General features: G+C 66.1%; 99 protein-coding genes, 1 tRNA gene and 1 riboswitch (2 of these 101 cut by a window edge). Of the genes, 51 read left to right on the top strand and 49 right to left on the bottom strand.

Translation table 11 applies throughout. The features are described 5' to 3' along the window. Positions 1-106, bottom strand: partial view of a leucine--tRNA ligase gene (gene leuS / locus AABF56_RS18870; protein WP_272807131.1) — the beginning only. The gene continues 2,525 nt to the left of window position 1, outside the view; only the first 106 of its 2,631 coding nucleotides appear in the window; the start codon lies at positions 104-106; the stop codon falls past the left edge of the window. Between the two features lie 198 nt (positions 107-304). Here leuS and AABF56_RS18865 point away from each other — a divergent pair, with 198 nt between their 5' ends. Both AABF56_RS18865 and AABF56_RS18860 read left to right on the top strand, forming a co-directional pair. After that, on the top strand, positions 305-964 hold the full coding sequence (locus tag AABF56_RS18865; RefSeq protein WP_272807130.1) for a YggS family pyridoxal phosphate-dependent enzyme: 660 nt from the start codon (positions 305-307) through the stop codon (positions 962-964). 134 nt (positions 965-1,098) lie between these two features. Next, positions 1,099-3,003, top strand: coding sequence for a propionyl-CoA synthetase (locus AABF56_RS18860; protein ID WP_272807536.1), 1,905 nt, complete (start codon positions 1,099-1,101; stop codon positions 3,001-3,003). Between the two features lie 170 nt (positions 3,004-3,173). Here the strand turns inward: AABF56_RS18860 and AABF56_RS18855 are convergent, their stop codons facing one another. After that, positions 3,174-3,875: a DUF1013 domain-containing protein gene (locus AABF56_RS18855; protein ID WP_064331962.1), complete on the bottom strand. Its 702-nt coding sequence runs from the start codon at positions 3,873-3,875 to the stop codon at positions 3,174-3,176. A 232-nt stretch (positions 3,876-4,107) separates the two neighbouring features. On the opposite strand from AABF56_RS18855, the gene acs reads away from it, so the two are divergent. Continuing rightward, positions 4,108-6,063, top strand: a complete 1,956-nt coding sequence (acs, locus tag AABF56_RS18850) for an acetate--CoA ligase (protein ID WP_272807129.1) — start codon at positions 4,108-4,110, stop codon at positions 6,061-6,063. 182 nt (positions 6,064-6,245) lie between these two features. Here acs and AABF56_RS18845 read toward each other — a convergent pair whose 3' ends face one another. Then, positions 6,246-6,443, bottom strand: a complete 198-nt coding sequence (locus AABF56_RS18845) for a DUF1674 domain-containing protein (protein WP_244770739.1) — start codon at positions 6,441-6,443, stop codon at positions 6,246-6,248. Between the two features lie 210 nt (positions 6,444-6,653). Here AABF56_RS18845 and htpX point away from each other — a divergent pair, with 210 nt between their 5' ends. From htpX to purH, 4 genes are all read left to right on the top strand, one after another. Then, on the top strand, positions 6,654-7,619 hold the full coding sequence (gene htpX / locus AABF56_RS18840) for a zinc metalloprotease HtpX (RefSeq protein ID WP_272807128.1): 966 nt from the start codon (positions 6,654-6,656) through the stop codon (positions 7,617-7,619). After that, positions 7,616-9,022, top strand: a complete 1,407-nt coding sequence (locus AABF56_RS18835; protein ID WP_443021137.1) for an RsmB/NOP family class I SAM-dependent RNA methyltransferase — start codon at positions 7,616-7,618, stop codon at positions 9,020-9,022. The genes htpX and AABF56_RS18835 overlap by 4 nt, the downstream gene beginning before the upstream one ends. Positions 9,023-9,138: 116 nt before the next feature. Beyond that, positions 9,139-10,821 (top strand): heparinase II/III family protein, encoded by a 1,683-nt coding sequence (locus AABF56_RS18830; RefSeq protein WP_272807127.1) that lies wholly within the window; start codon positions 9,139-9,141, stop codon positions 10,819-10,821. A 99-nt stretch (positions 10,822-10,920) separates the two neighbouring features. Continuing rightward, entirely contained in the window at positions 10,921-12,531 is a 1,611-nt protein-coding gene (purH, locus tag AABF56_RS18825; RefSeq protein ID WP_272807126.1) for a bifunctional phosphoribosylaminoimidazolecarboxamide formyltransferase/IMP cyclohydrolase, read from the top strand. A gap of 170 nt (positions 12,532-12,701) precedes the next feature. On the opposite strand, the gene AABF56_RS18820 is transcribed toward purH, so the two are convergent. The 3 genes from AABF56_RS18820 to AABF56_RS18810 form a co-directional block, all read right to left on the bottom strand. Continuing rightward, the gene (locus tag AABF56_RS18820) at positions 12,702-14,027 is read right to left on the bottom strand and encodes an MFS transporter (RefSeq protein WP_443021164.1); all 1,326 of its coding nucleotides are present in this window, start codon (positions 14,025-14,027) and stop codon (positions 12,702-12,704) included. Positions 14,028-14,300: 273 nt separating this feature from the next. Further along, positions 14,301-19,082, bottom strand: coding sequence for an NAD-glutamate dehydrogenase (locus AABF56_RS18815; protein WP_272807124.1), 4,782 nt, complete (start codon positions 19,080-19,082; stop codon positions 14,301-14,303). After that, positions 19,061-19,387, bottom strand: a complete 327-nt coding sequence (locus AABF56_RS18810; RefSeq protein WP_272807123.1) for a hypothetical protein — start codon at positions 19,385-19,387, stop codon at positions 19,061-19,063. Before AABF56_RS18810 ends, AABF56_RS18815 begins: the two co-directional genes overlap by 22 nt. On the opposite strand from AABF56_RS18810, the gene pdxY reads away from it, so the two are divergent. Both pdxY and AABF56_RS18800 read left to right on the top strand, forming a co-directional pair. Next, a complete protein-coding gene (gene pdxY, locus AABF56_RS18805) occupies positions 19,359-20,234 on the top strand; it encodes a pyridoxal kinase PdxY (RefSeq protein WP_272807122.1) in 876 nt (291 codons plus the stop codon). The two genes, AABF56_RS18810 and pdxY, sit on opposite strands and share 29 nt — an antisense overlap. A 98-nt stretch (positions 20,235-20,332) precedes the next feature. Continuing rightward, the gene (locus tag AABF56_RS18800) at positions 20,333-20,974 is read left to right on the top strand and encodes a carbonic anhydrase (protein ID WP_244770733.1); all 642 of its coding nucleotides are present in this window, start codon (positions 20,333-20,335) and stop codon (positions 20,972-20,974) included. A gap of 113 nt (positions 20,975-21,087) precedes the next feature. Here AABF56_RS18800 and AABF56_RS18795 read toward each other — a convergent pair whose 3' ends face one another. Both AABF56_RS18795 and AABF56_RS18790 read right to left on the bottom strand, forming a co-directional pair. Beyond that, entirely contained in the window at positions 21,088-21,909 is an 822-nt protein-coding gene (locus AABF56_RS18795) for a lytic murein transglycosylase (protein ID WP_272807121.1), read from the bottom strand. A 231-nt stretch (positions 21,910-22,140) separates the two neighbouring features. Then, complete coding sequence (locus AABF56_RS18790) at positions 22,141-23,175, bottom strand: aspartate-semialdehyde dehydrogenase (protein ID WP_244770731.1); 1,035 nt, start codon at positions 23,173-23,175, stop codon at positions 22,141-22,143. Between the two features lie 484 nt (positions 23,176-23,659). Between AABF56_RS18790 and AABF56_RS18785 the strand changes: the two genes are divergently transcribed. Further along, the gene (locus tag AABF56_RS18785; RefSeq protein WP_272807120.1) at positions 23,660-25,549 is read left to right on the top strand and encodes an MFS transporter; all 1,890 of its coding nucleotides are present in this window, start codon (positions 23,660-23,662) and stop codon (positions 25,547-25,549) included. A gap of 57 nt (positions 25,550-25,606) precedes the next feature. Here AABF56_RS18785 and AABF56_RS18780 read toward each other — a convergent pair whose 3' ends face one another. The 5 genes from AABF56_RS18780 to AABF56_RS18760 form a co-directional block, all read right to left on the bottom strand. Beyond that, positions 25,607-26,305, bottom strand: coding sequence for a phosphatase PAP2 family protein (locus AABF56_RS18780; protein ID WP_272807119.1), 699 nt, complete (start codon positions 26,303-26,305; stop codon positions 25,607-25,609). A gap of 121 nt (positions 26,306-26,426) precedes the next feature. Beyond that, a complete protein-coding gene (leuB, locus tag AABF56_RS18775) occupies positions 26,427-27,536 on the bottom strand; it encodes a 3-isopropylmalate dehydrogenase (protein WP_272807118.1) in 1,110 nt (369 codons plus the stop codon). A gap of 210 nt (positions 27,537-27,746) precedes the next feature. Then, a complete protein-coding gene (locus AABF56_RS18770) occupies positions 27,747-28,127 on the bottom strand; it encodes a RidA family protein (protein ID WP_272807117.1) in 381 nt (126 codons plus the stop codon). Between the two features lie 5 nt (positions 28,128-28,132). Beyond that, positions 28,133-28,738: a 3-isopropylmalate dehydratase small subunit gene (gene leuD, locus AABF56_RS18765; protein WP_244770726.1), complete on the bottom strand. Its 606-nt coding sequence runs from the start codon at positions 28,736-28,738 to the stop codon at positions 28,133-28,135. A gap of 158 nt (positions 28,739-28,896) precedes the next feature. Further along, on the bottom strand, positions 28,897-29,145 hold the full coding sequence (locus AABF56_RS18760; protein WP_432346021.1) for a hypothetical protein: 249 nt from the start codon (positions 29,143-29,145) through the stop codon (positions 28,897-28,899). Between the two features lie 163 nt (positions 29,146-29,308). Between AABF56_RS18760 and AABF56_RS18755 the strand changes: the two genes are divergently transcribed. Continuing rightward, positions 29,309-30,220 carry an HpcH/HpaI aldolase/citrate lyase family protein gene (locus AABF56_RS18755; RefSeq protein WP_272807116.1) on the top strand — a complete coding sequence of 304 codons (912 nt, stop codon included), beginning with the start codon at positions 29,309-29,311 and terminating at the stop codon, positions 30,218-30,220. Next, positions 30,217-30,423, top strand: a complete 207-nt coding sequence (locus tag AABF56_RS18750; protein ID WP_244770724.1) for a DUF1737 domain-containing protein — start codon at positions 30,217-30,219, stop codon at positions 30,421-30,423. The genes AABF56_RS18755 and AABF56_RS18750 overlap by 4 nt, the downstream gene beginning before the upstream one ends. Positions 30,424-30,550: 127 nt before the next feature. Here AABF56_RS18750 and AABF56_RS18745 read toward each other — a convergent pair whose 3' ends face one another. Beyond that, positions 30,551-30,985, bottom strand: coding sequence for a metallopeptidase family protein (locus AABF56_RS18745; RefSeq protein WP_244770723.1), 435 nt, complete (start codon positions 30,983-30,985; stop codon positions 30,551-30,553). A gap of 369 nt (positions 30,986-31,354) precedes the next feature. Between AABF56_RS18745 and AABF56_RS18740 the strand changes: the two genes are divergently transcribed. Further along, positions 31,355-31,666 (top strand): (2Fe-2S)-binding protein, encoded by a 312-nt coding sequence (locus AABF56_RS18740; RefSeq protein WP_244770722.1) that lies wholly within the window; start codon positions 31,355-31,357, stop codon positions 31,664-31,666. After that, complete coding sequence (gene bfr, locus AABF56_RS18735; RefSeq protein ID WP_244770721.1) at positions 31,632-32,117, top strand: bacterioferritin; 486 nt, start codon at positions 31,632-31,634, stop codon at positions 32,115-32,117. The genes AABF56_RS18740 and bfr overlap by 35 nt, the downstream gene beginning before the upstream one ends. Before the next feature lie 62 nt (positions 32,118-32,179). On the opposite strand, the gene AABF56_RS18730 is transcribed toward bfr, so the two are convergent. The 10 genes from AABF56_RS18730 to obgE all read right to left on the bottom strand — a co-directional run bounded on the left by AABF56_RS18730 (position 32,180) and on the right by obgE (position 42,163). Then, the gene (locus tag AABF56_RS18730) at positions 32,180-32,707 is read right to left on the bottom strand and encodes an RNA pyrophosphohydrolase (RefSeq protein ID WP_272807115.1); all 528 of its coding nucleotides are present in this window, start codon (positions 32,705-32,707) and stop codon (positions 32,180-32,182) included. 9 nt (positions 32,708-32,716) lie between these two features. Further along, a complete protein-coding gene (locus AABF56_RS18725) occupies positions 32,717-33,919 on the bottom strand; it encodes a divergent polysaccharide deacetylase family protein (protein WP_244770719.1) in 1,203 nt (400 codons plus the stop codon). Between the two features lie 186 nt (positions 33,920-34,105). Continuing rightward, positions 34,106-35,428, bottom strand: a complete 1,323-nt coding sequence (locus tag AABF56_RS18720; RefSeq protein ID WP_244770718.1) for a S41 family peptidase — start codon at positions 35,426-35,428, stop codon at positions 34,106-34,108. Beyond that, on the bottom strand, positions 35,418-36,848 hold the full coding sequence (locus AABF56_RS18715; protein WP_272807114.1) for a murein hydrolase activator EnvC family protein: 1,431 nt from the start codon (positions 36,846-36,848) through the stop codon (positions 35,418-35,420). The genes AABF56_RS18720 and AABF56_RS18715 overlap by 11 nt, the downstream gene beginning before the upstream one ends. Before the next feature lie 139 nt (positions 36,849-36,987). Further along, entirely contained in the window at positions 36,988-37,470 is a 483-nt protein-coding gene (gene rlmH, locus AABF56_RS18710; protein ID WP_272807113.1) for a 23S rRNA (pseudouridine(1915)-N(3))-methyltransferase RlmH, read from the bottom strand. A gap of 79 nt (positions 37,471-37,549) precedes the next feature. After that, positions 37,550-38,023 (bottom strand): ribosome silencing factor, encoded by a 474-nt coding sequence (gene rsfS, locus AABF56_RS18705; protein WP_398432870.1) that lies wholly within the window; start codon positions 38,021-38,023, stop codon positions 37,550-37,552. 40 nt (positions 38,024-38,063) lie between these two features. Continuing rightward, the gene (locus AABF56_RS18700; protein WP_244770816.1) at positions 38,064-38,672 is read right to left on the bottom strand and encodes a nicotinate-nucleotide adenylyltransferase; all 609 of its coding nucleotides are present in this window, start codon (positions 38,670-38,672) and stop codon (positions 38,064-38,066) included. A gap of 36 nt (positions 38,673-38,708) precedes the next feature. Beyond that, positions 38,709-39,986, bottom strand: coding sequence for a glutamate-5-semialdehyde dehydrogenase (locus AABF56_RS18695; RefSeq protein WP_272807112.1), 1,278 nt, complete (start codon positions 39,984-39,986; stop codon positions 38,709-38,711). After that, complete coding sequence (proB, locus tag AABF56_RS18690) at positions 39,979-41,151, bottom strand: glutamate 5-kinase (protein WP_272807111.1); 1,173 nt, start codon at positions 41,149-41,151, stop codon at positions 39,979-39,981. Before proB ends, AABF56_RS18695 begins: the two co-directional genes overlap by 8 nt. A gap of 1 nt (position 41,152) precedes the next feature. Further along, positions 41,153-42,163, bottom strand: coding sequence for a GTPase ObgE (gene obgE, locus AABF56_RS18685; protein ID WP_272807110.1), 1,011 nt, complete (start codon positions 42,161-42,163; stop codon positions 41,153-41,155). A gap of 79 nt (positions 42,164-42,242) precedes the next feature. Between obgE and AABF56_RS18680 the strand changes: the two genes are divergently transcribed. Next, positions 42,243-43,103: an endonuclease/exonuclease/phosphatase family protein gene (locus tag AABF56_RS18680; protein WP_272807109.1), complete on the top strand. Its 861-nt coding sequence runs from the start codon at positions 42,243-42,245 to the stop codon at positions 43,101-43,103. A gap of 101 nt (positions 43,104-43,204) precedes the next feature. Here AABF56_RS18680 and AABF56_RS18675 read toward each other — a convergent pair whose 3' ends face one another. The 5 genes from AABF56_RS18675 to rplU all read right to left on the bottom strand — a co-directional run bounded on the left by AABF56_RS18675 (position 43,205) and on the right by rplU (position 46,383). Then, positions 43,205-44,131 carry an IS110 family transposase gene (locus AABF56_RS18675; RefSeq protein WP_272806860.1) on the bottom strand — a complete coding sequence of 309 codons (927 nt, stop codon included), beginning with the start codon at positions 44,129-44,131 and terminating at the stop codon, positions 43,205-43,207. A gap of 240 nt (positions 44,132-44,371) precedes the next feature. Continuing rightward, entirely contained in the window at positions 44,372-44,962 is a 591-nt protein-coding gene (locus AABF56_RS18670) for a GNAT family N-acetyltransferase (protein WP_272807108.1), read from the bottom strand. Continuing rightward, on the bottom strand, positions 44,959-45,591 hold the full coding sequence (locus tag AABF56_RS18665) for a GNAT family N-acetyltransferase (protein WP_024270533.1): 633 nt from the start codon (positions 45,589-45,591) through the stop codon (positions 44,959-44,961). The genes AABF56_RS18670 and AABF56_RS18665 overlap by 4 nt, the downstream gene beginning before the upstream one ends. A 125-nt stretch (positions 45,592-45,716) precedes the next feature. Continuing rightward, positions 45,717-45,986 carry a 50S ribosomal protein L27 gene (rpmA, locus tag AABF56_RS18660; RefSeq protein WP_064331928.1) on the bottom strand — a complete coding sequence of 90 codons (270 nt, stop codon included), beginning with the start codon at positions 45,984-45,986 and terminating at the stop codon, positions 45,717-45,719. Positions 45,987-46,011: 25 nt separating this feature from the next. Then, a complete protein-coding gene (gene rplU, locus AABF56_RS18655) occupies positions 46,012-46,383 on the bottom strand; it encodes a 50S ribosomal protein L21 (RefSeq protein WP_245083095.1) in 372 nt (123 codons plus the stop codon). 325 nt (positions 46,384-46,708) lie between these two features. On the opposite strand from rplU, the gene AABF56_RS18650 reads away from it, so the two are divergent. Beyond that, a tRNA-Ser gene (locus AABF56_RS18650) sits at positions 46,709-46,798 on the top strand. Positions 46,799-46,897: 99 nt separating this feature from the next. On the opposite strand, the gene AABF56_RS18645 is transcribed toward AABF56_RS18650, so the two are convergent. Then, entirely contained in the window at positions 46,898-47,635 is a 738-nt protein-coding gene (locus tag AABF56_RS18645) for a calcium-binding protein (protein WP_272807107.1), read from the bottom strand. A gap of 175 nt (positions 47,636-47,810) precedes the next feature. Between AABF56_RS18645 and abc-f the strand changes: the two genes are divergently transcribed. Next, positions 47,811-49,433, top strand: a complete 1,623-nt coding sequence (gene abc-f, locus AABF56_RS18640; protein WP_272807106.1) for a ribosomal protection-like ABC-F family protein — start codon at positions 47,811-47,813, stop codon at positions 49,431-49,433. Between the two features lie 25 nt (positions 49,434-49,458). On the opposite strand, the gene AABF56_RS18635 is transcribed toward abc-f, so the two are convergent. After that, positions 49,459-49,860 carry a (R)-mandelonitrile lyase gene (locus AABF56_RS18635; RefSeq protein ID WP_272807105.1) on the bottom strand — a complete coding sequence of 134 codons (402 nt, stop codon included), beginning with the start codon at positions 49,858-49,860 and terminating at the stop codon, positions 49,459-49,461. Positions 49,861-49,965: 105 nt separating this feature from the next. On the opposite strand from AABF56_RS18635, the gene AABF56_RS18630 reads away from it, so the two are divergent. Then, positions 49,966-51,183, top strand: a complete 1,218-nt coding sequence (locus AABF56_RS18630) for a TIGR03862 family flavoprotein (protein WP_272807104.1) — start codon at positions 49,966-49,968, stop codon at positions 51,181-51,183. 10 nt (positions 51,184-51,193) lie between these two features. Here AABF56_RS18630 and AABF56_RS18625 read toward each other — a convergent pair whose 3' ends face one another. After that, positions 51,194-51,976 carry an IclR family transcriptional regulator gene (locus tag AABF56_RS18625; protein WP_245083164.1) on the bottom strand — a complete coding sequence of 261 codons (783 nt, stop codon included), beginning with the start codon at positions 51,974-51,976 and terminating at the stop codon, positions 51,194-51,196. Positions 51,977-52,201: 225 nt separating this feature from the next. Between AABF56_RS18625 and AABF56_RS18620 the strand changes: the two genes are divergently transcribed. From AABF56_RS18620 to AABF56_RS18585, 8 genes are read left to right on the top strand one after another with little or no spacing between them, the layout of a single operon-like run. Then, positions 52,202-53,272, top strand: coding sequence for an ABC transporter substrate-binding protein (locus AABF56_RS18620; RefSeq protein ID WP_272807103.1), 1,071 nt, complete (start codon positions 52,202-52,204; stop codon positions 53,270-53,272). A gap of 32 nt (positions 53,273-53,304) precedes the next feature. Then, complete coding sequence (locus tag AABF56_RS18615) at positions 53,305-54,813, top strand: sugar ABC transporter ATP-binding protein (RefSeq protein WP_272807102.1); 1,509 nt, start codon at positions 53,305-53,307, stop codon at positions 54,811-54,813. Beyond that, complete coding sequence (locus AABF56_RS18610; protein WP_272807101.1) at positions 54,810-55,775, top strand: ABC transporter permease; 966 nt, start codon at positions 54,810-54,812, stop codon at positions 55,773-55,775. The genes AABF56_RS18615 and AABF56_RS18610 overlap by 4 nt, the downstream gene beginning before the upstream one ends. Next, positions 55,757-56,713, top strand: a complete 957-nt coding sequence (locus tag AABF56_RS18605; RefSeq protein WP_443021136.1) for an ABC transporter permease — start codon at positions 55,757-55,759, stop codon at positions 56,711-56,713. Before AABF56_RS18610 ends, AABF56_RS18605 begins: the two co-directional genes overlap by 19 nt. Continuing rightward, complete coding sequence (locus tag AABF56_RS18600; RefSeq protein ID WP_272807099.1) at positions 56,710-57,666, top strand: amidohydrolase family protein; 957 nt, start codon at positions 56,710-56,712, stop codon at positions 57,664-57,666. Before AABF56_RS18605 ends, AABF56_RS18600 begins: the two co-directional genes overlap by 4 nt. Then, positions 57,659-58,972 (top strand): alanine racemase, encoded by a 1,314-nt coding sequence (locus AABF56_RS18595; protein WP_272807098.1) that lies wholly within the window; start codon positions 57,659-57,661, stop codon positions 58,970-58,972. Before AABF56_RS18600 ends, AABF56_RS18595 begins: the two co-directional genes overlap by 8 nt. Before the next feature lie 27 nt (positions 58,973-58,999). After that, the gene (locus AABF56_RS18590) at positions 59,000-59,344 is read left to right on the top strand and encodes a RidA family protein (protein ID WP_023514656.1); all 345 of its coding nucleotides are present in this window, start codon (positions 59,000-59,002) and stop codon (positions 59,342-59,344) included. A 26-nt stretch (positions 59,345-59,370) separates the two neighbouring features. Continuing rightward, complete coding sequence (locus AABF56_RS18585) at positions 59,371-60,384, top strand: succinylglutamate desuccinylase/aspartoacylase family protein (protein ID WP_272807097.1); 1,014 nt, start codon at positions 59,371-59,373, stop codon at positions 60,382-60,384. A 4-nt stretch (positions 60,385-60,388) separates the two neighbouring features. Here AABF56_RS18585 and AABF56_RS18580 read toward each other — a convergent pair whose 3' ends face one another. Then, positions 60,389-61,573 (bottom strand): hypothetical protein, encoded by a 1,185-nt coding sequence (locus AABF56_RS18580; protein WP_272807096.1) that lies wholly within the window; start codon positions 61,571-61,573, stop codon positions 60,389-60,391. Positions 61,574-61,945: 372 nt separating this feature from the next. Here AABF56_RS18580 and purU point away from each other — a divergent pair, with 372 nt between their 5' ends. Then, positions 61,946-62,830 carry a formyltetrahydrofolate deformylase gene (purU, locus tag AABF56_RS18575; RefSeq protein WP_263195050.1) on the top strand — a complete coding sequence of 295 codons (885 nt, stop codon included), beginning with the start codon at positions 61,946-61,948 and terminating at the stop codon, positions 62,828-62,830. Positions 62,831-62,896: 66 nt separating this feature from the next. Here purU and AABF56_RS18570 read toward each other — a convergent pair whose 3' ends face one another. Next, positions 62,897-64,096: an MFS transporter gene (locus AABF56_RS18570; protein WP_272807095.1), complete on the bottom strand. Its 1,200-nt coding sequence runs from the start codon at positions 64,094-64,096 to the stop codon at positions 62,897-62,899. A 111-nt stretch (positions 64,097-64,207) separates the two neighbouring features. Between AABF56_RS18570 and AABF56_RS18565 the strand changes: the two genes are divergently transcribed. From AABF56_RS18565 to AABF56_RS18540, 6 genes are all read left to right on the top strand, one after another. Then, the gene (locus tag AABF56_RS18565; protein WP_272807094.1) at positions 64,208-65,029 is read left to right on the top strand and encodes an AraC family transcriptional regulator; all 822 of its coding nucleotides are present in this window, start codon (positions 64,208-64,210) and stop codon (positions 65,027-65,029) included. A gap of 127 nt (positions 65,030-65,156) precedes the next feature. Then, the gene (gene cobF / locus AABF56_RS18560; protein ID WP_272807093.1) at positions 65,157-65,936 is read left to right on the top strand and encodes a precorrin-6A synthase (deacetylating); all 780 of its coding nucleotides are present in this window, start codon (positions 65,157-65,159) and stop codon (positions 65,934-65,936) included. After that, positions 65,933-67,276, top strand: coding sequence for a precorrin-3B synthase (cobG, locus tag AABF56_RS18555; RefSeq protein ID WP_272807092.1), 1,344 nt, complete (start codon positions 65,933-65,935; stop codon positions 67,274-67,276). Before cobF ends, cobG begins: the two co-directional genes overlap by 4 nt. Then, complete coding sequence (locus AABF56_RS18550; protein ID WP_272807091.1) at positions 67,273-67,905, top strand: precorrin-8X methylmutase; 633 nt, start codon at positions 67,273-67,275, stop codon at positions 67,903-67,905. The genes cobG and AABF56_RS18550 overlap by 4 nt, the downstream gene beginning before the upstream one ends. 2 nt (positions 67,906-67,907) lie before the next feature. Then, on the top strand, positions 67,908-68,645 hold the full coding sequence (locus AABF56_RS18545) for a precorrin-2 C(20)-methyltransferase (RefSeq protein WP_443021135.1): 738 nt from the start codon (positions 67,908-67,910) through the stop codon (positions 68,643-68,645). Beyond that, positions 68,642-69,406 carry a precorrin-3B C(17)-methyltransferase gene (locus tag AABF56_RS18540; protein WP_272807089.1) on the top strand — a complete coding sequence of 255 codons (765 nt, stop codon included), beginning with the start codon at positions 68,642-68,644 and terminating at the stop codon, positions 69,404-69,406. The genes AABF56_RS18545 and AABF56_RS18540 overlap by 4 nt, the downstream gene beginning before the upstream one ends. Here AABF56_RS18540 and AABF56_RS18535 read toward each other — a convergent pair. Further along, positions 69,370-70,140: a cobalt-precorrin-6A reductase gene (locus tag AABF56_RS18535; protein WP_272807088.1), complete on the bottom strand. Its 771-nt coding sequence runs from the start codon at positions 70,138-70,140 to the stop codon at positions 69,370-69,372. The two genes, AABF56_RS18540 and AABF56_RS18535, sit on opposite strands and share 37 nt — an antisense overlap. Here AABF56_RS18535 and cbiE point away from each other — a divergent pair. Together cbiE and cobM are read left to right on the top strand one after the other, a co-directional pair. Next, entirely contained in the window at positions 70,133-71,395 is a 1,263-nt protein-coding gene (cbiE, locus tag AABF56_RS18530; protein WP_272807087.1) for a precorrin-6y C5,15-methyltransferase (decarboxylating) subunit CbiE, read from the top strand. The genes AABF56_RS18535 and cbiE overlap by 8 nt on opposite strands. After that, complete coding sequence (cobM, locus tag AABF56_RS18525) at positions 71,392-72,156, top strand: precorrin-4 C(11)-methyltransferase (protein WP_272807086.1); 765 nt, start codon at positions 71,392-71,394, stop codon at positions 72,154-72,156. The genes cbiE and cobM overlap by 4 nt, the downstream gene beginning before the upstream one ends. On the opposite strand, the gene AABF56_RS18520 is transcribed toward cobM, so the two are convergent. After that, entirely contained in the window at positions 72,153-73,013 is an 861-nt protein-coding gene (locus AABF56_RS18520) for a LysR substrate-binding domain-containing protein (protein WP_272807533.1), read from the bottom strand. The two genes, cobM and AABF56_RS18520, sit on opposite strands and share 4 nt — an antisense overlap. A gap of 78 nt (positions 73,014-73,091) precedes the next feature. On the opposite strand from AABF56_RS18520, the gene AABF56_RS18515 reads away from it, so the two are divergent. Next, on the top strand, positions 73,092-74,126 hold the full coding sequence (locus AABF56_RS18515) for a YeiH family protein (protein WP_272807085.1): 1,035 nt from the start codon (positions 73,092-73,094) through the stop codon (positions 74,124-74,126). Between the two features lie 6 nt (positions 74,127-74,132). Here AABF56_RS18515 and metH read toward each other — a convergent pair whose 3' ends face one another. The 3 genes from metH to AABF56_RS18500 all read right to left on the bottom strand — a co-directional run bounded on the left by metH (position 74,133) and on the right by AABF56_RS18500 (position 78,962). Further along, complete coding sequence (gene metH / locus AABF56_RS18510) at positions 74,133-77,924, bottom strand: methionine synthase (protein ID WP_272807084.1); 3,792 nt, start codon at positions 77,922-77,924, stop codon at positions 74,133-74,135. A gap of 83 nt (positions 77,925-78,007) precedes the next feature. Next, on the bottom strand, positions 78,008-78,223 hold the full coding sequence (locus AABF56_RS18505; protein WP_272807083.1) for a hypothetical protein: 216 nt from the start codon (positions 78,221-78,223) through the stop codon (positions 78,008-78,010). A 101-nt stretch (positions 78,224-78,324) separates the two neighbouring features. Then, positions 78,325-78,542: riboswitch (cobalamin riboswitch) on the bottom strand. A 213-nt stretch (positions 78,543-78,755) separates the two neighbouring features. After that, positions 78,756-78,962 carry a hypothetical protein gene (locus AABF56_RS18500; RefSeq protein ID WP_272807082.1) on the bottom strand — a complete coding sequence of 69 codons (207 nt, stop codon included), beginning with the start codon at positions 78,960-78,962 and terminating at the stop codon, positions 78,756-78,758. On the opposite strand from AABF56_RS18500, the gene AABF56_RS18495 reads away from it, so the two are divergent. Next, on the top strand, positions 78,961-87,459 hold the full coding sequence (locus AABF56_RS18495; protein ID WP_272807081.1) for a GH36-type glycosyl hydrolase domain-containing protein: 8,499 nt from the start codon (positions 78,961-78,963) through the stop codon (positions 87,457-87,459). The two genes, AABF56_RS18500 and AABF56_RS18495, sit on opposite strands and share 2 nt — an antisense overlap. 25 nt (positions 87,460-87,484) lie before the next feature. Next, on the top strand, positions 87,485-88,654 hold the full coding sequence (locus tag AABF56_RS18490; protein ID WP_272807080.1) for an OpgC family protein: 1,170 nt from the start codon (positions 87,485-87,487) through the stop codon (positions 88,652-88,654). Between the two features lie 9 nt (positions 88,655-88,663). On the opposite strand, the gene AABF56_RS18485 is transcribed toward AABF56_RS18490, so the two are convergent. After that, positions 88,664-90,421 carry a glucan ABC transporter ATP-binding protein/ permease gene (locus AABF56_RS18485; protein WP_272807079.1) on the bottom strand — a complete coding sequence of 586 codons (1,758 nt, stop codon included), beginning with the start codon at positions 90,419-90,421 and terminating at the stop codon, positions 88,664-88,666. A gap of 301 nt (positions 90,422-90,722) precedes the next feature. On the opposite strand from AABF56_RS18485, the gene AABF56_RS18480 reads away from it, so the two are divergent. From AABF56_RS18480 to AABF56_RS18470, 3 genes are all read left to right on the top strand, one after another. Continuing rightward, a complete protein-coding gene (locus AABF56_RS18480) occupies positions 90,723-91,463 on the top strand; it encodes a LuxR family transcriptional regulator (protein ID WP_272807078.1) in 741 nt (246 codons plus the stop codon). Between the two features lie 218 nt (positions 91,464-91,681). Next, entirely contained in the window at positions 91,682-95,140 is a 3,459-nt protein-coding gene (pyc, locus tag AABF56_RS18475; protein ID WP_272807077.1) for a pyruvate carboxylase, read from the top strand. Between the two features lie 131 nt (positions 95,141-95,271). After that, on the top strand, positions 95,272-95,823 hold the full coding sequence (locus tag AABF56_RS18470) for a GNAT family N-acetyltransferase (protein WP_245083205.1): 552 nt from the start codon (positions 95,272-95,274) through the stop codon (positions 95,821-95,823). 4 nt (positions 95,824-95,827) lie between these two features. Here AABF56_RS18470 and AABF56_RS18465 read toward each other — a convergent pair whose 3' ends face one another. The 3 genes from AABF56_RS18465 to acnA all read right to left on the bottom strand — a co-directional run bounded on the left by AABF56_RS18465 (position 95,828) and on the right by acnA (position 100,350). Beyond that, positions 95,828-96,202 (bottom strand): DUF2794 domain-containing protein, encoded by a 375-nt coding sequence (locus tag AABF56_RS18465; protein WP_245083202.1) that lies wholly within the window; start codon positions 96,200-96,202, stop codon positions 95,828-95,830. Positions 96,203-96,610: 408 nt separating this feature from the next. Next, on the bottom strand, positions 96,611-97,330 hold the full coding sequence (locus AABF56_RS18460; protein WP_272807532.1) for a DUF1223 domain-containing protein: 720 nt from the start codon (positions 97,328-97,330) through the stop codon (positions 96,611-96,613). Positions 97,331-97,656: 326 nt separating this feature from the next. Further along, the gene (gene acnA, locus AABF56_RS18455) at positions 97,657-100,350 is read right to left on the bottom strand and encodes an aconitate hydratase AcnA (RefSeq protein ID WP_272807076.1); all 2,694 of its coding nucleotides are present in this window, start codon (positions 100,348-100,350) and stop codon (positions 97,657-97,659) included. Between the two features lie 263 nt (positions 100,351-100,613). Here acnA and ccmA point away from each other — a divergent pair, with 263 nt between their 5' ends. The 5 genes from ccmA (at position 100,614) to AABF56_RS18430 (ending at position 103,536) form a co-directional block, all read left to right on the top strand. After that, entirely contained in the window at positions 100,614-101,258 is a 645-nt protein-coding gene (gene ccmA, locus AABF56_RS18450) for a heme ABC exporter ATP-binding protein CcmA (RefSeq protein ID WP_272807075.1), read from the top strand. Beyond that, the gene (ccmB, locus tag AABF56_RS18445) at positions 101,255-101,914 is read left to right on the top strand and encodes a heme exporter protein CcmB (protein ID WP_272807074.1); all 660 of its coding nucleotides are present in this window, start codon (positions 101,255-101,257) and stop codon (positions 101,912-101,914) included. Before ccmA ends, ccmB begins: the two co-directional genes overlap by 4 nt. Before the next feature lie 73 nt (positions 101,915-101,987). Next, on the top strand, positions 101,988-102,758 hold the full coding sequence (locus tag AABF56_RS18440; protein WP_272807073.1) for a heme ABC transporter permease: 771 nt from the start codon (positions 101,988-101,990) through the stop codon (positions 102,756-102,758). Then, positions 102,755-102,922: a heme exporter protein CcmD gene (gene ccmD / locus AABF56_RS18435; protein ID WP_272807072.1), complete on the top strand. Its 168-nt coding sequence runs from the start codon at positions 102,755-102,757 to the stop codon at positions 102,920-102,922. Before AABF56_RS18440 ends, ccmD begins: the two co-directional genes overlap by 4 nt. Further along, positions 102,919-103,536 (top strand): DsbE family thiol:disulfide interchange protein, encoded by a 618-nt coding sequence (locus AABF56_RS18430; protein WP_272807071.1) that lies wholly within the window; start codon positions 102,919-102,921, stop codon positions 103,534-103,536. Before ccmD ends, AABF56_RS18430 begins: the two co-directional genes overlap by 4 nt. Positions 103,537-103,579: 43 nt before the next feature. Here the strand turns inward: AABF56_RS18430 and AABF56_RS18425 are convergent, their stop codons facing one another. After that, a complete protein-coding gene (locus AABF56_RS18425) occupies positions 103,580-105,640 on the bottom strand; it encodes a M3 family metallopeptidase (protein WP_272807070.1) in 2,061 nt (686 codons plus the stop codon). Between the two features lie 390 nt (positions 105,641-106,030). Here AABF56_RS18425 and AABF56_RS18420 point away from each other — a divergent pair, with 390 nt between their 5' ends. Continuing rightward, positions 106,031-107,149 carry a DUF475 domain-containing protein gene (locus tag AABF56_RS18420; protein ID WP_272807069.1) on the top strand — a complete coding sequence of 373 codons (1,119 nt, stop codon included), beginning with the start codon at positions 106,031-106,033 and terminating at the stop codon, positions 107,147-107,149. Between the two features lie 178 nt (positions 107,150-107,327). Here the strand turns inward: AABF56_RS18420 and AABF56_RS18415 are convergent, their stop codons facing one another. From AABF56_RS18415 to AABF56_RS18395, 5 genes are all read right to left on the bottom strand, one after another. Next, positions 107,328-107,492, bottom strand: coding sequence for a hypothetical protein (locus AABF56_RS18415; RefSeq protein WP_024270181.1), 165 nt, complete (start codon positions 107,490-107,492; stop codon positions 107,328-107,330). Between the two features lie 163 nt (positions 107,493-107,655). Beyond that, positions 107,656-109,173 (bottom strand): tripartite tricarboxylate transporter permease, encoded by a 1,518-nt coding sequence (locus tag AABF56_RS18410; RefSeq protein ID WP_244769159.1) that lies wholly within the window; start codon positions 109,171-109,173, stop codon positions 107,656-107,658. 10 nt (positions 109,174-109,183) lie between these two features. Further along, positions 109,184-109,669 (bottom strand): tripartite tricarboxylate transporter TctB family protein, encoded by a 486-nt coding sequence (locus AABF56_RS18405; protein ID WP_272807068.1) that lies wholly within the window; start codon positions 109,667-109,669, stop codon positions 109,184-109,186. Further along, positions 109,666-110,610 carry a Bug family tripartite tricarboxylate transporter substrate binding protein gene (locus tag AABF56_RS18400; protein WP_272807067.1) on the bottom strand — a complete coding sequence of 315 codons (945 nt, stop codon included), beginning with the start codon at positions 110,608-110,610 and terminating at the stop codon, positions 109,666-109,668. Before AABF56_RS18400 ends, AABF56_RS18405 begins: the two co-directional genes overlap by 4 nt. A gap of 217 nt (positions 110,611-110,827) precedes the next feature. Further along, the gene (locus AABF56_RS18395; protein WP_244769417.1) at positions 110,828-111,880 is read right to left on the bottom strand and encodes an ABC transporter substrate-binding protein; all 1,053 of its coding nucleotides are present in this window, start codon (positions 111,878-111,880) and stop codon (positions 110,828-110,830) included. 93 nt (positions 111,881-111,973) lie between these two features. Between AABF56_RS18395 and AABF56_RS18390 the strand changes: the two genes are divergently transcribed. The 4 genes from AABF56_RS18390 to AABF56_RS18375 all read left to right on the top strand — a co-directional run. Then, entirely contained in the window at positions 111,974-112,648 is a 675-nt protein-coding gene (locus AABF56_RS18390) for a response regulator (RefSeq protein ID WP_244769162.1), read from the top strand. Next, the gene (locus AABF56_RS18385) at positions 112,645-114,036 is read left to right on the top strand and encodes a sensor histidine kinase (protein ID WP_272807066.1); all 1,392 of its coding nucleotides are present in this window, start codon (positions 112,645-112,647) and stop codon (positions 114,034-114,036) included. The genes AABF56_RS18390 and AABF56_RS18385 overlap by 4 nt, the downstream gene beginning before the upstream one ends. A 287-nt stretch (positions 114,037-114,323) precedes the next feature. After that, positions 114,324-114,809, top strand: a complete 486-nt coding sequence (locus AABF56_RS18380) for a MarR family winged helix-turn-helix transcriptional regulator (protein ID WP_272807065.1) — start codon at positions 114,324-114,326, stop codon at positions 114,807-114,809. After that, on the top strand, positions 114,806-115,017 hold the beginning of the coding sequence (locus AABF56_RS18375; protein WP_272807064.1) for a multidrug effflux MFS transporter. The gene runs 1,021 nt beyond the window's last position; the window shows 212 of its 1,233 coding nt (coding positions 1-212); the start codon lies at positions 114,806-114,808; the stop codon falls past the right edge of the window. The genes AABF56_RS18380 and AABF56_RS18375 overlap by 4 nt, the downstream gene beginning before the upstream one ends.

Raw genomic sequence — 115,017 nt, 5'->3', positions numbered from 1 at the left:
ACTTCTCGCGCGGATCGTCGTTCTTGGTCAGGAAGACGCTGTCGTCGTTCCATTTTGCCTGCCAGCGGGGTTCGGCATCGCGCGGATTGTAACGTTCGGTGGCCATGTCTTTGATGTTCCGGAAGTCTTTTGGGAGTCTTGGAGGGCGGTGCGCCCATGCGAATATGGTGCCGAGACCTTCATCATGAAACCGCCGAAGCGTCAAGTTTTCCGGCCCCCGGGCCAAAGAGATGCGGCACGCGCACGCTTGGCAAACCGTGCCGATTTCGCTAGGTCCGGAACCAGATGCCGATGGAGAATGAGCATGGACCTTCAGGACCGTCTCGAAGACGTTCGCAACCGGATGCGCAAGGCGGCTGCCGAGGCCGGCCGCAGGCCCGAGGCGGTGACGCTGGTGGCGGTCTCGAAAACCTTCGATGCCGAGGCGATTCGCCCGGCGATCGCGGCCGGCCAGCGTGTGTTCGGCGAGAACCGCGTGCAGGAGGCCCAGGGCAAGTGGCCCGCGTTGCGCGCCGAGGCGGCCGGCATCGAGCTTCACCTGATCGGCCCGCTGCAATCCAACAAGACGGCCGAGGCCGTGGCGCTCTTCGATGTCATCGAGACGGTGGACCGGGAAAAGATCGCCCGCGCGATCGCCGCCGAGATGGCGCGGCAGGGGCGCGCCTTGCGGCTCTATGTCCAGGTCAATACCGGGCTTGAACCGCAGAAGGCCGGCATCGCGCCGGATGATACGGTCGCCTTCGTCGCCTTCTGCCGAGACGAGCTCGGCCTCACCATCGAGGGGCTGATGTGCATTCCGCCGGCGGACGAGAATCCAGGCCCGCATTTCGCCTTGCTCGCCAAGCTCGCCGAACGCTGCAATCTCGATCGGCTGTCGATGGGCATGTCCGGCGACTATGATGTCGCCATCGGCTTCGGTGCGACCAGCGTGCGCGTCGGTTCAGCGATTTTCGGAACACGCTGACATCCTCGCTTGACGAAGCGCAAGAGGCGATGTGCCGCTTGAGGCTTTCGTCTGGCTTTTCCGATGCATCGTCCTCTCCTATTCTTCCTTCTGGAGGAGCCGGCCGTTTCAGGAGGCCGGACATGGAGGATGCGATGCAGAAGACCTATGCCGAGATCTATCGGGCGTGGAAGAATGACCACAGGGGTCATTGGGCCGAAGCGGCCCGGGCAATCGACTGGTTCAGCGAGCCGGCGGATATTTTCGACGGAGAGCAGGGCGTCTACGGGCGCTGGTTTCCCGATGCGGTCGGCAATACCTGTCACAATTGCGTGGACCGGCATGTAGCGGCGGGGCATGGCGCGGACGCCGCGCTGATCTATGACAGCCCGGTGACCGGCCGCAAGGCGCGCTACAGCTACGACGAACTCCTCACCCATGTGAATGCCATGGCGGCGGTGCTCGCCGATCAGGGCGTGGAGAAGGGCGACCGCGTCATTCTCTACATGCCGATGATTCCCGAGGCGGTCTTCGCCATGCTCGCCTGCGCGCGCATCGGGGCGATCCATTCGGTGGTGTTCGGCGGCTTCGCCGCGAGCGAGCTTGCGGCGCGCATCGATGATTCCACCGCCAAGCTCGTGGTCACCGCAAGCTGCGGCATCGAGCCTAATCGCGTGGTCGCCTACAAGCCGCTGCTCGACACGGCGATCGAGCTTGCCGCACACAAGCCGGAACGCTGCCTCGTCTTGCAGCGGCCGGAACTGGCGGCGGAGCTGAAGGCGGGGCGCGACGTCGATCTCGGCCCCGCGCTTGCGGCGGCGCGGGATGCGGGGCGCGTCATTCCCTGTGCGCCGCTGGCGGCCACCGATCCGCTCTATATCCTCTATACGTCGGGCACGACCGGCCAGCCCAAGGGCGTCATCCGTGACAATGGCGGCCACATGGTCGCGCTCGCCTGGACGATGCGGGCGTTCTACGGCGTGGAGCGCGGCGAGGTCTATTGGGCGGCGTCGGATATCGGCTGGGTCGTCGGCCATTCCTACATCGTCTATGCGCCGCTTCTCAACGGCAGCACCACGGTGCTCTATGAGGGCAAGCCGGTCGGCACACCGGATGCAGGCGCCTTCTGGCGCGTGGTGGAGGACTACAAGGTCTCGGTGCTCTTCACCGCCCCGACGGCCTTCCGCGCCATCCGCAAGGAGGATCCGGAGGGCGCGCTCGTCAAGCGGCACGACACTTCCAGTCTGCGCGCGCTGTTCCTTGCCGGCGAGCGGGCCGATCCGGACACGATCCGCTGGGCCGAGGCGGTGCTCGGCGTGCCGGTCATCGATCACTGGTGGCAGACGGAGACCGGTTGGGCGATCGTCGGCAATCCGCTCGGCCTCGGCCAGTTGCCCGTGAAACATGGCTCCCCCACCGTGCCCATGCCGGGCTACGAACTGCATGTGCTGGACGATGCCGGCCATGAGGTTTCGCCCGGCACGCTCGGCAACATCGCCATCAAGCTGCCCCTCCCCCCGGGCTGCCTGACGACCTTCTGGAATGCCGACGAACGGTTCCGCTCGGCCTGCCTTTCGGAATTCCCGGGCTATTACAAGACCGCCGATGCCGGTTATGTCGACGAGGACGGCTACGTCTTCATCATGTCGCGCACCGACGACATCATCAACGTCGCCGGCCACCGCCTCTCGACGGGGGCGATGGAGGAAGTCTGCGCCAGCCATCCGGATGTCGCCGAATGCGCCGTCATCGGCGTCGCCGATGCGCTGAAAGGCCAGTTGCCGGCCGGTTTCCTCGTGCTGAAGAGCGGTGTTTCACGTGAATCATCGCTCGTGGAGCAGGAGGTGGTGGGCCTCGTGCGCGAACGTATCGGCCCGGTCGCCGCCTTCAAGACGGCTATCTGCGTGAAGCGCCTGCCGAAGACACGCTCCGGGAAGATCCTGCGCGGCACCATGCAGAAGATCGCCGACAGGGTGGACTGGAAAATGCCGGCGACCATCGACGATCCCGCCATCCTGGACGAGATCGCTGAAGTGCTGTCCGGGCGGCGGATTGTTTGAGCAATAAAAAACCCGGCCGAAAGGCCGGGTTGGGACACGGGAAGAACCCTCCCGTCCATTGTCGTCATCCTCGGGTTTAACCCGAGGATCCACGCGGTGTCCTCGGCGGTGGATGGTCGGGTCAAGCCCGACCATGACGAAGGAGAGGTGAGCAGCCTTTGTTTCACCGCTCAGAAGCGGTCGTCCTCGTCTTCGTCCGGCGTGGCCGACTTCAGCGACTTCAGCTTGGCGAAGACGGCGTCGGCGTCGATTTCCTTCTCGTCCTCGCGGTCGGTGCTGTAGGGCAGCTTTTCCGTTTCCTGTGCGGATTCCAGCGTCGCACCGAGCTCGGCGGCGGTCGGCAGCGGACGGCCCTTCGAAGCGCGTTCGACTTCGAGGTCGAGGTCGATCTGCGAGCACAGGCCCAGCGTCACGGGGTCCATCGGCGTCAGGTTGGTCGAGTTCCAGTGGGTGCGTTCGCGGATCTGCTCGATCGTCGACTTGGTCGTGCCGACGAGACGCGAGATCTGCGCATCCTTGAGTTCGGGATGGTTGCGCACCAGCCAGAGAATGGCGTTGGGGCGATCCTGGCGCTTGGAGACCGGCGTGTAGCGCGGGCCCTTGCGCTTGGATTCCGGCACGCGGACCTTCGGTTCGGAAAGCTTCAGCTTGTGATTCGGATTGGCTTCGGCGCGGGCGATCTCCTCGCGCGACAGCTGGCCGGTCGAGATGGGGTCGAGGCCCTTGATGCCCTGGGCCGATTCGCCGTCGGCGATCGCCTTCACTTCGAGCGGATGCAGTTTGCAGAATGTGGCGATCTGGTCGAACGACAGCGCCGTGTTGTCGACCAGCCAGACCGCGGTCGCCTTTGGCATGAGGAGCTGCTGAGCCATGGATATAGTCCTTCTGTCCGTCCGCGCCGGTGTCGCGGGCCGTGGGGTGTAACCACTATGTTCCGGGAATTGCGCCCTCTATACAATCACTGTCGCAGAAATGCAATTCTTCAAGCGCAAATGACCTTTTGTCTAATTGCCCGAGGGATTTGACCTGATATGTATGGCAACGGAGATGCGGGGAGCTGGAGGAGACGCGGCTTTCCCGCCTATGCGCAGTGAGGAGGAATCCATGTCCGCAAAGACCTATCCGGTGCTGAAATCCGCGAAAAGCCGCGCGCTGATCGACAACGAGACCTATCAGAACTGGTATCGCGAAAGCATCGAGAACCCGGAGCGCTTCTGGGACAAGCACGGCATGCGCATCGACTGGTTCAAGCCCTATACCAAGGTGAAGAACACGTCGTTTACCGGCAAGGTGCCGATCAAGTGGTTCGAGGACGGCATCACAAACGTCTCCTACAATTGCATCGACCGCCACCTCAAGGCGCATGGCGACGACGTCGCCATCATCTGGGAAGGCGACAATCCCTATATCGACAAGAAGATCACCTATAACGAGCTCTACGAACACGTCTGCCGCATGGCGAACGTGATGAAGAAGCACGGCGTCAAGAAGGGCGACCGCGTCACCATCTACATGCCGATGATCCCGGAAGCGGCCTATGCCATGCTCGCCTGCGCGCGCATCGGCGCCGTGCATTCCGTCGTCTTCGGCGGCTTCTCGCCGGATGCGCTGGCCGGCCGCATCGTCGACTGCGAATCCACCTTCGTCGTCACCTGCGACGAGGGCGTGCGCGGCGGTAAGCCGATCCCGCTCAAGGAAAACACCGATACCGCGATCGACATCGCCGCCAAGAACCATGTCATCGTCAACAAGGTGCTCGTCGTGCGCCGCACCGGCGGCAAGACCGGCTGGGCGCCGGGCCGCGACATCTGGCATCACCAGGAGGTGCTGACGGTGCCGCGCGATTGTCCGCCGGCAAAGATGAAGGCGGAAGATCCGCTCTTCATTCTCTACACGTCCGGTTCGACCGGCAAGCCGAAGGGCGTGCTGCACACCACGGCGGGCTACCTCGTCTATGCCTCGATGACGCACAAATACGTCTTCGACTACCAGGACGGCGATGTCTACTGGTGCACGGCCGATGTCGGCTGGGTCACCGGCCATTCCTACATCGTCTACGGGCCGCTGGCGAACCGCGCGACCACACTGATGTTCGAAGGCGTGCCGAACTTCCCGGATGCCGGCCGCTTCTGGGAGGTGGTCGACAAGCACAAGGTCAACATCTTCTACACCGCACCGACGGCGATCCGCGCCCTGATGGGGGCCGGCGATGCCTTCGTGAAGCGCTCGTCGCGCTCGTCGCTGCGCCTGCTCGGTTCGGTCGGCGAGCCGATCAACCCGGAAGCCTGGGAGTGGTACTACAACGTCGTCGGCGAGGGCCGTTCGCCGATCGTCGATACTTGGTGGCAGACGGAGACGGGCGGTATCCTGATCACCCCGCTGCCGGGCGCGACGGAGCTCAAGCCGGGCTCCGCCACGCGGCCGTTCTTCGGCATCAAGCCGCAGCTGGTCGATAACGAGGGCAAGGTGCTGGAAGGACCGGCCGACGGCAATCTCTGCATCATCGATAGCTGGCCGGGCCAGATGCGCACGGTCTACGGCGACCACAAGCGCTTCGTCGAAACCTATTTTTCGACCTACAAGGGCAAGTACTTCACCGGTGACGGCTGCCGGCGCGACGAGGACGGCTACTACTGGATCACCGGCCGTGTCGACGACGTGCTCAACATTTCCGGCCACCGCCTCGGCACGGCGGAAATCGAATCGGCCCTCGTCTCGCACCACCTCGTCTCGGAAGCCGCCGTCGTCGGCTATCCGCACAGCCTCAAGGGCCAGGGCATCTATTGCTACGTCTCGCTGATGGCCGGGGAGGAAGGCACCGATGCGCTGCGCCAGGACCTCGTCAAGCACGTGCGCAAGGAGATCGGCCCGATCGCGACGCCCGACAAGATCCAGTTCTCGCCCGGCCTGCCGAAGACGCGCTCCGGCAAGATCATGCGCCGCATCCTGCGCAAGATCGCCGAGGACGATTTCGGTTCGCTCGGCGACACCTCGACCCTCGCCGATCCGGCCGTCGTGGACGACCTGATCGCCAATCGGCAGAATAAGGCTGCCGGCTGAGTTTGAAGCATGAAGCGAAACGGCGGCCATTTGGCCGCCGTTTTCGTTCCTCCTCCCGACGTCATCCTCGGGCTCGACCCGAGGATCCGTGCGGCACCCGTGGCCGTGGATGGATCGGGTCAAGCCTGACCATGACGATGGAGAGGGAGGCGATGTGTCACGGCTGCTCGCCGAATTTCCTCTCAGAAATCGATCGCCCGGCCCTTGATCTCCCAGTCCCCGAAGCGTGCCGGGTCGGCGCCGCCGCGTCCGCCGATCTCCGGCGCGGGCTCGGCCTGCGGGGCGGCCTTGCGCCGCTCCTCGGCTTCCTGGAGGGCGCGCAGGGCGGCGGGCGGCAGCACTTTCCGGCCGTCGGCATGATTGTCGTTGTCGCTTTGCATGAAATTGGGCATCCTTCCCGGATATTGAAGAATTCCTGTTCGCTTCCCATCATATAAGGCATGTCGCGCAAAAGTGTGCAGCGGTTTTGCGACAACGACATGCAAAAGCTAGGTATGAAGGCGCTGTGGAAAGCGCTGATTCACGTGAAACATTCCCTTGACAACAGGGAGTGGCAACCCGGCAAGAGACCAGACAGGAGCCGAAAACGCATGAACATCGTTCGAACAGCCATGCTTCTTGCCGCCATGACGGCGCTTTTCATGGGCGTGGGCCTGCTCATCGGCGGCAAGGGCGGCATGATGATCGCGCTTCTCGTCGCGATCGCCATGAACTTCTTCTCCTACTGGAATTCCGACCGCATGGTGCTGTCCATGTACGGCGCCAAGGAGGTCGACGAGCGCTCGGCACCGGAATATTACGGCATCGTGCGCGATCTCGCCAAACGTGCCGGCCTGCCCATGCCGCGCGTCTATGTCATCAACAGCGACCAGCCGAATGCCTTTGCCACCGGCCGCAACCCGCAGAACGCCGCGGTTGCCGCCTCGACGGGCCTGCTTCAGGCCCTGAGCTATGAAGAGGTGGCGGGCGTGATGGCGCATGAACTCGCCCATATCCAGAACCGCGACACGCTGACCATGACGCTGACGGCGACGATCGCCGGTGCGATCTCGATGCTTGCCAACTTCGCCATGTTCTTCGGCGGCAGCGGCAATCGGGAAAACAACAATCCGCTTGGCTTCATCGGCGTGCTCATCGCCATGATCGTCGCGCCCTTCGCCGCCATACTGGTGCAGATGGCGATCAGTCGGACGCGCGAATATTCCGCCGACAAGCGCGGGGCGGAGATCTGCGGCAACCCGCTCTGGCTCGCCTCGGCCTTGAAGAAGATCGCCATCGCCGCCGGCCGCATTCCCAACGAGGCCGCCGAGCACAATCCGGCGACGGCCCATATGTTCATCATCAATCCGCTGTCGGGCGAGCGCATGGACAACCTGTTCTCCACCCACCCGAACACGGAGAACCGTATAGCGGCGCTTGAGGAAATGGCCCGCGGCATGCAGACACGCTCGACGGAGCCGGTGCGGGCTGATAATCCGGTGCGCAAATCGCGCTCCGTCCCGTCGACCGGCTGGGGACGCGGTGGTTCCGAACCGCCCAAAGGTCCCTGGTCTTGAACGACGACAAACACAAAAACAGAGCACATTCGAAACGCCATCGCCCCGGCAAGGGACCGCCTCCGGGGCCTGCTGCGAACCATCCGGAAAAGCCGGGCCTGCGGGCCCGGCAGGCCGCGGCCAAGATCCTGGCGGCGGTTGTCGATCGCAAGACGCCGCTCGACGGCATGCTCGACCTCGAAAACGGCAACCCGGCCTACCGCCAGCTGAACGATGCCGACCGCGCGCTCGTCCGGGCCATCCTCAACACGGCGCTGCGCCACCTCCCCCGTATCGAGGCCATCCTGGATACGCTCGTCGGCACGCCGCTGCCGGACGGCGCCCGCGCGCTGCATCATGTGCTGACGGTCGCGGCGGCGCAGATCCTCTATCTCGACGTGCCCGATCATTCCGCCGTCGACCTTGCGGTCGAGCAGGCGCAGATCGACCCGCGCAACCGCCGCTTCGCCAGCCTCACCAATGCGGTGCTGCGCCGCCTGTCGCGCGAAAAGGCCTCGCACCTGACGGCGACGCAGGCGGTTTCCGTCATTCCGGCCTGGTTCCACGAGCGGCTCTCCGCCGTCTATGGCCGTGACCATGCCGCGCGCATTGCCAATGCGCTGCTCGAACCCTCCACCGTCGATCTCACCGTCAAGTCGGATCCGGAAGGCTGGGCCGCGCGGCTCGGCGGCCTGGTGCTGCCGACCGGTTCGGTGCGCCTGCCCGTCGCGTCCGGCGCCATTCCGGCGCTCGAAGGCTTCGAGGCCGGGGAATGGTGGGTGCAGGATGCCGCGGCAAGCCTGCCGGCAAAACTGTTTTCGGACCTTGCCGGCAAGCGGGTCGCCGATCTCTGCGCCGCGCCCGGCGGCAAGACCGCGCAGCTTGCCGCCGCCGGCGCCAGGGTCACCGCCCTCGACCAGTCCGGCAACCGGCTGAAGCGGCTTGTCGGCAATCTCGACCGGCTGCGTCTTTCGGCCGAGACGGTCGAGGCGAACATGGCGGAATACCGCCCGGGCGAGCTGTTCGATGCCGTGCTGCTCGATGCGCCCTGCTCCTCGACGGGCACGATCCGCCGCCATCCCGATGTCTTGTGGACCAAGGGGCCGGAGGATATCGGCAAGCTGGCCGGCCTGCAGGAGCGCCTGCTGCGCCACGCGCTGACGCTCGTGCGTCCCGGCGGGGAGCTGGTCTTCTCCAACTGCTCGCTCGATCCGAGCGAGGGGGAGGACATGGTCGCCCGGGTTCTCGCCGACAATCCGGACTGGCGCATCGCGCCGGTCGATCCCGCCGACTGGCCGGGTCTGGAAGCGGCGATCTCCCCGCGCGGCGAATTCCGCACCACGCCTGCCATGCTGCCCGCGACACTCGGCCATGCCGGCGGCGTGGACGGGTTTTATGCCGTTCGGCTCGTCCGTGCCGGCTGAGCTGCACCGGCTCTTCCGAAAGACATATGCCGTCGTCAACAGCCCATCGACCGCCGGTCAATTGACGCCGCTTGCCTTCTCGGCCTAGCTATAGGCCAAGGAGGCGTTCGTTAACCATGCAGCTTTCCGACAGGCAGCGGCTTCTCTATCTGTATATGCGTGAGGGTTGGCGCCGGTTTTCGCGGAGGCTCGCCCTCGGGCGAATCAGCGCGATGCGCTTTTCCGGCGGCACGCCGGACCGGCTGGTCGTCGCGCCGACGGACCTTCACCCCGCTGATTCGTTTGCCGGCGAAGAAATCGTCGCCGGGCGTTTCCCGCTGGCCGGCCGCGTTCTCGAATGCGACGGCGAATCACCCTTTGCACTGGAGCTTCCCTCGGAGGAGTTCGCCGTGCGCCTGCATTCCTTCGGCTGGCTGCGCCATATGCGGCTGGTCGATCCGGAAAAGGCCGCCCATACAGCTCGCTTCATCGTGGACGACTGGCTGCAGAGCCATGGGCGGGTCATCGGCGGGCTTGCCTGGCGGCCCGATGTCGTCGCGCAACGCATCATCGCCTGGCTGTCCCATTCGCCGGTGGTCCTGAAGGATGCCGACTATCCCTTCTATCGCCGCTTCCTGAAGAGCCTCGCCTTCCAGGTCCGCTATCTGCGCCATGTCGCCGACACGACGCGCGACGGCGAGCCGCGGCTGCGGGTGCGCATCGCGCTTGCCATGGCCTCCATCGCCATGCCGGCCTCCGCCTCGCGCATGCGCAGGGCCGCCCGCCATCTCGACGAGGAGCTCGACCGGCAGATCCTGCCCGATGGCGGCCATTCCTCGCGCAATCCGCGGGCCGCGCTCGACGTGCTGCTCGACCTGCTGCCGCTGCGTCAGACCTATGTCAATCTCGGCCATGACGTGCCCGCGCAGCTCATCCCTTCCATCGACCGCATCTTCCCGGCGCTGCGCTTCTTCCGCCACCAGGGCGGCGAGCTCGCGCTGTTCAACGGCGCGACCTATACGCTGGCGAACGAGCTGATGTCGGTGCTGCGCTACGACGAGACCGGCGGCGCGCCCTTCAAGGCGCTGCCGCAGAGCCGGTACGACCGCCTGGCCGTCAAGGAAACGGTCGTGCTGATGGATACGGGCGTGCCCAAGTCGGTCGATCTTTCGGCGACGGCCGCCGCCGGTGCGCTTTCCATCGAGATGTCCTCGGGCAGGAACCGCTTCATCGTCAATTCCGGGCGACCGCGCTTTGCCGGCGAGGCGCTCAGGCAGATGGCGCGCACCACCGCGGCCCATTCCGTCGCCACGCTCAACGACACGTCCTCCTCGCGCATCTCCACGTCCCGTTTCCTCGGGCCGATCGTCGTCGGCGGCGTCAGCAAGGTGGACGTGTCGCGTGCCGAGCGCCAGTCCGGCGCCGACAGCGTGACGGCGACCCATGACGGTTATCTCAAGCGCTTCGGCCTTCTCTACGAACGGGACATCCTCGTGGCGGCGACGGGCAGCGAGATCCGCGGCCGGGAGCGTTTCTACAAGCCCGCCGACCCCGACGGGGCGATCGAGAAGGGCACGGCCGTGGTGCGCTTCCACATTCATCCGACGATCCAGCTCTATCGGGTGTCGGCCAACGAGATGCGGCTGATCGCGCCGGACGGCGAGGCCTGGGCGCTGACCTGTATCGATGTTGCCGTGGAGGAGGAGGAGGATGTCTTCTTCGCCGATCCCTCCGGCGTCCGGGCGTCGCGCCAGCTCACGCTGACCATGCCGCTCGCCAAGGTGGCGGAAGTCCAGTGGTCGCTGATGCGGCAGCGTTGAGAATTCCCGGCTTTTGGCGGTTTTCTCGGGGCCGGGCCTGTGATAACGGGGCGCATGACCATCCGGCCCCTCTCCCGGGCCGTCAGAACGGAGCGTCCCATGGCCGTCATTTCCAAGAAAATCCCCGCCCCAGACCGGGTCGCCCTGCGCACGGCGCTGCTGTCCGTCTCCGACAAGGCCGGTGTCGTCGATCTCGCCCGCGCCCTTGCCGAAAAGGGCGTGCGGTTGTTGTCGACCGGCGGCACGCACAAGGCGCTCAGCGATGCCGGGCTCGACGTCACCGACGTTTCCGAGGTCACGGGCTTTCCGGAAATCATGGATGGCCGCGTCAAGACGCTGCATCCCACCGTGCATGGCGGCCTGCTGGCGATCCGCGACGATGCGGAGCATGTCGAGGCGATGAAGGCGCATGGCATCGGCGCGATCGACCTTGCCGTCATCAACCTCTATCCCTTCGAGGAGGTACGCGCCAAGGGTGGCGACTATCCGACGACGGTCGAGAACATCGACATCGGCGGGCCGGCGATGATCCGCGCCTCGGCGAAGAACCACGCCTATGTGACCATCGTCACGGATCCCGCCGATTATCCCGCGCTGCTGGAGGAACTTGCGGACGGTTCGACTTCCTACGCCTTCCGCCAGCACATGGCGGCGAAGGCCTATGCCCGCACGGCGGCCTATGACGCGGCGATCTCCAACTGGTTCGCCGATGCGCTCGATATACCCATGCCGCGCCACCGCGTGCTCGGCGGCGTCCTGAAGGAGGAGATGCGCTACGGCGAGAACCCGCACCAGAAGGCGGGCTTCTACGTGACCGGCGAAAACCGCCCCGGCGTCGCGACCGCCACGCTGCTGCAGGGCAAGCAGCTTTCCTACAACAATATCAACGACACCGACGCCGCCTTCGAGCTCGTTGCCGAGTTCCTGCCGGAAAACGGCCCGGCCTGCGCGATCATCAAGCATGCCAATCCCTGCGGCGTCGCCACCGGCAGGACGCTGAAGGAGGCCTATGCGCGGGCGCTCGCCTGTGATCCGGTCTCGGCCTTCGGCGGCATCATCGCGCTCAACACGGTGCTGGACGGCGAGACGGCGGAAGAGATCGTCAAGCTCTTCACCGAGGTCATCATCGCGCCGGACGCGGACGAGAAGGCCCGCGCCGTCATCGCCGGCAAGCCGAACCTGCGTCTGCTGGTGACGGGCGCCCTGCCCGATCCGCGCGTGCCGGGCCTTTCCGCCAAGACGGTGTCGGGCGGCCTCCTGGTACAGAGCCGCGACAACGGCATGGTCGAGGACCTCGAACTGAAGGTCGTGACCAAGCGTGCGCCGACGGCGCAGGAGCTGGAAGACATGAAGTTCGCCTTCAAGGTCGCCAAGCACGTCAAGTCGAATGCGGTGGTCTATGCCAAGGACGGCCAGACGGCCGGCATCGGCGCCGGCCAGATGAGCCGCGTCGATTCCGCCCGCATCGCCGGCCTGAAGGCCGAGGAAGCGGCCAAGGCCATGGGCCTTGCCGAGCCGCTGACGCGTGGCTCGGCCGTCGCGTCGGAAGCTTTCCTGCCCTTCGCCGACGGCCTGCTCTCGGCGATTGCCGCAGGCGCCACGGCGGTCATCCAGCCGGGCGGTTCGATGCGCGATGCGGAGGTGATCGCCGCGGCCGACGAGGCCGGCGTCGCCATGGTCTTCACCGGCATGCGCCATTTCCGTCACTGAGCCGGATTCTTAGCAGACCTCTGCTTTCCTCCGTCATGGTCGAGGCTTGCCCCGACCGTCCATGGCCGCAGGTGGCGTGTGGATCCTCGGGTTAAACCCGAGGATGACGACAGTGGGTGGGGCGATGTCTGTCATCCCCCTGACGCCCCGCTTGCCGGGCGTCTTGCGTTTCAGGCCTCGACCTTTGCCGCGGGATAGGGCGTGCGCAGCAGGAGCAGGAAGCCGGCGAGGAGGAAAGCGATGAGCGTCATCATGCCGAGGCGGGCGGAGCCCGTCGCGGTGGTGACGAGCGCGACGGAGAGCGGCGCGAGGAAGGACGTGGCCCGGCCGGACAGGGCATAGAGGCCGAAATAGCGGCCCGCTTCGTCGGGATGGATGCTTCTTGCGAGATAGGACCGGGCGGAGGCCTGGACAGGACCGAAGGCGACGCCGATCATGAGGCCGTAGACGATATAGGCCTTTTCCGCCGCCGTGCCGAACAGGCCGCCGGAATCGGCGGTCGGCAGCGGCACGAGGCCGAACAGCGTGAAGCCCGGGCCGGTGGAGACGATGCCGATGGTGGCGAGGATCAGGCAGACGAGGCTCATCACGACGACGGCCTTCGAGCCGAGGCGCCTGTCCATGCGGCTGGCATAGAGGCAGCCGCCGATCGCCACAACGTTGAGGATGATGCCGTAGATGCCGAGTTCGAAGGTCTGCCAGGCGAACATGCCGGCGGCGAAGGTTCCGCCAAGCGCCAGCAGTCCGTTGACCCCGTCCTGGTAGATCATCCGGGCAATGAGGAAGCGCAGGATGCCCGGCTTCCTGCGCAATTCCCCGAGGGCGACGGAGAGGTCGGCAAAGCCGGCGCGCACCGCGGCCGCAATGGGCAGCCCCCGGCTCTGGTCCGGCGTGAAGAAGAACATCGGCAGGATGAAGACGAGATACCAGAGCGCCGAGATCGGCCCGGTGATGCGGGCGTCCTCGCCGGCGGCGGCGTCGAGGCCGAAGAGCGGGCTGATGCCGATCGCCGTCCGTCCGGTCTCCGGGTTTGCGGCCAGCAGCGCGACGACCGCGATCAGCACGATCATGCCGCCGAGATAACCGAGGCCCCAGGCGATGTTGGAGATGCGGCCGACATCCGCCGGGCTGACGAGGCGCGGCATCATCGAATCGTTGAAGACGATGGAGAATTCCGCCGCCACGGTGGCGAGCACGATCATCGCCATGGCGAAGACGAGGCTGCTGCCGGGCGCCGCATACCAGAGGGCGATGAGCGACAGGATCTTGATGGCGGCGAAGGCGGCGATCCAGGGTTTTCGCGCGCCGGAAGCATCGGCGATGGAGCCCATGACGGGGGCGAGCAGCGCGATGGCGACGCCGGCGATGGTGAGCGTGTAGCTCCAGGCCGCCTGCCCGGCCGCGTGGTCCTCGGTGAGGCGCGAGACGAGGTAGGGGCCGAAGATGAAGGTGGTGATGACCGTGAAGAAGGGCTGTGCCGCCCAGTCGAACAGCATCCAGCCCGTTATGCCGAGGCGGCTCGTCCGCCCTGCTGCCGCTTCCGCCACGCCCGCCCTCGTTTCTCGAATCGCTGCGGCGGGTTCTCACGCCGGTTCCGGCGGGAGGCTAGCATTTGCCGGTGGCGGGATTCAACGGGTGTGGTTAGGCCCCTTCCTCTGCGATGCCGGGCAAAGAGGGTAGTCGCGATTGGAATTATGCAACCGTTAGAATTATGCAACCGTGGGATAGCCGCAGCCGCATGAGGCGGCTGCGGTGAGGCAAGGCTTGCCTTACCGTGCCCGTTCCTGTGCGAGGTCGCTCAGGATGCCGGCGGCGACGCTGACCTTGGCGAGCGTGGCCTCGCCGGCTTCCGTCAGCGCCGAGAGGTTGGCGGTGACGCGGGCGAGACGCTCGCGGCCGCCCTGCTGCCAGGCGGCGAGCGGTGCCTTGTCGCCCTTGTGGCGCGTCAGCACCACGGTGGCGAGGTCGCGGCGGGCATTGGCGATGTCGGTGAGACTGCGCTGCAGAGCGAGCGCCTCGTAGAGATCGCCGGTCGGGATGCGGCTGGCCGCGGAAAGCAGCCGGCCGATATTGAGCGTCGCGCTGATGCCGGCAAAGGTCTGCGCCGTCTTGCCGAGCGTATCGCCCGTCGCCCCGGCGATCAGCATGACCTCCGGCACGAAGGTCAGCATGGAGAGCGTGGCGATCTCCTCCGCAAGCTCCGTCGGCACGCCCTCGTCCTCATAGGCATGGGCCTTGCGGCGGGCCTCGTCGCCGGCCTGTTCGGAGATGAGGGTGGAAAGATGCGGACGCAGCTGCTTCAGCGCCTGCCTGAGCTTGTGCACGGCCTCGCTCATCAGGCCCGAAACGGCCCCGGTGGTCAGGAGCAGGTTGGTGACGGAGGCGTAGATACGGCCAATCTCCTCGTAGAGTTCGTTCTGCACCGAACCGGACACCACATTGTCCAGCGCGTCCACGCCGGCGTAGAGCGCGGCGAGGCCGTAGCCGTCACGGGCGATGACGGCGGCCTTCACGGCGTCCGCCGGGCCGAAGCCGGTGCCATCCGTCAGCGTGTTGACGAAGGCCGGGCCGCCGCGGTTGATCACCTCGTTGGCGAGGATCGTCGCGATGATCTCGCGGCGCAGGCGGTGCGAACGGATGTCGTCCGCATAGGCCTTCTGCATCTTGGCCGGGAAGTAGCCGGTCAGCGCCGGTTCGAAATAGGGTTCGTCCGGCAGACCGGTATGGATGAGCTCGTCGAACAGCACCAGCTTGGCATAGGAGAGCAGCACGCCGATCTCCGGCCGCGTCAGCGGCTTGCCGGCCTGGTAGCGCTCGGCCATGGTGCGGTCGTCGGGCAGCGTCTCGACCTTGCGGTTGAGCTGGCCAGCGGCCTCCAGGCGATCCATCAGGCGGGTCAGCGGCGCGCGGTTGGCCGCGCCCTGCCGTTCCGTCAGCGAGATTGCCAGGGACTGCAGGTAGTTGTTGCGCAGCACGAGATGGCCCACCTCCTCCGTCATCGAGGCGAGCAGGACGTTGCGCTTGGCGCGCGTCAGCCGCTCGTCGCGCATGGCCGAAGCGAGCGCGATCTTGATGTTGACCTCGACGTCGGACGAATTCACGCCGGCCGAGTTGTCGATGGCGTCGGAATTGCAGCGTCCGCCCTTGAGGCCGAAGGCGATGCGGCCGCGCTGGGTGACGCCGAGGTTCGCGCCCTCGCCTATCACCTTGGCGCGCACGTCGTCGGCGATGATGCGGATCGGGTCGTTGGCGCGGTCGCCGACCTCCGCATCCGTCTCGTTCTGGCCGCGGATATAGGTCCCGATGCCGCCGAACCACAGGAGATCGACCGGCGCCTTCAGGATCGCCGTCATGATCTCGAAGGGCGTCGCCTTGGCCTTGTCGATGCCGATGACGGCCATGGCTTCCGGCGTCAGCGTCACGGATTTTTCCGTGCGCGGGATGATCATCGCACCCTTGGAGAGCACGGAGCGGTCATAGTCCTGCCAGCTGGAGCGCGGCAGGTTGAACATGCGCCGCCGCTCGGCGAAGGACGTGTCGGTATCCGGGTTGGGATCGATGAAGATGTCGCGGTGGTCGAAGGCCGCGACGAGCCGGATCTTGCGCGACAGCAGCATGCCATTGCCGAAGACGTCGCCCGACATGTCGCCGACGCCGGCGACGGTGAACGGCGTCTTCTGGATGTCGATGTTCATCTCGCGGAAATGGCGCTTGACGGTTTCCCAGGCGCCGCGGGCGGTAATCCCCATCTTCTTGTGGTCGTAGCCGGCCGAGCCGCCGGAGGCAAAGGCGTCGTCGAGCCAGAAGCCGGCTTCCTGCGCCAGGCCGTTCGCCGTGTCGGAGAAGGTCGCGGTGCCCTTGTCGGCGGCGACGACGAAATAGGGGTCGTCCCCGTCTAGCCGCACCGTATCGGCCGGCGGCACGACGTCCTGGCCGACGATGTTGTCGGTGACGGAGAGCAGCGTGCGGATATAGGTCTTGTAGGCCTCGGTGCCGGCCTTGAAGACGGCGTCGCGGCTGCCGCCGGCAGGAAGCTGCTTCGGATAGAAGCCGCCCTTGGCGCCGACCGGCACGATGACCGAGTTCTTGACCTGTTGGGCCTTCACGAGGCCGAGCACTTCCGTGCGGTAGTCCTGCGCGCGGTCGGACCAGCGCAGGCCGCCGCGGGCGACCTTGCCGAAGCGCAGGTGCACGCCCTCGACCTCGGCGCCGTAGACGAAGATCTCGCGGAAGGGCCGCGGTTCCGGCAGGCCGTCGAGGGCCTTCGGGTCGAGCTTGATGGCCAGCGTTTTGCGCGGCTTTCCGTCCGCGTCGCGCTGGAAATAGTTGGTGCGCAGCGTGGCCTGGATGGCGTTGACGTAGCGGCGCAGGATGCGATCCTCGTCGAGGCTCGGCACGTTCGCCAGCGCATCCTCGATCGCCGCCGCCACATCCGCGGATTTCTTCTCGCGCTGGCGCTCGGAAAGCTTCGGGTCGAGACGGGTCTCGAACAGGCGGAAGAGGTCGGCGGCGATCGTCGGGTACTTGTTGAGCGTATCGGCGATATAGCCCTGCGAATAGGCGATGCCGGTCTGGCGCAGGTAGCGCGAATAGGTGCGAAGCGCCATGATCTCGCGGGCGGAAAGGCCGCCGGTGAGGATGAGGCGGTTCAGGGCGTCGTCGTCCACCTCGCCGTGCCAGGCCGCGAGGAACGCTTCCTCCAGCATCGGGCTCAGCTTGGCGAGGTTGATCTCGATGCCGTCGCGATGCCGCAGCTCCATGTCATGCAGGATGACGCGGCGCTCGCCGCCGTCGAGGCTGGCGAGCGTCAGGTCGTGTGTCTGCTCGCTGATGACGTTGAAGCCGAGGTTTTCCAGCAGAGGCACGCGCCGCGACAGCGAAACGGGCTCGCCGGCATGGAAGATCTTCAATTCGACGGTGGCAAGGTCCGTGTGCCAGGCCTTGCGGTAGAAGGCGATGCTGATCGGGTTCTCGGGCGTCGCCGTGGTGATCAGGGCGAGGTCCGCATGGGCTTCGGCGGGCGTGAAATCCTCCTGGTAGCCGCGGTCGGTAACGAGCCGCACGCCGTCCGCATTGGAGAGCGCTTCGAAGCGGTCGGTCCAGCGGGTGGCGATCTCGCGCACCGCCTGCTCGAGCTTCTGCTGCGGAAGGCGTGGCGTCTTGCCGCCGGAGCGGCCGATGATGAAGTGCACGCGGGCAAGGCCACCTTCCGGGAACGCCGGATAATAGGCCGAGACGCGGCCATCGTAAGCCGACTTCAGATAGTTGCCGATCTTTTCGCGCACGTCGGAATCGTACTGTTCGCGCGGCACGTAGACGATGACCGAGACGAAGCGGTCGAAGCGGTCGATACGCGGCAGCACGCGGATGCGCGGCCGGTCGGAGAGCTCGTTGATCTGCTCGCAGAAGGTGGCGAGCAGGCCGGTGTCGATCTGGAAGAGGTCGTCGCGCGGGTAGGATTCCAGCGTGTTGATCAACATCTTGCCGGAATGGCTCTTCGGGTCGTAGCCGAAATGCTCGATGACCGCGGCCACCTTGGAGCGCAGCAGCGGGATCTGGCCGGCGGCGTGGGTGTAGGCCGTTGAGGTGAAGAGGCCGACGATGCGCAGCTCCCCGATCACCTTGCCCTTCTCGTTGAAGCGCTTGAGGCCGACATAGTCCATATAGGCCCGGCGATGCACGAGCGACTTCACATTGGCCTTGGTGACGATCAGGAAATCCGGGCCTTCGAGGAATTCGAGGATTTCCGGCGTCGTCGTCACAGCGTCCTTGCCGAGGCGCAGCACGCGCACGTCCGGATCGGACAGGATGCCGAGGCCTTCGCCGCCCCGTTCGACGGTGGCCGCCTCGCCCTTGCCGGAATAGCTGTATTCGCGCATGCCGAGGAAGGTGAAGTTGTTGCCGCGCAGCCAGTCGAGGAAGGCGAGCGCCTCTTCCTTACCCGGCTTTTCCTTGGCGTAGCGCTCCATGTCGGCCATGGTGCTATCGAGCTTTTCCAGCATGGAAGGCCAGTCGTCGACGGCGAGGTGGACCTGGTCGAGCACGGTTCCGATCCGCTCGGCGAGCGCGGCGGCTTCGTTCGGCGCCAGTTCGGAAAGGTGGATCTCGATATGGCTGACCCGCTGGGCCGGATCGCTGTCTTCGTCCGGCGAGAAAAGCTTCGGCGTTTCGCCGGGTGCCACGACGAGGATCGGGTGGATCGCCAGATGGATGTCGCGATGGGTGCTCGTTACCTCGCCCATCACCGAATCGTAAAGGAACGGCTGGTTGCGGTCCGTGACGGAGAGTACGGAGACGGGCTCGCCCTGCGGGCGCACGTCCGCAAGCGTGGTGACCGTGACGCGGGGCCCGGTGCCGTCCCAGGCCTCGATTTCGGCCATGGCATGGGCGGCGGCAACGGCCAGCATCTCGCCGGTATAGTGCTCGATATCGTCCTTGCTGGCCCGCCCGAAGAGGATGTCCGGGTTCAGCGTCTTCGCGCCGAGGGCTGCGGCTGCGGCCTTTGCGGCCTCGATGTGTTTTTCTCGTTTCACGTTGGTCCTGGCACCCATGGAATTCTCCCTCGAATCCGATGGCCGGACGTTAGCAGAAGAAAAAATACGCGCGACGGAATTTGTGCATTTGCGAGAAAATTCAATCGATTTTGTCCGAGATAGGTCAGTTTTACTGTCGTTTTGTCGCGAAATTCATGTTTTTTCGTCGAAAAGCAGCCCAAAATCGGCTGCGGCGGCATTTTTCCGCTTTTCGGCCGGTGGTCGGAAAAGGGGCGGGCGTTGACAGGAAATAACCCCCTTGTCATCACTTCGCCGGAACCAGGGGAGCCGGTTATGAACGAGAGCGACAAGGGCGCGGTCATCGTGATTTCGAGCCATGTGGTGCGCGGCACGGTGGGCAACCGCGCCGCCGTCTTCGCGCTCGAAACGCTCGGCCATCCGGTCTGGGCGCTGCCGACGGTTATCCTGCCCTGGCATCCCGGTCGCGGGCGTTCGACCCGCGTGGCGATATCGGCGGACGATTTCGACGCGATGATCTCCGATCTCATCCGCGCGCCCTGGCGGGGCGAGGTCAAGGCGGTGCTTTCCGGCTATCTCGGCAGCGCGGCGCAGGCGCATTCGGTGGCGCGGCTCGTCACGGCCCTGCGGGCGGAAAATCCCGACCTGCTTTATATGTGCGATCCGGTCTGCGGCGACGATCGCGGCCTCTACGTGCCGGAGGAGACGGCGGCGGCGATCCGCGACGCGTTGATCCCGCTTGCTTCCATCGCCACGCCCAACCGGTTCGAGCTTGCCTGGCTTGCCGGCGCGCCGCTCGAGACCAATGCGGCGATCATGGAGGCGGCGCTGTCGCTCGGGCCTTCTCGCATGCTCGTCACCTCCTCGCTGGCGCTGATGACGGGAAGCACCGGCAATCTCTATCTCTCCGGACGCCATGCGCTGCTGGCGGAACACCGGCTCGTGCCGAACCCGCCGAACGGCACCGGGGACCTATTGGCCGCCATCTTCCTGTCGCGGCTGATGGAGGGCCTGCCGGAGGAACGCGCCTTGATGATGGCCACCGCCAGCGTCTTCGAGATCGTCGCGCGCACCGCCAAGCGCGGCGCCGACGAATTGACGCTGGAACAGGACGCGTCCAGCATCTCCACGCCCATGGCCATGGTGCACATGCGCCGTCTCGTGCATCCGGCGCAGCCGCGGCGTTCTTGACGATCCGGCCTTGCGCCATGCCTTGCAGAGTGGTTTATGCGGAAGCCGGATGGGGCCTCATCCAGCAGATCGCTCGCACCCGGGGGTACTTTGACACCATGAACCGCTTTCCCGATCGTCTTCTGAATGGCTACCGCAACTTCATGTCCGGCCGCTATGTCGAGCAGTCGGCGCGCTACAAGGCCCTGGCGGAGACCGGGCAGAAACCGAAGACGCTGGTGATCGCCTGTTGCGACTCCCGTGCCGCGCCGGAGACGATTTTCGACAGCGGGCCGGGCGAGCTCTTCGTCGTGCGCAACGTCGCGAACCTCGTGCCGCCCTACGAGCCGGACAGCAATTTCCATGCGACCTCGGCGGCGCTCGAATTCGCCGTGCAGTCGCTGAAGGTCAGCGATATCGTGGTGATGGGCCATGGCCGCTGCGGGGGCATTTCCGCCGCGCTCGACCCGGATGCCGAGCCGCTGTCGCCCGGCGATTTCATCGGCAAGTGGATGGGCATGCTCAAGCCGGTCGCCGAACAGATCCAGGGCGCCGAAATCCTGACGCAGGGCGAGCGCCAGCGCGCACTGGAGCGCGTCTCGATCCGCAATTCCATCGCCAACCTGCGCACCTTCCCCTGCGTGCGCATCCTGGAAGAGCGCGGCCGCCTCCAGCTCCATGGCGCTTGGTTCGACATCTCGACCGGCGAATTGTGGATCATGGACGCCAAGAGCGGCGATTTCCAGCGCCCCGGCGCGTAACGGAAAACCCGGCGCGGTCGCCCGGCCGGGTTCATGTCGTCACGATCGGCAATGCCGCCCGTCCCCGACGTCACCCGGCTTGCCGGGGCCTGGCGAGGGACGGTTCGCGGCGTTTATTCGCCGTCGATTTCCGCGCCGATGATGGCGATTGCGCGCTGGTAGACGCTGGCCGCGTTCCAGCCCTGCAATGCGCCGAAATTGCCCTGGCCCGGCTGGTAGCCGCCGCCGGCGCTCCAGCCGTGGCCGCGCAGGAAGTTCGCCGTGGAGGCGAGCGCGTCGGCCTTGGAGCCGACAAGGTCGATGCGGCCGTTGCCGTCGCCGTCGACGCCGTATTTCAGCACGTTGGCCGGCAGGAACTGCGTCTGGCCGATTTCGCCATGCGCCGCGCCGCGGGCCGAGGTCGACAGGATGCCCTTCTGCACGAGCTGCAGCGTGGCATAGAGCTGGTTCGTGAAATATTCGGAACGGCGGCAGTCATAGGCGAGCGTCGCGACGGCCGAGATCGTGTGTTCCTTGCCGAGGAAGCCGCCGAAGCCGGTTTCCATGCCCCAGATGGCGAGCAGCGGCCCGGCCGGCACGCCGTAGCGCGCCTCGATGCGCTGGAAGAGCGCGGCGTTCTGCTTCTTCAGGCTCTTGCCGCGGCGGATGATCGCCTGGCCGCCGCGCTTCTGCATGAACTGCTCGAGCGAGAGCTTGAAGCTCTTCTGGCCGCGGTCGGCGCGAATCGTGGCGCGGGCATAGCTGACATTGGCGAAGGCCTTGTCGATCGTCGAGCGGCTGATGCCGCGTCCGGCCGCCTCGTCCTTGAAGGCTTCCACCCAGGCCGGAAACCCGCTTGCATCATTGCCGCATTTTGCAGCCTCTGCCGCCGCCGGCACCGCTGCCGCGGCGATCATTGCGGCCAGCACCTTGGCCACGCTCTTTGTCATGCCCATGAAAAACCCCGTGATCTCGTCAATTCTGCGGGAGCATGCCATGCTCCCCTGTTCCTGTCACCGCACCTTGCCGTGAACCGTTCCGGCGATGCCGCCGGGACCGCCTCAAAGCGAAGTCCCGATTGTCCTCAGACGGAACAACCGGGACTTTTATTTAAAGTCGATTAACGGAGCGTTGCCAATTTTTCCAAAAGGCAGAAAGCGTTCCGTCTTTCCGTGGCGCCTGGCCGGTCAGGCGGCCTGCTTCTTCGCCTTGATCAGGCCGCGGTTGACGAGCAGCTCGGCGATCTGGATGGCGTTGAGGGCGGCACCCTTGCGCAGGTTGTCGGAGACGACCCACATGTTGAGGCCGTTCTCGACCGTGGCGTCCTCGCGGATGCGCGAGATGTAGGTGGCGTCTTCACCGGCCGATTCGTACGGGGTGATGTAGCCGCCGTTCTCGTGCTTGTCGATGACCTGGCAACCCGGCGCTTCGCGCAGGATGTCGCGCGCCTCGTCCGCGGTGATCTCCTTCTCGAACTCGATGTTGACCGATTCGGAATGGCCGATGAAGACGGGCACGCGCACCGCCGTGCAGGTCACCTTGATCTTCGGGTCGAGCATCTTCTTGGTCTCGGCGAGGACCTTCCACTCTTCCTTCGTGTAGCCGTCCTCCATGAACACGTCGATATGCGGGATGACGTTGAAGGCGATGCGCTTGGTGAACTTCTTCGATTCGACCGGATCGGCGACGAAGACGGCGCGGGTCTGGTTGAAGAGCTCGTCCATGCCGTCCTTGCCGGCGCCGGAGACGGACTGGTAGGTCGAGACGACGACGCGCTTGATCGTCGCGCGGTCATGCAGCGGCTTCAGCGCCACGACGAGCTGGGCGGTCGAGCAATTGGGGTTGGCGATGATGTTCTTGCGGGTGAACTGGGCGACGGCGTCGGGGTTCACTTCCGGAACGATCAGCGGAACGTCGGCGTCGTAGCGCCAGGCGGAGGAATTGTCGATGACGACGCAGCCCTGCGCGCCGATCTTCGGCGAGAACTTCTGGGAAACCGTGCCGCCGGCCGACATCAGGCAGATGTCCGTGTCGGAGAAATCGTAGTTCTCGAGGTTCTGCACCTTCAGCGTCTTGTCGCCGAAGGAGACCTCGGTGCCGATCGAGCGGCTGGAGGCCAGCGCCACGACTTCGTCGGCCGGGAAGCCGCGCTCGGAAAGGATGTTCAGCATTTCGCGGCCGACATTGCCGGTCGCGCCGGCGACTGCGATCTTGAAACCCATGTCTAAAGCTCTCTTTCTCTGTCTCTCCGCGGGGTTCAGGAGGTGAAACCCGCCGGCCATGACGCGGGTTTCGGTCCCCGGCCGTACCGGGGAGAGAGCGGTGGCCAGAGACGTCAGACGGTTTTCGTCGTCGTTTTGGCCACTGTTTTGGAAATCGATACGCAACGACGAACCCGTCCGGCGTTGAAGGCCGGAGCGATCATGCGGGCGATGGCGAGACCATAGCGGTACATGGCGGTTCCTTTGCGTGCGTGCTGCATACGCTCATCTGCCGAAGAGTCAAGCCTTGCGTGAACGATCCGGGATTTCGCCAAGGCCCTCGACTTAAGTCTTACGCCGAAAGTCATAAGCCCAAAGCAGCGCTGATGCGGCAGGGCGTTTTCTGCCATCCTTTCATAAGGCGCACCCCGTCCGGCGTTTTTAGGGAGAAACTCCGGACTGTCATGGGCTGCCCCGATACGCCGTTTTCGTGGAGGACAATGAAATGGCAAATGTTTCGACGGTGGGCAACGCCAAGGCCGCGCCCATGACGGGCGAGCAGAAGAAGGTGATCTTCGCCTCTTCGCTCGGCACCGTTTTCGAATGGTACGACTTCTATCTTTACGGCTCGCTGGCGATCTATATCGGCGCCACCTTCTTCAGCCAGTATCCCGAGACGACGCGCAACATCTTCGCGCTGCTCGCCTTCGCCGCCGGCTTCCTTGTGCGTCCGTTCGGCGCGCTGGTGTTCGGCCGCCTCGGCGACCTCGTCGGCCGCAAGTACACCTTCCTTATCACCATTCTCATCATGGGCGTCTCGACCTTCGTCGTGGGCCTCCTGCCCGGTGCCGCCACCATCGGCATCGCCGCGCCGATCATCCTGATCATCCTGCGCATGCTGCAGGGTCTGGCGCTCGGCGGGGAATATGGCGGTGCCGCGACCTACGTGGCCGAGCACGCTCCGGACGGCAGACGCGGTTACTTCACCTCGTGGATCCAGACGACGGCGACGCTCGGCCTGTTCCTGTCGCTGATCGTCATCCTCGCGGTGCAGTTCATCGTCGGCAAGGAAGCCTTCGCCGAATGGGGCTGGCGCATTCCGTTCCTGCTGTCGGTCGTGCTCCTCGGCGTTTCCGTCTGGATCCGTCTGAAGATGAACGAATCGCCGGCCTTCGCGAAGATGAAGGAAGAAGGCAAGGGCTCCAAGGCACCGCTGACGGAAGCCTTCGGTCAGTGGCGCAACGCCAAGATCGCGCTGCTCGCGCTCTTCGGCGCCGTCGTCGGCCAGGCCGTCGTCTGGTATTCCGGCCAGTTCTATGCGCTCTTCTTCCTGACGGGCGTTCTCAAGGTCGAGAGCCAGTCGGCCAACATTATGGTCGCCTGCTCGCTGCTCATCGGTACCGGCTTCTTCGTCTTCTTCGGCTGGCTGTCGGACAAGATCGGCCGCAAGCCGATCATCATGGCCGGCCTGGTGCTCGCCATGCTGACCTACTTCCCGCTGTTCAAGGCTCTGACCTGGGCCGGCAACCCGGCGCTGGCAACGGCGCAGGACACGATCCGCGCAACGGTCACCGCTGCTCCGGGCGACTGCAAGTTCCAGTTCAACCCGACCGGCACGGCGAAGTTCACCACCTCGTGCGACATCGCGACGTCGTTCCTGACCCGCAACTCGGTGCCCTATGACGTCGTCACCACGGCGGCTGCCGGCACGGCCGCAACGGTCCAGATCGGCGACAAGACGATCTCGAGCTACGATGCCATCGCTTCGGCCGACCAGGTCAAGACGCTCGACGCGGCCTTCCAGAAGGAAACCAACCTGGCCCTCCAGGCGAACGGTTATCCGCTGGTCCGCGGTGCGGTCAAGGTTCCGGAGTCCAAGCTGGATGCCTTCGTCGCAGGCAACCCGGAACTCGCCCTCGATGCCGCCGCCATCCGCGCCGGCGAGAAGGCGACCATGCCGGCTGCCGACCTCGTCACGGCCAAGCTGCTGACGGCCGAGGAAGCCGCCGGGGTCACCGACATGGCGGTCTACACGATCGACAAGGGCGGTGCCTTCACCATGGTGGCCGACCCGGCGCGCGTGAACTGGATCACGATCATCGCCGTGCTGACCGTGCTCGTGATCTACGTCACGATGGTCTACGGCCCGATCGCCGCGCTCCTGGTCGAGCTCTTCCCGACCCGCATCCGCTACACCGGCATGTCGCTGCCCTACCATATCGGCAACGGCTGGTTCGGCGGCCTGCTTCCGGCGACGGCCTTCGCGATGAGCGCGGCCCAGGGCGATATCTACTACGGCCTCTGGTACCCGATCGTCTTCGCCGGCATCACGCTGGTCATCGGCCTTCTCTTCCTGCCGGAAACGAAGGACCGCGACATCCACGCCATGGATTGATCTCCCCCTTCCGATAGTTCATGGCGACCCGGCTCGTGGCGACACGGGCCGGGTTCTTTATTGGCCCTTGGGCGGCAGCAGGGATTTCGGCATCGGCCAGCCGCGCGCATCGAAGCGGAAGAGCCATTCCCTGCCGGCGAAGAAGAAGGCCGTGGCGATGGCGGCCCACAGGCCGAGCAGAAGGCCGGCGGCGACGTCGCTCGGATAGTGCGCCCCGACGATGACGCGGGAGATGCCGATCGCCAGCGCCCCGAGCAGGAACAACGGGCGCAGCCGCGGCGCCAGCATCGAAAAGGCCCCGAAGAACGACCCGGCCGCCGCCGAATGCCCGGAGGGAAAGCTGGCATAGAGATTGTCATAGGCAAAGGGCGTCAGGCTGTAGGCACCCAGTTCGGCGAAGAGTTCAGGGCGCGCCCGGCCGACGATCAGTTTGAAGAGATGCACGAGGGCGCTCGTCGCGCCGATGGTCAGGAAGAAGTAGAGCGACAGCCGCCGGGCGGTACGCGCCCGGCCGGCGAGCGTTTCGTTGCGGCTTACCCGACGCACGATATAGGCGAGGATCACGATGAAGCCGGAGCCGTAGATCATCCAGGCGAAAGTGCCGAAATCGGTGATGCGCGCGTTGAAGGTCACGATCGCATCGGGAAGGCCCTGCGCGCGCTGCGACAGCATGGGATCGAGAGGAACGAGGGCCACGACGAGAATGGCGGTGGCGGCGAGGATCCAGAGCGAGGAGGTCGCGAGCGATCGGTTCATGAGCATACCCTGATAACGGCGTTGCTTCCATGTGTTGGCGAGCGCCGGCATTTCAAGGGAGGCAAACGAAAAAGGCTCCACGCGCGATCGCGCCGGGAGCCTTCTCGCGATGACGTCAGGTTCAGGCCGAAAGCTTCCTGAACGCGGCGAGGATGGCGTCGCCCATTTCGGCGGTGCCGACCTTGCGGCAGCCTTCGGCCATGATGTCGCCGGTGCGGATGCCGCTGTCGAGCACCTCGGCGATCGCCTTCTCCAGGTTGTCGGCGTCCGCGACCATGTTGAACGAGTAACGCAGGCACATGGCGAAGGAGGCGATCATGGCGATCGGGTTGGCGATGCCCTTGCCGGCAATGTCCGGCGCCGAGCCGTGCACGGGCTCGTAGAGCGCCTTGCGCTGCCCCTTGGCATCGGGCGCGCCGAGCGAGGCGGACGGCAGCATGCCGAGCGAGCCGGTCAGCATGGCCGCGACGTCGGAGAGCATGTCGCCGAAGAGGTTGTCCGTGACGATGACGTCGAACTGCTTCGGGGCGCGCACGAGCTGCATGCCGCCGGCATCGGCCAGCATGTGCTCGAGCTGGACGTCGGAATAGCTGCGCTTGTGCGTTTCCGTCACCACTTGGTTCCAGAGCACACCGGACTTCATGACGTTGCGCTTCTCCATGGAGCAGACGCGGTTCTGGCGGGTGCGCGCCAGTTCGAAGGCGACGCCGGCGATGCGCTCGATCTCGTAGGTGTCGTAGACCTGCGTGTCGATGCCGCGCTTCTGGCCGTTGCCGAGGTCGATGATCTCCTTCGGCTCGCCGAAATAGACGCCGCCCGTCAGTTCGCGCACGATGAGGATGTCAAGGCCTTCGACGAGTTCCGGCTTCAGCGAGGAGGCGCTGGCGAGCGCCGGATAGCAGATGGCCGGGCGCAGGTTCGCAAACAGCTTCAGGTCCTTGCGCAGGCGCAGGAGGCCGGCCTCCGGGCGTACCTCATAGGGCACGGCATCCCATTTCGGGCCGCCGACGGCGCCGAACAGCACCGCGTCGGCCGCCAGCGCCTTCTCCATGTCGCCTTCCGAGATCGCTGCGCCATGCGCGTCGTAGGCCGAGCCGCCGACGAGGCCCTCGTCGGTCTCAAAGCCCGCGCCGCGTTCGGCGTTCATGTAGGCGATGATCTTGCGGACTTCCGCCATGGCTTCCGGGCCGATGCCGTCGCCGGGCAGAAGGAGGAGGGTGCGCGCTGTCATGGGATTGTCCTTGATGTCACGGAATGGTCGCGCGCTTCTTAGCGCAACTTCCGTTCAAGGAAAATCGTCGAAAAGAAAGAATTTTGCGTGAGGCGTTGCGCCTTTCGGCTAAGCGCGTCGCGATCTTCCAGATTCGTTCCCGCGCTTTAGGTCTTTGATTTTTCGCATGTCGTTATAGCAAAACCCCTGCGCACTTTTGCGCGGCATGTTTCAGTTCGCGCGCAGCGCCGTGACTTCGATCTCGACGAGCATTTCCGGCCGGATAAGGCCGCAGACGATCATGGTCGCGGCGGGGCGGATCGTTCCGAAGGTCTCGCCGAGGATCGGAAAGACGCGGTCGGCGAAGGCGGCGTCGGTTACGTAATAGTGGCAGCGCACGACGTCGGCGAAGGAGAAGCCGGCGTCCTGCAGAACCTTGCCGATGGTGGCGAGTGCGTTGCGCGTCTGATCCTCGACGCTTTCGGGCATGGTCATCGTGGCGTAGTCGTAGCCGGTCGTGCCCGACACGAAGCACCAGTTGCCCTCCACGACGGCGCGCGAATAACCCGCCGTCGCTTCAAAGGGGGAGCCGGACGAGATCAGCCGGCGCATGCTCTTCAAGCCCAGGGGCGCGAGGTCGCGGTCTGCTTCTCGAAACTGTCGATCGAGGCCGCCTTCTCCAGCGTCAGGCCGATGTCGTCGAGGCCGTTCAGCAGGCAATGGCGGCGGAAGGCGTCGATCTCGAACGTGATGCGGCCGCCGTCGGGGCCGGTGATCTCCTGGGTCTCCAGGTCGACGGTCAGGATGGCGTTGGAACCGCGGCTGGCGTCGTCCATCAGCTTGTCGAGGTCGTCCTGGCTGACGACGATCGGCAGGATGCCGTTCTTGAAACAGTTGTTGTAGAAGATGTCGGCGAAGCTGGTGGAGATGACGCAGCGGATACCGAAATCGAGCAGCGCCCAGGGCGCATGCTCACGCGAGGAGCCGCAGCCGAAATTGTCGCCGGCAACGAGGATCGTGGCGTTCTGGTAAGCCGGCTTGTTCAGCACGAAGTCCGGGTTGACGCTGCCGTCCTCGTTATAGCGTGCTTCGGCGAAGAGGCCCTTGCCGAGGCCGGTGCGCTTGATCGTCTTGAGGTAGTCCTTCGGAATGATCATGTCCGTGTCGATGTTGACGACGGGAAGCGGCGCGGCGACGCCGGTCAGCTTGACGAACTTTTCCATGCGAAGAACCCTCGAAATGCAGTGATGTCGGTTGATGCAAGCGTTTAGATGAGTTTTCCCCGGATTTGAAGGAGAATCTTCGCAAAAGCCGGGTGTCAAACGCAAATGCCGGGCGCGGAAAAGCGCCCGGTGCATCCCCTTGGGAAGCAAAACCTCTTTTAAAGGTCGATGATCGTGCCGCGGCCGTCGTTCCAGATGCGTGGTTCGCGCTGGCCGGGCGCCCGGCGGTCGTTGCGCGCGCTGGCGCGGACCGGAGCCGGCTGAAGCTTGGCGGCAAGCATGGAGCCGAGCATCAGCACGGCGACGATGCCGGCGATGGCAAGGCCCACGGAGGCGGCGAACAGGAAGGTCGCGCCTGCGACAAGCATGGTGAAGACGGTAAAGACGATGGAGCGGATGCGCTGCATTTTGATTTGCCCTTTCTCTGAAAGGCAATGTGGGGAGCGATTTTGTCCATTGCAAGGCCGAAAGGACCGGATTTGCCGCTGCTGCGGCGTCCCGCGGGTGTCGTGGAGGACGCGCGGCGCCGCAGCGCTTGCCGGCCGCGGCAAAGCGCGGCAAAAAGGACGGATGAACAGGACACCGCACCATCACCCGCTTCGCCTGCGCCGCTCGGTGCTCAGCGTTCCCGCCGTCAATGCCCGGGCGCTCGCCAAGTCCGCCCTGCTCGATTGCGACGCGATCATCTTCGATCTCGAGGATTCCGTTCTGCCGGAGAAGAAGGCGGAAGCCCGCGCGGCCCTCATCCGTCATTTCAAGGCGCTCGACCGTTTCCCCGGCCGCGAGCATGTCATCCGGATCAACCCGCTCGAGGGGCCGGACGGTGCGCTCGATCTCGAAGCGGTGCTCGAGTGCATGCCCGATGCAGTGCTCCTGCCGAAGGTCTGCGAGCCGCAGGATGTGCTGGCCGTCGCCGACTGGCTTTCCGAGGCGGGGGCTGATGACGGCCCGCGCCTCTGGGCGATGATCGAGACGGCGGCGTGCCTCCTCAACCTTCCCGCCATCGCCGAGACGGGCCGCACGCATGGCGGCCGGCTCGATTGCTTCGTCGTCGGCCTCAACGACCTGCGCAAGGAAACCGGCATCGCCGATATTCCCGGGCGCCCCTTCCTCGTGCCGCTGCTGCTCCAGGTCGTCGTGGCGGCGCGGGCCTGCGGCCTCGACGTTATCGACAGCGTCTTCAACGATTTCTCCGACGACGAGAACCTTCAGGCGGAATGCCGGCAGGGCCGGCAGATGGGCTTTGACGGCAAGATGCTGATCCATCCCGCGCAGATCGCCGCCGCCAACGATGTCTTCGGCGTCACGGAGGCGGAGGCCGCCGAAGCGCTCGCCATCGTCGCGGCCTTCGCGGCGCCGGAAAATGCGGGCAAGGCGGTGGTGAGCCTCGCCGGCCGCATGGTCGAAAAGCTCCATGCCGACCAGGCCCGGCGCCTCATCGCCAAGGCCGACCTGATCAACGAGAGAAAGAAGAAAGCATGAAAGTCTACCGCTTCCTCACCGGCCCCGACGACGCCTCGTTCTGCCACAAGGTGACGCTGGCGCTGAACAAGGGCTGGGCGCTGCACGGCTCGCCGACCTATGCCTACAACGGCGAAACCAAGCTGATGCAATGCGGCCAGGCGGTGGTGAAGGACGTTCCGGGCAAGGACTACACGCCGGATATCAAGCTTTCCGAGCAGTAGGCGGGAGACCATGCTCCCGTGCGCCCTGTGCCGCCGACATTCCGGCCTCGCGCACCTTCGCCATCCTCGGGTTTAACCCGAGGACCGGCCATGACGAGAGAGACGGCCGTGGTTCGGTGATGGCGGCTCAGCCCGCCGCGATCTCCGCGCTCGCCTCGATGCGTTCCATGTCGTCGTCCGACAGGCCGAAATGGTGGCCGATCTCGTGGATGAGGACATGGGTGATGATGTCGCCCAGCGTCTCCTCGTTCTCGGCCCAGTAGTCGAGGATCGGGCGACGGTAGAGGGTGATGCGATTCGGCATCTCGCCGGTCTCGACGGTGAAGCGCTCGGTGATGCCGCGACCCTCGAAGAGGCCCAGCAGGTCGAAGGGCGTTTCCAGCGCCATGTCCTCGAAAACGTCGTCGCTCGGGAACTCGGCGATCTCGATGATGAGGTTGCCCGTCAGCGCACGGAACTCCTCCGGCAGGTGGCCGTAGGCCTCCAGCGCCAGGGATTCGAACGTGCTGATGGTCGGGGCATGGCGCGTGCGCCAATCATCGGTCTGGTCAATGCGGGCCATGGGCTCTCCTTTGCCCGTCATATAGACGATTTCCAGCGTTTTTCGAGGGTCGAATTTGCATGGCCTGCCTGCGCAGGGCGGGACGATTCGGATGCCCGGCCCGTTCCCGGCCGAAACGGGCGCGGGCGCAAAATCGTTGTCCACAGGCGTTTTGCAACAAAATGTGATCGGTCAGTTTGCCGCAGGTGGCGGTGCTTTTCATGCCTGCCGGGAAGCCGTAACCTTCTGAAAAGACGACATTTTAAATCAAGATTAGAATGACTCTAAATTTATGAGTCAACAAGGCTGACCTGTTCATTCTTGACAACGAAGGTCGTCTTTTGCTTAATCCCGGAAACTCAGTACTTTGCGTATGGCAGGCAAGACGAAATGCTGGTTTGCAGCTGCAACTTCATCACCGATAAGGAAATTGTCGACGTGATCAACAGCCTCCTCGACGAGGACTGTTGGCAGCTCATCGTGCCTGCAAAAGTCTACCATGCGATGCAAAAACGGGGCCGCTGCTGCGGCTGTTTCCCGAACGTCGTGGACATCATCATCCGCACGACCGAGCAGTACCACGCCCGCCGCGACTCGACGGACGCCGAGATATTTGATTTCATGATCCGCCTCAAACAATTCCATGAGGAAAACAGGAGAGCGGACCTTGAAAGGCGACAAAAAAGTCATCGAGCAGCTTAACGAAGCGCTCTATCTCGAACTCGGTGCCGTCAACCAGTACTGGCTTCACTACCGTCTGCTGGAAGACTGGGGTTACACGCTTCTTGCCAAGAAGGAGCGCGCCGAGTCGATCGAAGAGATGCAGCACGCCGACAAGCTCGTCGCCCGCATCATCTTTCTCGAAGGCCACCCAAACCTCCAGACCGTCGCGCCGCTTCGCATCGGCCAGAACGTCAAGGAAGTGCTGGAGGCCGACCTTGCCGGCGAGTACGATGCCCGCACGGCCTACAAGAAATCGCGCGACATCTGTCATGACGCCGGTGACTACGTCACCATGAAGCTGTTCGAGGAGCTGCTGATCGACGAGGAAGGCCATATCGACTTCCTCGAAACCCAGCTGGAACTGCTCGACAAGCTCGGCGAGGAGAAGTACGGCCAGCTCAACGCGGCGCCGGCGAACGAAGCCGAGTAAGGCGCAGCCATACGCCCGATACAGAAAACCCCGGTCCTGCGGCCGGGGTTTTCGTTTGCGCTTCAGGGCGCCAGATATGCGAAGGCCGCGACGACCTCCTCGTAGACCTTGCGCTTGAACGGCACGATGAGATCCGGCAGGTCGCGCATCGGCTTCCATTCCCAGGCGTCGAACTCCGCCTCGTGGCCGCCCGGCGGCGGGTTGATGGCGATCTCGTCCTCCGCGCCTTCGAAGCGGAAGGCATACCAGCGCTGCGTCTGGCCGCGATACTTGCCCTTGAGGCCGATGCCGATCAAATGGGCCGGCAGGTCGTAATTGATCCAGCGGCCGGCATCGGCAAGCAACGACACATTCCTGATGCCGGTTTCCTCGTAGAGTTCGCGATAGGCCGCTGCCAGCGGGTCCTCGTCCTTGTCGATGCCGCCCTGCGGCATCTGCCAGAGCTGCGGCGAACCGTCATATTCGGAATTGCCGACGGCAAGCCGCCGGCCAGCCCAGACCTTGTTCTCGGCATTCAGCACCATGATGCCGACACAGGGGCGGTACGGCAGGTCCTCGGCCCGAACCACCCTGTCCTTTTCCTTGCCCATCGAAAATTCCTATTGTTTGGCGGGAACCGCTGCGAGCGACGCGACGCCGACGATCTCGATGCCGCGGCCGCCTGCTTCCTCGCACCATTCGCGGATCGCGTCCACACTTTCATCGAAGGCCGATGCCATGCCGATCGCGGTGCCGTTGCGCCGGGCGATGCGCTCCAGCTCGTCGAGTTTCTTCAGGATCGCCTCGCGCGACAGGTCGCCGTCGAGCTGGAGGTCGGCAAAGGCGTGCGGCGCCTCGACGGCGCCGGCAAGGGTGCCGGACAGCGACTGTGCCGAGCTGCCGTCGTCGAGGAAGAGGAGGCCACGGCTCGAAATGTCGCGGATGACCGGCTCCAGCGCGTCGGCATCGGACAGGAAGCGGCCGCCCATGAAATTCACGATGCCGGTATAGTTGGTGATCTGCGCCATGGCGCGGTGCAGTTCCGCGAGATTGCCGGCCTCGCCGAGATCGGTGCGCAGCGTATAGGGACCGGGGTCGTTCTGCGGGTAGTCGAAGGGCTCGAGCGGCATCTGCAGCAGGATCTCGTGGCCGCCGCGGCGGGCCTCCTGCATCCAGCGTTGCAGGCTGTTGCCGCTCGCGGCGAAGGCGAGCGTCACCTCGCCCGGCAGTTCGCGGATGGCGCGCTGCGTGCCCGTCTGGCTGAGACCGAGCCCGCCGACCACGATGGCGATGCGCGTGCCGCGCGCGCCGGACCACGGCCTTGCATATTGATCCATCGGGCGCGTGCCGTCGAGGCCGATGATCGGGATCTTGCCGTCGGAGGTTTCCTCCAGCAGGTCCTCGTTCGGGAAAGCGGCGGAGCGCGCGTCCTGGCCGATACGGTTCGTCTCGATGATGAGCGGGCCGGTGCCGGTGCGCGTGCCGGGCGTATAGGTGCGCACGACATTGCCGTCGTCGGTCAGCGTTTCCTGGACGCGGGCGCCGGAAAGGCCGTTCGCCCGGCGCACGCCGTCCCTTGCCGCAACGGCCTTCTGGTCGGCTCCGGTTCCGGCGGTCGCCTGCGCGGCGGTTTCTTCTGCCGGCGGGGTGTAAGGCGTGGTGCCGAGGCCGCTCGGGGCGGTTGCGGTCCAGCCGGAAAAGCCGATGAGGCCGATGGCGGCAAGCGTGAACAGGATCGTGCCGGCGGAGAACCGCGGCGGTCCCGCCGGTCGGGGCCTTGCCTTGCGGTCCTGGCCGAGAGGTGCGTGAATGTCTGTGCCCAAGGTCAGTCCGCGTCGGCCGCTAGAGCATTTCCAGCCGAAGCGGCAGCGCTTCGGCGTCGGAGAATGCGGTAAAAACAAGACTCTAGGGCATGCCGCGCAAAAGCAGTGGCTGTTTTGCGATCACGACATGCGTCTGGTGCATGAAGAAATCCAGGCCCGTGCGGTCACGGGCCCGGAGGAAGCGGGTTACTTGTTCAGCTCGGCCTTTTCCGGATTGGCCGGGAAGGCCTTGTCGGTCTTCTGGCCGCGCAGCAGTTCCAGCGCATATTGAAGCTGGAGGTCGTCCTTGGCTTCCGGCGGCACATAGGCGGAGGAGCCGGAGCCGGCCTCCGTCTCGCTCTGGCCCTGGATGTGACCGCGCAGGTTCGATTCGCCTGCGGATTCCAGCTTGCCCTGCAGTTCGGGCGGCAGCGGCTGCTCGACCGTGATGTCCGGCGTGATGCCGGTGCCCTGGATCGACTTGCCGGACGGCGTGTAATAGAGCGCCGTCGTCAGGCGCAGCGCGCCGGCATCGCCCATCGGGATGATGGTCTGGACGGAGCCCTTGCCGAAGGAGCGCGTGCCGAGCACGGTGGCGCGGCGCAGGTCCTGCAGCGCGCCGGCGACGATTTCCGAGGCCGAGGCCGAACCGCCATTGACCATGACGATGACCGGCTTGCCGTCGGTGATGTCGCCCGGCGTTGCGTTGAAGCGGCGGGTCTCGTCCTCGTTGCGGCCGCGGGTCGAAACGACCTCGCCGCGCTCCAGGAAGGCGTCGGAGACGTTGATCGCCTGGTCGAGCAGGCCGCCCGGGTTGAGGCGGAGGTCGAGCACGTAGCCCTTCAGCTTGTCGGCCGGAACCTCTTCCTTGATCTTGGTGATCGCGGCTTCCAGGTCGTCATAGGTCTTCTCCGTGAAGGAGATGACGCGCAGATAGCCGACATCGTTCTCGACGCGGGACTTGACGGCCTTCACGGCGATGATGTCGCGCATGATGGTCAGTTCGATCGGCTTTTCGGCGCCCTTGCGGATCAGCGTCAGCTTGATCGGCGTGTTGACCGCGCCGCGCATCTTCTCGACCGCTTCCTCAAGCTTCAGGCCGCGCACGTCCTGGCCGTCGATCTTGGAAATGAAGTCGCCGGCAAGAACGCCCGCGCGGGCGGCCGGCGTGTCGTCGATCGGTGTGATGACCTTGACGAGCTCGTCCTCCATCGTGACCTCGATGCCGAGGCCGCCGAATTCGCCGCGCGTCTGGGTGCGCATGTCCTCGGCGTCCTTGGCATTCATGTAGGAGGAATGCGGGTCGAGCGAGGTGAGCATGCCGTTGATGGCATTCTCGATGAGCTGGTCTTCCTTGGGCGGCGTCACGTATTGCGCGCGCACGCGCTCGAAGACGTCGCCGAAGATGGAAAGCTCGCGATAGGTCGACGAGCCGGCGGCTTCGGCCGGCAGCGTGGCCGTGTTGATGACGCTCATCGCCGTGGCACCCATGAGTGCACCGACGAGAACAAGAGAAGCCCTACGTATCATTGCGTGCCTTTCCAGAATTTTTTGCGGACCACCACGGCCGGGAATCAACCGGTTTTCCGTTCTTTCGGAATTCAATGTAAAGTGTCGGCTTGTCCGTTTCCAGCGTCAAAGCGTTGACACTCGCCACCCTTTTTTCACCCATCACGGCGAGCGGTTCTCCCGCCACGACGAATTGACCCTCCCGCACGCTCACCCGATCCATGCCGGCGAGCACCAGATGGTAGCCCTCCCCGGCGTTCAGGATGATCATGCGCCCATAACTGCGGAACGTGCCGGCAAAGACGATCCATCCATCGGCGGGGGCCGTGACGAGCGCGCCCGGATTGGCCGCCAGCGTCAGCCCCTGCGAATCATGGCCGGTGCCGTCCGCTTCGCCGAATTGGCGCAGAACGTCGCCGGCCACGGGAAAGTCCAGTTTTGCCTGCAGTTCGGAGAATTCATATGCCGGAGCAATGCGGTTTTTGTCGGGCACGCCGTCGCGGGCGAGCGCCCTCGCCTTCTCCCGTTCGGCCGCGCTCTGGCTCCGGCGTTCCTCCTCCTTGGCGCGGGCGAGCGCGGCGGCGTCGCGCACCGAGCCGATGTCGCGCTCCAGGCTGCCGATCAGGCCCTCGAGGCTGGTCGCGCGGGCGGCGAGCTCCTCGGCGCGGCGGCGTTCGGCGGCCAGCGTGCGGCCGTTGGTCTGCGCCAGCGCCTCGTTCTGGGCGACAAGCAGTTCGGAGCGCTTCTCCTCTTCGATGCGAAGCTGCATGGCATCGGTCAGTTCCGTGCGCTCGCGGTCGATATCGCTCTTGATGTCCATCAATGCCGTCAGGTCGTCGACGAGCTCTTCCGTCTCCTTGCGGATGTCCGGGACGACCGCGCCGAGGAGAATGGCGCTCCTGACCGAAGACAGGGCATCCTCGGGGTTGACGAGCAGGGCAGGCGGCGGATTTCGCCCCATGCGCTGGAGCGCGGCGAGAACCTCCGCCAGGAGGCCGCGGCGCTCGTGCAGCGAGGCACGAACGCCCGCCTCCCGCTCGCGCATGCCCTCCAGCCGCTTTTCGCCGGCGAGGATCTTTTCCTCCATGCTCTTGCGCATGGCGGCCGACTTGACGATTTCCTCGCGCAGGGTCTGGCGGGTCTTCTCCAGCTTGGCGATCTCGGCTTCCAGCTCTTTCGTCTTCTCTTCGGAAACCGTGAGCGACCGGGACAATGTTTCCAGTTCGCGGCGCGTGCTGTCGCGGCGCAGCGTCAGGGCAGCGGCCGGATCGGACTCGGCCTTCGGCAGCGATCCCGTCTTTTCCTGCGCGACGCCGGTCTCGTTCGGCTCGGCGGCAATGGGTTGGGGCAGAAGAGCCAGCACCAGGGCAGCACAAAGCCTAGCCGGCCGCAGCAGGCGGCCGATGCCTTCCCCCCGATTGGCTGTATGGGCTTTCCTCATCGCTTCCCGAACGTCCGTTCTCCCCGCTCTATGCTGATTTGGCGCTTTCGCCAAGAACGTCACTTGGCCAACAAACCGCGCCGAAAATACGGCTGCGCCCATCGTGCGCCTTCAGCCTTGCGCGGCGGTGACGCCTGCGTCAGCTGCGGTGATAGGGGTGGCCGGAGAGGATGGTGACGGCGCGATAGAGCTGTTCGGCGATGAGGATGCGCACGAGCTGGTGCGGCCAGGTCATCTTGCCGAGGCAGAGCGTGGCGTCGGCGCGCTCGTAGAGGGCGGGATCGAGCCCGTCGGCGCCGCCGACGGCGATCATCAGCTCGCGCTTGCCGGCATCGCGAAACCCGCCGATGAGATCGGCGAAGGCGGGGGAGTCGAGCGCCTTGCCGCGCTCGTCGAGCAGGATCAGCACGGCGCCGTCGGGCAGCGCCTTCTGCAGCATGGCCGCTTCCTCGCGCTTGCGCGTCTCGGCATTGCCGGCGCGGCTTTCGCCGACCTCGGCAAGCTTGCCGAGCTCGAGGCCGATCGCGGGGCCGGCCTTGGCGAAACGGTCCATGTAGCGGGCCGCAAGATCCTTCTCAGGGCCGGCCTTCAGCCGTCCAACCGCAAAAAGTCCAACCCGCATCGCCCCAAGCCCTGTCCGTTCGGGTGACGCCTAAGCCGCGCCACCGTTTTTCCTCGCCGGACAGGCGCCCGGCGTCATTTCAATGGACGGTGCCGTCCTCGATCTCGGGAGCTGCCCACATCCGTTCGATGTTGTAGAACTCCCGGACTTCCGGCCGGAACACGTGAACGATGATATCGCCCGTGTCGATCAGCACCCAGTCGCCCGCCTCCAGGCCCTCGACGCGGGCATTGCCCAGGCCTTCGTCCTTGAGATCGGAGATGAGATGGTCGGCAATCGCCATGACATGACGGTTCGAGCGTCCGGACACGACCACCATGTAGTCGCCCAGCGCCGATTTGCCGGCAATGTTGATGGTGACGATATCTTCTGCCTTCGAGTCCTCGAGGCTTGCGAGGACCAGTTGAAGGGCACGGTCGGCGGCATCGTCGCCCCTTCCCGCGCTCTTGGAGAAAACGCCGATGACGTTTCCCTTCGCGTGCACTGTTGTCAGGTTCGTTCCTTTCTGTGTAACAGGACAAGCACGTCTTGTGCCGGCGTGTCGGGCCGGCACCTACTAAATGTAGGCATCAAAGGTTACCACTTTCAAGACGTCACTTCTGAGGGATGGTTTTCTCTAGCGCCGCCTGGCTGCGCAGCGCCGTGGAGCTGAGCGGCGAGCGGGGGCCGTGGATGAAGGTCCAGGCCGGCGCCCGGCGGCGGGCAAGCGACATCGCGTCCTCCTCGTCGATGCGCGCATAGTCGAAGGTCTTGGCCATGCGCGAGGAGAGATAGGCGAGCGTCGAGCCCGGCCGGTCGATGACGGCGATGGGGAAGGTGCAGGCGATCTTCTGCCAGTTCTGCCAGCGGTGGAAGGTGCCGAGATTGTCGGCGCCCATGATCCAGACGAAGTGGACGCCGCGGTTCAGCGCCTGCACGCGCTGGAGGGTCCTTGCCGTATAGCTCTGGCCGAGCCGCTTCTCGAAGGCCGTCACCTTAACGCGCGGGCCGGGGGCGATGTCCTCGCTGAGCCGGATGCGCTCGCTGAGCGGAGCGAGTTCGCGGTGGTTCTTCAAGGGGTTGCCGGGCGTCACCATCCACCAGAGCTGGTCGAGACCGAGGCGGCGCAGGGCGATTTCCGCGACCAGCGCATGGCCCTCGTGCGGCGGGTTGAACGAGCCGCCGAACAGGCCGATCGCCATGCCCTTTTCCGCATGCGGCATTCTCAGGTAGCGCTCTGCAACCGCGTCCGACGTCACTTAGGGCCGCACCTGTCCGGTGCCGCGCACGCGGTATTTGAAGGAGGTGAGCTGCTCGACGCCGACGGGGCCGCGCGCATGCATCTTGCCCGTCGCGATGCCGATCTCGCCGCCCATGCCGAACTCGCCGCCATCGGCGAACTGGGTGGAGGCGTTGTGCAGCAGGATCGCCGAATCGATCTCCGTGAAGAAGCGCTCGACGACCGCGGGATCCTCGGCGATCACGGCTTCCGTGTGGGCGGAGGACCAGCGGTTGATATGCTCGATCGCGCCGGAAATGCCGTCGACGAGCGTGACGGAGATGATGGCGTCGAGATATTCGGTCGACCAGTCCGCCTCCGTCGCGGCGACAAGGTTCTCGATGCGGGCGCGGATCTCGTCCGTCGCACGCACCTCGCAGCCGGCGGCGCGCAGGCCTTCGAGAAGCGGCGAGAGATGCGTGTCGGCCGCGGCGCGGTCGATCAGCAGCGTCTCCGCCGCGCCGCAGATGCCCGTGCGGCGCATCTTCGCGTTGACGACGATCGTCTTCGCCATGTCGAGATCGGCGGATTTGTCGACGTAGATGTGGCACAGGCCTTCGAGATGGGCGAAGACCGGCACGCGCGCCTCGCTCTGCACGCGCGCGACGAGGCTTTTTCCCCCGCGCGGCACGATGACGTCGATCGTGCCGCCGAGACCGGACAGCATGGCGCCGACGGCGGCACGGTCCGTGACGGGCACGTACTGGATGGCGTGTTCCGGCAGGCCGGCGGCCTTGAGGCCGGCGACGAGGCAGGAATGGATCGCCTGCGATGAATTCACGCTGTCCGACCCGCCGCGCAGGATCACGGCATTGCCGGCCTTGAGGCACAGCGCCCCGGCATCCGCCGTCACGTTCGGCCGGCTTTCATAGATGACGCCGATGACGCCGAGCGGCGTGCGCACGCGCTCGATATGCAGGCCGTTCGGCCGGTCCCATTCGGCAATGACGTCGCCGACCGGGTCCTTCAGGCCGGCAATGTCGCGGATCGCGTCCGCGATGCCCTCGATGCGCTCGGCCGTCAGCGTCAGCCGGTCGATGAAAGAAGCGGCGACGCCGCTTTCCCGGGCATTGGCAAGGTCGATGGCATTGGCGGCGAGGATGGCATCGCGGCCGGCAAGGATGTCCGCGGCCATCGCGTCGAGCGCGCGGTTCTTCGCATCGGCGGTGGCGATGGCGAGTGGCCGCGCCGCGGCGCGGGCATTGCGGCCGATCTCGGCCATCAGGCTGTCGATATCGGTCCTGACCTGGTCAAGCATGGCTGACGTCCCTTTTCGCCTCGGCGGCGAGCGGCGCGGAAAGGCCGGTCACCACGAGGTCATCCCTGTGCACCATGGCGGCGCGGCCGGCATAACCGAGAATGGCGGCGATCTCCGCCGATTTCTTGCCGATGATCATACGGGCCTCGTCCGCGTCGTAGCCGGCAAGCCCGCGGGCGATCTCGCGCCCGTTCGTGCCGTAGATCGAGACCGTGTCGCCGCGCGAGAACGTGCCCCAGACGCCGCGCACGCCGGCGGGCAGCAGGCTCTTGCCCGAGGTCAGCGCCGTTTCCGCGCCGGCGTCGATCTCCAGCCGGCCGGCCGGCTGCAGCTGCCCGGCGATCCAGGTCTTGCGCGCCGTCACCGGCGAGCCCGAGGGCGCGAACCAGGAGGAGCGCGCGCCTTGCTCGACGGCGCGCAGCGGGTGGTCGACCTTGCCGGAGGCGATGATCATGGCGCAGCCCGCGCCCGTCGCGATCTTGCCGGCATCGATCTTGGTGCGCATGCCGCCGCGCGACAGTTCCGAGGCCGCGCCGCCGGCCATGGCCTCGATCTCGGGCGTGATCGCCGCGATGGTTTCGAGGAACCGCGCCTCCGGGTCGAGATGCGGCGGGGCCGTGTAGAGCCCGTCGATATCGGAGAGCAGGACGAGCAGGTCGGCGCCGGTCATGGTGGCGACGCGCGCGGCGAGCCGGTCGTTGTCGCCGTAGCGGATTTCCGTCGTCGCGACCGTGTCGTTCTCGTTGATGATGGGGACGGCGCCGAGTTTCAGGAGCTGGTTGATCGTGGCGCGGGCGTTGAGGTAGCGACGCCGTTCCTCCGTGTCGCCGAGCGTCAGGAGGATCTGGCCGGCGACGATGCCGTCGGTCGAGAGGCTTTCCGACCAGGCGCGGGCCAGCGCGATCTGGCCGACGGCGGCGGCGGCCTGGCTCTCCTCCAGCTTCAGGGCGCCCGAGGGCACCTTCAGCACGGAGCGGCCGAGCGCGATGGCGCCGGAGGAGACGACGAGCACCTCCGTGCCGCCGGCGCGCAGCGCCGCGATGTCCCTGCACATGGCGTCGAGCCAGGCCTTTTTCAGGCCGCTCGCACGGTCGACGAGCAGGGCCGAGCCGATCTTGATCACAATCCGGCGGTATTTTCCGAGCGGTTTGCGGTGCTTCGTCATCTCAGTCGTCGGATCCGGAGTTCTTCGCCTCAACGATGATGTCGCGCAGCGCCCTGAGCGTGCCCGTCATGCCGACATTGGCGACGGCGGAAATCTGGAACGGCGTCTGCCCGCTCGCCTTCGCCAGCGCCTTGGTCTTCTTCTTCAGCTCGTCCTCGTCGAGCAGGTCGATCTGCGAGAGCGCGACGATCTCCGGCTTGTCGGTGATGCCGCCGCCATAGGCTTCCAGCTCGTGCTTCACCGTCGTGTAGGCCTTGGCGACGTCCTCTTCCTGCGCGGAGACGAGGTGCAGCAGCACGCGCGTGCGCTCGACATGGCCAAGGAACCGGTCGCCAAGCCCGATGCCGTCATGCGCGCCCTCGATGAGGCCGGGAATGTCGGCGAGGATGAACTCGCTGCCGTCGATCGTCGCGACGCCGAGATTGGGGTGCAGCGTGGTGAAGGGATAGTTGGCGATCTTCGGCCGGGCCCGCGTGCAGGTGGCGAGGAAGGTCGATTTCCCCGCATTGGGCAGGCCGACGAGGCCAGCATCTGCGATCAGCTTAAGGCGCAGCCAGATGGTCTTCTCGTCGCCTTCCAGGCCCGGATTGGCCCAGTTCGGCGCCTGGTTGGTCGCCGACTTGAAATGCGCGTTGCCGAAGCCGCCATTGCCGCCGGCGGCCAGCTTGAAGCGCTGGCCTTCCGTCACCAGGTCGACGATCAGCGTCTCGTTGTCTTCCTCGAAGATCTGCGTGCCGACCGGCACCTTCAGCGTCACGCTGGCGCCGTTCGCGCCGGTGCGGTTGCGGCCCATGCCGTGCGTGCCGGTCGCGGCCTTAAAATGCTGCTGGTAGCGGAAGTCGATCAGCGTGTTGAGGCCGTTGACGGCCTCCACCCAGACATCGCCGCCGCGCCCGCCATCGCCGCCATCGGGGCCGCCGAATTCGACGAATTTTTCACGGCGGAACGAGACAGCCCCTGCCCCGCCGTCACCGGACCGGATATAGACTTTTGCTTCGTCCAGGAACTTCATCGGCTCGCCGTTCGCTTTTCTCGTATTTTCATAGTGCCGTCTTCGATATAGCCGCTTCCGTGAGAGGTCAAAGACTATCGTGAAATTCGTCAGCTACAACGTCCAGTACGGCATCGGTCTCGACAACCGGTTCGATCTGCCGCGCATCGTCTCCAGCATTCACGGCGCCGATATCATCGCGCTGCAGGAAGTGACCCGCAATTTCAGCCGCAACGGCCATGTCGACATGGTCGCCGAGCTGCAGACGCTGCTTGCCAATCACTATTCCGTCTTCGGGGCGGCCTGCGATCTCGATGCGGGCTCGGCAATCGAACAGGGCCGCGTGGTCAACCGCCGCTTCCAGTTCGGCAACATGATCTTCTCGCGCTGGCCGATCCTGTCGACCCGCACCATGCTCCTGCCGCGCACGCGCACCCTCGACAAGCTGAACCTGCAGCGCGGCGCGACCGAGGCGGTGATCGCAACGCCCAGGGGGCCGCTCCGTATCTATTCCGTGCATCTCGACCATGTGCACCGCGACGAGCGCATCGCGCAGATCCGGTATCTGAAGGACCGTGCCCAGCTCTACTCCGTCGAGGGCGGCGCGATTTCCGGCGCCCATGAATTCGACCTTGCCGAGCCGCCGGTGCCGGAGGACTACGTGCTGATGGGCGATTTCAACATGGTGCCGGAATCGCCGGAATATTGCGAGATGGTCGGCGGCGTGGATGCGCTCTACGGCCGCCAGATCCGCGCCACCCATCCGGTGGACGCGCTGGCCGGCCTCGGCAAGCGCCACGCCGCCAGCTACAGCTGGGTCGATCCGAAAAACCATACCGAGCGCCTCTTCCTCGATTACTGCTTCCTCAGCCATGGCCTCGTGGAACGGCTGACGGACGCCTGGGTCGACGAGACCGCCTACGGCTCGGACCATATGCCGGTCTGGTTCGAGCTTTCGTGAATGAAACGAGCCGAACACTCTAAAACCGGGAAACCCTCTCCTCCGTCTTGGTCGGGCTTGACCCGACCATCCACGCCACACTCGCTGCATGGCAACTGTGTTCAAGCGAAGTTGGTTTTGTCGCGCTGCATTGCATTGAGGATCGTGATGAGCTTTCTTGCGACGGCGATGATGCCGGCCTTTGCGGAGTCTGTTCTGGCTGAGACGGCCTGATGGAAGGCGCGCAGGCGCGCTGAGGCCTTGATTGCGCCGAGGGCCGCCATGTAGAGGGCCTTTCGCACGCGTGGCCTGCCGCCCTTGATGCGGCGGCGGCCGTTTCTCCTGCCGGAATCGTCATTGAAGGGAGCAAGGCCGGCAAGGCTTGCGGCTGTTTTGGGCGAAAGGCTGCCGAGTTCGGGCATATGGGCCAGCAGGGTCAAGGCTGTCACCTTGCCCACGCCGGGCGCGGAGGTAAGGCGATGGGCGTGTTCGGTGAGGGCCTGGCTCTTCATGTGGTGGTCGATCGCAGCCTGGATCGAGGCGATCCTCTCGCCGAGGATGGCGATCATGGCCTCGATGTCGGCGCGGATGGCGGGATCGAAGGCATCGCAAAGATGCCGGCGCTCGGTTGCACGGGCATCGACGAGCTGATCCCGGCGGCGGGCAAGGGCCGCCAGCCGCTCGCGGACCGGGCAAGGCGGCGCCTCGGCCGTCAGGCCGAACATGGTTCCCATCTCGCAAAGCGAGCGGGCATCGATGCGGTCGGTCTTGGCCAGCCGTCCCCGCGCTTCGGCAAAGCGCCGGGCCGTCTTCGGGTTGACGCGGGCAAAGGCGATGCCGGCCTGTGAAAGACACAGGCGCAGCATCCGGTCGCAATGACCTGTCGCCTCGAAGACGACCAGGTCGGTGGCCGGGTCGAGGCGACAGGCAAAAGCGGACAGCGCGGTCTGCTCGTTGGGGATGCGGCAGAACCTGGCCGTTTTCGGATCGAAGATGTCGATCATGTCCTTGCCGATGTCGCAGCCGATGAAGGTATGGTGTATCGTCATGGCGCCTGCTCCTGTGTGCGGGGTCTGTGGCGACAGCCCCGTGCAACTGTTCAGGTTGATGGGCGAAGCGGGAAGGGACCAAGCCACGCCGCGGCCTGCCGTCACAAACGGCGGCCTGGATCCTCTCGGCCTCCTTCCCGCAACCATCTTACATCAGACCAAACACACAGGATCCTCGGGTCGAGCTCGAGGATGACGTCGGTGGGGGGACAGGGCGGATGTCTCCGCCCCGGTCCCTTTTCAGTGCCGCGGTGCCGCCGGGCGGAAATCGCCCGGCTCCAGCCGCGTTTCGATATGCGGCACCATCGCGCCGCGGGCGACGCAGAAGAGATCGCTGCATCCGGTGATGCGGAAGCCTGCCTTCTCCTGCACCCTGAGCGAGGCGACGTTGTCGGCGAAGATGCCGGACCGGATGTCCGTGCCGGGCATCCGCATCAGGAACCGCGCCGTCGCCGCATGCACGGCCTCGCTCATATAGCCCCGCCCCCAGTAGAAGCGGTTCAGCCAGTAGCCGAGCTCCCATCCGCTGCGGCTGCGCTCGAAGGAGACGCAGCCGATATGCACGTCGTCTCCCGCGGTGATGGCGAAGGCCCAGCCCTCGTTGAGATCGGTGGTGGCGACGGAAAGCCATTCGGCCGCATCCTGCCGGTCATAGGGCGCGGGCACCCGCGCCAGCATGCGCGAGACCTGGAAGTCGTTCAGCGACTGGGCGATCGCCTGCGCATCGGACATGCGGTGCGGGCGCAGGACGAGGCGCGCCGTCGCGACGGTCGGGCAGGGCCCGGGGCCGACGATGCGCGCGCCTTCCGTCTGGGTCTGCAGGACGTTCATCGCATGCCTCCCCAGCTCTTCAGCGAGACCCAGGTCTTGCGGTCCAGCCGATACCATTCGACGGGCACCATGCCGCCGACGGCAAGGCTCTGCACCATGCCGGTCGCCTGGAACTGGAAGCCGCACTTCTGGATGACCCGCCGCGAGGGGATGTTCATGACCCGGCAGCGCGCATCGATCTGCTCGATGTCGCGGGTGCGGAAGACCATGTCGATCAGCGCGTGAGCCGCTTCGGTGACATATCCCTGGTTCCAGTAGGGCTCGCCCAACCAATAGCCGAGCTCGACCGTCCGCCCGTCCTCGTGCGGTTCGATCCCGCAGCATCCGAGGAAGGCGCCGTTGTCGGCTTTCGTAATGGCATAGACGCACTTGCCAATCGCGCCGGCGCGTGTGCGTCGCACGAAATCGGCAGCATCCGCGACCGTGTAGGGGTGCGGCATGCGGGCGACCATGTTGGCGATATTGGCGTTGTTGGCGAGATGGGCAAGGGCGTCGATGTCGTCTTCGTGCGGGGCTCTCATGACGAGCCTCTGCGACAGCAAGATCGGGCAATCGGTCCTCGACCGTTCAGGCCTCAGCCGTTCCTTGGGAGACCGTGATTGGCCTTCCCTTAACAATTCGGTCTGCATGGTTCAGTCCTCCAGAGCAAAAAGGGGAGATAAGGTCTTGCCCCATCTCCCCTTTTTTCTTCAGGCCTGAACCTGTAGCGTCAGCCGGGTCGATGAGACGCCGGCTGTTTTAGAGCGCTACCGGCTTATTCCGCTGCTTCCGCTTTCGGGGCTACAGACACGTAGACGCGACCGTTGGCCTTCGTACGGAAATTCACATTGCCAGCCGTAAGGGCGAAGATCGTGTGATCCTTGCCGAGGCCGACATTGGCACCGGGATGCCACTGCGTGCCACGCTGACGGACGATAATGTTGCCTGCGACGACGGCTTCGCCGCCGAACTTCTTCACGCCAAGGCGCTTGGACTCGGAATCGCGACCGTTGCGCGAGGAGCCGCCAGCTTTTTTGTGTGCCATGGGAGTTCTCCTTTACCTGTCCAGATTATTCGGCTGCGGCTTCAGCGGCGGCTTCGGACTTCTTGGAAGCCTTCTTGGCCTTGCCGGCTGCGGCGATGTCGAGAATGCGGACGGTCGTGTTGTGCTGACGATGGCCGCGCGAGCGCTTCGAGTTCTGGCGGCGGCGCTTCTTGAAGGCGATGACCTTCTTGCCACGGCCATGCTCGACGACTTCGGCGGTCACGATGGCGCCTTCGACGAAGGGCGCGCCGATCGTGGCATCGGCGCCGACGCCGACCATCAGCACTTCGGTGAATTCGATCTTGGCGCCTGCGTCACCCGACAGCTTTTCAATCGTCAGGACGTCGTTGGCGGCCACGCGGTACTGCTTACCGCCGGTCTTGATGACTGCGAACATATTTTATCCTTTCATGTTCGTGCCGGCTCTTTGCCTCTGAAGGCAAGGCCGTCTTTTTGTCAGTCGGTAATGGCGATGCATTGGCGCACCGCCGGCTCAAACGATTCCTTGCGGGATAGCCTCTCGGCATGGCACAAAGAACCAACGTAGCGGCACAGGTCGGACCTATGCCACTGCACCTTGCGCAATAGGTGAGGCCATGAAAACTGTCAAGGGGATTTCCGTCACCATGACAAATAGATGAACTTTCCGCGCGCCAGCCCCCTTGCAACCCCGCCCGACACCCGCTATGTACCGCCCGCGCTGAAAAGCGTCGACCCGATGCGGAGAGGTGGCAGAGAGGTCGAATGCACCGCACTCGAAATGCGGCATACCTGCAAGGGTATCGTGGGTTCGAATCCCACCCTCTCCGCCATAATCGCCCGATATTTCGGTTCCCGGCAAGCGCCGCCGAACGGATCGGCGGCACCCTACCTCTTGTTTGGTTTTGTGCATCGTTATCTGCCCATCGGCCTTACCAGCTGAAGTCGTCACGGCTGAGTTCGCCGAGCCGCGTGTCCTCAAGGACCAGATAGTCGTCGCCGGCGCGGATGATGACGTTGTTGCCGGACTGGCTGGCGGCCGCGCGGATGGCCGCATAGCTGTCGAACCGGTCGTAGTGTGAGACGTCGATGCGGTCGTCGCCGTTTTCGAAGTCGGTGATAATGTCGCGGCCGCCGTTGAAGACGAAGACGTCGGCGCCTTCGCCGCCGGTCATCCTGTCGTTTCCGGCGCCGCCGTTCAGAACGTCGTTGCCCTCATGCGCGACGATGCGGTCGTTGCCGGACTGGCCCCAGATCCTGTCGTCGCCCTCGCCGCCAGAGATCACATCGCTGCCGGCCCCGGCATAGATCACGTCATTGCCTTCGCCGCCGCTGATTTGATCGCGACCCCTGCCCGCGACGGCATGGTCGTTGCCCTCGCCGAGAACGAGGCGGTTGTCGCCGTCGCCGGCGCGCAGGACATCGTTGCCGTCCCCGCCCCATAGCTTGTCGTCGCCGCCGCCCGATACGATCCGGTCGTTGCCTTCGCCGCCCCACACGTGATTTCGGCCACTACCCGCATCGATGCGATCGTTGCCTTCCCCGCCATAGAGGAAATCGTTACCGCCATAGCCAAAAAGCAAGTCATCGCCCGAGCGGCCGTAGAGATGGTCTTTCTGGTTCGTACCGACGATACGGTTGTCGTCGTCATTTCCGCGTTTCGTAACCATGTGAAAACTCCTTCGTCGACGGGCAGAATTGCCGTGTTGCGCGGGAGGAACGGGGCGCGTGGCGGCTTATTCCATCGAAGCGGAATTTTTCATTTCTGTCGGGCGCGCCTGCGGCATGGACTTGATGCGCCGCCTCATGGCATAGGGCGCGGGACACGACGAGGCCCGGTTTTTCATGATCCGCATCGAGAACATCAGCAAGTCCAACAGCCACCGCATCCTGTTCATCGAGGCGTCCGCCGCGTTGAACCGGGGGGAGAAGATCGGGCTTGTCGGGCCGAACGGGGCCGGCAAGACAACGCTCTTTCGCATGATCACCGGGCAGGAGGCGCCGGACGAGGGGCAGGTCTCGGTCGAGAAGGTGGTTTCGATCGGCTATTTCAGCCAGGATGTCGGCGAGATGGAAGGCCGCAGCGCCGTCACCGAGGTGATGGACGGGGCAGGGCCGGTGAGTTCGGTCGCCGCGGAGCTGCGCGCGCTCGAAGCGGCGATGGTCGATCCCGACCGGCTTGACGAGATGGACGCGATCATCGAGCGGTATGGCGAGGTGCAGGCGCGTTACGAGGAGCTCGACGGCTACGGATTGGAGAGCCGGGCGCGCGAGGTGCTGGCGGGCCTGAGCTTCAGCCAGGAGATGATGGACGGCGATGTCGGCAAGCTTTCCGGCGGATGGAAGATGCGGGTGGCGCTGGCGCGCATCCTGCTGATGCGGCCGGACGTCATGCTGCTCGACGAGCCGAGCAACCATCTCGATCTCGAAAGCCTGATCTGGCTGGAGCAGTTCCTGAAGAGCTATGACGGGGCGCTGCTGATGACCTCGCACGACCGCGAGTTCATGAACCGCATCGTGACGAAGATCATCGAGATCGATGCCGGCTCGCTCACCACCTATTCGGGCGATTATGCCTTCTACGAGCAGCAGCGGGCGCAGAACGAGAAGCAGCAGCAGGCGCAGTTCGAGCGCCAGCAGGCGATGCTCGCCAAGGAGATCAAGTTCATCGAGCGCTTCAAGGCGCGCGCCTCCCACGCCGCGCAGGTGCAGAGCCGGGTCAAGAAGCTCGACAAGATCGAGCGGGTCGAGCCGCCGCGCCGCCGCCAGGCCGTCATGTTCGAGTTCCAGCCGGCGCCGCGCTCGGGCGAGGACGTCGTCAGCCTCAGGAATGTCGACAAGGCCTATGGCAGCCGGTCCATCTACCGGGATTTCAGCTTCCTCATCCGCCGGAAGGAGCGCTGGTGCGTGATGGGCATCAACGGGGCCGGCAAGTCCACGCTGCTGAAGCTCGTCGCCGGGGCGGTACGCCCCGATACGGGCAGCGTGACGATCGGGGCGAGCGTCAAGGTCGGCTATTTTGCACAGCATGCTATGGATCTGCTCGACGGGGACCTGACCGTCTTCCAGTGGCTGGAGGCGGAGTTTCCGCGCGCGGGGCAGGGGCCGCTGCGCACGCTGGCCGGCTGCTTCGGCTTTTCCGGCGACGACGTCGAGAAGAAGTGCCGGGTGCTGTCCGGCGGCGAGAAGGCGCGGCTGGTGATGGCGGCGATGCTGTTCGATCCGCCGAATTTCCTGATCCTCGACGAGCCGACCAACCATCTCGACCTCGACACCAAGGAAATGCTGATCAAGGCGCTCTCGGAATACGAGGGCACCATGCTCTTCGTGTCGCACGACCGCCATTTCCTCGGCGCGCTGTCGAACCGCGTGCTGGAGCTCAACGGCGACGACGTGCATCAATATCCGGGCGGCTATACCGAATACGTCGCCCAGACCGGCCACGAGGCGCCCGGCCTTCCGAACTGATCGTCCGGCGTGGGGCGGGGTGGCCTCACGCCTTGCCGAGATATTGTTCGTCCGTCACCTGTTCCAGCCAGGTCACGGGCGAGCCGTCCTGCGCTTCGGCGATGGCGACATGGGTCATCGCGGTCCTGTCCGTCGCGCCGTGCCAGTGTTTTTCGCCGGGCGGGAACCAGACGACGTCGCCCGGGCGGATCTCCTCGATCGGCCCGCCCTCGCGCTGCGCCCAGCCGAGGCCGGCGGTGACGATGACGGTCTGGCCGAGCGGGTGGGTGTGCCAGGCGGTGCGGGCGCCGGGTTCGAAGGTGACGATGGCGCCGCCGGCGCGGCCGGGGGCTTCCGCCTTGAAAGGCGTGTCGAGGCGTACCTTGCCGGTGAAGTAGTCGGCCGGGCCTGGCGTCGAGGGGCTGGTGCCGTTGCGCTTGATGTCCATATCCGTCTCCTGATTCTGCTGTGCGGATCCTATACCGGCAAGAGTGCTGGCGGAGCCGCCGGAGACGATTTATGAGAACGGCGCAGGGTTTCAAGGCGGTGTGGAATGGACAAGCGGCGGATCGGGATCGTCGGCGGTGGGCCGGCCGGGCTGATGGCGGCGGAGGTGCTTGCGGCGCGCGGCCATGCGGTGAGCGTGCTGGAAGCCATGCCGACCATCGGGCGAAAGTTCCTGCTGGCCGGAAAGTCGGGCCTCAACATCACCCATTCCGAGCCCTATGACCGTTTCGCCGCCCGCTTCGGCGTGGCGGGCGCGCATCTGCGGCCGGCGCTTGATGCCTTCACGCCCGGGGACCTGCGGGCCTGGGCGGAGGGGCTTGGCACGAAGACCTTCGTCGGATCCTCGGGACGGGTGTTTCCGGTCGCCATGAAGGCCTCGCCGTTGCTGCGGGCCTGGCGGGCGCGGCTGGAAGGGCAGGGCGTCGCCATCCGCGTGCGCCATCGCTGGACGGGATTTGCGCCGGAAGGGTTGCGTTTCGAGACGCCCGAGGGTGTGGCCGTGATGGCGTTCGATGCGGTCCTGCTGGCGCTCGGCGGCGCGAGCTGGCCGCGGCTCGGCTCGGATGCGACCTGGATCGATGGCCTTGCGGAACGGGGCGTCGGCATCGCGCCCTTCCGCCCGGCCAATTGCGGTTTCGACGTGGACTGGTCGCCGGTCTTCGCCGAGCGCTTCGCCGGCGCGCCGGTCAAGGGCGTCACGGCGCAGTCCGCGGCGGGCACGATCCCCGGCGAATTCGTCGTCTCGAAGACGGGTATCGAGGGCAGCCTCGTCTATGCCCATGCGGCGGTTCTGCGCGATGCGCTGGAGGCGTCGGGCGCGGCCTCCCTCACGCTCGATCTTGCACCCGGGCGCAGTCTCGCGCGGCTTGCGGCCGACCTCGCCCGGCAGGGCGGCAAGGCGAGCTTTTCCAGCCGGCTTCGCAAGGGCGCGGGCCTCGACGGGGTCAAGGCGGCCTTGCTGCGGGAATGCGTCCGGGACGTCCAGGCCTTGCCGCCGGATGCGCTGGCCGCGGCGATCAAGGCCCTGGCCATCTCCCTCGTCCGGCCGCGGCCGATCGCGGAGGCGATTTCCGTGGCGGGCGGCATCCGGTTCGATGCCATCGATGCGGACTATGGGCTGAAGGCCCTGCCGGGCGTCTTCGTGGCCGGCGAAATGCTCGACTGGGAGGCGCCGACCGGCGGTTACCTGCTGACGGCCTGCCTTGCGACCGGGCGGGCGGCAGCGGAGGGGATCGACCGCTGGCTATCCAATCGGGCGGATTGAGCCGGCACGGTCAGCTGCGCTTCGGCCGCGTCGGCGCCTGGCCGAGGCTGGCGGCTGCATCCTTCAGGCAGGCGAGGTAGCGATCGCGGTTGGCCAGTCCGTCGTCGCGCGGGGTGACGAGGCACAGCGTGGCGGCGGCATGCCCCTCGTCCATGACCGGCACGGCGAAGCAATGGGTGAAGCTGTCGACGATGCTGTTGAAGGTGAAGAAGCCTTCGTGCCCGGCCTGGCGCACCTCGGTGAGGAAGGCCTGCGGGTCGAGCCATTCGCCGCCCGGCAGCTGGAAATCCTGCGGCGGGATGAAGGCGAGGATCTCCTCGTCCGTCATGTGCGCGACGAGCAGGCGGCCGGAAGCGGTCCACGGGATCGGCACCGACTGGCCGATATCGGTGGAGATGCGGAAGGGCCTTGCGCCCTCGCGCATGTGCACGACGGTGTATTTGTTGCCGTCCAGCATGCAGAATTGCGCGGTCTCGCGCGTTTCGCCGGCCAGCCGCTCCAGCGCCGCCTCGCATTCGCGGGTGAAGTCGAAATGGTTCTCGTAGGCCGCGCCAAGGAAATAGAGTTTCCGCCCGAGATAGACGCGGCCGTCGCCGCCGGTGAATTCCAGGATGCCGTTGCGCAGGAGGAGGTTCACCAGCTCGTAGACCGATGAGCGCGGCGCGCCGATCTGCGCGGCGATCTCGTTCGGCTTCAGCGCCTGCCGCTTCTGGCGCAGGAAATCGAGGATCTCGAAGGCGCGATCGAGTCCCCGGGCCCGCTTGCCGCCTGCATCGTCCGCAATAGCATCCATCTCGTCCGTTCCTGCCTTCGTCCTCGTCACGCTTCTCCCGCCGCCCGGGCGATCTGTCAATCCGCGGCGGCCGGACGTCGTCGCATGCGAAATTTTCGACCTCCCCTTGCGGGGCGGAAAATTCGGCATAAGATCGCATCGTCCATTATAAAGATCATATGTTCAATATATTGGACATTGACGGATGGCAAGCCCGTATCCGCTGCCGCAAAAAAGGGGAACGACATGAAAACGCTTGAAAACAGCCCGACCGTTTCGCGGCGCCGCCGCCTTCTCGCGGGCGCCGCCGCCGCTGCGGCCATCCTTGCCCTTTCGGCCGGCAGCGCCTCGGCCGCCGCCAACTGCATCAAGGGCGACCGCAAGGCGCCCTATACGGTCGGCTGGGCGAACATCTATTCGGTGCCGACCTGGATGAAGCAGACCGAAGGCACGATTGCTGCCGAGGTCGAGGAGCTGAAGAAGGCCGGTCTCGTGAAGGACCTGATGATCACGGACGCGCAGGGCAACGCCCAGACGCAGATCCAGCACATCCAGTCGATGATCGACGCCAATGTCGATGCGATCGTGGTCATCGCCGGCTCCTCCAACGCGCTCGACCGCGTCATTTCGGATGCCTGCGACAAGGGTATCGCGGTGGTGAACTTCGACAGCCTCGTCAACACGGACAAGGTGACGGCGAAGATCAACACCGATTCCAGCGAATGGGGCGCGGGCGCTGCCAAGTGGCTTGCCGACCAGCTCGGCGGCAAGGGCAAGATCATCATCATGAACGGCCCGGCCGGGATTTCCGTCAGCGATGACCGCCGCAAGGGCGCCCAGCCGGTGCTCGACGCCAATCCGGACCTCGAAATCATCACCGAGACCAACACGGAATACAATGTCGCGCCGGCGCAGGAGGCGATGACCAGCCTGCTCTTCGCCAATCCGGAAATCGACGGCGTGCTGTCGCTCGGCGGCGCGATTTCGGCCGGTTCCGTCATGGCCTTCGACCGCCAGGGCCGCGAGCAGGTGCCGATCACCGGCGAGAATGCCCGCCAGTTCCTCGAACTGTGGAAGGAAAAGGGCCTGAAGGGCTGGGCCACCATGCAGCCGAACTGGCTCGGCGCGCTCTCGGTCTACACGGCCGTGCAGGCGCTGGAAGGCAAGGACGTGCCGGCCTTCGTCAAGGTGCCGCTGCCCGTCATCGACGACAGCACCATCGATACCTACCTCGCCCGCGCGGACCAGTTCCCGGCCGACGGCTACATCTACTCGGATTACGACAAGGCGCTGTTCGACAAGCTGCTCGCCCAGTAATCCCGCGCCAGTAACCCGCGAAGGATGCCGTCATGACGGAAACAAGGCCCCTGCTGGAGGCCCGGCAGGTGTTCAAGGGGTTTTTCGGCAATCCCGTTCTGAAGGGCGTCGACATCGCCCTTCATCCGGGCAGGGTCCATGCCCTGCTCGGGGAGAACGGCGCGGGAAAATCCACGCTGATCAATCTCCTTTCCGGCGCTCTCCAGCCGGACAGCGGCGCCATCCTCGTCGATGGCCGGCCGGTCGGGCGTTTCAGCCCGGCCGCCGCCCGCGCCGCGGGCATCGCCGTGGTGCAGCAGGAGCTGAGCCTGACTGCCGACCTGTCGATCGCCGAGAATATCGGGCTCGGCGCCTTTCCGCGCCGTTTCGGCCTCATCGACTATGCCGCGCTTCAGAAGGGCGTGCGGGAGGTCTGCGCCATGGTAGGGCTCACCGAGCCGCTCGACATGCCGGTCGCCGATCTTTCGCTCGGCCGCCGGCAGATGGTGGAGATCGCCAAGGCGCTGTTCCGCAAGCCGCGCGTGCTGATCCTCGACGAACCGACCTCCTCGCTTTCCGCGCATGAGGCCGGCATTCTCGCCCGCCTCATCGGGACGTTGCGCGACCGCGGCACGGCGCTCCTCTACATCTCCCACCGGCTCAACGAGGTGCAGGCGCTCTGCGCCCATGTCACCGTGCTGAAGGACGGCGGCGTCATGGCGGACCAGTCGCTGGCCGGTATCGACGGCGAGGGGCTGGTGCGCCTCATGGTGGGCCGCGAGACGGGCGATCTCTTCCCGCCGCGCCCGCTCGCCGCGCCTGGCGCGACGCGCATCAGTGTCGAAAAATTCTCGGCCGGCCTCGTGCGCGAGATCGGCTTTTCCGCCCGCGCCGGCGAGATCGTCGGCATCGGCGGCCTCGTCGGGCAGGGGCAGGAAGACCTGCTGCTCAGCCTTTACGGCGCCATTCCCGCAAGGGCCGACCATGCCGAGGTCTCCAGCCTTCCCCGCCTGCCCGCCCATGTCGGCGAGGCGAATGCCGCAGGCATCGTCTATGTGCCGGCGGATCGCAAGCATGAGGGGCTGGTCCTGCCCCATTCCATCGCCGCCAATCTCATCCTGCCTTCGCTCGGCCGGCTCGCCCGCCGCGGTTTTCGCGACCGTGCGGCGGAGGCCGGGCTGATCGCCGACCTGGCGCGGCGCCTGACGATCAGGGGCGACGTCGCCCGGCCGGTGCAGGCGCTCTCCGGCGGCAACCAGCAGAAGGTGGCGCTCGCCAAGTGGCTGCCGCTCGATCCGTCCATCCTGCTGCTCAACGATCCGACGCGCGGCGTCGATATCGAGACCAAGCGCGAGATCTACCTCATGCTGCGCGCGTTTGCCGCCGAAGGGCGGCTCGTCATCCTGGCCAGCTCCGATACGCCGGAACTCGTGCATCTGTGCGATCGCGTCGTCGTGCTGCGCGAGGGCCGCGTCGCGGCCCGGCTTTCCGGCGCGGCGATCAGCGAGGAGGCCATCGTCGGCGCCGCCATGGGCATCCACGAACAGGGAGAGGCCGCATGAGCGCTGTTCCGTCCTCCGGCTGGCTTTACGGTGCCATCCAGCGCGGCCGCAATCGCGGCCTCGGCGGCCTCTACCTGGTCGTCGCCGCCTTCCTCGTCCTCTATGCGGTGCTGTTTCCCGGCATCCTCTCCGTCAGCGGCTTTTCCAAGTTCACGCAGAACTGGTTCCCGCTGGCACTTGTCACCATGGCGCAGGCGCTCCTGATGCTGAACGGCGGCATCACGCTTGCCATTGGCCCGCTGGTCAGCCTCGGCGCGGTGATCGCGGCGACGACCATGGGCGGCGCGCTGGGCGTTCCCGGCGGCATCCTCGCCGTCGCGCTTGCCGGCCTTGCCATCGGTGCCGTCATCGGCGCCATCGTGGCGCATCTGCGGCTGCCGGCCATCATCGTCACGCTGGCGGGCTCCTTCATCATCACCGGCGTCGCGCTGATCCTGCTGCCGCGTCCGGGCGGCTTCATTCCGGACTGGCTGTCGACGACGCTGGCCGGCCACACGCCGGTCGCCTTCCTGCTGCTCGTCGCCATCCTCCTTGCCTGGAAGGCGTTCCTGGCGACGCCGCTCGGCATCGGCATCTATGCCGCCGGCGACAACCCGATCGGCGCCTTCCGCTCCGGCGTTCCGGTCGAGCGGGTGAAGATCGTCGCCTTCGCGCTGTCCGGCCTGCTGGCGGCGCTGGCCGGCCTCTTCGTCGCGGCGCAGACGGGCTCGGGCGATCCGGTCATCGGCACGCCCTTCACGCTGAATTCGATCGCGGCCGCCGTGCTCGGCGGCGTCGGCTTCCTCGGCGGCAAGGGCACGATGCGCGGCGCGATCTGCGGCAGCCTGCTGCTCTCGGTCATGATCAACGTCATGTTCTTCCTCGGTTTCCCGCCGGTCGCGCAATATGTCGCGCAGGGCCTGATCATCGTCGGCGCCGTGGCGGTGCCGGAACTCTTGAAGCAATGGAGGGCAAGGCGATGAAGGCCGTGAAAGCCGTGTTCCGCAATCCGCCGCTCCTGACCTTCCTCCTGGTGGCCCTCGTCTGGCTCGTCGCCAGCCTCACGCTGCGCGGTTTCGGCGCCTATGGGCACCTGCGCTATCTCCTGGAGCTTGCCGCCGTCATCGGCATCGTCGCAGCCGGGCAGACGCTGGTCATCCTGATGGGCGGCATCGACCTCTCCGTCGGGGCGGTCATCACCGTCACGGCGATCCTGCTGCCGCTGATCTCGCCGGCCGCCGACCCGACCGGCCTCGTCGGCATCGTGCTCGCCCTTGCCCTCGCCACCGGCATCGGCCTCCTCAACGGGGCGGGCGCGGCCTATCTGCGCGTGCCGCCGATCATCATGACGCTCGCCATGGCGACGTTTCTCCAGGGGCTGCTCGTCATCGTCGCGGGCGGCAGCGCCGTCACCGTCAGCAATCCGGCGGTCATCCTGCTCGGCCAGGCCCGTCCCCTCGGCATTCCCGCCGGCATCCTTCTCTGGATCGTCGTCTCGGTCGTCGTGCTCCTCATCATCCACCGCATGCCGCTCGGCGCGCGCTTCCTCGCGCTTGGGGCCAATCCGCTGGCCGCGCGGCTTTCCGGCGTCAGCGTGGCCAGGAACACGCTGCTCCTCTATGCGCTGTCCGGCTTCTTTGCGGGGCTTGCCGGCATCCTGGTGCTCGGCATGAACCGGCAGGGCTATGTCGGCATCGGCGATCCCTATCTCCTGATGTCGATCGCCGCCGTCGTGCTCGGCGGCACCTCCATCCTCGGCGGGCGCGGCACCTATGCCGGCACCATTCCCGGCGCCATCCTGCTCGTCACCACCACGGCGCTGATCACCGTCGTCAATGCCTCGCCGGGCTGGCGCTCCATCATGTTCGGTTCGCTGATCCTCGGGCTCCTGCTCATCTCCGGCCGCGAGGCGCGACGATGACGGTGCGCTATGACGGGCCGGTGATCGACCCGCACCATCATCTCTGGGACCTCTCGCTGAAGCGTCACCCCTGGCTGGAAAAGGCGCGGACGGAGGGCGGGGAAATGGTCTATGGCAGCCTTGCGCCGATCCTGCGGGACTACGGTGTGGAAGACTACCGCCGGGATGCGGCGAACCAGAACGTGGTGGCCAGCGTGCATGTCGAGGCCGGCTGGTCCGACGCCCATCCGCTGGAGGAAAGCCGCTGGCTTGCCGGTCTCGACCGGACGTCCGGCGTCGCGAAGCGCTGCATTGCCCGCGTTCCGCTCGACAGCCCGGACGCCGCCCGCCTGATCGAGGCGGAGGCGGCCAATCCCGACGTCGCCGGCATCCGCGATATCGTCAGCTGGCATCCGGAGCCGGCAAAGAGCTTCGCCTCCCGCGCCCACCGCATGGCCGATCCCGCCTGGCGCGCCGGCTTATCCCATCTCGCCCGGCACGATCTCGTCTTCGACCTCATGCTCTATCCCTGGCAGATGGACGAGGCGCTCGATCTCGTGCGCGCCTTTCCGCAGACGCTCTTCGTGCTCAACCATGGCGGCAGCCCGGCCGATCGCAGCGCGGAGGGCATGGCGCTCTGGCGTGATGGCCTTGCGGCCCTCGGCCGCGAGCCGAATGTGAGGCTGAAGATTTCCGACCTCGTCGCCTATGATAATGACTGGACGCCGGAAAGCCTGCACCCGGTGATCGCGCATTGCCTCGCCTGTTTCGGCCCTCGCCGGGCGATGTTCGCCAGCGATTTTCCCGTCGCCGGCCTGCACGCCTCGTTCGACGCGATCTACGCCGTCTTTCGCGCCGCGGCCGGTCCGCTGTCGCTCGATGAACAGCGCGCCCTCTTCTTCACGACCGCCAACGACACCTATCGCCTCGGGATCGCCGATCCCGTCGCGGCCAAGGGAGAAAACCATGGCTGACCTTTCCGTGACCGGACCGGACAATCCGGTGATCGACGATCGTATCCGCGGCTTTCCGCCGGGCCAGGCGGCCCTGCCGCTCGATGCTGTCGGGGCGCAGGGCTGGAAGCCCTATGACGGCGCGATGGCCCTGCCGCTGATCTCGCTCGACCGGGAGGCTTTTGCCGGCAATGTCGCGCTGATGATGGATTATGTGCGCGATCACGGTATTGCCATCGCGCCCCATGCGAAGACGCCGATGTCGGCGGCGCTCGCCGGCGCGCTGCTCGCGGCCGGCGCCTGGGGCACCACGGTGGCCGATATCCGCCAGGCCGCCGTGCTGCTGAAGGCCGGCCAGCGCCGGCTGATCCTCGCCAACGAGATCGGCGGTGCGGCGGCCGCGCGCCGGCTCGCGGCGCTTGCCGCAAACCATCCCGATGCGGTACTGCATGTCTTCGTCGATTCGGTCGATCTGGTCGAAGCCCTGCGGGCCGCCTGGCAGGGGCGCAAGGGTCTCCCGCCGCTCGGCCTCCTCGTCGAGCTCGGGGCGGGCCGCGCCGGGGCACGCAGCGCCGAAGCGGCGGGCGCGATCCTCGATGCCATCCTCGCCGCGGAAACGCCCGCCTTCCGGCTCACCGGCATCGCGACCTATGAGGGCGCCGCCGCAACGGCGGACGCGGAAGAGACCCTGCGCCGGATCGACGGGCTGGTGGCGATGACGGCAGCCTTCCTGCCAGAGGTCCGCGCCCGGGTCGGCGATGCGCGGCCGCTGATCGTCACGGCGGGCGGCTCGGTCTTCTTCGACCGGGTGGTGGCCGGCCTCTCCGCCGCCGTCGCCGCCGATCCCGACAGCCGGCTCGTGCTGCGCAGCGGCGCGATCTTCTTCCATGACCACGGCGTCTACGAGCGCGGCCTTGCCGGGCTGGATGCCCGCGCGGGCTTCCGCTTCGGCGGTGAGGTCCGCTCGGCCGGCAGCGGCTTCAGGCCGGCGCTGCGGGTCTGGGCCGAGGTGCTCTCGCTGCCCGAGCCGGGCCTTGCGATCTGCGGCATGGGCCTGCGCGATGTCGCGATGGACCAGGGCCTGCCGCGGCCGCTGGCGCTCTATCGCGACGGCGCGCCGCTTGGCCGCCTTGCCGGGGCCGACGTGCTCCGCCTCAACGACCAGCATGCCTTTGTTTCGCTTCCCGCCGGCAGCGACATGCGCATCGGCGACGTGGTCGAGTTCGGCATCTCGCATCCCTGCACCTGCCTCGACCGGCACGCGATCCTCTATGGCCTTGCCCCCGACCACACGGTCACGGCGGCCTATCCCACCAGCTTCGGCTGATCCTCCCAAGAAGAAAGGAAATACTCCATGATCCAGCGTTACCAGAAGGGTTCGCGCATGAGCCAGGCCGTCAGCTATGGCGGGCTCGTCTATATTGCCGGCCAGGTCGCGGAGAACCGCAAGGCCGGCCTCGAGGACCAGACGCGCGACGTGCTCGGCAAGATCGACGCCCTTTTGAAGGAAGCCGGCACGGATCGCTCGAAACTGCTCGCCGTCAATGTCTTCCTGCCGGCGATCGTCGATTTCGAGGCGATGAACGGCGTCTATGATGCCTGGATCGATCCCGAAAACCCGCCGGCCCGCGCCTGCGTCGAGGCCCGCCTTGCCGATCCGGACCTGCGCGTCGAGATGACCGCCGTCGCCGCGCTCTGACACCCCCGCCCGAACTGGAGCTCCCCATGCACAGCGGCCTCGTCAATCCGATCGATCTTTCCCGGGACGGCCGGCAGGCCGGGCATCTCGCCATCCCCTATTCGATCGACCGCTCGCCCTATTACCAGATCCGCATCCCCATCCTGCGGCTGAAGAACGGCGAGGGACCGAGCCTGTTGCTGATGGCGGGCAATCACGGCGACGAATACGAGGGTGAGCTCCAGCTCGGGCGGCTGATGCGCCGGCTCGACGTGACGAAAATCCGCGGCGCCGTCACCATCCTGCCGATGGCCAACCTGCCGGCGGTGATGGCGGCGCGGCGCTGCTCGCCCTTCGACGGCGGCAATCTCAACCGCGCCTTTCCCGGCGATCCGGCCGGCACGCCGACGGCGCGGCTGGCGCATTTCCTCGGACACGAGCTTTTCCCGCATCACGACGCGGTGCTCGACCTGCATTCGGGCGGCATCTCCATGGCGCATCTGCCCTGCACGCTGATCGAGCGGCAGGCGGATGCCGCGCGCTTTGCGCGCTCGGTCGCGCTGATGCGGGCGATGGGCGCCGCGCATGCCTTCATCGCCGACAACGGGCCGGCGGCGCCGACCTCGATGGGCGCGGCGGGACGCGCCGGCACGATCGGCCTTTCCGGCGAATTCGGCGGCGGCGGCACGGTGACGCCGGAGAGCATGGCGTTCACGGCGGCGGCGATCGACCGGCTGCTCATGGCACTCGGCATTGCGAAAGAGCCGGTGCTGTCGCGAGCCCCTCTCGCGGCGCCGCCGGCGCTGCAGCTCCTGTCGCTGTCGCGGCACAGCCAGGGCATCTATGCGGACCGGCGCGGCTGGTTCGAGCCCGCCGTGCCGCTCGGCGCGACCGTCTCGGCGGGCGATCTTGCCGGCTGGTATCACGATCTCGAACGGCTGGAGCAGCCGGAGGAGGAATTGCAGTTTGCCGAAAGCGGCATCGTCATCTCCCACCGGCTGCATTGCGACAGCCAGGCCGGCGACTGCCTGATCCAGGTCGCCGAGCCGATCGACGGCTGAGCCCTCAGGTGATCGCGCCGACGGCTTCCTTCACCCAGTCGAGGCGCTTTGCCGGAATGAGCCCGTAATTGTAGAAGTTCACGCCGTCGGCGCCGGCCTCGACGGCGGCCTTCGCGCGGGCGGAAAGGATGGCCGGGCCATCGACCTCGGGATAGAAGACGCGCAGCCCCAGCCCCAGGAACTTGCCCGGGCCGAGCATCGCCCGGCCGGTGCGGATGACGTCGCCGACGGCCTCCGGCGCCATGTCGTAGCAGCACAGGATCGCGCCGTCGCAGAGCTTTGCGACAGCCTCGAGGTCGACGCCGCCGAGCCAGCCGTCCTTCAGGTCGATCAGCACGATGCGCGTCGCCGGGTCGGCGGCCGCCTTGATCTCGCCGATCAGGCTCGTCACCGGCTCGGTGCGCCAGGCGAGGAAGGCGTGCAGTTCGGGGTGATCGCGGAAGGCGTCGATGCCGGCGGCGGGGAAATCGGGGAACTGCTTTTCCGGCACCGCACGCTCGCACAGTTCGGCGATGAAGCACGCCACCGTTTCTTGCGCGCCGTCCACCGGTATGCCGGCCTTCCGGGCGCGGGTGGTGCAATGGTCGCAGAAGCAGAGCGACAGGAGGAAGTCGTCCTCGGCATTGAGGCCGACGCCGTCCTTCTCATGGTGGTATTCGTGGGCAAAGCCCATGAAGTTGGGGCTTTCCAGCTCCAGCATGTCCGGCCTGTGGTTCACCGTGATGTCGCGCACCAGCGTCACGACATAGTCGCGCGCCGCCGGGCTGGAGGGGCAGAGATTGTAATGGTTGGCATTGCCGAAGGCGTTGCGGGTCACGTGATCGGGATGCAGCATGCCGAGGCGGGTATTGTGCAGGCAGACCGTCCAGCAGGAGACGGCAAGGCCGGTCGTCGCGCGCGCTTTTGTCAGCGCGTCCAGCATGTCGCCGCGGTCAGTGACGTTTTGCGCCATCAGGGGGCGGATTTCCTTGCCCTGCCACAGCGCTTCGTCCGGCCGGAAATAGACGGTGCCGTCTTCCGGGAAGTAGGCCTTCTGCCGCGGGCTGCGCGGCTGGAGGAAGCGGCCGGCATGGTAGGCGGTCGCAAGGCTCACCGTGTTGAGGCCGGCCCGGCCGGAAAGATCGGCGGCGAACGCCTGCAATCCCTGGTCCTGGATGTCCCAGGGATAGGTCCACATGGAAAGATGCATGGCGTGCTCCCGGCGAATCTGTCCATTTTATAGAACATCTGTCCATAATAGTGTCCAGAAGGATTTTCGATGCGGTGCCGCACGGCTTGCATCGCTGCTTGCATTGCTGAAAGAATCCGCCGGTTGCGTCCATCAGGCCGGATGCTCCGGGCGCTTCCGCCGCGCGCCGGAATGGTCCCGTTGGTATTTTCGACGCACTGAATGTCGCGAACCGGAGGGATTCCTTGCAAGAGCGGGGGTAGCTTCTCGCCATTGCAGGGGCTTGCGCGAAGGCAAGCGGCCTGAAATATGCGCCAAGCCGTCCATGCGGCGTATGAAAGGGGATCCGCCGGTGCCAGCCCTCCGCATCGGCCGAACGCGAGAAACGAACCGATGAAGACCTATGTGCTGACCGTATCGTGCCAATCGACCCGCGGCATTGTCGCCGCGATTACCGGCTACCTCGCCGAGAAGGAGTGCAACATCGTCGACAGTTCGCAGTTCGACGACCAGGAGACGGGCCTGTTCTTCATGCGCCTGACCTTCAAGAGCGAAGGCGGCGCAAGCCAGGACGATATCGACGCGGGCTTTGCGCCGGTCGCCAAGGCCTTCGCCATGGCCTACGAGTTCCACAACAGCGACGAGCGCATGAAGGTGCTGCTGATGGTCTCGCGCTTCGGCCATTGCCTGAACGACCTGCTCTACCGCTGGAAGATCGGCGCGCTGCCGATCGACATCGTCGGCGTCGTCTCGAACCATTTCGATTACCAGAAGGTCATCGTCAACCACGACATCCCCTTCCACCACGTCAAGGTGACGAAGGAGAACAAGCCGCAGGCCGAGGCGCGGCTGATGGAGATCGTCGAGCAGTCGGGCGCCGAGCTGATCGTGCTCGCCCGCTACATGCAGGTGCTGTCGGATGCGGTGTGCAAGAAGATGTCGGGCCGGATCATCAACATCCACCACTCGTTCCTGCCGTCGTTCAAGGGGGCGAACCCGTACAAGCAGGCCTTCGAGCGCGGCGTGAAGCTGATCGGCGCGACGGCGCACTATGTGACGGAGGACCTCGACGAGGGTCCGATCATCGAGCAGGACGTGGCGCGCATCACGCATGCGCAGTCGGCGGACGACTATGTGTCGATCGGCCGGGACGTGGAGAGCCAGGTTCTGGCCCGCGCGGTGCATGCCCATATCCACCACCGCGTCTTCATGAACGGCAACAAGACCATCGTCTTCCCGCCCAGCCCCGGTTCCTATGCCTCCGAGCGCATGGGCTGAGCCGAAAGACGACGAAAGGCCGGCGAAACGCCGGCCTTTTCATATTCGGGAACGTCTGCGATGGCCTCAGTGGCTTGCCGGCAGGCGCGGCAGGAAGATGGTGAGGATGCCGAGCAGCGGCATGTAGGAGCAGACCTGGTAGACGAAGTTGATGCCGTGGCTGTCGGCGAAGATGCCGAGCACCGCCGCGCCGAGGCCGCCCGCCCCGAAGGCGAAGCCGAAGAAGATGCCGGCGATCATGCCGACGCGGCCCGGGATCAGTTCCTGCGCGAAGACGACGATGGCGGAGAAGGCGGAGGAGAAGATCAGCCCGATCAGCACCGTCAGCACGCCCGTCCAGAACAGGTTCGCATAGGGCAGCATCAGGGCGAAGGGGATGACGCCGAGGATCGAGAACCAGATGACGAAGCGCGCGCCGAACCGGTCGCCGATCGGCCCGCCCATGAACACGCCGAGCGCCGAGGCGCCGAGGAAGAGGAACAGCATGAGCTGCGCATCGCGCACGCCAAGGCCGAAATTCTCGATCGTGTAGAAGGTGAAATAGCTCGATATGCTGGCGAGATAGGCGTTCTTCGTCGTCGTCAGCAGCACCAGCACGGCAAGCGCCCAGGCGACGCGGCCGCGCGGCAGCGGCAGCGCGCGGCTGACGGCGGGACGGCCGGCGGCAAGCCGCCGCTCGCCGGCATACCAGTTGCCGACCCAGGTGAGGATGACCATGCCGAGGAGCGCGACCGCCGAGAACCAGGCGACGCTCGTCTGGCCGAAGGGCAACACGATGAAGGCCGCGAGCAGCGGCCCGATCGCCGTGCCGGCATTGCCGCCGACCTGGAACATCGACTGTGCAAGCCCGTGGCGGCCGCCGGAGGCAAGGCGGGCGACGCGCGAGGATTCCGGGTGGAAGATCGCCGAGCCGAGGCCGATCAGGCAGGCGCCGAAGACCAGGACCGGGAAGCTGTGCGCATAGGCGAGCATGATGAGGCCGACGAAGGTGCTGCCCATGCCGACCGGCAGCGAGAAGGGCATCGGCCACCGGTCCGTCACGATGCCGACGGCCGGCTGCAGCAGCGAGGCGGTGACCTGGAAGGCCATGGTCAGAAGGCCGATCTGCACGAAATCGAGCGCGTAGTTTTCCTTCAGCAGCGGATAGAGCGACGTCAGCAGCGACTGCATGATGTCGTTCAGCATGTGGCAGGCGCTGACGGCGACGATGATGGAATAGGTGGTGGTGGCGGCGCTGCGGGGCGCTGCGGGAACGACTGTCGACATGGTGGCCTCGAATGATACGCGCAAATTCCGCGTCATGGCTGCTTCCCATACAGGGATTGCCAGCGGCCTGCTTTCGTGCTGAGGTCCATTTCTTACGCGAGTGGGCCAAAGATGGAAAAACTGACCGATGCGCGCCGCAAGGCGCTCGATGACGACCACATCCGCAACCTTTCCCGCATGGAACAGGCGAATACGGATGTCCTGATCCACAGTTCGGAGATTCCGGGCGGTTATACGGTGCCGCCGCACCGCCATCGCCGCACGCAGTTCCTGTGCGTCTTCGCCGGCGTGGTGCTGGTGGGGACGGAGCGCGGGCGCTGGATGATTCCGCCCGGCCATGCGCTGCTCATTCCGCGCGGTCTCGAACATTCCGTCGAGATGCTCAGCGATGTCAGCATGCGCTCGGTCTATATCTATTCGCCGGAAGGCCGGGCCGCCTCGTTGGTTCCCACCGTGCTGGAGGTCACCGACCTTGCCCGCCAGCTCATCACGGAAACCGTCCGGCAGGATGACCTGGCGGAGGACCGCGGGCGCAGCGAACTCGTCATGGCGCTGCTGCTCGACGAGATCGGCCGCCTGCCGGAGCGCCGGCTCGGCCTGCCCTTTCCGGCAAGCGGCCGGCTGGCCGAACTCTGCCGGGATTTCGTCGAACAGCCCTCGCCGGTGGCCAAGATCGACGATTGGGCACGGCGCTTGAACATGAGCCGGCGCACCTTCACGCGCTTCTTCCGGCAGGAGACGGGCGTCAGCTTCGTCACCTGGCGCCAGCAGGCCTGTCTTTTCGCCTGCCTGCCGCGCCTTGCCGCCGGCGAGCCGGTGACGCGCGTGGCGCTCGATGCCGGTTATGAGAGCGTGCCGGCCTTCACCACCATGTTCAAGCGCATGCTGGGGGCCTCGCCGCGCGCCTATCTGACCAGCCGCGCGGCCGCCTGAGTCTCAAAAAGACCGGCAAAGGACGCGATCCGGGGACTGTTTTCCGCCGGCTTTTGGGATTAGGAAGAGGTGCGGGACCCAATTCGGGCCGCGAACCGGGAGCGCGGGGTCGCACGGGAGACGGACTTTGAGAAAGATACTGGTCATCGGGATCGGCGCGGGCAATCCCGAGCACATGACCGTTCAGGCGGTGGGTGCGCTGAACCGGGCGGATGTGCTGCTCATTCCGACGAAGGGCGACGAAAAGGCCTTTCTGGCCGATGCGCGCCGCGAGATCTGCGACCGGTTCCTTGAGAATGCGCGCTGCCGCATCCTCGACTATGCCGTGCCGGTGCGCCGCGCCGACGGCAGCTACGAGGACGGCGTCAACGACTGGCACCGCGCCATCGCCGCCATCTACGAACGCACCCTTCTTGACGACGTCGGCGAGGACGAGACGCTCGGCCTGCTCGTCTGGGGCGATCCGATGCTCTATGACAGCACATTGCGCATCGTCGATCATGTGCGCGCCGCCGGCCGCGTCGCCTTCGAGATCGAGGTCATTCCCGGCATCAGCAGCGTCCAGGCGCTTTGCGCCGGCCATGCCATCACGCTCAACCGCATCGGCCTGCCCGTCGAGATCACCACCGGCCGCCGCCTCGCGGAGGCCTGGCCGGGCGCCGCGCGCGATGCACTCGTCATGCTCGACGGCGTCGAGGCCTTCCGCACGGTGGAGGATCCGGAGGCGGACATCTGGTGGGGCGCCTATCTCGGCACGCCGCACGAGATCCTGCTGTCCGGCCGGCTTGCCGATATCGCCGACACCATCAGCGAGACCCGCCGCAAGGCGCGCGCGGCGCACGGCTGGATCATGGACACCTACCTGATCCGCCGCCCAGCACCCGAGGCGGAGGAGGGCGCGGCATGACGGCGACCTCAGCGATACTTCCGGGCGAAGCCGGTGCGTTGCGGCGCGGCGCCTGCCCCTCCATCGCCGCCCCGATGCGGACCGGCGACGGCCTTCTGGTGCGCCTGCGCCCCGTCGCGACGGCCCTGACGGCACAAGACCTCCTTGCCCTTGCCGATCTGGCGCGGGCGCACGGCAACGGCCTCATCGAGATCACCGCGCGCGGCAATCTCCAGCTTCGCGGCCTTACCGAAGCCTCCGTTCCGCATCTTGCCGCCGGCCTTGCCGCGGCCGGCATTACCCCGCAGACAGGCGTTGCCATCGAGGTGCCACCGCTCGCCGGCATCGACCCGGCCGAGCTTGCCGACGCCGCGCCGCTTGCCGATGCGCTGCGCGCAGCCCTTGCAGATGCCGCCCTGGCGCCCAAGCTTGCTATCGTCGTCGATGGCGGGGGCGTGCTTTCCCTTGCCGACATGGTCGCCGATATCCGCCTCGACGCCGTCGCCGGCGCACAGGGCCTTGCCTGGCGGCTTTCCGTCGGTGGTGATCGCGCCACGGCGATGGCCGTTGCGCTGCTGCCCGGCGAAAGGGCCGTCGAAGGCGTGATGACGGTCGCCGCCGCCCTTGCCGCCACCGGGCCGGCGGCGCGGGGACGGGATCTCGATCCGGCGCTGCTGGCGGCCGCGCTCCGTGCGGATCCGGTACCGCCGCTTTCCGCCGCTTCACCCGTCCATCCGCTCGGCGCGCACCGGATCGGCGCCGAAACGGTGCTGGGGCTCGCCCCGGCCTATGGCCAGATCCATGCCGACCGGCTTGCCGCGCTGGTGCGCGCGCTTGCCGGCTGCGGCGCGACGGAATTCCGCCTTGCGCCGCACCACACGCTGCTGGTGCGTGGGCTCCGTGCGGAAGCGCTTGCCGCCGCGCAGGCCTGTGCGATGCGGGAGCGCGTCTGGAGCACGCAGGATGCGCCCGGGCGGGCCGTCTCCGTCTGTGCCGGTGCCGCCGGCTGCGCCGCGGCCAGCTTCGATACCCATGCCGTCGCCGATGCCCTCGTGGCGGAGGCGGGCGATCTCCTGGACGGCTCCTTCGACGTGCATGTCTCCGGTTGCCCGAAGGGCTGCGCCCATCCGGCCGCCGCCGCCGTCACGCTGTGCGGCACCGCCGCCGGTGTCGGCCTTATTCTTGATGGACGCGCGGGCGATGCCGCCGCGGCGATCCTGCCCGCCGATGCGCTGCGGCCCGCTCTCACCCGTCTCGGCGCCCTCCTGCGCGCGCGTCGTGCGGAAGGCGAGACGGCCGGAAACCTCATCGACCGCACCACGCCCGCCCTTCTTGCTTCCGCTTATCAAGGCCAACAATGACCGATTACGACTACATCAAGGATGGCACGGCCATCTATGAGAAATCCTTCGCGATCATCCGCGCGGAAGCCGATCTTTCGCGCTTTTCCGAAGAGGAGTCGGATGTCGCCGTGCGCATGGTCCATGCCGCCGGCCTCGTCGAGGCGGCGCCGCATTTCGTCTTCGCGCCCGGTTTCGTCGCGGCGGCGCGCGGTGCGCTCCAGGCCGGTGCGCCGATCTTCTGCGATGCCGAGATGGTCGCGCGCGGCGTGACGGCAGCGCGCCTGCCGGCCGGCAACGACGTGCTCTGCATGCTGCGCGATCCGCGCACGCCCGACATTGCCCGGGACATCGGCAATACGCGCTCGGCCGCGGCCATCCGCCTCTGGCTCGATCGCCTCGCCGGCTCCGTCGTCGCCATCGGCAATGCACCGACGGCGCTGTTCTACCTGCTCGAACTCCTGCGGGATGGCGCGCCGAAACCGGCGGCGATCCTCGGCATGCCGGTCGGCTTCGTCGGCGCCGCGGAATCCAAGGATGCGCTCGCCGAGAATTCCTATGGCGTGCCCTTCGCCATCGTGCGCGGCCGCCTGGGCGGCAGCGCCATGACGGCAGCGGCGCTCAATTCGCTGGCGAGGCCGGGACTGTGAACATGGTGGCGAGGGTGACGGGACGACTTTACGGCGTGGGCACGGGACCGGGCGATCCGGAACTCCTGACCCTGAAGGCGGTGCGGGCGATCGGCGAGGCGGATGTGCTCGCCTATTTCGCCAAGGCCGGCCGCGGGGGCAATGGGCGGGCGATCGTCGAGGGCCTGTTGAAGCCCGGCATGGCGGAGCTGCCGCTCTACTATCCGGTGACGACGGAAATCGACAAGGACCACGACGACTACAAGCGCCAGATCACTGCCTTCTACGACGCCTCGGCCGCCGCCGTCGCGCAGCACCTTGCCGCCGGCCGCACGGTCGCCATCCTCTCGGAAGGCGATCCGATGTTCTACGGCTCCTACATGCACCTGCATGTGCGGCTCGCCGACCGTTTCCCGACCGAGGTCATTCCCGGCATCACGGCCATGTCCGGCTGCTGGTCGCTGTCGGGGCTGCCGATCGTGCAGGGCGACGACGTGCTCTCCGTGCTGCCGGGCACGATGGGCGAGGCGGAACTGTCACGCCGCCTCGTCGACACCGAGGCCGCCGTCATCATGAAGGTCGGCCGCAACCTGCCGAAGATCCGCCGGGCGCTGGCAAGCGCCGGGCGGCTCGGCGAGGCGATCTATGTCGAGCGCGGCACCATGCCGACGAGCCGGTCCATGCGGCTTTCCGAGAAGCTCGACGACACCGCGCCCTATTTCTCGCTGGTCCTCGTGCCGGGCTGGAGCAGCCGCGCATGACCGGCCGGCTTTTCGTGATCGGCACCGGGCCGGGCAATCCGGACCAGATGACGCCGCAAGCACGGCAGGCGGTCGAGGCCGCGCGCGAATTCTTCGGCTATTTCCCCTATATCGACCGGCTGAACCTCCGGCCGGACCAGATCAAGGTCGCCTCCGACAACCGCGAGGAACTGAACCGGGCCGAGGCTGCGCTGAGACGGGCGGCCGAGGGTGTCGATGTCTGCGTCGTCTCGGGCGGCGATCCCGGCGTCTTCGCCATGGCGGCCGCCGTCTGCGAGGCGATCGATGCGGGGCCGGACGAATGGAAGAGGGTGGATCTCACCATCGTGCCCGGCGTCACCGCCATGCTGGCGGTCGCCGCGCGCATCGGCGCGCCGCTTGGTCACGATTTCTGCGCCATCTCGCTGTCCGACAACCTGAAACCCTGGGAGGTCATCGAGACGCGGCTGCGCCTCGTGTCCGGGGCCGGCCTCGTGATCGCGCTCTACAACCCGATCAGCAAGGCGCGCCCCTGGCAGCTCGGCCGGGCCTTCGAGATCCTGCGCGAGACGCTGCCGGCCGCAACACCCGTCGTCTTCGGCCGCGCCGCGGGCCGGCCGGACGAGCGCATGCTGGTCATGCCGCTCGGCGAGGCCGAGGCGGAGCGTGCCGACATGGCGACCTGCGTCGTCATCGGCTCGCCGGCAACGCGCGTCATTTCCCGCCCGGGCCTGCCGGACCTCGTCTATACGCCGCGCTTCCTCGAAGAGCCGACGAGATGATCGGCGAGCCGCACCGCATCCTCGACGGTTCCCGCGTGGTGGCTATCGCGCGCTTCCGCCCGCTCGACCAGAACGACGGGCAGGCCGAGAATGCGCGCGGCGACGATCTTGCCATAGGTGGCGTCGCCGCCGGAATTCTTGCTGACGACGACATCGATGCGATGGTCGCGCAGAAGTTCGACCTCCGCTTCCACGGCAAACGGGCCGCGGGCGAGCAGGTAGGCGACGTCGGGGGCGGCAAGCGGCGGATCGACGGGATCGACGCTGCGCACGAGATAGTGGTGCTGCGGCGCGGCATCGAAGGCCTTCGCCTCCTGGCGGCCGATGGCGAGGAACACGCGACGCGGTGCTTCGCCGAGCGCGCTGACCGCCTCGGCCATCGTGGCGACGCACGTCCAGCGGTCGCCCTCCACCGCATCCCAGCCGCGCCGCTCCAGCCGCAGCAGCGGGATGCCGGTCGCCGCGCTGGCGGCGCGGGCATTGGCGGAGATCTGCCGGGCGAAGGGATGCGTCGCGTCGATCAGGAGATCGATGGAATTCTCGCAAAGATAGGCCGAAAGTCCCTCGACGCCGCCGAAGCCGCCGGTACGGACGGGCACGGGCTGCGGCACGGGATCGAGCGTGCGGCCGGCGAGCGACAGCGTGACGGCAAGATCGGCCCTGCCGGCGAGCGCACCGGCAAGGTCGCGCGCCTCCGCCGTGCCGCCCAAGATGAGGATGCGTCGCTTGTCCACGCCTGATCAGCCCCTTTCGACAGCCGCTCCCTGGCTTTCCATCGTCGGGATCGGCGAAGACGGTCTAGCCGGTCTCGGCGATGAGGCCAAGGCCGCGATCGGCCGCGCCGAAATCGTCTTCGGCGGCGCGCGGCACCTGGAGCTAGCCGACGCGGCGATCCGCGGCGTGCGCCACGGCTGGCTCAGCCCCTTCGAACGCTCGGTGGAGGCGGTTCTGGCCGCGCGGGGCCGGCCCGTCGCCGTGCTCGCCTCGGGCGATCCGTTCTTCTACGGCGTCGGCGTCACGCTTTCCCGGCGCATCGCGCGGGCGGAGATGCGCGTCTTCCCGGCGCCCTCCGCCTTCAGCCTTACCGCATCGCGCATGGGCTGGGCCCTGCAGGACACGGTCTGCGTTTCGCTGCACGGCCGTCCCGTCGATCTCATCCGCCCGTACCTCCACCCCGGCTGCCGCATCCTGGCGCTGACCTCGGACAGCGACGGGCCGGCGGTGCTTGCCGCCCTGCTGACGGAAAGCGGTTTTGGCGGCTCGGCGCTGACCGTGCTGGAAGCGCTCGGCGGCGCGCGGGAGCGGGTGAGCCACCATCAGGCCGGCCGGTTCGCCCTCGACGGAGCTGACATGCTGAATGTCTGCGCGGTGGAGGTTGTCGCCGGAGATGGCGCGCGGGTGCTCGCCTGCACGCCGGGCCTCGACGACGGACTGTTCGAGCATGACGGCCAGATCACCAAGCGCGAGGTGCGTGCGCTGACGCTCTCCGCACTTGCGCCGCGCCGCGGCGAGCTTCTCTGGGATATCGGCGCTGGCTCGGGCTCGATCGGCATCGAATGGATGCTGGCCGATCCGTCGCTCCGGGCCATCGCCATCGAGGGCCATGCGGAGCGGGCCGCCCGCATCCGCCGCAATGCCGGGCGCTTCGGCGTGCCGGGCCTTGCCGTGGTCGAGGGGGCGGCGCCGGAGGCGCTTGCGGGACTTGCCGCGCCGGACGCGATCTTCATCGGCGGCGGCGGCAGCGAGGCGGGCGTCATGCCGGCGGCGATCGGCGGCCTGAAGCCGGGCGGCCGACTTGTCGCCAATGCGGTGACGACGGAAATGGAAGCCGTGCTCCTCGCCCAGCATGCCCGGCTCGGCGGTTCGCTGATCCGGATCGACATCGCGCGCGCATCGCCCGTCGGGCAGATGACGGGCTGGCGGCCGGCCATGCCGGTCACGCAGTGGACGTGGGCGAAGCCGGCGCAACCTATCGAGGACGAGGAATGACCGTTCACTTCATCGGCGCCGGCCCCGGCGCTGCCGATCTCATCACCGTGCGCGGCCGCGATCTCATCGGCGCCTGCCCGGTCTGCCTCTATGCCGGTTCCATCGTGTCGCCGGAGCTCCTGCAATATTGCCCGCCGGGCGCGCGCATCGTCGATACGGCGCCGATGTCGCTCGACGAGATCGAGGCGGAATATCTGCGCGCCGCGGCGGCGGGCGAGGATGTGGCGCGGCTGCATTCCGGCGATCTCTCGGTCTGGAGCGCCGTCGCCGAGCAGATCCGCCGGCTGGAAAAGCACGGGCTCGCCTATACGCTGACGCCGGGCGTGCCCTCCTTTGCCGCTGCCGCCGCCGCGCTCGGCCGCGAGCTCACCATTCCCGCCGTCGCGCAGAGCCTCGTGCTCACCCGGGTCTCCGGCCGCGCCTCGCCGATGCCGAACCGCGAGACGCTTGAGAATTTCGGCGCGACGGGGGCGACGCTGGCGATCCATCTTGCCATCCACGCGCTGGACAAGGTCGTCCTGGACCTGACGCCGCTCTATGGCGCGGATTGCCCGGTGGCGATCGTGGTCAAGGCCTCCTGGCCCGATGAGCGCGTGGTGCGCGGCACGCTGGCCGATATCGTGGCGAAGGTCGCCGAGGAGCCGATCGAGCGCACGGCGCTGATCTTCGTCGGCCGCTCGCTTGGCGCGGAGGATTTTTGCGAAAGCTCGCTCTATGACCCCGCCTACCAGCGCCGGTTCCGGGGACGCGACGGGCTTTAGGCCAATAGGGCTTCGAAGGCGAGCGAGGCCCTTGAGCGGTAGCGCTCCTTGTGGCGGAGCAGGCGGAAGGCGCGTTCCGGCAGGTCGAAGGCGATGCGGGCCATGCGGCCGGCGGCAAGGTCGTCCTCCACGACGAATTCGGAGACCGCCGTCAGCGCCTGGCCGGCGAGCACGGCGCTGCGCACGGCTTCGTTGGAAGGCAGGGAGAGCGCGATGTCGAGTGCCTCCTCGGGCAACGCCGCCGTCAGGGCGCGCCGCGTGCCCGAGCCCGGCTCGCGCAGCACCCAGCGGGCGGCGGCCAGATCCTCCGCATCGATGCCGGGCTTGCCGGCGAGCGGATGGTCCGATGGCGCGACGATGACCACCCGGTCGCGCGCAATGATGCGCTGGGCGAGGGCAGGGTGGTCGATTTCGCCTTCGACGAAACCGAGCTCCGCCCGTCCGTCGAGAACCGCCTCGGCAGCCTCATCGGTATTGCCGCCGGTCAGGCGGATATCGATCGCCGGATAGGCGTCGCGGAAATGCATGAGACGCGGCGGCAGCCAGTAGCCGGCGACGGTCTGGCTGGCGGCGAGCGTCAGCGTGCCGCGTTTCAGGCCGCCGATCTCGGTGAGGAAGAGGTCCGCACTGCCCGCCCGTGCCAGCGTCGCCCGCGCCTCCGGCAGGAAGGCCTCACCCGTCTCGGTCAGCTCGATCCGCCGCCCCGTGCGGTGGAACAGCGCGATGCCGTAGCGCTCCTCCAGCACGCGGATCGCCGAGCTGACGGCCGAGGGGGTGAGGTTCAGCGCGTCGGCGGCCTTCGTCAGGTGCTCCCGTTCCGCCACGGCGACGAAGATCCGGAGCTGTTCCAGCGTCATCATCTGTTCGATCCAGTCGAATGAAATGTCCGATATTTACCGATGGATCGAATAGGTTTTCAAGCGCATCGTCCGCGCATGGAAAATTCACCTAACAAAGCAGCAATCCTTGGAATTCGCGTACTTCTGCCCGGCGTGCTCCTGTCCGGCTTCGTGTCGGGCCTCGCGGTGCTCGCCGAACGGCTGGAAATACGGCTTGCCGGCGGGGCGTGGATCGAGGCGCTCGTGCTGGCGATCCTCCTCGGCGCCGCCTGTCGGCTGCTGCTGAGGCGGCCGGCTGTGTTCGATCCCGGCATCGCCTTCTCCGCGAAATACTTCCTCGAGATCGCGATCGTACTTCTCGGCGCGGGCGTCAGCGCCACGGCGATCGCCGGCATGGGCTGGCCGCTGATCGGGGCGATCGCGGCGGTGGTGGGCGTGGTGCTCCTGGCAAGCTATGCCATCGGGCGCGGCCTCGGCCTCTCCCGCACCGTCGCGCTGCTGGTCGCCTGCGGCAATTCGATCTGCGGCAATTCCGCGATCGCCGCGACGGCGCCGGTCATTCGCGCCGATGCGGAGGACGTCGCCTCCTCCATCGCCTTCACCGCCGTTCTCGGCATGGTCACGGTGCTGCTGCTGCCGGTGCTGGTGCCGCTGCTCGGCCTGTCGGCGACGGGCTACGGCGTGATGGCGGGCATGACGGTCTATGCGGTGCCGCAGGTGCTGGCGGCCACCGCCCCGGTCTCCGCGCTCAGCATCCAGATCGGCACCTTCGTCAAGCTCGTGCGCGTGCTGATGCTGGGGCCGGTGATCTTCCTCCTGTCGCTTGCCGCGGGAAAGGAGAGCGGCCGTCGTCCGGCGCTGCACCGGCTGGTGCCGTGGTTCATCCTCGGCTTCCTCGCCATGCTCGCCGCGCGCAGCTTCGGGGTGATCGATGCGGGGCTTGCCGAAGGCTTGGCGCGTGCCGCGACCGTGCTGACGATCCTCTCCATGGCCGCCCTCGGGCTCGGCATCGACCTCAGGCGCGTGATGCGGGCAGGCCCGCGGGTGACGGCCGCGGTCGTCCTGTCGCTCGGCGTGCTGGTCGTCGTGAGCTACGGAATGGTCGTGCTTTTGAACCTTGCGACGGCCTGAGGAAGCTCAGGCCGCGTTTTCCCGCGCGGTCACCGGCACATAGTTGAGCACCGGGCCGAGCCAGCGCTCCACCTCCGTGACGGCCATGCCCTTGCGGCGGGCATAGTCCTCCACCTGGTCCCGCTCCACCTTGGCGACGCCGAAATAGTAGCTTTCCGGCGAGGCGATGTAGAGGCCGGAGACGGAGGAGCCGGGCCACATCGCATAGCTTTCGGTGAGCTCGACGCCGATTTCCGTCTCGGCATCGAGCAGGCGGAAGAGCGTCGTCTTTTCCGTATGATCCGGCTGGGCGGGGTAACCCGGCGCGGGGCGGATGCCGGCATAGGGCTCGCCGATGAGGTCGGTGGGCGAGAAGGTTTCCTCCGCATAGCCCCAGAGCTCCTTGCGCACATATTCGTGCATGCGCTCGGCGAAGGCCTCGGCGAAGCGGTCGGCGAGCGCCTTGACGAGGATCGAGTTGTAGTCGTCGTTCGCCCGCTCGAAGCGTTCGGCAATGGCGATCTCGCCGATGCCGGCCGTCACGACGAAACCGCCGAGATAGTCGTGCTTGCCGCTGTCGAGCGGCGCGACGAAATCGGAGAGCGCCACGTTCGGCCGCCCGTCGCGCTTGGAAAGCTGCTGGCGCAGCGTGAAGAAGGTGGCAAGTTCCTTGCTCCGCGTCTCGTCGGTGAAGAGGCGGATGTCGTCGCCGACTGTGCCGGCCGGCCAGAAGCCGACGACGGCCTTCGGCGTGAACCATTTTTCCGAAATGATCTTCTCCAGCATCGCCTGGGCATCGGCAAAGAGCTGGCGGGCGGCAGGCCCCTGCTTCTCGTCGTCGAGGATCTTCGGATAGACGCCCTTCAGCTCCCAAGTCTGGAAGAACGGGGTCCAGTCGATATAGCCGGCAAGCTCCGCCAGGTCCCAGTCCTGGAAGACGCGGGTGCCGAGGAAGGAGGGCGTCTTCGGCTCATAGGCGGACCAGTCCGCCCTGAAGGCGTTGTCGCGGGCCCTGGCGATCGGCAGGCGCTGCTTTTCCGCCTCGCTGCGCGCATGCGCATCGGCGACCTTGCGATATTCGGCTTCCAGCGTCTCGACATAGCCGGACTTCATCTCCGGCGACAGCAGGGAGCTGACCACCCCGACGGCGCGGCTGGCGTCGGTGACGTAGACCGCCTGGCCGCGGTCGTAGCGCGGATGGATCTTCACCGCCGTGTGCACACGGCTCGTCGTCGCCCCGCCGATGAGGAGCGGGATGTCGAAGCCTTCGCGCTCCATCTCCGCGGCGACATGCACCATCTCGTCGAGCGAGGGGGTGATGAGGCCGGAGAGGCCGATGATGTCGACCTTCTCCGCCCTCGCCGTCTCGAGGATCTTCGTCGCCGGCACCATGACGCCGAGGTCGATGATCTCGTAATTGTTGCAGGCGAGCACGACGCCGACGATGTTCTTGCCGATATCGTGCACGTCGCCCTTGACGGTCGCCATCAGGATCTTGCCCGCGCTCTGCCGTTCGCCGCCGCCGCCGCCATTGGCGAGCTTTTCGGCCTCCATGTAGGGCAGCAGCACGGCGACGGCCTGCTTCATCACGCGGGCGGATTTGACGACCTGCGGCAGGAACATCTTTCCGGCGCCGAAAAGGTCGCCGACGACGTTCATGCCGGCCATCAGCGGGCCTTCGATGACGTGCAGCGGGCGTTCGGCGTTCTGCCGTGCCTCCTCCGTGTCGATCTCGACGAATTCGGTGATGCCGTTGACGAGGGCGTGTTCGAGGCGCTTCTCGACGGGCCAGTCGCGCCAGGCGAGGTCGCGTTCCCTGGCTTCCTTGCCGGCCGCGCCCTTGAAGCGCTCGGCGATGTCGAGCATGCGCTCGGTGGCGGTGCCGCCGGCCTTCGGCACGCGGTTCAGCACCACGTCCTCGCAGGCTTCGCGCAGCTCAGGCTCGATCGTGTCGTAGACGGCGAGCTGGCCGGCATTGACGATGCCCATGTCCATGCCCGCCTGGATGGCGTGGTAGAGGAAGACGGCGTGCATCGCCTCGCGCACCGGCTCGTTGCCGCGGAAGGAGAAGGAAAGGTTGGAGACGCCGCCGGACACATGGACATGCGGAAGCGTCGCGGTGATCTCGGCCGTCGCCTCGATGAAGTCGACGCCGTAATTGTCGTGCTCCTCGATGCCCGTCGCGATGGCGAAGATGTTGGGGTCGAAGACGATGTCCTCCGGCGCAAGGCCGGCGACCTCGGTGAGCAGCCTGTAGGCCCGGGTGCAGATCTCCACCTTGCGTGCCTTCGTGTCGGCCTGGCCCTTCTCGTCGAAGGCCATGACGACGACGGCGGCGCCATAGGCGCGCACGAGTTTCGCATGGTGCAGGAAGGCCTCTTCGCCCTCCTTCAGCGAGATGGAATTGACCAGCGGCTTGCCCTGCACGCATTTCAGGCCCGCCTCGATCACCTCCCATTTCGACGAATCGATCATCACCGGAACGCGCGCGATGTCGGGCTCGGCGGCGATGAGGTTGAGATATTCCACCATCGCCCTCGTGGAATCGATCAGGCCCTCGTCCATGTTGATGTCGATGACCTGCGCGCCGTTCGCCACCTGGTCGCGGGCGACATCGAGCGCCGCGGCATAGTCGCCCGCCGTGATCAGCTTGCGGAACTTCGCCGAGCCGGTGACGTTGGTGCGCTCGCCGACATTCACGAAGGGGATGGCCTCGGTCAGCGTGAAGGGTTCGAGGCCCGAGAGGCGCATGTGGCGCGGGATGTCGGGGATTTCGCGTGGCGCGTGGCGCGCGGCGGCCGCGGCGATGGCACGGATATGGTCCGGCGTCGAGCCGCAGCAGCCGCCGACGATGTTGACGAGGCCATCGCGCATGAAGCCCTCGATCTGCGCGGCCATTTCCTCCGGCGTCTCGTCATATTTGCCGAAGGCGTTCGGCAGGCCGGCATTGGGATAGGCGCAGACGAAGGTCTGGGCGACGGACGAGATCTCCGCGAGATGGGCGCGCATGGCATTGGCGCCGAGCGCGCAGTTGAGGCCGATGGAGAAGGGCTCGGCGTGGCGCACCGAGTTCCAGAAGGCCTCGGGCGTCTGGCCGGAGAGTGTGCGGCCGGAAAGGTCGGTGATCGTGCCCGAGATCATGACGGGCAGTTCGATGCCCCTTTCCTCGAAGACCGCGCGGGTGGCGAAGATCGCCGCCTTGGCGTTCAGTGTGTCGAAGATCGTCTCGATGAGGATGATGTCGGCGCCGCCGTCGATGAGGCCGCGCACCTGGTCGGCATAGGCGATGCGCAGATCGTCGAAGGTGACGGCGCGGTAGCCGGGATTGTTGACGTCCGGCGAGATGGAGGCGGTACGGTTCGTCGGGCCGAGCGCGCCGGCGACGAACCGGCGGCGGCCGTCCTTCTCGGCGGCCCTGAGGCCGGCGCGGCGGGCAAGACGCGCGCCGTCGCGGTTGAGCTCGTAGACCATGTCCTCCATGCCGTAGTCGGCCTGGGCGATGGTCGTGGAGGAGAAGGTGTTGGTCTCGAGGATATCCGCGCCGGCGAGCGCATAGCGGTAGTGGATGTCCTCGATCGCCGCCGGCTGGGTCAGCGTCAGGAGATCGTTGTTGCCCTGCTGGTGGCACGCGCAGTCGCCGAAGCGGTCGCCGCGGAAATCCTCCTCCACCAGCTTGAGCGTCTGGATTTCCGTGCCCATGGCGCCGTCGAGCACGAGGATGCGCTCGCGCGCGGCGGCCTTGAGGGCGGCGAGGATCTCGCGTCCGTCGCGCGGCGGCAGTTCGGGGCCGAACAGGGTGTCCAGGTGCGATTTGGCCATGGCAAAGCCCTCCGGTGCAATAATCCTGCATCGGAGATCACATAAAGATATCTTTATGTCAATATGTCTTTATGCGGCCGTGATCAGTGCATCAGCCGATCCGACCCGGCCAGCGAGGCGAAAAGCGCCTTCAGGCGGGCGATATCCGGATCGACGTTTTCGTAGCGCGAAAGTTTCTGCACCTCCTTCAGCGCCTCGACGGCGAGGTCGGCGCCGCGCGGCTGCCAGAGCAGCCAGGAGATGAAGATGGATTCCGGCTTTCCGGTGCCGGCAGGACCGTCATTGGTGATGGCAAGCATTTTCTTCCCCAATCGGAAAATTGGGGGATGACCGGACGCACGCTGCTGGAACGTCGCCGCGGGGCGACAAGCAAGCGCACCACTGGGACACCCCGCCCATGGACGTTACGACTGTCAGGGCAGGTCTCCTGGCTTGCGGGTCATCGCGTCTGTCTCGCCTTCCCGGTGACATCCACCAGTGGCCTGGAGCGACAGCAGCTCGCCGTTCACAGTTGCGGGGGCAGCGCCGGTCTTGGCGCTCCTTTCGGAGCATCGCACCGGCTTCCCTCTTAGCCTCCGAGCCCAATCGACTCGGAAGACCCTGACGCCGGCAGACTGGCTTGGGCGGGGCTGCAAGTCAATGGCGGGATCGCTCATGCACAGCCCGGCACGGGCACCCGGAACTTTTGTCGGTCTCGCGCATTTGGCATCAGCCCGTCCTATGCGCCCCTTCGCCCGATACGCGGAGCGCGCGATTCACCAAAACCGCAGATGAGGGTCAATGCTGCGCCATCCGGTCCTGTTGACATGTTGCAAGTCTCTGTCCTTACGGCTAAAAAATGCCGTTTTCATGCACCACGCGGCCAGGATGCCAACCAGCGTGTCGCTTGAGCCATGTCCACCCCAGCCGCGTCGTCCGGGCGCCGTTTGGTCCCATGGCTGATCGCGGCACCGAGATGAAGCCTGCCCGCAAAAAACCGTTCGGCACAAAGGCCGTTGCCGGATGGTTCAACATGGCCGGATCCAGAATCAGAAACATGCCCCTTCACAATACGCCGCAAGCCTCCTCGCGCGACGCTGACGCCAAGCAGATCGACTATAACGATTCGATCCGCGCCACCTATCTGACGCTGGAGGAGCTGGCCGATTGCGGCGAGGCCCTGGCGCGCGACAAGAGCGCGCCGCTTCCCGGCTTCCAGCCCTTCGAATTCCGCGCCCGGCACAAGGAAAACGAGAAGGAAATCTTCCGCGTCTATCGCGCCACGGCCAAGGATGTCGAGGCGGGTGCCCAGATCACCCCGGCGGCCGAATGGCTGCTCGACAACTACTATGTCGTCGAAGAGGCGATCCAGGAGGTCCGCCGCGACTTCCCGCGCCGCTTCTATCGCCAGCTTCCGACCATCGAGATCGAAGGGCAGGTGATGCCGCGCACGCTGGCGCTCGCCTGGCTCTATGTCGCGCATACCCATAGCGGCGTCTCGCATGAGGGCCTCACCGCCTTCGTGCAGGGCTTCCAGAAGATCGACGCGCTGAAGATCGGGGAACTCTGGGCGCTGCCCTCCTTCATCCGCTTCGTGCTGCTGGAGAACCTGCGCCGCATTTCCAGCCGCGTCGAGCGCTCGCGCAAGATGCGCTTCAAGGCCAATGAGGTGGCCGACGAGCTGATCCGCCTCAACGATCCGGAAAAGTCCATCGCGCATCTCCAGACGCTGGAAAGCTTCATCGAGGACAACACCTTCGTCATCCAACTGCTCTATCGCCTGCGTGACGGCCTGCAGGCCTCCGGCGCGGTGATCCAGTGGCTGGAGCGCAAGATCGAGAGCCGCGGCAGCGACCTCGAGGAGCTGATCGTCGCGGAGAACAACCGGCTTTCCTCCGGCAATGTCACGATGAGTTCGCTCATCAAGAGCCTTCGCGCGGTGGACGACACGGAATGGCCCGTCTGGTTCGAGAGCGTCAGCCGCCTCGACGAGGCGCTCCGCCAGGGGTCCGACTACAGCGACCTCGATTTCGGCTCGCGCAACAAGTACCGCAACACGATCGAGCGTTTCGCCCGCCGCTCCGGCAAGTCCGAGCTGGAGGTGACCGAGACGGCGCTGGCGATGACGGCGGAAGACGCCGCGGCGCATGTCGAGGATCTCGACTACGAGGCCAATGTCGCCGCTTTCCTCGTCGGCAAGAAGCGCAAGCTGCTGGAAAAGCGCATCGGCTACCGGCCGTCGATCGTCCAGCGCATCGTGCGCTTCGGCCGCAAGCTCGACTGGTTCGCCATTGCCGGGCCCAACATCATCCTGACGCTTCTGGCGATGATCGCGGTCTATTATTTCCTCGATCAGCTCGATATCCCGGATGGCGCCTGGCTGATCATGCTGGTGCTCTTCGCGCTGCCGGCCTCCGAGGGCGCGACGGGCCTCTTCAACACGCTCGTCACCTTCTTCGTCACGCCGTCCCGCCTTGTCGGCTACGAGTTCAAGGACGGCATTCCCGAGGATGCGCGCACGCTCGTCGTCGTGCCGTGTCTGATCTCCAAGCGCGACCATGTCGACGAGCTGGTCCGCAACCTCGAAGTCCACTACCTCGCCAATCCGCGCGGCGAGATCTATTTCGCCCTTCTCAGCGATTGGGCGGACAGCCAGGTGGAGGAATCTCCCGCCGACCTCGACGTGCTCGACTATGCCAAGCGCGAGATCGCGACGCTTTCGGCGCGTTATGCCTATGACGGCCGCACGCGCTTCTATTTCCTGCACCGCCGCCGCCTCTACAATCCGTCCGAAGGCTGCTGGATGGGCTGGGAGCGCAAGCGCGGCAAGCTGCACGAGCTGAACCTCCTCTTGCGCGGCGACGGCGACACGACCTTCCTGCCGGGCGCGAACATCGTGCCGGCGGACGTGAAATACGTCATGACGCTCGATTCCGACACGCGCCTGATGCGCGATGCGGTGACGAAGCTCGTCGGCAAGCTGCACCACCCGATCAACCGCCCGGTCATCGATGCGGAAAAGGGCGAGGTCACCGCCGGCTACAGCATCCTGCAGCCGCGCGTCACGCCGTCACTGACGACGGGCAAGGAAGCCTCGACCTTCCAGCGCATCTTCTCCGCCGACCGCGGCATCGACCCCTATGTCTTCACCGTGTCCGACGTCTACCAGGATTTCGTCGGGGAAGGCACGTTCACCGGCAAGGGCCTCTACCATGTCGACGCCTTCGAGACGGCGGTGAAGGGCCGGATCGAGGAGAATTCCGTCCTCAGCCACGACCTGCTCGAAGGCTCGCTCGCCCATTGCGCGCTGGTGACGGATGTCGAGCTCGTCGAGGACTTCCCGACCCGCTACGGCACCGAGACCTCGCGGCAGCATCGCTGGGCGCGCGGCGACTGGCAGCTGCTGTCCTACATCTTCGGCCCGTCGAGCGGCATTTCCATGCTCGGCCGCTGGAAGATGTACGACAACCTGCGCCGCAGCCTCATCCCGATCGGCTGGCTCGTCGCCTCGGTCATGGGCTGGTACTACATGGAGCCGCGCCAGGCGCTGGTCTGGCAGCTCGTGCTGATCTTCCTGCTCTTCGTCGCCCCGACGCTCTCGCTGATTTCCGGCGTCATGCCGCGCCGCAACGATATCGTCGCCCGGGCTCATGTGCATCGCGTGATCTCCGATATACGCGCGGCGAACGCGCAGGTGGCGCTGCGCATCGCCTTCATCGCCCATTCGGCCGCGCTGATGGCCGACGCCATCGTGCGTTCGCTCTACCGCACCCTCGTCAGCCGCAAGCTGATGCTGGAATGGCGCACGGCCGCGCAGGCCGACAGCGCGGCGCGCGGCGGCATCCTCGCCCATTACAAGTCGATGTGGCAGGCTCCGGCGCTCGCGGCCCTGTCCGTGGCGCTCGCCATGGTTTCCGACACTGGCCTTCCCTTCATCGGCATTCCCTTCGCGCTCGTCTGGGCGCTCTCGCCGATGATTGCCTGGTATGTCAGCCAGACGGCCGAGACCGAGGACCAGCTCGTCGTCTCCGACTACGTCGCCAACGAGCTGCGCAAGATCGCGCGGCGCACCTGGCGCTACTTCGAGGAGTTCGTCACCGCCGAGCAGCACTACCTGCCGCCGGACAATTTCCAGGAAACGCCGCAGCCGGTGCTCGCCGAGCGCACCTCGCCGACCAATATCGGCGTCTACCTGCTCTCGGTCATCTCCGCCCGCGATTTCGGCTGGATCAGCTTCGAGGAGACGGTGCGCCGCCTCGAACAGACGATCGCCACCATCGACGGCATGCCGAAATATCGCGGCCATCTCTACAACTGGTATCGCACCAACACGCTGGAAACGCTGGGGCCGCGTTATGTCTCGGCGGTCGACAGCGGCAACCTCGCCGGCCACCTCATCGCTGTCTCCTCGATGTGCCGCGAATGGGCCGAAGCCCCCTCGGCGCATCTCCAGGGCAGCCTCGACGGCATCGGTGACGTCGCCTCGATCCTCTCCGAAACGCTGAAGGACCTGCCGGACGACCGGAAGACCGTGCGCCCGCTGCGCCGCCTCATCGAGGAGCGCATCGTCGGCTTCCACAATGCGCTCGCCGCCGTCAAGCGTGAGCACGAATTCGCCTCCATCCGCGTCATCAACCTCTCGGTGCTGGCGCGCGACGTCAACAAGCTGATCGTTAATCTCGACCACGAGATCAAGTCCGTCGAGAGCGGCGAGCTTGCCCGGTGGGCCGGCGCGCTGGTCTCCACCTGCGAGGCGCATATCGCCGACAGCGTCTTCGACCTCGGCAGCATCGAGGGCCTGCGCGAGCGCCTCGTCGTGCTGCGCGACCGCGCGCGCGACATTGCCTTCTCGATGGATTTCGGCTTCCTCTTCCGCCCGGAACGCCGGCTGCTGTCGATCGGCTACCGCGTCGAGACCAACGAGCTCGACGAGGCCTGCTACGACCTGCTCGCCTCCGAGGCGCGTCTCACCAGCCTCTTCGCCATCGCCAAGGGCGACCTTCCGACAGAACACTGGTACAAGCTCGGCCGTCCGGTCGTGCCGGTCGGCTCGCGCGGGGCGCTGGTCTCCTGGTCCGGCTCGATGTTCGAATATCTGATGCCGCCGCTCGTCATGCAGGAGCGCCAGGGCGGCATCCTGAACCAGACGAACAACCTCGTCGTCGTCGAGCAGATGAACCACGGCCGCCGTCTCGGCACCCCCTGGGGCATCTCCGAAGCGGCCTTCAACGCCCGCGACCACGAGCTGACCTACCAGTACACCAATTTCGGCGTGCCGACGCTCGGCCTGAAACGCGGTCTCGGCCAGAATGCCGTCATCGCGCCCTATGCCTCGCTTCTGGCGACGCAATATGCGCCCAAGGCGGCGCTGGAAAACCTCGAGCGCCTCAGGAAACTCGGCGCGCTCGGCGTCTACGGTTTCCACGATGCCGTCGATTTCACCCCGACCCGTGTGCCGGAGGGCAAGACCTGCGCCGTCGTGCGCAACTACATGGCGCACCATCACGGCATGTCGATCGCCGCCGTCGCCAATGTCGTTTTCAACGGCGCGCTGCGCGAGCGCTTCCACGCGGACCCCGTCATCGAGGCGGCCGAACTGCTGCTGCAGGAAAAGGCCCCGCGCGACATTCCGGTCATCAACGCCAAGCGCGAGCCGGAAACCGTCGGCAGCACGCAGGCCGACCTGCTGCGCCCGGAAATCCGCATCATCAAGGAACCCTTCTTCCGGGAGCGCGAGACCGTCTTCCTGTCGAACGGCCACTATGCCGTGATGCTGACGGCGACCGGTGCCGGTTATTCGCACTGGAACGGCCAGTCCGTCACCCGCTGGAAGCCCGATCCGACCGAGGATCGCTGGGGTTCCTTCCTCTTCCTGCGCGATACCGCGACGGGCGAGTGGTGGTCCGCCACCGCCGAGCCGAAGCGGGCCGAGGGCGAGGTGACCAAGACCCAGTTCGGCGACGACAAGGCGGAGTTCATCAAGACCGTCGGTACGCTGACGAGCGAGGTCGAGTGCATCGTCGCCACCGAGCACGATGCCGAAGGCCGCCGCCTGACGCTGCTCAACACCGGGCCGGAGGACCGCTTCATCGAGGTGACCTCCTATATGGAGCCCGTCATCTCGACCGACGATGCCGACAACGCCCATCCGCTGTTCTCGAAGATGTTCATCAAGACGGAGATCGGCAAGCGCGGCGACGTCATCCGCGCCGAGCGCCAGAAGCGCAATCCGAACGAGCCGGACATGTCGATCGCCCACCTCATCGTGGACAATGCCGGGCCCTCGCGCCGCACCGAGATCGAGACCGACCGCCGCCGCTTCATCGGCCGCGGCCGCTCGCTGGCGACCGCCGCCGCCTTCGATCCGGGCGCGCAGCTTTCCGGCACGGACGGCTTCACGCTCGATCCGGTCATGGCATTGCGCCGTGTCGTGCGCGTGCCGGCGGGCAAGAAGGTCAAGGTCATCTTCTGGACCATCGCGGCTCCGAGCCGCGCGGAAGTGGATGCCGCCATCGACCGCTACCGCCATCCGGACAGCTTCAACCACGAGATGATCCACGCCTGGACGCGCTCGCAGGTGCATATGCGCCATGTCGGCGTCACCTCGCAGGAAGCGGCGAGCTTCCAGATGCTCGGCCGCTACCTCACCTATCCGGACATGCACCTCAGAGCGGATACCGGCACGATCGTGAACGGCCTCACCGCCCAGTCGGCGCTCTGGCCGCTGGCGATCTCGGGCGATTTCCCGATCTTCGTGCTGCGCATCAATGACGAGATCGACGTGGAGGTCGCCCGCGAGGCGCTGCGCGCGCAGGATTACCTGCGCCACCGCGGCGTCATCGCCGATCTCGTCATCCTCAACGAGCGCGCCGCCTCCTACGCACAGGACATGCAGCACACGCTCGACCATATGTGCGAGAACCTGCGCATCCGCAGCCAGTCCGACGGTGCCCGCCAGCATGTCTTCACGGTGCGCCGCGACCTGATGGACGTCACCACCTGGCAGGCGCTGCTGGCGACGGCCCGCGCGGTCTTCCACGCCCGCAACGGCACGCTCTCCGACCAGATCGCCCGCACGGTCTCCCTCTTCGCGACGCCCCGCGGCGAGGAGGAGGCGAAGGCCGAGACGACGCCGGCACCCGTGCCGAAACTGCCGGCGTCCGCCGGCGAGCCGGTGGAGATCGACGGCAAGGGCCTCAGCTTCTGGAACGGTTTCGGCGGTTTCAACGAGGAGCGTCGGGAATATGCCGTGCGGCTTCGCGGCGGCGAGGCGACGCCCCAGCCATGGATCAACGTCATCGCCAACCCGCATTTCGGCTTCCATGTCTCGGCGGAAGGCGCAAGCTATACCTGGAGCCGCAATTCGCGCGACTTCCAGCTCACCCACTGGACCAACGATCCCGTCGTCAACCGCCCGGGCGAAGCCTTCTATGTCAGGGACAAGGAGCGCGGCACGGTCATGGCGCCCTTCGCAGCCTTGTCGCGGAAGAATTCGGTCCGGTTCGAGACGTGGCACGGCCTCGGCTATTCCGCCTTCCGCAGCTGGGAGGACGGTATCGAGCTCGACCTCGTGCAGACGGTCGATCCCGAGGATCCGGTCAAATATTCCCGCCTCGTCCTCAAGAACACGGGCGAGACGGAACGCAGCCTGACGGTCTACGGCTATGTCGAATGGGTGCTGGGCAACAACCCGGCGAAAACCGCGCCGTTCGTCTTGACCAGCCATGACGAGGAGAGCGGCGCGCTCTTTGCGACCAATCCCTACAGCTTCGATTTTTCCGGCCGGACCAGCTTCTTCGCCGTCGATGCGCCGGTGGCGGGCTTTACCGCCAGGCGCCGCGAGTTCATCGGCCGCGGCGGCGATATCGTGCTGCCGGGTGCCGTCGCCACGGGGCAGGCGCTGTCCGGCTCCGCCGAAGGCATCGGCGATCCCTGCGCGGCGCTGGCCGTCGATATCGTCCTGAAGCCGGGCGAGAAGCGCGAACTTCTCTTCGTGCTCGGCGATACCGCCGATGCGGAAAGTGCCCGGTCGCTCGCGGAAAAAAGCCGCGAGGCCGATTTCGACGATGTCATGGCCGCCGTCCGCGCCTATTGGAGCGATTTCACCGGCACGCTGCAGGTGAAGACGCCGGATGCGGCGCTGGACCGGATGGTCAATGACTGGCTGCCCTATCAGGCGCTCGGCTGCCGCATCCAGGCCCGCTCGGCCTTCTACCAGGCAAGCGGCGCCTACGGTTTCCGTGACCAGCTGCAGGACACATTGGCCTTCGTCCTGCACCGGCCGGAGCTTGCCCGTCGCCAGATCCTCAATGCGGCCGCGCGCCAGTTCGTCGAGGGCGACGTGCAGCACTGGTGGCTGCCCGACAGCGGCGCGGGCGTGCGCACCATGATCTCCGACGACGTGGTGTGGCTCGCCCATGCGGTGGAATATTACTGCCGCACCACCGGCGACCGGGCGATCCTCGACGAGACGCTGGCCTTCATCGAGGGCGCGCCGCTCGCCGAAGCCCAGCACGACGCCTTCTACACGCCGGAGCGCTCGGCGGAAGAAGCGCCGCTCTACGAGCATTGCGCCCGCGCGCTCGACCTTGCGCTCCGCCGCACCGGGGAGAACGGCCTGCCGCTCATTCTCGGCGGCGACTGGAACGACGGCATGAACCGCGTCGGCGAGGCGGGCAGGGGCACAAGCGTCTGGCTCGGCTGGTTCCTGGCCGGCACGCTCGGCGGCTTCATCTCCGTCGCCCGCGAGCGCGGCGATCACCAGCGCGCGGACCGGTGGCAGGAACATCTCGGCCGCCTCAAGGTGGTGCTGGAAACGACGGGCTGGGACGGCGCCTATTACCGCCGGGGCTATTTCGACGACGGCACGCCGCTCGGTTCGGCCGAGAATGCCGAATGCCGGATCGATTCGATCGCGCAGAGCTGGAGCGTCTTGTCCGGTGTCGGCGATCCGGCGCGCTCGCGGCAGGCGATGGACGCGGTCATGGCCGAGCTGGTCGACCGGGAGAACGGCGTCATCCGCCTGTTCACCCCGCCCTTCGTCGAGACGCCGCAGGATCCGGGCTATATCAAGGCCTATCCGCCGGGCGTGCGGGAGAATGGCGGCCAGTACACCCATGCCTCGACCTGGGTCGTGCTGGCGCTTGCCCGCCTCGGCCGGGCGGAGGACGCCTGGACCTGCTTCAACATCCTCAATCCCGTCAACCACGCGCTGACGCCTGAAGCCGCCGAGCTTTACCGGGTCGAACCCTATGTCGTCGCCGCCGATGTCTATGGCGAGGGCGAGCGCACCGGGCGCGGCGGCTGGACCTGGTATACGGGTTCGGCGGGCTGGCTCTACCGCGCGGCGGTGGAAGGCATCCTGGGCATCCGCAAGGAGGGGGATCGCCTCTTCGTCAATCCGGTGCTGCCGGCGGCGTGGAACGGTTACGAGGCGACGCTCGACCTTGAGGGCAGGAAACTGTCGATCCGCGTCGAGCGCGCCGGCGACGGCGGATGGCAGGCAAGTGTGAACGGCTCTGTCATCAAATCTTCAAACGAGGGCTATTTGCTCTGATCCACGCCAAGTGGATCAGAGCATCATGACAGACAGACATGGACCGACGGGCGTCGTGCCGCGGCAACGCGACACGCGCCTCGACGTCTTCCGGGCGCTTGCCCTCCTGACGATCTTCGTCAACCACGTTCCGGGCCAGTATCTGGAGCACCTGACGCACAAGAATTTCGGCTTCTCCGATTCGGCGGAGGCCTTCGTGCTGATCTCGGGCATGTCGGTCGGCCTTGCCTACGGCGCGCGCTTCGCCATCGGCGAGCGTCTGGCGGTGACGCTGCGCATCCTGCGCCGGGCGCTGACGCTCTATGTCGCCCATATCATGACGAGCGTCATCACCTTCGCCATCTTCGCCGGCGGGGCGTTGTGGTTCGGCCGGCCGGACCTGTTGTCGGAAATCAACCTGCGTGCCGTCGTCGACCGCACGGAACAGGGCGTCGTCAGCATGGTGCTGCTCGGCCACCAGTTCGGCTACAACAACATCCTGTCCATGTATGCCGTGGTGCTCCTGATGCTGCCGGGCTTCCTCTGGCTCTACCAGCGCAGCGCCGTGCTGTTGCTCGCCGTTTCCGGCACGCTCTGGCTCTGTGCCGGCCTCTGGCGGATCGCGCCGTCGAATTTCCTCGATGACGGTTACTGGTTCCTCAATCCGCTCTCCTGGCAGTTCCTCTTCGTTATCGGCATGGTCGGCGTGCTGCGCGCCAGGGGGAAGGGGATTCCCCGTCATCCGATCCTGATGGTGCTGTCGGCTGCCTACCTCGCCGTCTCGCTGGCCTGGGTCGTGTTCTCCTGGTGGAACATCGACCTCTCCTACGGCCTGCCGGCGGTGCTGACCGGCTTCGACAAGACGTTCCTCTCGACGACCCGTCTTCTCCACGTGCTGGCAGGGGCCTATCTGGTGGCGACGATTCCGGTTCTCTCCAGCTGGGCCGCCCTGCCGCTCTCCCATCCGCTGGTCGCGATCGGGCGGCATTCGCTGGCCGTCTTCATCTTCGGCACGATCCTCGCCATGGCGGGGCAGGTGATGATGTTCGTGACGGGCAAGAACCCGGTCCTCGGCACGCTCTATGCGCTTCTCGGCATCGCGCTGCACGTCGCCTATGCGCGTTACCTCGACTGGCAGGCCGCCGTGATCGCCCAGAACGCAAAACGGCAGGGCCTTCAGGCCCTGCCGGTCAAAAGCGATACGCCGAAGCAGTGACGACGGTGTTCAGGCGGCGGTGTGGCTCTTGCGCACGTCGTCGTCGGTCAGGATGCCGCTGGCGCGCAGCAGGGCGGCGAAGCGGCCGTTGCTCTGGCTGAGATCGTTGAACGTGCCCATTTCGGCGATCTTGCCGTGATCCATGAAGACGACGAGGTCGGCCTCGCGGACCGTCGAGAGGCGGTGCGCGATGATGAAGGTCGTGCGGTTGCGGCGCAGCTGGTCGATCGCCGCCTTCACGCGCGCCTCCGTTTCCACGTCGAGCGCGCTGGTCGCCTCATCGAGCACGAGGATCGGCGCGTTCTTCAGGATCGCGCGGGCAATCGCGATGCGCTGGCGCTCGCCGCCCGACAGGCGGTTGCCGCGCTCGCCGACATGGGTCTCGTAGCCGCCCTGGCGCGAGGCGATGAAGTCGCCCGCCGCGGCCGCTTCGGCCGCCGCCTCGATTTCCGCCTGCGTCGCGCCTTCGCGGCCGAGGCGGATATTGTCGGAGATCGAGCGGTTGAGCAGGCCCGCATCCTGGAAGACGGTGGCGATCGAGCGGCGCAGCGACTTGCGCGTCACCGTGGAGATGTCGACGCCGTCGATGAGGATCTGGCCGGACTTCGGCTCGTAGACGCGCTGCAGCAGGTTGACGAGCGTCGTCTTGCCGGCGCCCGTCGGGCCGACGATGGCAACGGTCTGGCCGGCCTCCACCGTGAAGGAGACGTCGCTGACGCCCTGGGTGGCATTGGCGAAGTCGAAGCTGACATTGCGGTATTCGACCTTGCCCTTGACCTCGCCGAGATCACCGGCGCCGGTTGGCTCCTCGCGGTCCTTGACGGCGTCTTCCAGCGTGAAGAAGTCCTCCAGCTTGGCGCGGGCCTCGAAGATCTGCGTGGCGAAAGCCTTCATCTGGTCGAGGCGCCCGATGAGGAGGCCGGCGAAGCCAATGAAGGCGATGACGTCGCCCACCTTGATCTCGCCCCGCTGCACCAGCACCGTGCCGATGACGAGGATGGTCATCATCGAGATCGTCGAGGCGATGCGGTTCAGCGCGCTCGCCAATGCCCACCAGTCAAGCACCGGATACTGTGCATTGATCAGCCGCTCGGCAAAGCGTTTCAGCTCCCGCGTTTCGGCTTCGATGCGGTTGTAGCTGTGCACGACCGAGACGTTGCTGATCGAGTCCGACACATGGGAGAAGACGGTGTGGTAGTGGTTTTCGACCGAGGCCTGGCCTTCGCGCGTGCGGTTCATCACCACCTTGCCGATGATGACATAGGCGACGCCGAGCACCACCAGCACCAGCGAGAGGCGATAGTCCATCGCAAACGCGGTGGGGATGAGCAGGACGAGCGCGACGGCGGTGGCAAGGTGCGTGCGCATGAATTCGAGCCACAGGCCGAACAGCGTCTCGCAGGCACGCAGCAGCGTGTGCAGCGCATTGGAGGTGCCGCGCTGGCTATGCCAGGCGAGCGGCATGGAGATGATGCGGCCGAAGGCTTCCGTCAGCAGGCTCGCCCGCCGGCCATGCGCCAGCCGGTCGGCCTCGCGCGCGACGAGCACGAAGGCGATCGTGTTGAACAGGCCGAAGCCCGCCCACAGGAGCAGCATGGGCGTCACGTCGCCCTTGGTGGAAATGGCATCGATGATGCGGCCGAACAGAACCGGCTCGGCAATGGTGATCACCGCGAGCACGATGTTGGCGACGACCACCGAGCCGACACGAAGCTTGTAGACCCCAAGATAGCTGAGGGCTCTTGCATAAACCTGAAACAAAGACACGAATGCGGGCCTTTCCGGCGATACCTGTTGTGCGGTGCAGCGTTGGCACCCTTTGTCCCTTGGCTCAGCGTATTAATCAGCGGAAGGGGCAAAAGTTCTTCGTGGTCAAGCAAATTTCATGACTCGACTGAAATCTTGCGTGATTATGCGATTTCACGCCCTCAATGCATGCAAAGCGATTGATTTTCGCGCCGCCTTCCTGCCATCTGTCAGACGGGGAAAATGAATGGGGCGCTTGGGCCGATTGCGGCCGGGTTCAGCTTTATCAGTTGGTTAACAAAGCTATTCAAGCGCGGGGCACATGAAGATCAACTTGCTGGTGCAGTTTCTTGCACTGATCGACGAGTTGCGCGGCCGGGAGGAAACCACGGCCGAGTTCGAGCGTCTCATCAAGTTGTACGGGTTCGACTACTACGGCCTTCTCCAGGCGCCGAGGCCGGTCGAGAGCCCGCCGAGCCTGCTGCTCGCCGGGCGTTGGCCCAAGGGCTGGCCGGAAACCTATCTGCGCAAGCGCTACATGCAGGTCGATCCGACGATGCGTTATCTCGGCCATGCGCAGGCGGGTTTCCGCTGGCGCGACACGCTCGGCGCCTTCCGTCTCAGTCCCCATCGCAAACGCATGGAGCGCATGATGGTGGATGCCCGCCAGAACGGGCTGGAGGACGGCTATGTGTTTCCCGTCCACGGCCGGCGGGGGCTTCTCGGCAGCCTCAGCCTCGGCGGCAAGCCGATCGACCTGGAAAGCGTGGAGATCGGGCTGTTCGACAGCATTGCGCGGCGGCTCTACTGGAAGCTCATCCATGTCGCCGATCCGGAGGCCGCCGCCCGCCTTTCCGCCGTGGTGGACGTGGAACTGACGCGCCGCGAAATGGAGGCGCTCAGCCTCCTGGCCGAAGGCATGACCTCCCACGATATCGGCCGGGTGCTCGGCATTTCCAGCCATACGGTGGACTGGTACATGAACGGGATCCAGGAGAAGCTGGGCGCGCGCAACCGCCACCATGCCATCGCCCTCGCCTTCCGGCTGGGGCTCGTTTCCTGAGCCGCCGCGGCTCACCGCGCTTTGCGAAAACGTTTCATCCGTCCGGTTTTGCGCAATTCCGTTGCGCTATGCCCCGGCGTGCCTTTGCGGAACTTGCTCTCCACGCCGCAAATCTTTCGCCGGATGGCGACTCCAAAATTGAACTTTGAAAATTACCCGCTAATAATCCTCTTCGCGGGTGCAGCATTTCCCGCTTCCAAGTCATTGAGGAGTCCGACTTGCCCATTTCCAAGATCCTTGTCGCCAACCGTTCAGAAATCGCCATCCGTGTGTTCCGCGCGGCCAATGAACTGGGGCTCAAAACGGTCGCGATATGGGCGGAAGAGGACAAGCTGGCGCTGCACCGCTTCAAGGCGGACGAGAGCTACCAGATCGGCCGAGGCCCGCATCTGACGCGCGATCTCGGCCCTATCGAGAGCTATCTTTCCATCGACGAGGTGATCCGCGTCGCCAGGCTTTCGGGGGCCGATGCGATCCATCCCGGCTACGGCCTGCTGTCGGAAAGCCCGGAATTCGTCGATGCCTGCGATGCCGCCGGCATCACCTTCATCGGCCCGCGGCCGGATACGATGCGCCAGCTCGGCAACAAGGTCGCCGCCCGCAATCTTGCCATTTCTGTCGGCGTGCCGGTCGTGCCGGCCACCGATCCGCTGCCCGACGACGAGAAGGAAATCCATCGCCTTGCCGCCGAGATCGGCTATCCCGTCATGCTGAAAGCCTCCTGGGGCGGCGGCGGACGCGGGATGCGCGCCATCCGCGACCCGAAGGACCTGATCCGCGAGGTGACGGAGGCCAAGCGCGAGGCCAAGGCCGCCTTCGGCAAGGACGAAGTGTATCTCGAAAAGCTCGTCGAGCGCGCCCGCCACGTCGAGAGCCAGATCCTCGGCGACACGCATGGCAATGTCGTGCATCTCTTCGAGCGCGACTGCTCCATCCAGCGCCGCAACCAGAAGGTCGTCGAACGCGCGCCGGCGCCCTATCTTTCGCAGGTGCAGCGCCAAGAGCTTGCCGATTATTCGCTGAAGATCGCCCGCGCCACCAACTATGTCGGCGCCGGCACGGTCGAATACCTGATGGATGCCGATACCGGCAAGTTCTACTTCATCGAGGTCAATCCGCGCATCCAGGTCGAGCATACGGTCACGGAAGTCGTCACCGGCATCGACATCGTCAAGGCGCAGATCCATATCCTCGACGGCGAGGCGATCGGCACGCCGCAATCGGGCGTGCCGAAGCAGGAGGATATCCGCCTCAACGGTCACGCCCTGCAGTGCCGCATCACCACGGAAGATCCGGAACAGAACTTCATCCCCGATTATGGCCGCATCACCGGCTACCGTTCGGCCTCGGGCTTCGGCATCCGCCTCGACGGCGGCACGGCCTATCCGGGCGCGGTCATCACCCGCTTCTACGATCCGCTGCTCGTCAAGGTCACGGCCTGGGCGCCGGGGCCGCTGGAGGCGATCACCCGCATGGACCGGGCGCTGCGCGAATTCCGCATCCGCGGCGTCGCCACCAACCTCACCTTCCTCGAGGCGATCATCGGCCACGAGAAGTTCCGCGACAACAGCTACACGACCCGCTTCATCGACACGACGCCGGAACTCTTCCAGCAGGTGAAGCGCCAGGACCGCGCGACGAAGCTGCTCACCTACCTCGCCGACGTCACCGTCAACGGCCACCCGGAGGCCAAGGGCCGTCCGAAGCCGCCGGCCGATGTCGCCAAGCCCGTCGTTCCCTTCATCGACGGGGACATTCCCGCCGGCACCAAGCAGAAGCTCGACGAACTCGGGCCGAAGAAGTTCGCCGAATGGGTGCGCGGTGAGAACCAGGTCTTCCTCACCGATACGACCATGCGCGACGGTCACCAGTCGCTGCTCGCCACCCGCATGCGCACCCACGATATCGCCCGCATCGCCGGCACCTATGCGCGGGCGCTGCCGCAGCTCTTCTCGCTGGAATGTTGGGGCGGCGCGACCTTCGACGTCTCCATGCGCTTCCTCACGGAAGACCCGTGGGACCGTCTTGCCCGCATCCGCGAGGATGCGCCGAACCTGCTGCTCCAGATGCTGCTGCGCGGCGCGAACGGCGTCGGCTACAAGAACTATCCCGACAATGTCGTGAAGTATTTCGTGCGCCAAGCGGCGAAGGGCGGCATCGACGTCTTCCGGGTCTTCGACTGCCTCAACTGGGTCGACAACATGCGCGTCTCGATGGACGCCGTCGCCGAGGAGAATCGCATCTGCGAGGCGGCGATCTGCTATACGGGCGATATCCTCAATTCCGCCCGCCCGAAATACGACCTGAAGTACTATACCGCGCTCGCCGCCGATCTCGAAAAGGCCGGCGCGCACATGATCGCGGTCAAGGACATGGCGGGCCTCCTGAAGCCGGCGGCCGCGCGCGTGCTGTTCAAGGCGCTGCGCGAGGCGACGGACCTGCCGATCCATTTCCACACCCACGACACGTCCGGCATCGCCGCCGCGACCGTGCTCGCCGCGGTCGATGCCGGCGTCGACGTGGTGGATGCGGCGATGGACGCGCTGTCCGGCAACACGTCGCAGCCCTGCCTCGGCTCCATCGTCGAGGCGCTGAAGGGTTCGGAGCGCGATCCGGGCCTCGATCCGGAATGGATCCGCCGCATCTCCTTCTACTGGGAGGCCGTGCGCTTCCAGTATGCCGCCTTCGAAAGCGACCTCAAGGGACCGGCGTCGGAGGTCTACCTGCATGAAATGCCGGGCGGCCAGTTCACCAATCTCAAGGAACAGGCCCGCTCGCTGGGCCTTGAGACCAAGTGGCACCGCGTCGCCCAGGCCTATGCCGACGCCAACCAGATGTTCGGCGACATCGTCAAGGTGACGCCGTCCTCCAAGGTGGTGGGCGACATGGCGCTGATGATGGTTTCGCAGGACCTTACAGTCGCCGACGTCGAGAACCCGGCCAAGGACATCGCCTTCCCGGAGTCCGTCGTCTCGATGCTGAAGGGTGATCTCGGCCAGCCTCCGGGTGGCTGGCCGGCGGGCCTGCAGAAGAAGGCGCTGAAGGGCGAGGCGGCCTATACGGCCGTGCCCGGCTCGCTGCTGCCGGCCGCCGATCTCGATGCCGAACGCAAGGCCATCGAGGAGAAGCTGGAGCGCAAGGTCGACGACTTCGAATTCGCCTCCTACCTGATGTATCCCAAGGTCTTCACCGACTATGCGCTGGCCGCCGACATGTACGGCCCGGTCAGCGTGCTGCCGACGCCGGCCTATTTCTACGGGCTTGCGCCGGGCGAGGAGCTCCAGCCGGAAATCGAGAAGGGCAAGTCGCTCGTCATCCTGCACCAGGCGAGGAGCGAGCCGGATGCGCAGGGCATGGTCAAGGTGTTCTTCGAGCTGAACGGCCAACCGCGCCTCATCAAGGTGCCGGACCGCAACCGCGCCGCCACCTCGGCCGTCCGCCGCAAGGCCGATACCGCCAATGCCGCCCATCTCGGCGCGCCGATGCCGGGCGTCATCTCGACGGTCTCGGTCTCGGCCGGCCAGGAGGTCAAGGCCGGCGACGTGCTGCTCTCCATCGAGGCGATGAAGATGGAGACGGCGCTCCATGCCGAAAAGGACGGTATGATCTCCGAGGTCCTCGTCAAAGCGGGCGACCAGATCGACGCCAAGGACCTGCTGATCGTCTACGGTGCCTGACCTTCAAAAAAACCAGGAAAGGATGTGGGATGGGCGCTTCATTCCGCATCCTTCCCTTGTTTTCGGATGATTTCGGACGCAAAACCGGCGCTCGCTTTTCCTGAAATCACCTTCGAGACCCTGAGGCTTCCATGAGCTTCATCATCCGCACCGCCGCCCTCGGCGACATCTCCGCCTTCACCGAAATCTACCGCGAATCCGTGCTGAACGGGGTGGCGAGCTACGAGATCGACCCGCCGTCGCTCGACGAGATGGAGGCGCGCTTCAAGGCGATCACCGGCAAGGGCTATCCCTATATCGTCGCGGTGGAGCAGACCGGCCTCATCCTCGGCTACGCCTATGCGTCGGCCTTCCGCACGCGGCCGGCCTATCGCTGGCTGGTCGAGGATTCGGTCTATCTGGCGCCGGAAGCACGCGGCAAGGGCGTCGGCAGGGCGCTGCTGGCCGAACTCATCCGCCGCTGCACGGCGCTCGGCTTCCGGCAGATGGTGGCCGTCATCGGCGGGGCGCATCCGGCCTCCATCGCCGTGCACAGCGCGGCGGGCTTCGCGCATAGCGGCCACATGACGGCGACCGGTTTCAAGCACGGGCGCTGGCTCGATACGGTCTTCATGCAGCGCGCGCTCGGCGAGGGCGCGGAAACCGAGCCGTCCGCCACGGATTTTCCGGGAACGATGGTTTAAGGGTTCACGTCTCGACGAGACGGAGCACCTTGTCGAAGACCTTCAGCACCTGTTTCAGCTCGTGGCCGCGCTTCAGGATGGTGCCGTGCGTGTTGATCACGCTATAGGCGCCCTGCTTGGCGGCAAGCTTCGGGTTCTTCTCGATTCGGTAGAGCGGCATTTCGCCGGAACGCTTGAAGACGGAGAACACCGCCCTGTCGCGCAGGTGGTCGATGGCGTAGTCGCGCCATTCCCCTTCGCCGACCATGCGGCCATAGACCCAGAGGATTGCGTCGAGCTCGCGTCGATGGAAGGTTACCGGCAGCGGATCCTTGCTGTTTCGGTAATCCAGCAGGTCGACCACGACGTTGGAAGCCTGCAAATCCGGCTGGTCGGTCATCGAATCTCCGCGCTTCGTCCATGACGGCTCGATGACAGTGTGCCTGAGCGGTGTCGAAATGCAAGGCGGATGGTCGGCGCGGGCGTTCTCGCAAAAATCCGTCTCGCCGCAATTCAGACAAACAGACGCCCAAATTACAGGAGAGAGTTCGCCGGTCGCAGCTCGTGCCGGCCCGCTGCCTTGTGCGGGAAGCGGCCGGTACGGGAAGCGTCTGTCGAGGTCGCCTTGTATTCCGTTGCCGGCGACTTCGTCCAGGTCCGGTCCGTCTTTCTTCGAACCCTCAAGCCCCAAGCCCCTCGAAGAAGCCGGACCGGACCTCCCCCGGAACGCTCGCGCGTCCCAGGGTGTTCGTTTTCTCCATGCTGTTTCCGCAAGGCCGCCGCAGGCGCTGCACGGGGTGCCGCTATCCTACCGCGGGGCCTTGTGGCCCGTCAGCACCGTCGCGCCCAGGATGGCGCCGGGCGTATCGGCCGTGCGCATGCGCTGGAGCAGCACGGCGCAGCCGCCGGACTTCTTTTTCTTCTTCAGCATGTCGGCAGGCAGCACCAGGTTGGTCTCCTTGCCCTCCCACATGCCGATCGTCTCCATGTCGGTGACGGCGTGCCAGTAGTTCACGGTCTTGCCGCGGTTCTCGCCCTTGTCGATGTTGATCGTACGCTCGCGCTCGAAATAGGCGATGACGATATTGGCCTTGCCTTCGCCAGGGCCGACGCGGATGCGCAATTCATCGTTCTTCACCTCGACATCGACCGGTACTTCGAGGCCCTTCCTCTCGCCGGGCATGGCGCTGATCCGCGAACGGATGCCGGCGATGTCGGCGCCGTTCAAGTGCTCGCGGCCGTTCAACACGGCCTGCGGCGTGTAGACGCCGTTGCGGCCGAACATGCGGGCATAGGCATATTGCCGGTCGGTATTGTCCTTGGAGGCGAGCGTGTCGGCCCAGCCGAGATAGTTCCAGTAGTCGACGTGGTAGGAAAGCGCGACGACCTCGCCCTCGCGTGCCAGCGTCTCCAGCGCCTTGTCGGCGGGCGGACAGGACGAACAGCCCTGGCTGGTGAAAAGCTCGACCACGCCCTTGGGCCGAACGGTCTCCCCGGCATGGGCGGCGTCGATGCCGGCCCCCAGCATCAGCAGGATCGCCAGACAATGCGGTATGTGCGGTCTCGGCATGATCAATTCCAGTGGAGCGCCGGCAAATACCGGCCTTTTGAGCCCGTCATACGCGCTTGCCGCTTCAACAGGAAGTCACGATGGAGTGAGCTTCATAGCTGAGAAAAATGCTCTGGAAAATAGCAATGCCGGGGTTTGCAACCCCGGCATTGGACTGTTGATCACGTCCACCAACCTCCCCTCCGTCATGGTCGGGCTCGACCCGACCATCTACAGCCGCAGGTGCCGCATGGATCCTCGGGTCAAGCCCGAGGATGACGGCGGTGGGTGGGCACTGAAACCGCTCAGGCAGCGAGGTCTCTGAGGACGGTTTGTAGGATGCCGCCGTTGTTCATGTATGTGACCTCGTCGAGGGTGTCGATGCGGCAGAGGAGTGGGACGTCCCTGACGGTTCCGTCGGCATAGGTGATCCTGGCGATCTTCTTCTCGCGCGGCTTGATGTCGCCTTCCAGGCCCTCGATGGTGACGGTCTCGTCGCCCTTGAGGTCGAGGGACGCCCAGGTCGTGCCGTCCTCGAAGACGAAGGGCACGACGCCCATGCCAACGAGGTTGGAGCGGTGGATGCGCTCGAAGGACTGGGCGATCACGGCCTTGACGCCGAGAAGGTTGGTGCCCTTGGCCGCCCAGTCGCGCGAGGAGCCGTTGCCGTATTCGACGCCCGCGAAGATGACGAGCGGAACGCCCTCCTCCTTGTACTTCATCGCCGCGTCGTAGATCGACATCTCCTCCTTGGAGGGATAGTGGATCGTGTAGCCGCCCTCCTTGCCGTTCGGCCCGAGCATGTGGTTGCGGATGCGGATATTGGCGAAGGTGCCGCGCATCATCACCTCATGGTTGCCGCGCCGCGTGCCGTACTGGTTGAAGTCGGCGACGCCGACGCCATGGCCGATCAGGTAGGCACCGGCCGGCGAGGCCGCCTTGATCGAGCCGGCCGGCGAGATGTGGTCGGTGGTGATCTTGTCGCCGAACAGGCCCAGCACCCGCGCGCCCTTGATGTCGGAAAGGCCCGAGCCGGTCCTGCCCATGCCGACGAAGTAGGGCGGGTTCTGCACATAGGTCGACTGGTCGTCCCAGGCATAGGTCTGGCCCGCCGGCACCTGCACGTCCTGCCAGTTGGCGTCGCCCTTGAACACGTCGGCATATTTCGTGGCGTAGAGCTCGCGCGTGACATACTTCATGATGAAGGCCTGGATCTCCTTGGAGGAGGGCCAGATGTCCTTGAGGTAGACCGGCTTGCCGTCCTTGTCCTCGCCGAGCGGCTCGCTCGTCAGGTCCTTCTGCACGGAGCCGGCCAGCGCGTAAGCCACGACGAGCGGCGGGGAGGCGAGGTAGTTCGCCTGCACGTCCGGCGAGATGCGGCCCTCGAAGTTGCGGTTGCCCGACAGGACGCCCGCGGCGATCAGCCCCTTGTCGTTGATCGTCCTGGAGATCGGCGCCGGCAGCGGGCCGGAATTGCCGATGCAGGTCGTGCAGCCGAAGCCGACGAGGTTGAAGCCGAGCGCGTCGAGATCGGCCTGCAGGCCGGACTTGGCAAGGTATTCGCCGACCACCTGCGATCCCGGCGCAAGCGACGTCTTCACCCACGGCTTGGTCTTCAGGCCCCTGGCGACCGCGTTGCGGGCGAGAAGCCCGGCGGCGATCAGCACCGACGGGTTCGACGTGTTGGTGCAGGACGTGATGGCGGCGATCGCCACGTCGCCATGGCCGAGATCGTAGTCCGTGCCCTCGACCGGATAGCGGTTCTCAAGCTGGCCCGGCTTCTTGTAGTCGGCCTCCATCGCGCTCGCAAAGCCCGAGGCGATGTTCTCCAGCGGGATGCGGCCCTCGGGGCGCTTCGGGCCGGCCATGGCCGGAACCACGTCGCCTAGGTCCAGCTCCAGCGTGTCGGTGAAGACGAGGTCGGAGCCGTCGCCGTCACGCCACATCCCTTGAGCCTTCGAATAGGCCTCGACCAGCGCGATGCGCTGTTCTTCGCGACCCGACATGGTGAGGTAGTTGACCGTCTCGGCATCGACCGGGAAGAAGCCGCAGGTCGCGCCGTATTCCGGGCCCATATTGCCGATCGTCGCGCGGTCGGCCAGCGTCATGTTGTCAAGGCCGGGGCCGAAGAACTCGACGAACTTCGACACCACGCCCTTCTTGCGCAGCATCTGCACGACCATCAGCACCAGGTCGGTCGCCGTCACGCCTTCCTTCAATTTGCCCGTCAGCTTGAAGCCGATCACCTCGGGCAGCAGCATGGAGACCGGCTGGCCGAGCATGGCCGCCTCCGCCTCGATGCCGCCGACGCCCCAGCCGAGCACGCCGAGGCCGTTGATCATCGTCGTGTGGCTGTCCGTGCCCACGCACGTATCCGGGTAGGCGATGATCTCGCCGTCTTCGTCCTTGGTCCAAACCGTCTGGCCCAGATATTCCAGATTGACCTGATGACAGATGCCCGTGCCGGGCGGAACGACGCGGAAGTTCTTGAACGCCTGCTGGCCCCATTTGAGGAAGCGGTAGCGCTCGCCGTTGCGCTCGTATTCCAGCTCCACGTTGCGGGCAAAGGCGGTCGGCGTGCCGAACTCGTCGACGATGACCGAATGGTCGATGACGAGGTCGACCGGCACCAGCGGGTTGATCTTCTCCGGATCGCCGCCGAGCGAGACCATCGCATCGCGCATCGCCGCAAGGTCCACCACCGCCGGAACGCCGGTAAAATCCTGCATCAGGACGCGCGCCGGGCGGTAGGCGATCTCGTTCTCGACCGTGCCCTTGTTGGAAAGCCATTCGGCGACCGACAGGATGTGCTCCTTCGTCACCGAGCGGCCGTCCTCGAAGCGCAACAGGTTCTCCAGCAGCACCTTCATCGAATAGGGCAGCTTCGAGACCCCGGCAAGCCCGTTCGCCTCGGCCTTCGGCAGGCTGTAATACACATAGTCGGTGCCGTTCACCGTCAAGGTCGAACGACAATGGAAACTGTCTAGGGATCTGGACACGTTATACCCCGTTCCGTCTGGTCGCCAGAAACTGACGTACGAACGCCCTCGCGCCAAAGCGCCTGTGGGATGCGGGTGCGGCCATTTCCGCTGTCCGTACCCGGAAATCTCTCCCCGTGTTCGGCGCTGAACATCAAATTCACGCCGACCGCTGGCGTGGCGACCGCGTTATAGATAATTTCTAAGAAACGTTCCAGAGTGCCGGCCGGCAATCGGACAATTTTTTGCGTTGCGACCAAGGTCGTAAGGGAAAGTGAAACATCATGCGGCTCGTCGCCGAAGGATTGAGTGCCAAGCGCGGCGAGGACCTGATTTTCCAAGATATTTCCTTCGAAATCGCCGACGGCGAGGCGCTCGTCGTCAAGGGGCCGAACGGCTCCGGCAAGTCCACGCTGCTGCGGGTGCTCGCGGGCCTTCTGCCTGCCGAATCGGGAACGGCGAAACTTCTTGCTGCAGCGCACCCGGTCGAGCGTGTCGGCGAGGCCGCGCATTATCTCGGCCACCGCAATGCGATGAAGCGCGAGCTGACGGTGGAGGAGAATCTCGCCTTCTGGAAGGCCTTCTTCGGCGACTTTGCCGGCGGACAGGGCATGGCGGTCGATGCGGCGGTGGAGGCCGTCGGCCTCGGCGGCATCGCCCACCTGCCGTTCGGCTACCTCTCGGCGGGCCAGCAGCGCCGCATGGCGATGGCCAAGCTGCTCGTCGCCTGGCGGCCGGTCTGGATCCTCGACGAGCCGACGGCGGCGCTCGACATTGCCGCCGAGGAGATGTTTTCCGGCCTCGTCATGGCGCATCTTGCCCGCGGCGGCCTCGCTATTGCCGCGACGCACCAGCCGCTCGGGCTGACGGGGGCGCGGGAATTGCAGATGACCGGGTTCGCGCTGGTCGATGCGGGGAGCTGGGCATGATGTCCCTGCTCCTGCGCGATATCAGACTCTCCGTGCGTGCCGGCGGCGGCGCGCTGATCGGCGTCCTGTTCTTCATGACGGTCGTCGCGGTCATCCCCTTCGGCGTCGGGCCCGACCTCAACCTGCTCTCGCGCATCGGCCCGGCGATCCTTTGGATCGGCGCGCTGCTGGCCGCGCTGCTCGGGCTCGACCGGCTGTTCCAGGCCGAGCGCGAGGACGGATCGCTCGACCTTCTCCTGATGCAGGAGACACCGCTGGTGCTGACCGTGTTCGTCAAGTGCCTGGCGCACTGGATCGCGACCGGCCTGCCGCTCGTCGTCGCCTCGCCGCTGCTCGGGCTGTTCATGAACATGGACGAGGTTGTGATCGGGGCGACGACGCTGACGCTGCTTGCCGGCACGCCGGCGCTCACCTTCATCGGGGCGGCGGGGGCGGGCATTGCCGTGGCGCTGCCGCGTGGCGGCCTGCTCGTGTCGATCCTCGTTCTGCCGCTCGCCATTCCCGTGCTGATCTTCGGCGTCAGCGCAGTCCATGCGGCGATCGAGGATCCGGCGCCCTTCCTGCCGCCCTTCCTCGTCCTCGTCGCGCTCAACCTGTTCTTCGCCGTCATCGGGCCAGTGGCGGCGGCGGCGGCGCTTCGGCTTTCGAGCGACTGACGCGACGAATTGACGGGAATGTGATTGCGGCAGATCAATTGAAGCCGGGGGGCTTCCGCGTTAAAGAACCATCATGAGCGAACCGAGCCTTGCCATCCGCAAATTCAGCGACCTCGCCAACCCGACCCGGTTCCTGGCGCTGGTCGCGATCGTCTGGCCCTATCTTGCCGGGCTGACGCTCTGTCTTTTCGCCGCGGGGCTCTATTTATCCTTCACGACGCTCGGCGACTACCAGCAGGGCGAGACGGTGCGCATCATGTATGTGCATGTGCCGGCGGCCTGGCTTTCCATGATGTGCTACACGGTCATGGCGCTTTCGGCGCTCGGCACGCTCGTCTGGCGCCATCCGCTCGCCGACGTCTCCGCCAAGGCGGCCGCGCCGATCGGCGCCTGCTTCACGCTCGTCGCGCTCATCACCGGCTCGCTCTGGGGCAAGCCGATGTGGGGCACCTGGTGGGTGTGGGATGCGCGGCTCACCTCCGTCTTCGTGCTGTTCCTGATGTATCTCGGCCTGATCGCGCTCAACCGCGCCATGGACGACCCGACGCGGGCGGCCAAGGTCAGCGCCGTGCTGATCCTCGTCGGCTTCGTCAACATCCCGATCATCAAGTTCTCCGTCGAATGGTGGAACACGCTGCACCAGCCGGCCAGCGTCGTGCGGCTCGACGGGCCGACCATCGACCCGGAATTCCTCTGGCCGCTCCTCGTGATGGCGGTCGCCTTCACGCTCCTGTTCTTCACGCTGCACGTCCTTGCCATGCGCAACGAGATCCTGCGCCGGCGCATCGCCGTGCTGCGCCGGCATGCCGCCCGGTCCGCCGGCCGTTCGGGAGATGCGGCATGAGCCATGCCTTCTATGTCACGGCGTCCTATGTCGCCGCCTTCGCCGTCGTAGCGGGCCTCGTCCTCTGGGTCTGGCTGGACCACCGCGCGCGCCACCGCGAGCTGGCGCAGCTCGAAGCGGCGGGCATCCGCCGCCGTTCGGCGCGCGGCGGGGAAAAACCATGAGCAGCACCGACGGCGATGCGCAGAGCGGCGGAAAGCGCACGCGCCTCGCCCTTGCGGCGCTTCCCCTGGCGATCTTCGCGGGCATGGCGGCGATCTTCTTTGCCATGCTGACCGACCCCAACCGCAACACGTCCGAAATCCCCTCCGCGCTGATCGGCACCAAGGCGCCCTACCGCGATCTCGAGCCGCTGGTGGGGGCGATGAAGGACGGCGCGCAGGTGCCGGCGCTGACGGCCGAGAGCGGCAAGGGCAAGCTGACGCTCGTCAATTTCTGGGCGTCCTGGTGCGTGCCCTGCCGGCAGGAGCATCCGGTCATCCTGGCGTTGTCCAGGGACCCGCGTCTCAATGTCGTCGGCGTCAACTACAAGGACGGCAGCGAGAACGCGTTGCGCTTCCTCGGCGAGCTCGGCAATCCCTTCTCCGCCATCGGCCTCGACCCTGTCGGCAAGATGGCGATCGACTGGGGCGTCTACGGCATCCCGGAATCCTACCTCGTCGGGCCGGACGGCACGATCCTCTACAAGAAGGTTGGCCCCTTCGACGACAGGAGCCTCGAGGACGGGCTCTATCCTGCCATCGAAAAGGCGCTCGGCACGCCGGCGCAGGCCGGCTGAGACAGGCCGCCGGCCGGGCCATGGAGCCAGGCCGGAATGGCCCTCAGGCGGCGAGCCCCTTCTTTTCCAACATCGCTTCCGGGCTCGGCAGCTTGCCGCGGAAGGCCTTGTAGGCGTCTTCCGGATCGACCGAGCCGCCGACGGCGTAGATATAGGTCTTCAGCCGCGCGGCCATGGCCGGGTCGAAGGCATCGCCCGTCTCGGTGAAGGCGGCGAAGGCGTCGGCGTCGAGCACTTCCGACCACATGTAGGAATAGTAGCCCGCCGAATAGCCGTCGCCGGAGAAGACGTGCTGGAAATGCGGCGTGGCGTGGCGCATGACGATGGATGCCGGCAGGCCGATCGCCTCCAGCACCTGCTGCTGCACCGCCATCGGGTCCTCGACGGCGCCGCGCGTGTGGAAGGCCATGTCGACCAGGGCGGAGGACGTGAACTCCACCGTCGCAAAACCGGAATTGAAGGTGCGGGCGGCGAGCACCTTGTCGAGCAGCGTTTTGGGCATCGCCTCGCCGGTCTGGTAGTGCACCGCATAGCGCGTCAGGATCTCCGGCACGGTCAGCCAGTGCTCGTAAAGCTGCGAAGGCAGTTCGACGAAATCGCGCGCGACGCCGGTGCCCGAGACCGAGGGATAGGTGACGTCGGAGAGCATGCCGTGCAGGGCATGGCCGAATTCATGGAAGAGCGTGCGCGCATCGTCGAGCGAAAGCAGCGCCGGCTTGCCTTCGGCAGGCTTGGCGAAGTTGCAGACATTGTAGATGATCGGCAGTTCGCCGACCGATCCGTTCTTGAGCGGCAGGCGGTGCTGGCTCTGGTAGGCGCTCATCCACGCGCCCGAGCGCTTGGAGGCGCGGGCGAAGTAGTCGCCGAGGAACATGGCGACGAGCCGGTCGTCGCGGTCGCGAATCTCGAAGACGCGGACATCGGGGTGATAGACCGGCACGCCGGTCTTCTCGACGGCGCGGATGCCGAACAGCCGCCCGGCGACGTCGAAGCAGGCGTCGATGATCTTTTCCAGTTGCAGATAGGGTTTCAGCTCCGCCTCTGAGAAGCTGAACTTCTTCGCGCGCAGCTTTTCGGCGTAATAGCGCCAGTCCCAGGGCATGACCGCGTGGTTGTGGCCTTCCTCCGCGGCGAGGGCGGCGAGCTCCGCCTCTTCCTCGCGCGCCCGCGCCACGGCCTTTTCCCAGACCTGCATGAGAAGGCCGTTCACCGCCTCCGGCGTCTTGGCCATGGTGTTGTCGAGTTTCAGCGCGGCGAAATTCGTATAGCCGAGCAGGCCGGCCTTTTCGGCGCGCAGCGCCAGCGTTTCCCTGACGATGCCGCGATTGTCCGTTTCACCATCGTTCTCGCCGCGTGCCACCCAGGCGCGAAAGGCCTGTTCGCGCAGGTCCCGGCGGGCGGAGAAGGTGAGGAAGGGCTCGATAATCGAGCGCGACAGCGTGACGGCAAAGCGGCCGTTCTCTCCGCGTTCGCGGGCCGCGGCGGCCATGGCGTCCTTCAGGAAGTCCGGCAGGCCGTTAAGCGCATCGCCCTCGTCGAGCAGGAGCGCCCAGTTCTTCTCGTCGGCCAGCACGTTCTGGCCGAATTTCGCGCCGAGCCCGGCCAGCGTCTCGTTGATCGCGGCGAGGCGGTCCTGCTCCGGCTTGGCCAGCCTGGCACCGGACTTGACGAACCCCTTCCAGTGCCGCTCCAGCACGCGGGTCTGTTCCAGCGAGAGGTTCAGCGCCTCGCGGCCCTCCCAGAGCGCGTCGATGCGGGCGAAGAGCGCCGCATTGGTGCCGATCTTCGAATAGTGCCGCGCCATCTTGGGCGCGATGTCGCGCTCCAGGGCCTGGATCGTGTCGTTGGTGTTGGCGCCGGCCCGGCTCCAGAAGAGCGCGGAGACGCGGGAAAGTTCGTCGCCGGCAGTTTCGAGCGCGACGATCGTGTTGTCGAAGGTCGCGGGCTCCGGATTGCCGGCGATGGCGTCGATCTCCGCCTCGTGCGCGGCGAGCGCGGCGGCAAACCCGTCCGCGAAGGCGTCATCCTTCACGAGATCGAAACACGGCAGGCCGTTGAGGCCGGTCCACTCGACGAGGGCGGGATCGATGCGCGTTTCGGTCATGGGGGTCTGGTCCTTTCTGGCAAATCACCGTGCGGCGAATATAGGAATGGAGAAGGGGGTTGGTACAGGGTGGCGGCTTTAAAATACGGAACCGGCGCGCGGCCTGCGGCATTTGTAGGCCAAGCGGCACCCCGCCCCTTGACGCGGACGGCAACTTCGGTGAAAACACCGGATAACCGCGGCCTTGGACATCGGTAGCCGCGGTGAACTTAGGTGCCGGGCCCCTCTGGCGAGAGTTTTACGGCGCTCTCGTGATGTCGGTACCGCCAGCAATCGAGCCGGCGGATTCAAAAACATGAAAATCCTGACAATGCCTGACCCGCATGCCCTTTCCGGTATGCGTTGTTCCCTTTTCCGCAACACCGTGGCTTCCACCCAGGAGGTGCTGTCATGATCGGTAACGGCGAAGGCAAATCCACCCTTTCCTACCTGAAGTGGGCATTCATCTTCACCGCCATCGGCCTGGTGCTCGGCGCCTGGCTCGGCTGGCAGACGACCGGAACGCTCTCCGGCATGGCGACGATCTTCTTCATCTGCGCCGTGCTTGCGGTGCTGGAGATCTCGCTCTCCTTCGACAACGCCATCGTCAACGCGAACAAGCTCAAGGACATGACGCCGGTGTGGCAGCACCGCTTCCTGACCTGGGGCATCATTATCGCCGTCTTCGGCATGCGCATCGTCTTCCCGCTGCTGATCGTGGTGATCGCGGCGCGCATCGGCCCGTTCGAGGCGATCATGCTGGCGGCCCGCGAGCCGGCGGAATATGCCCGCATCATGAACGAGGCGCATCTGCCGATCGCCGCCTTCGGCGGCACCTTCCTGATGATGGTCGGCCTCACCTACTTCTTCAACCATGAGAAGGACGTGCACTGGATCGGCTTCATCGAGAAGCACATGGCTCGCTCGGCCACCGTCAAGGGCATCGAGATCGCCTTCGTGCTGCTCCTGATCCTGGTCTTCTCGAACCTGCTCGAGGGCGAGGAGGCCAATACCTTCGTCTTCTCCGCCATCTACGGCCTCCTGACCTTCCTTGCGGTGGAAGTCGTCGGCGGCCTGCTCGATGCCTCGCAGAAGGCGATGTCGGAAGCGGCCAAGGGCGGCCTCGGCGCCTTCATCTACCTGGAAGTGCTCGATGCCAGCTTCTCCTTCGACGGCGTCATCGGCGCCTTCGCGCTGACGCAGAACCTCTTCGTCATCGCGATCGGCCTCGGCATCGGCGCCATGTATGTGCGCTCGATGACGATCATGCTCGTCGACAAGGGCACGCTTGCCGAATACCGCTACCTGGAGCACGGCGCGTTCTACGCGATCCTGATCCTCTCGGTGGTCATGTATTGCCAGACGCTGGTGCACATCCCGGAAGTCATTACCGGCCTTGGCGGCGCGACGCTGATCGGCATCTCGCTCTGGTCGTCGATCCGCTACAACAAGCGGGAACGCGCGCGGGAAAGCCATGGCGACCTGCACGGCTCCGACCGTGTGGCGGCCCAACTCGGCGAACGCGCCTGAGGCACCATCGGCCGGCCGTTCCGACGGCCGGCTTCCTCGTCTTTACCGTTTTATCCGACGCCGAAGCGAGTTCGCTTCGGCTGGAAATGCTCTAGAAGAAGACGAGGCCCCGAATACAGAAGGCCCGCCGGTCTTGCGACCAGCGGGCCTTTTCGTTCAAGGAATTCTTTCTACGGCGTCAGACGCGCGGAAAGTCGGCAGGGTTGATGCCGAGCGTTCTCAGGTCGCGTTCCTTCGGGCGGCGGTGCCCTTCGACAGCCGCGGCGGCTGCATTGGCAGCGCTCAGTACGGCGAAGGCCCGGCCGAAGAAGCCCTGGGCGAAGGAGTTGCGGAGGGTGGTCATTGGATTGCTCGCTTTCTGTTTTAGCTTACGAGTAGAAGATGATGTCTCGGGCCTCAAAGGACAAGCGACGGAATCTCAGCCCAGCCATGCAACGGACGCAGGCCGGAAACGGGTGTTTCCGGCCTGCGTCCTGTTCGGTCTCGGGAGGGACCGTCGGTAAGGCTCAGTCTTCGTTGGCCGCGAACTGCGAGAGCACTTCGCCCTTGCCGCGGGCGCGCAGGATGAGCGGCACGACGACGGCGAGGATGGCCAGCACGAAGAGCACGGCGGCGATCGGCGACAGGAAGAGCGCGGAGACGTCGCCCTGGCTGATCGCCAGCGCCCGGCGCAGCTGCTGCTCCGCCATCGGCCCGAGGATGAGGCCGACGACGACGGGCGCGATCGGATAGCCGAAGATGCGCATGGCAAAGCCGAGCAGGCCGAAGGCGAGCAGCATGCCGAGCTCGAAGACCGACGGGTTGGCGCCGATCGTGCCGAGCGTCGCGAAGAGCAGGATGCCGGCATAGAGCCAGGGTTTGGGGATCGTCAGCAGCTTCACCCAGAGGCCGATCAGCGGCAGGTTCAAGACCAGCAGCATGAAATTGGCGATGAGCAGGCTGGCGATGAGGCCCCAGACGAGCTGCGGATTGGTCGCGAACAGGAGCGGGCCGGGTTGCAGGCCGTATTGCTGGAAGCCGGCGAGCATGATCGCTGCCGTCGCCGTGGTCGGCAGGCCGAGCGAGAGCAGCGGCACGAGCGTGCCGGCGGCCGACGCATTGTTCGCCGCTTCCGGGCCGGCGACGCCTTCGATGGCGCCCTTGCCGAACTCGTCCTTGTGGCTGGAGAACTGCTTTTCCGTCGAATAGGAGAGGAAGCTGGCGATATCGGCGCCGCCGGCCGGCATGGCGCCGATCGGGAAGCCGATGAAGGTGCCGCGCAGCCACGGTTTCCACGAGCGGGCCCAGTCCTGCGCGCTCATCCAGACCGAGCCCTTCACCGCCTCGACCTTGTCGGGGATGCGGTCGCCCTGGCTGGCGACGTAGAGCGTCTCGCCGATGGCGAACATGGCGACGGCGAGCGTCGTCACCTCGATGCCGTCGAGCAGGTCCGGAATGCCGAAGGAAAGCCGCGCCTGGCCGGTCTGCTGGTCGATGCCGATGACGGCAAGCCCAAGGCCGATGAAGAGGGCGGTTAGGCCGCGCAGCGTCGAATCGCCGAAGGCGGCCGAGACGGTGACGAAGGCGAGCACCATCAGCGCGAAATATTCCCGCGGGCCGAAGGAGAGCGCGAACTTGACCACGAAGGGCGCGATGAAGGCGAGACAGAGCGTGGCAATGAGCCCGGCGACGAAGGAGCCGATCGCCGCCGTTGCGAGCGCGGGACCGCCGCGGCCGGCACGGGCCATCTTGTTGCCCTCGAGCGCGGTGACGACGGAGGCGCTTTCGCCCGGCGTGTTGAGCAGGATCGAGGTCGTCGAGCCGCCATACATGCCGCCATAGTAGATGCCGGCGAACATGATGAGGGAGCCGGCCGGATCGAGCTTGTAGGTGACGGGCAGCAGGAGCGCCACGGTGAGGGCCGGGCCGATGCCGGGCAGAACGCCGACGGCGGTGCCGAGCGTCACGCCGATCAGCGCATAGAGCAGGTTCATCGGCTGGGCGGCGATGGTGACGCCCTGCAGCAGGAATTCGAATGTACCCATCGTCAGCTCCTCAGAAGAACAGGTGTTCCAGCGGCCCGGCGGGCAGCGAGAGTTGCAGGAAGCGGCCGAAGATGATGTAGACGACGAAGCTGAAGGCGATGCCGATCGGCAGCGAGATCCACAGCTTGCGCCGGCCGAAGCCGAAGGCGGTCAGGGCGAAGAGCACGCCCGTCGCAATCGAGAAGCCCGCGGTCTTGAGCAGCAGCATCTGTCCGGCAAGGCCCGCCACGATGAAGACGACCGGCTTGACCTCGATCGGCTCGCGCTCCGGAAAGTCGCCGCGCCAGGCTTCGAAGCCCGTCCAGACGGCGAGCAGGGCAAGGCCGATGGCAACGACATGCGGCACGGTGGCGGGGCCGATGCGGGAATAGTTGCTCATCTCCGCAAGGCGCCCGGCATCCCACCAGATCAAGGCGGCGATGGCGAAGAGGACGGGGGCGATGACCAGCGCCGCCCGGTCGGGGCGGCGCCTTTCGTTGGAGGAGACCCTGCTCATTTGACGAGCCCGATGTCCTTGAGGATGCTTTCCGTCGCGGCGATGTCCTTGCCGAGCTGTTTCTTGAAGGCGTCGCCGGCCAGATAGGTGTTCTGCCAGCCCTTGGTCTTCAGGATGTCCTTCCAGGCGTCGGAATTCGCCGCCTTCTCGATATCGGCGTTGATCGCGGTTACCTGCTCGGCCGAAAGGCCGGGTGCCGCGGCGACCATGCGCCAGTTCTCGACGACGACGTCGAGGCCGCCTTCCTTGATGGTCGGGGCGTCGATGCCGTCCATGCGCTCGGCGCTGGAGATGGCGATCAGGCGCAGCGTGCCGGCCTTCACCTGGGCCTCGAACTCGCCGTAGCCGGAAATGCCGGCCGTCACCTGGTTGCCGAGAATGGCGGCAAGCGCCTCGCCGCCGCCGGAATAGGCGACGTAGTTGATCTTGGTCGGATCGACGCCGGCGGCCTTGGCAATCAGGCCGGCCGTGATGTGGTCCGTGCCGCCGGCCGAGCCGCCGGCCCAGGAAACCGCGCCGGGATCGGCCTTCAGGGCCGTCACGAGGTCGTCCATGGTCTGGATCGGCGAGGCGGCCGGAACGACGATCGCTTCATATTCGCCGGTGAGGCGGGCGATCGGCGTCACGTCGTTGAGCGTCACCGGCGACTGGTTGGTGAGGATCGCGCCGACCATGACGTAACCGCCGACGATGAGGGCGTTCGGGTTGCCGCTGTTCTGGCTGGCGAACTGGGCAAGGCCGATTGTGCCGCCGGCGCCCGGAACGTTCACCACCTGCACGCTGCCGGAGATCTTCTCGTCCTGCAGGACGGTCTGCAGCGAACGGGCCGTCTGGTCCCAGCCGCCGCCCGGGCCGGCCGGGGCGATGATCGTGTAATCGGCGGCAAGCGCCGGAAGCGCCATGGCGCCGGCGATGAGGGATGCCAGGAAGAAGTGTTTCAAGAGTGTATCCTCCGTCAGGCGCGGCTTTGCGCGCATCGTTGCCTCTGGCGGGAGGATGGGCGGCCGGTGGCGGCGCGAACGGCTGTCCGCGGGCGCGATCTCGGCAGAATTCTCCTCCCGGTCTTCCGTCCGCCTCCACGGACGATGAAGAGCCCAAAGGCATCACAGGAAGCTGACATCTACCTGACATTGCGCTGCCGCACGGTCGCGCTTCGCGCTACTGCGTGCGCAGAACCTCGTTCCAGCGGGCGATCAGCCGGGCCCGCTTCACCTGGTCGAGATAGACCATCAGGCCCGGGCTCACCGGTACGGGCTTGAGCTGCGCGCCGAGCAGCGCGCTCATCGTGCGCGCCGTGTTGGTGCCCGACACTTCGGGGCTGACGGCGGCGATCTGCAGTTCGCGGGCCATGATCGTCTGGCCCTCCTTCGACATGAAGAAGGCAAGGTAGCGCCGGCCGAGCTCGGGGGAGGCGGCGGCCTGCGGCACGAGGCCGATGCGCGACATGACGACGGTATAGTCCTTCGGCAGCACGATGCCGACATCGGGATGGCGCGAGGCCCAGTCCGCCGCATAGGAGCCGAGGATGTTGTAGCCGAGCACGAAGCGTCCGTCGGCGACGCGCTCCAGGATGGCCGAGCTGGTGGAATAGAGCTTCACACCCGCAGCCCCCATGGCCTGGATCACCGTCCAGATGTCGCCGAACTGCTCCTGGTCGCGCGCCATGAAGAGGAAGCCGACGCCGGAGCGCTCGATGTCGTAGGTGCCGATGCGGCCGTAGACCGTCTCGCCCTGCCGCTTGAGGTAGTCGACGAACTCGGCGCGCGAGGCCGGCGGCTTTTCGTCCTTGAAGCTCGGCTTGTGGTAGACGAAGACGGCGGGCTCGAAGGTCAGCGCATAGGCGGTGTTGCGCCAGTTGGCCCAGGCCGGCCAGCGGTCGCTCATCGGCAGGTCGCTGCGCTGGGCATAGCCGTCATTGCTGAGCTTGACCTGGAGGTCCATCGCCGAGGAGAAGGCGAAATCGGCGGTCTTCTCCCCCGCGTCCGTCTCGCGCACGATGCGGTCGTAGACCTCGCCGGTCAGCATCTCGTCATAGCGCAGCGCGACATCGGGATTGGCCTGCTGGAAGCCCTCGATCATCGGCCGGGCGAGCGGTTCGTCCAGCGAGGAATAGACGATGAGCACCGGCGCATCCGCATCGCCGTTGCGGGCCGGAAAGAAGGCCGGCTCGGAAAATGCGGGCAGGGGCGCCGCCAGGAGCGCGAGAAGCATGAGGACAAGACGCATGGGGCGACCTTGCCAAAGCGCGAGGCCGTTCACAAGTGCGCCGCCCGCCGTTAAGTTCACGGCGGGAGGACGAACGACGTGCGCATTCTACTGGTCGAGGACAACGAAGCCCTGGCGGATGGCCTCTCCGCCATCCTGAAGGGCACCGGCCATGCGGTGGACGTGGTGCGCGACGGCGCCTCCGCCGATGCCGCCATCACGTCGGAGAGCTTCGATCTCGTCATCCTCGACCTCACGCTGCCCGAGATGGACGGCCTCGACGTGCTGCGCGCCATGCGGGCCCGCCGGAGCAAGGCCGCCGTCCTGATCCTCACCGCCCGCGGCGCGCCGGAGGAGCGGGTGCGCGGCCTCGACCTCGGCGCCGACGACTACATGATAAAACCCTTCGACATCTCGGAATTCGAGGCGCGCGTGCGCATGCTGCTGCGCCGGCAGGCGGGGCTGCGTTCGGCGGCGATCACCTTCGGCGGCGTCGTGCTCGATCTCAACTCGCGCAGCTTTTCCGCCGACGGCGCGCCGCTCGACATTCCCGCCCGTGAACTCGGCCTGCTCGAAATCCTCTTCATGCGCGCCGGAAAGGTGGTCGCCAAGGAAGCGATCATGCAATCGCTCGCCGCCTTCGACGACGACCTCTCGGCCAATGCCATCGAGCAATATGTCAGCCGGCTCCGCAAGAGGCTGGCGCCGCATGGGCTGACCGTGCGCACCGCGCGCGGCATCGGCTACTATCTCGACAAGGCGCCCGCCGCTTGACGCTCCTTCCGGCCTCATCGCTGCGCCGCCGCCTGCTGCTCTGGCTGCTCGTCTCGACGGCGGTGATCGGCACGGTCGCGCTCGTCGATACCTATCACGAGGCCGTCAAGACGGCGAACGAGGTTTCCGACCGGGTGCTGGCCGGGTCGGCGCTGGCGATCGCCGAGCGGGTCGTGGTGACGGAGAACGGCACGCTCGAGGTGGACATTCCCTATGTCGCTTTGGAAATGCTGACCTCGGCCGCGCAGGATCGGGTCTTCTACCGCGTCGACGGACCGCCCGGCCAGTTCATCACCGGCTACCAGACCCTGCCGACGATCCTGGAGACGGCGGGCCAACCGATGGGCTTTGCGGATGCGACCTTCCGCGGCGAGCCGATCCGCATCGCGGTGCTGCAGCGTTCGGCGTCGACCGGCATCAATTCCGTGCCCTTCGCCGTCACCGTCGCCGAGACCACCATCGCCCGCCGCCAGCTGACCCAGACGATCCTGCTGCGGTCGGCGCTGCGCCTTGCCATGATGATCGCGGGGGCCGCCCTCATCGTCTGGATCGCCGTCACCGTGTCGCTCCGGCCGCTCTACAGGCTTAGCGACGCCATCGCCGAGCGCAGCCCGAACGACCTGCACCCGATCGAGCAGCGCGTGCCGAGCGAGGTGCAGGGCCTCGTCGATACCGTCAACTCCTTCATGGTGCGCCTGCAATCGGCGCTCGACGCGCTCCGGCATTTTTCCGGCAATGCCAGCCACCAGCTGCGCACGCCGCTCGCCATCATCCGCACCCAGCTCGCGCTGGCGAGCCGCGCCGGCACGCTGGAGGAGGCGCAGGAGGCCGCCCGCAAGGGTGATGCCGCCGTCGCCCATGCCGAGCGCATCCTCGCCCAGCTCCTGCTGATGGCCAAGATCGATGCCGCCGGCTCCAACGAGCCGCAGAAGACGGCGCCGGTCGATATCGCCGCGCTCGCCCAGCAGCTCACCGCCGACCGCGTGCCCACGGCCGCCGAGGCCGGCATCGATCTCGGCTTCGAGGGAGAGGGGCCTGCCTTCGCCCGCGCCGAGCCGCTGCTTTTTGGCGAGCTCCTGCGCAATCTCCTGGAAAACGCCATCGCCTATGCCGGCAACGGGGCGGAGGTGACGGTTCGCGTGCGCCGCGCCGCGGATGCCGTGCTTCTCGGCGTGGAGGATAACGGTCCCGGCATTCCGCCCGAGCGCCGCGGCCTCGTGCGCCAGCGCTTCTCCCGCGGCGAGCACCGCGATGCGCCGGGCATGGGCCTCGGCCTGCCCATCGTGGAGGAAATCGCCGCCCTGTTCGATGCGACGATGGTGCTGGACAGCGGTGCGGACGGCCGGGGCCTCTGCGTGACGATCCGCTTCCCTGCGGTGGATGGTTAGGACCCTGCTGTCCGGGAATGCGTGCCTTGCCACCGCCCCTCTCCCTGCCTTCTGCTACGGGGAAGGAGTGCCGAGCTTGAAGCAGGGCAGCCATGACGATGCCGAATAGCAGGTCGAGGATTCTGGCTATCCTGTTGAATTTTCAGCATTCCGGTTGTTTTCATCCGAGCGATGCCCGGCAAAATTTGCCTTTTCGCAAGGCAGCCATGCGTTGTGGCCGTAGCTGGGCGGTTGTTCCTTCCGGCAATGCATAGTAAGCTACACTTACAATAAGCCAGAAAGCGAACATGTCCTCTCGACCCGATCCCGACGCCCTCGGTTTCGTCCTCATCGACGTTGCCCGCATGCTGCGCAGCGCCTTCGAGCGCCGCATCGCCACCGCCGGTCTCGGCCTCACGCCGGGCGAGGCGCGCACCCTCGTGCGCATCGCCACGCTGGAGGGCAGCCGCCAGCTCGACATCGCCCAGCGCATGGGCATCGAGCCGATGACGCTCTCGACCTATCTCGACCGCCTGCAGAGCCTCGGCTACATCGAGCGCCGCCCCGACCCGGCTGATCGCCGGGCCAAGCAGATCTTCACCACGCCGACCGCGGGCGCTCTCATCGCCAGTATCCGCACCGAGCAGATCGAGCTGATGGAGCATGTGACGAGCGGTATCGGCCCGGAGGAGCTGGAACTGATGCGCGACCGGCTGAAGCGGCTGCGCGCGAATCTCTGCGCCCTCGAGGAAGACGGCGCCGAACCCGCGCTGGCAAAGGAAGCCGGTCGATGACGACGCCGCGCATGAGCGAGCGCCGCACCAGCATCATCGCCGCCTTTCTCGTCGCGCTCGGCCCCGTTTCCATGGCGCTCTATACGCCGGCCATGCCTGAGCTGGTGCGCGCCTTCTCCTCGACGGAATCGGCGATCAAGCTGACGCTTTCGCTCTATTTCGCCGGTTTCGCGCTGTCGCAGCTCGTCTCCGGCACCATGTCGGACGT

Source organism: Shinella sp. WSC3-e (genome assembly GCF_945994535.1).
Classification (GTDB): Bacteria; Pseudomonadota; Alphaproteobacteria; order Rhizobiales; family Rhizobiaceae; genus Shinella; species Shinella yambaruensis.
Note: the sequence above shows the minus strand (reverse complement) of the source record. Positions and strands in the feature narration are given on the sequence as shown.

Coding starts and splice junctions, on each gene's coding strand:
- AABF56_RS18665 (WP_024270533.1), bottom strand. CDS start 45,591: ATGCAGACCGAATTGTTAAGGGAAGGCCAATCACGGTCTCCCAAGGAA.
- AABF56_RS18785 (WP_272807120.1), top strand. CDS start 23,660: ATGGCAAATGTTTCGACGGTGGGCAACGCCAAGGCCGCGCCCATGACG.
- acs (WP_272807129.1), top strand. CDS start 4,108: ATGTCCGCAAAGACCTATCCGGTGCTGAAATCCGCGAAAAGCCGCGCG.
- AABF56_RS18440 (WP_272807073.1), top strand. CDS start 101,988: ATGAGCGAACCGAGCCTTGCCATCCGCAAATTCAGCGACCTCGCCAAC.
- abc-f (WP_272807106.1), top strand. CDS start 47,811: ATGATCCGCATCGAGAACATCAGCAAGTCCAACAGCCACCGCATCCTG.
- AABF56_RS18590 (WP_023514656.1), top strand. CDS start 59,000: ATGATCCAGCGTTACCAGAAGGGTTCGCGCATGAGCCAGGCCGTCAGC.
- AABF56_RS18570 (WP_272807095.1), bottom strand. CDS start 64,096: ATGTCGACAGTCGTTCCCGCAGCGCCCCGCAGCGCCGCCACCACCACC.
- AABF56_RS18620 (WP_272807103.1), top strand. CDS start 52,202: ATGAAAACGCTTGAAAACAGCCCGACCGTTTCGCGGCGCCGCCGCCTT.
- AABF56_RS18810 (WP_272807123.1), bottom strand. CDS start 19,387: ATGACCGCGCCCTTGTCGCTCTCGTTCATAACCGGCTCCCCTGGTTCC.
- leuB (WP_272807118.1), bottom strand. CDS start 27,536: ATGACAGCGCGCACCCTCCTCCTTCTGCCCGGCGACGGCATCGGCCCG.
- AABF56_RS18495 (WP_272807081.1), top strand. CDS start 78,961: ATGCCCCTTCACAATACGCCGCAAGCCTCCTCGCGCGACGCTGACGCC.
- AABF56_RS18565 (WP_272807094.1), top strand. CDS start 64,208: ATGGAAAAACTGACCGATGCGCGCCGCAAGGCGCTCGATGACGACCAC.
- AABF56_RS18720 (WP_244770718.1), bottom strand. CDS start 35,428: ATGATACGTAGGGCTTCTCTTGTTCTCGTCGGTGCACTCATGGGTGCC.
- AABF56_RS18490 (WP_272807080.1), top strand. CDS start 87,485: ATGACAGACAGACATGGACCGACGGGCGTCGTGCCGCGGCAACGCGAC.
- AABF56_RS18415 (WP_024270181.1), bottom strand. CDS start 107,492: ATGACCACCCTCCGCAACTCCTTCGCCCAGGGCTTCTTCGGCCGGGCC.
- purU (WP_263195050.1), top strand. CDS start 61,946: ATGAAGACCTATGTGCTGACCGTATCGTGCCAATCGACCCGCGGCATT.
- AABF56_RS18820 (WP_443021164.1), bottom strand. CDS start 14,027: ATGCTGTTCGACTGGGCGGCACAGCCCTTCTTCACGGTCATCACCACC.
- AABF56_RS18420 (WP_272807069.1), top strand. CDS start 106,031: ATGATCGGTAACGGCGAAGGCAAATCCACCCTTTCCTACCTGAAGTGG.
- proB (WP_272807111.1), bottom strand. CDS start 41,151: ATGACGAAGCACCGCAAACCGCTCGGAAAATACCGCCGGATTGTGATC.
- AABF56_RS18395 (WP_244769417.1), bottom strand. CDS start 111,880: ATGCTTCTCGCGCTCCTGGCGGCGCCCCTGCCCGCATTTTCCGAGCCG.
- rpmA (WP_064331928.1), bottom strand. CDS start 45,986: ATGGCACACAAAAAAGCTGGCGGCTCCTCGCGCAACGGTCGCGATTCC.
- AABF56_RS18670 (WP_272807108.1), bottom strand. CDS start 44,962: ATGAACGTCCTGCAGACCCAGACGGAAGGCGCGCGCATCGTCGGCCCC.
- AABF56_RS18770 (WP_272807117.1), bottom strand. CDS start 28,127: ATGCGCCGGCTGATCTCGTCCGGCTCCCCCTTTGAAGCGACGGCGGGT.
- leuD (WP_244770726.1), bottom strand. CDS start 28,738: ATGGAAAAGTTCGTCAAGCTGACCGGCGTCGCCGCGCCGCTTCCCGTC.
- cobG (WP_272807092.1), top strand. CDS start 65,933: ATGACGGCGACCTCAGCGATACTTCCGGGCGAAGCCGGTGCGTTGCGG.
- AABF56_RS18635 (WP_272807105.1), bottom strand. CDS start 49,860: ATGGACATCAAGCGCAACGGCACCAGCCCCTCGACGCCAGGCCCGGCC.
- AABF56_RS18520 (WP_272807533.1), bottom strand. CDS start 73,013: ATGACGCTGGAACAGCTCCGGATCTTCGTCGCCGTGGCGGAACGGGAG.
- rplU (WP_245083095.1), bottom strand. CDS start 46,383: ATGTTCGCAGTCATCAAGACCGGCGGTAAGCAGTACCGCGTGGCCGCC.
- AABF56_RS18855 (WP_064331962.1), bottom strand. CDS start 3,875: ATGGCTCAGCAGCTCCTCATGCCAAAGGCGACCGCGGTCTGGCTGGTC.
- AABF56_RS18755 (WP_272807116.1), top strand. CDS start 29,309: ATGAACAGGACACCGCACCATCACCCGCTTCGCCTGCGCCGCTCGGTG.
- AABF56_RS18675 (WP_272806860.1), bottom strand. CDS start 44,131: ATGACGATACACCATACCTTCATCGGCTGCGACATCGGCAAGGACATG.
- AABF56_RS18780 (WP_272807119.1), bottom strand. CDS start 26,305: ATGAACCGATCGCTCGCGACCTCCTCGCTCTGGATCCTCGCCGCCACC.
- AABF56_RS18425 (WP_272807070.1), bottom strand. CDS start 105,640: ATGACCGAAACGCGCATCGATCCCGCCCTCGTCGAGTGGACCGGCCTC.
- AABF56_RS18540 (WP_272807089.1), top strand. CDS start 68,642: ATGACCGGCCGGCTTTTCGTGATCGGCACCGGGCCGGGCAATCCGGAC.
- AABF56_RS18730 (WP_272807115.1), bottom strand. CDS start 32,707: ATGGGCAAGGAAAAGGACAGGGTGGTTCGGGCCGAGGACCTGCCGTAC.
- AABF56_RS18600 (WP_272807099.1), top strand. CDS start 56,710: ATGACGGTGCGCTATGACGGGCCGGTGATCGACCCGCACCATCATCTC.
- purH (WP_272807126.1), top strand. CDS start 10,921: ATGGCCGTCATTTCCAAGAAAATCCCCGCCCCAGACCGGGTCGCCCTG.
- AABF56_RS18500 (WP_272807082.1), bottom strand. CDS start 78,962: ATGTTTCTGATTCTGGATCCGGCCATGTTGAACCATCCGGCAACGGCC.
- ccmA (WP_272807075.1), top strand. CDS start 100,614: ATGCGGCTCGTCGCCGAAGGATTGAGTGCCAAGCGCGGCGAGGACCTG.
- AABF56_RS18595 (WP_272807098.1), top strand. CDS start 57,659: ATGGCTGACCTTTCCGTGACCGGACCGGACAATCCGGTGATCGACGAT.
- pdxY (WP_272807122.1), top strand. CDS start 19,359: ATGAACGAGAGCGACAAGGGCGCGGTCATCGTGATTTCGAGCCATGTG.
- cobM (WP_272807086.1), top strand. CDS start 71,392: ATGACCGTTCACTTCATCGGCGCCGGCCCCGGCGCTGCCGATCTCATC.
- AABF56_RS18745 (WP_244770723.1), bottom strand. CDS start 30,985: ATGGCCCGCATTGACCAGACCGATGATTGGCGCACGCGCCATGCCCCG.
- AABF56_RS18715 (WP_272807114.1), bottom strand. CDS start 36,848: ATGAGGAAAGCCCATACAGCCAATCGGGGGGAAGGCATCGGCCGCCTG.
- AABF56_RS18465 (WP_245083202.1), bottom strand. CDS start 96,202: ATGACCGACCAGCCGGATTTGCAGGCTTCCAACGTCGTGGTCGACCTG.
- AABF56_RS18750 (WP_244770724.1), top strand. CDS start 30,217: ATGAAAGTCTACCGCTTCCTCACCGGCCCCGACGACGCCTCGTTCTGC.
- AABF56_RS18865 (WP_272807130.1), top strand. CDS start 305: ATGGACCTTCAGGACCGTCTCGAAGACGTTCGCAACCGGATGCGCAAG.
- AABF56_RS18645 (WP_272807107.1), bottom strand. CDS start 47,635: ATGGTTACGAAACGCGGAAATGACGACGACAACCGTATCGTCGGTACG.
- AABF56_RS18740 (WP_244770722.1), top strand. CDS start 31,355: ATGCTGGTTTGCAGCTGCAACTTCATCACCGATAAGGAAATTGTCGAC.
- AABF56_RS18380 (WP_272807065.1), top strand. CDS start 114,324: ATGTCCTCTCGACCCGATCCCGACGCCCTCGGTTTCGTCCTCATCGAC.
- AABF56_RS18410 (WP_244769159.1), bottom strand. CDS start 109,173: ATGGGTACATTCGAATTCCTGCTGCAGGGCGTCACCATCGCCGCCCAG.
- AABF56_RS18630 (WP_272807104.1), top strand. CDS start 49,966: ATGGACAAGCGGCGGATCGGGATCGTCGGCGGTGGGCCGGCCGGGCTG.
- AABF56_RS18460 (WP_272807532.1), bottom strand. CDS start 97,330: ATGCTGGGGGCCGGCATCGACGCCGCCCATGCCGGGGAGACCGTTCGG.
- AABF56_RS18470 (WP_245083205.1), top strand. CDS start 95,272: ATGAGCTTCATCATCCGCACCGCCGCCCTCGGCGACATCTCCGCCTTC.
- AABF56_RS18480 (WP_272807078.1), top strand. CDS start 90,723: ATGAAGATCAACTTGCTGGTGCAGTTTCTTGCACTGATCGACGAGTTG.
- AABF56_RS18515 (WP_272807085.1), top strand. CDS start 73,092: ATGGAAAATTCACCTAACAAAGCAGCAATCCTTGGAATTCGCGTACTT.
- AABF56_RS18800 (WP_244770733.1), top strand. CDS start 20,333: ATGAACCGCTTTCCCGATCGTCTTCTGAATGGCTACCGCAACTTCATG.
- AABF56_RS18605 (WP_443021136.1), top strand. CDS start 55,757: ATGGAGGGCAAGGCGATGAAGGCCGTGAAAGCCGTGTTCCGCAATCCG.
- AABF56_RS18700 (WP_244770816.1), bottom strand. CDS start 38,672: ATGCCGCATGCGGAAAAGGGCATGGCGATCGGCCTGTTCGGCGGCTCG.
- AABF56_RS18830 (WP_272807127.1), top strand. CDS start 9,139: ATGCAGCTTTCCGACAGGCAGCGGCTTCTCTATCTGTATATGCGTGAG.
- AABF56_RS18585 (WP_272807097.1), top strand. CDS start 59,371: ATGCACAGCGGCCTCGTCAATCCGATCGATCTTTCCCGGGACGGCCGG.
- AABF56_RS18760 (WP_432346021.1), bottom strand. CDS start 29,145: ATGCAGCGCATCCGCTCCATCGTCTTTACCGTCTTCACCATGCTTGTC.
- AABF56_RS18505 (WP_272807083.1), bottom strand. CDS start 78,223: ATGCTTGCCATCACCAATGACGGTCCTGCCGGCACCGGAAAGCCGGAA.
- htpX (WP_272807128.1), top strand. CDS start 6,654: ATGAACATCGTTCGAACAGCCATGCTTCTTGCCGCCATGACGGCGCTT.
- metH (WP_272807084.1), bottom strand. CDS start 77,924: ATGGCCAAATCGCACCTGGACACCCTGTTCGGCCCCGAACTGCCGCCG.
- AABF56_RS18615 (WP_272807102.1), top strand. CDS start 53,305: ATGACGGAAACAAGGCCCCTGCTGGAGGCCCGGCAGGTGTTCAAGGGG.
- AABF56_RS18860 (WP_272807536.1), top strand. CDS start 1,099: ATGCAGAAGACCTATGCCGAGATCTATCGGGCGTGGAAGAATGACCAC.
- rlmH (WP_272807113.1), bottom strand. CDS start 37,470: ATGCGGGTTGGACTTTTTGCGGTTGGACGGCTGAAGGCCGGCCCTGAG.
- AABF56_RS18610 (WP_272807101.1), top strand. CDS start 54,810: ATGAGCGCTGTTCCGTCCTCCGGCTGGCTTTACGGTGCCATCCAGCGC.
- ccmB (WP_272807074.1), top strand. CDS start 101,255: ATGATGTCCCTGCTCCTGCGCGATATCAGACTCTCCGTGCGTGCCGGC.
- AABF56_RS18625 (WP_245083164.1), bottom strand. CDS start 51,976: ATGGATGCTATTGCGGACGATGCAGGCGGCAAGCGGGCCCGGGGACTC.
- obgE (WP_272807110.1), bottom strand. CDS start 42,163: ATGAAGTTCCTGGACGAAGCAAAAGTCTATATCCGGTCCGGTGACGGC.
- AABF56_RS18795 (WP_272807121.1), bottom strand. CDS start 21,909: ATGGGCATGACAAAGAGCGTGGCCAAGGTGCTGGCCGCAATGATCGCC.
- AABF56_RS18815 (WP_272807124.1), bottom strand. CDS start 19,082: ATGGGTGCCAGGACCAACGTGAAACGAGAAAAACACATCGAGGCCGCA.
- AABF56_RS18790 (WP_244770731.1), bottom strand. CDS start 23,175: ATGGGTTTCAAGATCGCAGTCGCCGGCGCGACCGGCAATGTCGGCCGC.
- AABF56_RS18405 (WP_272807068.1), bottom strand. CDS start 109,669: ATGAGCAGGGTCTCCTCCAACGAAAGGCGCCGCCCCGACCGGGCGGCG.
- ccmD (WP_272807072.1), top strand. CDS start 102,755: ATGAGCCATGCCTTCTATGTCACGGCGTCCTATGTCGCCGCCTTCGCC.
- AABF56_RS18545 (WP_443021135.1), top strand. CDS start 67,908: ATGGTGGCGAGGGTGACGGGACGACTTTACGGCGTGGGCACGGGACCG.
- AABF56_RS18580 (WP_272807096.1), bottom strand. CDS start 61,573: ATGCATCTTTCCATGTGGACCTATCCCTGGGACATCCAGGACCAGGGA.
- AABF56_RS18550 (WP_272807091.1), top strand. CDS start 67,273: ATGACCGATTACGACTACATCAAGGATGGCACGGCCATCTATGAGAAA.
- AABF56_RS18430 (WP_272807071.1), top strand. CDS start 102,919: ATGAGCAGCACCGACGGCGATGCGCAGAGCGGCGGAAAGCGCACGCGC.
- AABF56_RS18695 (WP_272807112.1), bottom strand. CDS start 39,986: ATGCTTGACCAGGTCAGGACCGATATCGACAGCCTGATGGCCGAGATC.
- AABF56_RS18845 (WP_244770739.1), bottom strand. CDS start 6,443: ATGCAAAGCGACAACGACAATCATGCCGACGGCCGGAAAGTGCTGCCG.